General features: G+C 73.9%; 95 protein-coding genes and 6 pseudogenes (1 of these 101 running past the window's edge). 48 read left to right on the top strand and 53 right to left on the bottom strand.

The annotated features are described in order from the left end of the window. Nucleotides 1–45, top strand: partial view of an archease gene (locus AC07DA_RS28435; protein ID WP_479131059.1) — the final stretch only. Its footprint begins 411 nt before the window's first position; the window shows 45 of its 456 coding nt (coding positions 412–456); the start codon falls outside the window, past its left edge; it ends in the stop codon at nucleotides 43–45. Between the two features lie 169 nt (nucleotides 46–214). Beyond that, nucleotides 215–1,471 (top strand): MFS transporter, encoded by a 1,257-nt coding sequence (locus AC07DA_RS28430; RefSeq protein ID WP_479131058.1) that lies wholly within the window; start codon nucleotides 215–217, stop codon nucleotides 1,469–1,471. Between the two features lie 35 nt (nucleotides 1,472–1,506). Here AC07DA_RS28430 and AC07DA_RS28425 read toward each other — a convergent pair whose 3' ends face one another. Continuing rightward, complete coding sequence (locus AC07DA_RS28425; protein ID WP_479131057.1) at nucleotides 1,507–1,935, bottom strand: VOC family protein; 429 nt, start codon at nucleotides 1,933–1,935, stop codon at nucleotides 1,507–1,509. Nucleotides 1,936–2,274: 339 nt separating this feature from the next. On the opposite strand from AC07DA_RS28425, the gene AC07DA_RS28420 reads away from it, so the two are divergent. After that, complete coding sequence (locus tag AC07DA_RS28420) at nucleotides 2,275–2,649, top strand: peptidase M23 (protein ID WP_479131056.1); 375 nt, start codon at nucleotides 2,275–2,277, stop codon at nucleotides 2,647–2,649. Nucleotides 2,650–2,741: 92 nt separating this feature from the next. Here the strand turns inward: AC07DA_RS28420 and AC07DA_RS28415 are convergent, their stop codons facing one another. Then, complete coding sequence (locus AC07DA_RS28415) at nucleotides 2,742–3,191, bottom strand: hypothetical protein (RefSeq protein WP_479131055.1); 450 nt, start codon at nucleotides 3,189–3,191, stop codon at nucleotides 2,742–2,744. Nucleotides 3,192–3,439: 248 nt separating this feature from the next. On the opposite strand from AC07DA_RS28415, the gene AC07DA_RS28410 reads away from it, so the two are divergent. Further along, the gene (locus AC07DA_RS28410) at nucleotides 3,440–4,618 is read left to right on the top strand and encodes a serine hydrolase (protein WP_479131054.1); all 1,179 of its coding nucleotides are present in this window, start codon (nucleotides 3,440–3,442) and stop codon (nucleotides 4,616–4,618) included. Nucleotides 4,619–4,682: 64 nt separating this feature from the next. Here AC07DA_RS28410 and AC07DA_RS28405 read toward each other — a convergent pair whose 3' ends face one another. The 4 genes from AC07DA_RS28405 to AC07DA_RS28390 form a co-directional block, all read right to left on the bottom strand. After that, nucleotides 4,683–6,239, bottom strand: a complete 1,557-nt coding sequence (locus AC07DA_RS28405) for a protein kinase domain-containing protein (RefSeq protein WP_479131053.1) — start codon at nucleotides 6,237–6,239, stop codon at nucleotides 4,683–4,685. Beyond that, a complete protein-coding gene (locus AC07DA_RS28400; RefSeq protein ID WP_479131052.1) occupies nucleotides 6,236–7,009 on the bottom strand; it encodes a serine/threonine protein kinase in 774 nt (257 codons plus the stop codon). Before AC07DA_RS28400 ends, AC07DA_RS28405 begins: the two co-directional genes overlap by 4 nt. Before the next feature lie 89 nt (nucleotides 7,010–7,098). Further along, nucleotides 7,099–7,836, bottom strand: a complete 738-nt coding sequence (locus tag AC07DA_RS28395) for a class I SAM-dependent methyltransferase (protein ID WP_479131051.1) — start codon at nucleotides 7,834–7,836, stop codon at nucleotides 7,099–7,101. Nucleotides 7,837–7,895: 59 nt separating this feature from the next. Then, nucleotides 7,896–8,882 carry an SCO2400 family protein gene (locus AC07DA_RS28390; RefSeq protein ID WP_479131050.1) on the bottom strand — a complete coding sequence of 329 codons (987 nt, stop codon included), beginning with the start codon at nucleotides 8,880–8,882 and terminating at the stop codon, nucleotides 7,896–7,898. Nucleotides 8,883–9,220: 338 nt separating this feature from the next. Here AC07DA_RS28390 and AC07DA_RS28385 point away from each other — a divergent pair, with 338 nt between their 5' ends. Next, on the top strand, nucleotides 9,221–9,670 hold the full coding sequence (locus AC07DA_RS28385; protein WP_479131049.1) for a spore-associated protein: 450 nt from the start codon (nucleotides 9,221–9,223) through the stop codon (nucleotides 9,668–9,670). A gap of 61 nt (nucleotides 9,671–9,731) precedes the next feature. Here the strand turns inward: AC07DA_RS28385 and AC07DA_RS28380 are convergent, their stop codons facing one another. After that, nucleotides 9,732–11,120, bottom strand: coding sequence for a glycoside hydrolase family 43 protein (locus AC07DA_RS28380; RefSeq protein ID WP_479131048.1), 1,389 nt, complete (start codon nucleotides 11,118–11,120; stop codon nucleotides 9,732–9,734). A gap of 243 nt (nucleotides 11,121–11,363) precedes the next feature. Here AC07DA_RS28380 and AC07DA_RS28375 point away from each other — a divergent pair, with 243 nt between their 5' ends. The 6 genes from AC07DA_RS28375 (at nucleotide 11,364) to AC07DA_RS28350 (ending at nucleotide 18,147) form a co-directional block, all read left to right on the top strand. Continuing rightward, nucleotides 11,364–12,788, top strand: a complete 1,425-nt coding sequence (locus AC07DA_RS28375) for an amidase (protein ID WP_479131046.1) — start codon at nucleotides 11,364–11,366, stop codon at nucleotides 12,786–12,788. Nucleotides 12,789–13,417: 629 nt separating this feature from the next. Next, on the top strand, nucleotides 13,418–14,719 hold the full coding sequence (gene egtA / locus AC07DA_RS28370) for an ergothioneine biosynthesis glutamate--cysteine ligase EgtA (RefSeq protein ID WP_479131045.1): 1,302 nt from the start codon (nucleotides 13,418–13,420) through the stop codon (nucleotides 14,717–14,719). Beyond that, nucleotides 14,716–16,068, top strand: coding sequence for an ergothioneine biosynthesis protein EgtB (gene egtB / locus AC07DA_RS28365; RefSeq protein ID WP_479131044.1), 1,353 nt, complete (start codon nucleotides 14,716–14,718; stop codon nucleotides 16,066–16,068). The genes egtA and egtB overlap by 4 nt, the downstream gene beginning before the upstream one ends. Next, the gene (gene egtC / locus AC07DA_RS28360) at nucleotides 16,068–16,856 is read left to right on the top strand and encodes an ergothioneine biosynthesis protein EgtC (RefSeq protein WP_479131043.1); all 789 of its coding nucleotides are present in this window, start codon (nucleotides 16,068–16,070) and stop codon (nucleotides 16,854–16,856) included. The genes egtB and egtC overlap by 1 nt, the downstream gene beginning before the upstream one ends. Continuing rightward, nucleotides 16,853–17,815 carry an L-histidine N(alpha)-methyltransferase gene (egtD, locus tag AC07DA_RS28355; RefSeq protein WP_479131042.1) on the top strand — a complete coding sequence of 321 codons (963 nt, stop codon included), beginning with the start codon at nucleotides 16,853–16,855 and terminating at the stop codon, nucleotides 17,813–17,815. Before egtC ends, egtD begins: the two co-directional genes overlap by 4 nt. Before the next feature lie 116 nt (nucleotides 17,816–17,931). Next, nucleotides 17,932–18,147 carry a dodecin gene (locus tag AC07DA_RS28350; RefSeq protein WP_383332379.1) on the top strand — a complete coding sequence of 72 codons (216 nt, stop codon included), beginning with the start codon at nucleotides 17,932–17,934 and terminating at the stop codon, nucleotides 18,145–18,147. A gap of 69 nt (nucleotides 18,148–18,216) precedes the next feature. Here AC07DA_RS28350 and AC07DA_RS28345 read toward each other — a convergent pair whose 3' ends face one another. After that, nucleotides 18,217–18,711, bottom strand: coding sequence for a phosphatase domain-containing protein (locus tag AC07DA_RS28345; protein ID WP_479131041.1), 495 nt, complete (start codon nucleotides 18,709–18,711; stop codon nucleotides 18,217–18,219). A 542-nt stretch (nucleotides 18,712–19,253) separates the two neighbouring features. Here AC07DA_RS28345 and AC07DA_RS28340 point away from each other — a divergent pair. The 3 genes from AC07DA_RS28340 to rpmF all read left to right on the top strand — a co-directional run bounded on the left by AC07DA_RS28340 (nucleotide 19,254) and on the right by rpmF (nucleotide 21,485). Then, nucleotides 19,254–19,625, top strand: coding sequence for a DUF485 domain-containing protein (locus tag AC07DA_RS28340; protein WP_479131040.1), 372 nt, complete (start codon nucleotides 19,254–19,256; stop codon nucleotides 19,623–19,625). After that, entirely contained in the window at nucleotides 19,619–21,214 is a 1,596-nt protein-coding gene (locus AC07DA_RS28335; RefSeq protein WP_479131038.1) for a solute symporter family protein, read from the top strand. Before AC07DA_RS28340 ends, AC07DA_RS28335 begins: the two co-directional genes overlap by 7 nt. A gap of 100 nt (nucleotides 21,215–21,314) precedes the next feature. Then, nucleotides 21,315–21,485, top strand: coding sequence for a 50S ribosomal protein L32 (gene rpmF / locus AC07DA_RS28330; RefSeq protein WP_094053308.1), 171 nt, complete (start codon nucleotides 21,315–21,317; stop codon nucleotides 21,483–21,485). On the opposite strand, the pseudogene AC07DA_RS28325 reads toward rpmF, so the two are convergent. Beyond that, nucleotides 21,468–22,181: pseudogene (locus tag AC07DA_RS28325) on the bottom strand (nucleotidyltransferase domain-containing protein); the annotation flags it as partial. The gene rpmF and the pseudogene AC07DA_RS28325 sit on opposite strands and share 18 nt — an antisense overlap. Nucleotides 22,182–22,323: 142 nt before the next feature. Here AC07DA_RS28325 and AC07DA_RS28320 point away from each other — a divergent pair. Together AC07DA_RS28320 and AC07DA_RS28315 are read left to right on the top strand one after the other, a co-directional pair. Next, nucleotides 22,324–23,310: an LLM class flavin-dependent oxidoreductase gene (locus AC07DA_RS28320; RefSeq protein WP_479131037.1), complete on the top strand. Its 987-nt coding sequence runs from the start codon at nucleotides 22,324–22,326 to the stop codon at nucleotides 23,308–23,310. An 11-nt stretch (nucleotides 23,311–23,321) separates the two neighbouring features. Continuing rightward, a complete protein-coding gene (locus tag AC07DA_RS28315; RefSeq protein WP_479131036.1) occupies nucleotides 23,322–25,670 on the top strand; it encodes an ATP-binding cassette domain-containing protein in 2,349 nt (782 codons plus the stop codon). An 80-nt stretch (nucleotides 25,671–25,750) separates the two neighbouring features. Here the strand turns inward: AC07DA_RS28315 and AC07DA_RS28310 are convergent, their stop codons facing one another. The 5 genes from AC07DA_RS28310 to AC07DA_RS28290 all read right to left on the bottom strand — a co-directional run bounded on the left by AC07DA_RS28310 (nucleotide 25,751) and on the right by AC07DA_RS28290 (nucleotide 30,938). Continuing rightward, nucleotides 25,751–26,593 (bottom strand): lysophospholipid acyltransferase family protein, encoded by an 843-nt coding sequence (locus AC07DA_RS28310; protein WP_479131035.1) that lies wholly within the window; start codon nucleotides 26,591–26,593, stop codon nucleotides 25,751–25,753. Further along, entirely contained in the window at nucleotides 26,593–27,360 is a 768-nt protein-coding gene (locus tag AC07DA_RS28305; RefSeq protein WP_479131033.1) for a GNAT family N-acetyltransferase, read from the bottom strand. The genes AC07DA_RS28310 and AC07DA_RS28305 overlap by 1 nt, the downstream gene beginning before the upstream one ends. A gap of 212 nt (nucleotides 27,361–27,572) precedes the next feature. Continuing rightward, the gene (locus tag AC07DA_RS28300; protein WP_479131032.1) at nucleotides 27,573–28,322 is read right to left on the bottom strand and encodes a succinate dehydrogenase/fumarate reductase iron-sulfur subunit; all 750 of its coding nucleotides are present in this window, start codon (nucleotides 28,320–28,322) and stop codon (nucleotides 27,573–27,575) included. Next, on the bottom strand, nucleotides 28,319–30,268 hold the full coding sequence (locus AC07DA_RS28295; protein ID WP_479131030.1) for a fumarate reductase/succinate dehydrogenase flavoprotein subunit: 1,950 nt from the start codon (nucleotides 30,266–30,268) through the stop codon (nucleotides 28,319–28,321). Before AC07DA_RS28295 ends, AC07DA_RS28300 begins: the two co-directional genes overlap by 4 nt. 1 nt (nucleotide 30,269) lies before the next feature. Then, nucleotides 30,270–30,938 carry a succinate dehydrogenase gene (locus AC07DA_RS28290; protein WP_333936415.1) on the bottom strand — a complete coding sequence of 223 codons (669 nt, stop codon included), beginning with the start codon at nucleotides 30,936–30,938 and terminating at the stop codon, nucleotides 30,270–30,272. 118 nt (nucleotides 30,939–31,056) lie between these two features. On the opposite strand from AC07DA_RS28290, the gene AC07DA_RS28285 reads away from it, so the two are divergent. Then, nucleotides 31,057–31,941 (top strand): LysR family transcriptional regulator, encoded by an 885-nt coding sequence (locus AC07DA_RS28285; protein WP_479131029.1) that lies wholly within the window; start codon nucleotides 31,057–31,059, stop codon nucleotides 31,939–31,941. Nucleotides 31,942–32,013: 72 nt separating this feature from the next. Next, complete coding sequence (locus AC07DA_RS28280; protein WP_479131028.1) at nucleotides 32,014–32,334, top strand: hypothetical protein; 321 nt, start codon at nucleotides 32,014–32,016, stop codon at nucleotides 32,332–32,334. Nucleotides 32,335–32,430: 96 nt separating this feature from the next. Here AC07DA_RS28280 and AC07DA_RS28275 read toward each other — a convergent pair whose 3' ends face one another. The 3 genes from AC07DA_RS28275 to AC07DA_RS28265 form a co-directional block, all read right to left on the bottom strand. Continuing rightward, the gene (locus AC07DA_RS28275) at nucleotides 32,431–34,572 is read right to left on the bottom strand and encodes a putative bifunctional diguanylate cyclase/phosphodiesterase (protein WP_479131027.1); all 2,142 of its coding nucleotides are present in this window, start codon (nucleotides 34,570–34,572) and stop codon (nucleotides 32,431–32,433) included. Beyond that, on the bottom strand, nucleotides 34,569–35,381 hold the full coding sequence (locus AC07DA_RS28270) for an SAM-dependent methyltransferase (protein WP_479131026.1): 813 nt from the start codon (nucleotides 35,379–35,381) through the stop codon (nucleotides 34,569–34,571). Before AC07DA_RS28270 ends, AC07DA_RS28275 begins: the two co-directional genes overlap by 4 nt. 326 nt (nucleotides 35,382–35,707) lie before the next feature. Continuing rightward, nucleotides 35,708–36,682, bottom strand: coding sequence for an SCO0930 family lipoprotein (locus AC07DA_RS28265; RefSeq protein WP_479131025.1), 975 nt, complete (start codon nucleotides 36,680–36,682; stop codon nucleotides 35,708–35,710). Nucleotides 36,683–37,702: 1,020 nt separating this feature from the next. Here AC07DA_RS28265 and AC07DA_RS28260 point away from each other — a divergent pair. Next, nucleotides 37,703–38,437 carry a bestrophin-like domain gene (locus AC07DA_RS28260; protein ID WP_479131103.1) on the top strand — a complete coding sequence of 245 codons (735 nt, stop codon included), beginning with the start codon at nucleotides 37,703–37,705 and terminating at the stop codon, nucleotides 38,435–38,437. A 224-nt stretch (nucleotides 38,438–38,661) separates the two neighbouring features. Further along, nucleotides 38,662–39,186: a hypothetical protein gene (locus tag AC07DA_RS28255; protein WP_479131024.1), complete on the top strand. Its 525-nt coding sequence runs from the start codon at nucleotides 38,662–38,664 to the stop codon at nucleotides 39,184–39,186. A 125-nt stretch (nucleotides 39,187–39,311) separates the two neighbouring features. On the opposite strand, the gene AC07DA_RS28250 is transcribed toward AC07DA_RS28255, so the two are convergent. Then, nucleotides 39,312–39,800 carry a hypothetical protein gene (locus AC07DA_RS28250; protein WP_479131023.1) on the bottom strand — a complete coding sequence of 163 codons (489 nt, stop codon included), beginning with the start codon at nucleotides 39,798–39,800 and terminating at the stop codon, nucleotides 39,312–39,314. Nucleotides 39,801–40,162: 362 nt separating this feature from the next. Here AC07DA_RS28250 and AC07DA_RS28245 point away from each other — a divergent pair, with 362 nt between their 5' ends. Further along, complete coding sequence (locus AC07DA_RS28245; RefSeq protein ID WP_479131022.1) at nucleotides 40,163–40,831, top strand: class F sortase; 669 nt, start codon at nucleotides 40,163–40,165, stop codon at nucleotides 40,829–40,831. 37 nt (nucleotides 40,832–40,868) lie between these two features. On the opposite strand, the gene AC07DA_RS28240 is transcribed toward AC07DA_RS28245, so the two are convergent. The 3 genes and pseudogenes from AC07DA_RS28240 to AC07DA_RS28230 form a co-directional block, all read right to left on the bottom strand. Then, the gene (locus AC07DA_RS28240) at nucleotides 40,869–41,726 is read right to left on the bottom strand and encodes a polysaccharide deacetylase family protein (protein ID WP_479131020.1); all 858 of its coding nucleotides are present in this window, start codon (nucleotides 41,724–41,726) and stop codon (nucleotides 40,869–40,871) included. A gap of 89 nt (nucleotides 41,727–41,815) precedes the next feature. Further along, a pseudogene (locus AC07DA_RS28235) lies at nucleotides 41,816–43,048 on the bottom strand (amino acid--tRNA ligase-related protein); the annotation flags it as partial. A gap of 26 nt (nucleotides 43,049–43,074) precedes the next feature. Next, a complete protein-coding gene (locus AC07DA_RS28230) occupies nucleotides 43,075–43,512 on the bottom strand; it encodes a hypothetical protein (RefSeq protein WP_479131019.1) in 438 nt (145 codons plus the stop codon). Nucleotides 43,513–43,599: 87 nt separating this feature from the next. On the opposite strand from AC07DA_RS28230, the gene AC07DA_RS28225 reads away from it, so the two are divergent. Both AC07DA_RS28225 and AC07DA_RS28220 read left to right on the top strand, forming a co-directional pair. Then, nucleotides 43,600–44,061 (top strand): universal stress protein, encoded by a 462-nt coding sequence (locus tag AC07DA_RS28225; RefSeq protein ID WP_479131018.1) that lies wholly within the window; start codon nucleotides 43,600–43,602, stop codon nucleotides 44,059–44,061. A 110-nt stretch (nucleotides 44,062–44,171) separates the two neighbouring features. Further along, entirely contained in the window at nucleotides 44,172–45,602 is a 1,431-nt protein-coding gene (locus tag AC07DA_RS28220) for an amino acid permease (protein WP_479131017.1), read from the top strand. A gap of 4 nt (nucleotides 45,603–45,606) precedes the next feature. On the opposite strand, the gene AC07DA_RS28215 is transcribed toward AC07DA_RS28220, so the two are convergent. Continuing rightward, nucleotides 45,607–46,761, bottom strand: coding sequence for a CapA family protein (locus AC07DA_RS28215; protein ID WP_479131016.1), 1,155 nt, complete (start codon nucleotides 46,759–46,761; stop codon nucleotides 45,607–45,609). Between the two features lie 222 nt (nucleotides 46,762–46,983). Between AC07DA_RS28215 and AC07DA_RS28210 the strand changes: the two genes are divergently transcribed. The 4 genes from AC07DA_RS28210 to AC07DA_RS28195 all read left to right on the top strand — a co-directional run bounded on the left by AC07DA_RS28210 (nucleotide 46,984) and on the right by AC07DA_RS28195 (nucleotide 50,291). Next, nucleotides 46,984–47,529 (top strand): sigma-70 family RNA polymerase sigma factor, encoded by a 546-nt coding sequence (locus AC07DA_RS28210; protein ID WP_383332450.1) that lies wholly within the window; start codon nucleotides 46,984–46,986, stop codon nucleotides 47,527–47,529. Between the two features lie 151 nt (nucleotides 47,530–47,680). Continuing rightward, nucleotides 47,681–48,193, top strand: coding sequence for a hypothetical protein (locus tag AC07DA_RS28205; RefSeq protein ID WP_479131015.1), 513 nt, complete (start codon nucleotides 47,681–47,683; stop codon nucleotides 48,191–48,193). A 150-nt stretch (nucleotides 48,194–48,343) separates the two neighbouring features. After that, nucleotides 48,344–48,997: a zf-HC2 domain-containing protein gene (locus AC07DA_RS28200; RefSeq protein ID WP_479131014.1), complete on the top strand. Its 654-nt coding sequence runs from the start codon at nucleotides 48,344–48,346 to the stop codon at nucleotides 48,995–48,997. A gap of 112 nt (nucleotides 48,998–49,109) precedes the next feature. Next, nucleotides 49,110–50,291: a PP2C family protein-serine/threonine phosphatase gene (locus AC07DA_RS28195; protein WP_479131012.1), complete on the top strand. Its 1,182-nt coding sequence runs from the start codon at nucleotides 49,110–49,112 to the stop codon at nucleotides 50,289–50,291. Nucleotides 50,292–50,304: 13 nt separating this feature from the next. On the opposite strand, the gene AC07DA_RS28190 is transcribed toward AC07DA_RS28195, so the two are convergent. The 3 genes from AC07DA_RS28190 to AC07DA_RS28180 form a co-directional block, all read right to left on the bottom strand. Further along, complete coding sequence (locus AC07DA_RS28190) at nucleotides 50,305–51,168, bottom strand: Fpg/Nei family DNA glycosylase (RefSeq protein ID WP_479131010.1); 864 nt, start codon at nucleotides 51,166–51,168, stop codon at nucleotides 50,305–50,307. Nucleotides 51,169–51,190: 22 nt separating this feature from the next. Then, nucleotides 51,191–53,281 carry a SpoIIE family protein phosphatase gene (locus AC07DA_RS28185; protein ID WP_479131009.1) on the bottom strand — a complete coding sequence of 697 codons (2,091 nt, stop codon included), beginning with the start codon at nucleotides 53,279–53,281 and terminating at the stop codon, nucleotides 51,191–51,193. 77 nt (nucleotides 53,282–53,358) lie between these two features. Continuing rightward, nucleotides 53,359–54,444: a DUF6777 domain-containing protein gene (locus AC07DA_RS28180; protein ID WP_479131008.1), complete on the bottom strand. Its 1,086-nt coding sequence runs from the start codon at nucleotides 54,442–54,444 to the stop codon at nucleotides 53,359–53,361. A 141-nt stretch (nucleotides 54,445–54,585) separates the two neighbouring features. Here AC07DA_RS28180 and AC07DA_RS28175 point away from each other — a divergent pair, with 141 nt between their 5' ends. Beyond that, nucleotides 54,586–56,007 (top strand): lipase maturation factor family protein, encoded by a 1,422-nt coding sequence (locus AC07DA_RS28175; RefSeq protein WP_479131007.1) that lies wholly within the window; start codon nucleotides 54,586–54,588, stop codon nucleotides 56,005–56,007. Here AC07DA_RS28175 and AC07DA_RS28170 read toward each other — a convergent pair. From AC07DA_RS28170 to AC07DA_RS28155, 4 genes are read right to left on the bottom strand one after another with little or no spacing between them, the layout of a single operon-like run. Further along, complete coding sequence (locus AC07DA_RS28170; protein ID WP_479131006.1) at nucleotides 55,995–56,828, bottom strand: amidohydrolase family protein; 834 nt, start codon at nucleotides 56,826–56,828, stop codon at nucleotides 55,995–55,997. The two genes, AC07DA_RS28175 and AC07DA_RS28170, sit on opposite strands and share 13 nt — an antisense overlap. A gap of 49 nt (nucleotides 56,829–56,877) precedes the next feature. Beyond that, on the bottom strand, nucleotides 56,878–57,876 hold the full coding sequence (locus AC07DA_RS28165) for an aldo/keto reductase (protein WP_479131005.1): 999 nt from the start codon (nucleotides 57,874–57,876) through the stop codon (nucleotides 56,878–56,880). Next, nucleotides 57,873–58,628, bottom strand: coding sequence for an SDR family NAD(P)-dependent oxidoreductase (locus AC07DA_RS28160; protein ID WP_479131004.1), 756 nt, complete (start codon nucleotides 58,626–58,628; stop codon nucleotides 57,873–57,875). Before AC07DA_RS28160 ends, AC07DA_RS28165 begins: the two co-directional genes overlap by 4 nt. Continuing rightward, nucleotides 58,625–59,965, bottom strand: a complete 1,341-nt coding sequence (locus AC07DA_RS28155) for an L-fuconate dehydratase (protein WP_479131003.1) — start codon at nucleotides 59,963–59,965, stop codon at nucleotides 58,625–58,627. The genes AC07DA_RS28160 and AC07DA_RS28155 overlap by 4 nt, the downstream gene beginning before the upstream one ends. A 168-nt stretch (nucleotides 59,966–60,133) precedes the next feature. Here AC07DA_RS28155 and AC07DA_RS28150 point away from each other — a divergent pair, with 168 nt between their 5' ends. Continuing rightward, entirely contained in the window at nucleotides 60,134–60,838 is a 705-nt protein-coding gene (locus AC07DA_RS28150; RefSeq protein WP_479131002.1) for a FadR/GntR family transcriptional regulator, read from the top strand. Nucleotides 60,839–60,868: 30 nt separating this feature from the next. On the opposite strand, the gene AC07DA_RS28145 is transcribed toward AC07DA_RS28150, so the two are convergent. Then, complete coding sequence (locus tag AC07DA_RS28145) at nucleotides 60,869–61,342, bottom strand: carboxymuconolactone decarboxylase family protein (protein ID WP_479131001.1); 474 nt, start codon at nucleotides 61,340–61,342, stop codon at nucleotides 60,869–60,871. A gap of 163 nt (nucleotides 61,343–61,505) precedes the next feature. Beyond that, nucleotides 61,506–61,737: pseudogene (locus AC07DA_RS28140) on the bottom strand (hypothetical protein); the annotation flags it as partial. Between the two features lie 87 nt (nucleotides 61,738–61,824). Between AC07DA_RS28140 and AC07DA_RS28135 the strand changes: the two are divergent. The 3 genes from AC07DA_RS28135 (at nucleotide 61,825) to AC07DA_RS28125 (ending at nucleotide 65,016) form a co-directional block, all read left to right on the top strand. Further along, nucleotides 61,825–62,856 carry an alpha/beta hydrolase family protein gene (locus tag AC07DA_RS28135; RefSeq protein ID WP_479131000.1) on the top strand — a complete coding sequence of 344 codons (1,032 nt, stop codon included), beginning with the start codon at nucleotides 61,825–61,827 and terminating at the stop codon, nucleotides 62,854–62,856. Between the two features lie 191 nt (nucleotides 62,857–63,047). Continuing rightward, on the top strand, nucleotides 63,048–64,391 hold the full coding sequence (locus AC07DA_RS28130; protein ID WP_479130999.1) for an amidase: 1,344 nt from the start codon (nucleotides 63,048–63,050) through the stop codon (nucleotides 64,389–64,391). Nucleotides 64,392–64,596: 205 nt separating this feature from the next. Continuing rightward, complete coding sequence (locus AC07DA_RS28125; protein WP_479130998.1) at nucleotides 64,597–65,016, top strand: VOC family protein; 420 nt, start codon at nucleotides 64,597–64,599, stop codon at nucleotides 65,014–65,016. Between the two features lie 75 nt (nucleotides 65,017–65,091). Here AC07DA_RS28125 and AC07DA_RS28120 read toward each other — a convergent pair whose 3' ends face one another. Next, nucleotides 65,092–65,574: an N-acetyltransferase family protein gene (locus AC07DA_RS28120; protein WP_479130997.1), complete on the bottom strand. Its 483-nt coding sequence runs from the start codon at nucleotides 65,572–65,574 to the stop codon at nucleotides 65,092–65,094. A gap of 55 nt (nucleotides 65,575–65,629) precedes the next feature. Next, nucleotides 65,630–65,803, bottom strand: coding sequence for a hypothetical protein (locus tag AC07DA_RS28115; protein WP_189722517.1), 174 nt, complete (start codon nucleotides 65,801–65,803; stop codon nucleotides 65,630–65,632). Between the two features lie 455 nt (nucleotides 65,804–66,258). Here AC07DA_RS28115 and AC07DA_RS28110 point away from each other — a divergent pair, with 455 nt between their 5' ends. Beyond that, nucleotides 66,259–66,708 (top strand): hypothetical protein, encoded by a 450-nt coding sequence (locus AC07DA_RS28110; RefSeq protein WP_479130996.1) that lies wholly within the window; start codon nucleotides 66,259–66,261, stop codon nucleotides 66,706–66,708. A 31-nt stretch (nucleotides 66,709–66,739) separates the two neighbouring features. Here AC07DA_RS28110 and AC07DA_RS28105 read toward each other — a convergent pair whose 3' ends face one another. The 6 genes from AC07DA_RS28105 to AC07DA_RS28080 form a co-directional block, all read right to left on the bottom strand. Beyond that, on the bottom strand, nucleotides 66,740–68,242 hold the full coding sequence (locus AC07DA_RS28105; protein ID WP_479130995.1) for an SDR family NAD(P)-dependent oxidoreductase: 1,503 nt from the start codon (nucleotides 68,240–68,242) through the stop codon (nucleotides 66,740–66,742). A 103-nt stretch (nucleotides 68,243–68,345) separates the two neighbouring features. Next, complete coding sequence (locus AC07DA_RS28100; RefSeq protein ID WP_479130994.1) at nucleotides 68,346–69,689, bottom strand: wax ester/triacylglycerol synthase family O-acyltransferase; 1,344 nt, start codon at nucleotides 69,687–69,689, stop codon at nucleotides 68,346–68,348. Between the two features lie 143 nt (nucleotides 69,690–69,832). Continuing rightward, complete coding sequence (locus AC07DA_RS28095; RefSeq protein WP_479130993.1) at nucleotides 69,833–72,451, bottom strand: PA14 domain-containing protein; 2,619 nt, start codon at nucleotides 72,449–72,451, stop codon at nucleotides 69,833–69,835. Nucleotides 72,452–72,552: 101 nt separating this feature from the next. Further along, nucleotides 72,553–73,773 carry a glucose-1-phosphate adenylyltransferase gene (gene glgC / locus AC07DA_RS28090; RefSeq protein ID WP_479130992.1) on the bottom strand — a complete coding sequence of 407 codons (1,221 nt, stop codon included), beginning with the start codon at nucleotides 73,771–73,773 and terminating at the stop codon, nucleotides 72,553–72,555. Nucleotides 73,774–73,825: 52 nt separating this feature from the next. Further along, nucleotides 73,826–74,977 (bottom strand): glycogen synthase, encoded by a 1,152-nt coding sequence (glgA, locus tag AC07DA_RS28085; RefSeq protein WP_479130991.1) that lies wholly within the window; start codon nucleotides 74,975–74,977, stop codon nucleotides 73,826–73,828. A 39-nt stretch (nucleotides 74,978–75,016) separates the two neighbouring features. Continuing rightward, the gene (locus AC07DA_RS28080) at nucleotides 75,017–75,754 is read right to left on the bottom strand and encodes a (2Fe-2S)-binding protein (RefSeq protein WP_479130990.1); all 738 of its coding nucleotides are present in this window, start codon (nucleotides 75,752–75,754) and stop codon (nucleotides 75,017–75,019) included. A gap of 228 nt (nucleotides 75,755–75,982) precedes the next feature. Here AC07DA_RS28080 and AC07DA_RS28075 point away from each other — a divergent pair, with 228 nt between their 5' ends. After that, entirely contained in the window at nucleotides 75,983–77,131 is a 1,149-nt protein-coding gene (locus AC07DA_RS28075) for a DMT family transporter (RefSeq protein WP_479130989.1), read from the top strand. On the opposite strand, the gene AC07DA_RS28070 is transcribed toward AC07DA_RS28075, so the two are convergent. Beyond that, a complete protein-coding gene (locus AC07DA_RS28070; RefSeq protein ID WP_479130988.1) occupies nucleotides 77,121–78,362 on the bottom strand; it encodes a transglycosylase family protein in 1,242 nt (413 codons plus the stop codon). The genes AC07DA_RS28075 and AC07DA_RS28070 overlap by 11 nt on opposite strands. A 350-nt stretch (nucleotides 78,363–78,712) precedes the next feature. On the opposite strand from AC07DA_RS28070, the gene gndA reads away from it, so the two are divergent. Continuing rightward, complete coding sequence (gndA, locus tag AC07DA_RS28065) at nucleotides 78,713–80,152, top strand: NADP-dependent phosphogluconate dehydrogenase (RefSeq protein ID WP_479130987.1); 1,440 nt, start codon at nucleotides 78,713–78,715, stop codon at nucleotides 80,150–80,152. Between the two features lie 1,277 nt (nucleotides 80,153–81,429). Here gndA and AC07DA_RS28060 read toward each other — a convergent pair. Then, nucleotides 81,430–81,774 carry a GNAT family N-acetyltransferase gene (locus AC07DA_RS28060; RefSeq protein WP_479130986.1) on the bottom strand — a complete coding sequence of 115 codons (345 nt, stop codon included), beginning with the start codon at nucleotides 81,772–81,774 and terminating at the stop codon, nucleotides 81,430–81,432. After that, on the bottom strand, nucleotides 81,771–82,220 hold the full coding sequence (gene panD / locus AC07DA_RS28055) for an aspartate 1-decarboxylase (RefSeq protein WP_479130985.1): 450 nt from the start codon (nucleotides 82,218–82,220) through the stop codon (nucleotides 81,771–81,773). Before panD ends, AC07DA_RS28060 begins: the two co-directional genes overlap by 4 nt. A gap of 476 nt (nucleotides 82,221–82,696) precedes the next feature. Here panD and AC07DA_RS28050 point away from each other — a divergent pair, with 476 nt between their 5' ends. Continuing rightward, nucleotides 82,697–82,972 (top strand): hypothetical protein, encoded by a 276-nt coding sequence (locus AC07DA_RS28050; RefSeq protein ID WP_479130984.1) that lies wholly within the window; start codon nucleotides 82,697–82,699, stop codon nucleotides 82,970–82,972. A gap of 15 nt (nucleotides 82,973–82,987) precedes the next feature. On the opposite strand, the gene AC07DA_RS28045 is transcribed toward AC07DA_RS28050, so the two are convergent. From AC07DA_RS28045 to AC07DA_RS28025, 5 genes and pseudogenes are all read right to left on the bottom strand, one after another. Further along, nucleotides 82,988–84,607, bottom strand: a complete 1,620-nt coding sequence (locus tag AC07DA_RS28045) for a serine/threonine-protein kinase (RefSeq protein WP_479130983.1) — start codon at nucleotides 84,605–84,607, stop codon at nucleotides 82,988–82,990. 286 nt (nucleotides 84,608–84,893) lie between these two features. Beyond that, a complete protein-coding gene (locus AC07DA_RS28040; RefSeq protein WP_479131102.1) occupies nucleotides 84,894–85,535 on the bottom strand; it encodes a response regulator in 642 nt (213 codons plus the stop codon). A gap of 110 nt (nucleotides 85,536–85,645) precedes the next feature. Further along, a pseudogene (locus AC07DA_RS28035) lies at nucleotides 85,646–87,275 on the bottom strand (sensor histidine kinase). A gap of 109 nt (nucleotides 87,276–87,384) precedes the next feature. After that, entirely contained in the window at nucleotides 87,385–87,879 is a 495-nt protein-coding gene (locus AC07DA_RS28030) for a hypothetical protein (protein ID WP_479130982.1), read from the bottom strand. A 76-nt stretch (nucleotides 87,880–87,955) separates the two neighbouring features. Beyond that, nucleotides 87,956–89,842 carry an ABC transporter ATP-binding protein gene (locus AC07DA_RS28025; protein WP_479130981.1) on the bottom strand — a complete coding sequence of 629 codons (1,887 nt, stop codon included), beginning with the start codon at nucleotides 89,840–89,842 and terminating at the stop codon, nucleotides 87,956–87,958. Between the two features lie 211 nt (nucleotides 89,843–90,053). Between AC07DA_RS28025 and AC07DA_RS28020 the strand changes: the two genes are divergently transcribed. The 3 genes from AC07DA_RS28020 (at nucleotide 90,054) to AC07DA_RS28010 (ending at nucleotide 95,022) form a co-directional block, all read left to right on the top strand. Continuing rightward, complete coding sequence (locus tag AC07DA_RS28020) at nucleotides 90,054–91,037, top strand: lysylphosphatidylglycerol synthase transmembrane domain-containing protein (RefSeq protein ID WP_479130979.1); 984 nt, start codon at nucleotides 90,054–90,056, stop codon at nucleotides 91,035–91,037. A gap of 350 nt (nucleotides 91,038–91,387) precedes the next feature. Next, nucleotides 91,388–92,485 carry a mechanosensitive ion channel family protein gene (locus tag AC07DA_RS28015; protein WP_479130978.1) on the top strand — a complete coding sequence of 366 codons (1,098 nt, stop codon included), beginning with the start codon at nucleotides 91,388–91,390 and terminating at the stop codon, nucleotides 92,483–92,485. Between the two features lie 317 nt (nucleotides 92,486–92,802). Next, entirely contained in the window at nucleotides 92,803–95,022 is a 2,220-nt protein-coding gene (locus AC07DA_RS28010; RefSeq protein ID WP_479130977.1) for an NADP-dependent isocitrate dehydrogenase, read from the top strand. A 78-nt stretch (nucleotides 95,023–95,100) separates the two neighbouring features. Here the strand turns inward: AC07DA_RS28010 and AC07DA_RS28005 are convergent. Further along, nucleotides 95,101–95,335: pseudogene (locus tag AC07DA_RS28005) on the bottom strand (DUF5713 family protein); the annotation flags it as partial. A 48-nt stretch (nucleotides 95,336–95,383) separates the two neighbouring features. Between AC07DA_RS28005 and AC07DA_RS28000 the strand changes: the two are divergent. Together AC07DA_RS28000 and AC07DA_RS27995 are read left to right on the top strand one after the other, a co-directional pair. Beyond that, nucleotides 95,384–96,172, top strand: a complete 789-nt coding sequence (locus AC07DA_RS28000; RefSeq protein WP_479130976.1) for an N-formylglutamate amidohydrolase — start codon at nucleotides 95,384–95,386, stop codon at nucleotides 96,170–96,172. Nucleotides 96,173–96,240: 68 nt separating this feature from the next. Beyond that, the gene (locus AC07DA_RS27995) at nucleotides 96,241–97,464 is read left to right on the top strand and encodes a cytochrome P450 (RefSeq protein ID WP_479130975.1); all 1,224 of its coding nucleotides are present in this window, start codon (nucleotides 96,241–96,243) and stop codon (nucleotides 97,462–97,464) included. Nucleotides 97,465–97,485: 21 nt separating this feature from the next. Here the strand turns inward: AC07DA_RS27995 and AC07DA_RS27990 are convergent, their stop codons facing one another. The 3 genes from AC07DA_RS27990 to AC07DA_RS27980 all read right to left on the bottom strand — a co-directional run bounded on the left by AC07DA_RS27990 (nucleotide 97,486) and on the right by AC07DA_RS27980 (nucleotide 100,075). After that, on the bottom strand, nucleotides 97,486–97,983 hold the full coding sequence (locus AC07DA_RS27990; RefSeq protein ID WP_479131101.1) for a hypothetical protein: 498 nt from the start codon (nucleotides 97,981–97,983) through the stop codon (nucleotides 97,486–97,488). A 23-nt stretch (nucleotides 97,984–98,006) separates the two neighbouring features. Further along, entirely contained in the window at nucleotides 98,007–98,582 is a 576-nt protein-coding gene (locus AC07DA_RS27985; RefSeq protein WP_479130974.1) for an RNA polymerase sigma factor, read from the bottom strand. Nucleotides 98,583–98,644: 62 nt separating this feature from the next. After that, complete coding sequence (locus tag AC07DA_RS27980) at nucleotides 98,645–100,075, bottom strand: S8/S53 family peptidase (RefSeq protein WP_479130973.1); 1,431 nt, start codon at nucleotides 100,073–100,075, stop codon at nucleotides 98,645–98,647. Between the two features lie 177 nt (nucleotides 100,076–100,252). Between AC07DA_RS27980 and AC07DA_RS27975 the strand changes: the two genes are divergently transcribed. Continuing rightward, a complete protein-coding gene (locus AC07DA_RS27975) occupies nucleotides 100,253–102,820 on the top strand; it encodes a CHAT domain-containing protein (RefSeq protein ID WP_479131100.1) in 2,568 nt (855 codons plus the stop codon). Between the two features lie 162 nt (nucleotides 102,821–102,982). Here AC07DA_RS27975 and AC07DA_RS27970 read toward each other — a convergent pair whose 3' ends face one another. After that, nucleotides 102,983–104,710, bottom strand: a complete 1,728-nt coding sequence (locus tag AC07DA_RS27970) for a LuxR family transcriptional regulator AbsR2 (RefSeq protein ID WP_479130972.1) — start codon at nucleotides 104,708–104,710, stop codon at nucleotides 102,983–102,985. Nucleotides 104,711–104,805: 95 nt separating this feature from the next. Here AC07DA_RS27970 and absR1 point away from each other — a divergent pair, with 95 nt between their 5' ends. Then, a complete protein-coding gene (absR1, locus tag AC07DA_RS27965; RefSeq protein WP_479130971.1) occupies nucleotides 104,806–105,888 on the top strand; it encodes a beta-glucuronidase AbsR1 in 1,083 nt (360 codons plus the stop codon). Between the two features lie 120 nt (nucleotides 105,889–106,008). On the opposite strand, the gene tal is transcribed toward absR1, so the two are convergent. Continuing rightward, nucleotides 106,009–107,145, bottom strand: coding sequence for a transaldolase (gene tal / locus AC07DA_RS27960; protein WP_479130970.1), 1,137 nt, complete (start codon nucleotides 107,143–107,145; stop codon nucleotides 106,009–106,011). A gap of 896 nt (nucleotides 107,146–108,041) precedes the next feature. Here tal and AC07DA_RS27955 point away from each other — a divergent pair. The 5 genes and pseudogenes from AC07DA_RS27955 to AC07DA_RS27935 form a co-directional block, all read left to right on the top strand. After that, the gene (locus tag AC07DA_RS27955) at nucleotides 108,042–109,214 is read left to right on the top strand and encodes a 3-deoxy-7-phosphoheptulonate synthase (RefSeq protein ID WP_479130969.1); all 1,173 of its coding nucleotides are present in this window, start codon (nucleotides 108,042–108,044) and stop codon (nucleotides 109,212–109,214) included. A 73-nt stretch (nucleotides 109,215–109,287) separates the two neighbouring features. Further along, nucleotides 109,288–110,058 carry a 2,3-dihydro-2,3-dihydroxybenzoate dehydrogenase gene (locus tag AC07DA_RS27950; RefSeq protein ID WP_479130968.1) on the top strand — a complete coding sequence of 257 codons (771 nt, stop codon included), beginning with the start codon at nucleotides 109,288–109,290 and terminating at the stop codon, nucleotides 110,056–110,058. A 45-nt stretch (nucleotides 110,059–110,103) separates the two neighbouring features. Further along, nucleotides 110,104–110,727: an isochorismatase family protein gene (locus AC07DA_RS27945; protein WP_479130967.1), complete on the top strand. Its 624-nt coding sequence runs from the start codon at nucleotides 110,104–110,106 to the stop codon at nucleotides 110,725–110,727. After that, entirely contained in the window at nucleotides 110,724–112,688 is a 1,965-nt protein-coding gene (locus AC07DA_RS27940) for an anthranilate synthase family protein (RefSeq protein WP_479130965.1), read from the top strand. The genes AC07DA_RS27945 and AC07DA_RS27940 overlap by 4 nt, the downstream gene beginning before the upstream one ends. Continuing rightward, nucleotides 112,657–112,745 (top strand): annotated as a pseudogene (locus AC07DA_RS27935) (chorismate synthase); the annotation flags it as partial. The gene AC07DA_RS27940 and the pseudogene AC07DA_RS27935, both read left to right, overlap by 32 nt.

Here is a 112,745-nt window from a genome sequence, read left to right as displayed (position 1 = left end):
CCCGATCCGTACGGCTGGTCGTGCGCGGTGCGGGTCGACGCCTGACCCGGGCGCGGTTCGCGCCGGTGGAACGGACCTCCACCCGCCCCGGCCACCCCACAACTCCTGGTTGTGGCGAGGGTGACGGGTGGTTGTTTGCTCCGTGGGACGGCCCTGGCTTGGATGACTCCCGGACAACGACGGGTTGTCCACGGGAGCGGGGAGCGTGCCGGGGATGGCGGGTGGGCGGTCGCTGGGGCCGCGCTTCGGGTGGCTGTGGGGCGCGTACGCGGTCAGCACGGCCGGGACGTGGCTCGCGTTCGACGCGTTCGCGCTGATCGCCGTACTGGTGCTGGACGCGGGCCCGGCGCGGGTGGCGCTGCTGGCGGCGGTGGGACCGGCGGTCGGCGCCGTGGTGTCGGTACCGCTCGGACCGTGGGTGGAGGTCCGCCGCAGACGTCCCGTGATGATCGCGGCCGATCTGGTCCGCTGCGCGGTGCTGCTGAGCGTCCCGGTGGCGTTCGCCCTGGGGCGGCTGGGCTTCGGGCAGTTGCTGCTGGTGTCGGTGACCGTCGCGGCGGCCGACATCACGTTCAACGCGGCGGCCGGGGCCTTCCTGAAGGAACTCGTGCCCGGGCGCGACCTGCTGGTGGCGAACGGGCGGTTCGAGGCGACCTCGTGGACGGCCAGCATGGTGGGTCCGCCGCTGGGCGGTGCGGCGATCGGGCTGTTCGGCCCGGTGACGACCGTGGTGGCCGACGCGGTGAGCTATCTGCTGTCGGCGGCCGGGCTCCGGGCGATCGGCGGTCCGGAGCAGCGCCCGGTGCGGCCGGTGACGCGACCGCGCGCCGGTGACCTGGTGGCCGGCTGGCGCCACATCCTGGCCGATCCGGCCCTGCGCCCGCTGTTCTTCCACTCGGTCCTGTTCAACTCCCTGGTCATGGCGGGCACTCCGGCGCTGCTGGTCCTGATGGTGGGCGACCTGCGCTTCGCTCCCTGGCAGTACGCCCTGGCGTTCGCGCTGCCGTGCGCCGGCGGCCTGCTCGGCTCCCGGCTGGCCCCGCGGCTCGTCCGGCGGTACGGCCGGCACCGGGTCCTGCGCACGGCGGGGGCACTGCGCGCCTGCTGGCCGTTGGCCCTGGCCCTCACCGGTCCCGGCGTGCCCGGGCTGGCCCTGGTGTCGGTGGTCGAGTTCGGGCTGATCACCTGTTGCGGCGTGTTCAACCCGGTGCTGGCCACCTGCCGGCTGGAGCGCACCCCCGCGGACCGGGTCACCCGCACCCTGTCCGCCTGGTCGGCCACCGGCAAGGCCACGACCGCGGTCGTGACGGCCCTGTGGGGCGTGCTGGCCGGCCTGACCGGCCCCCGTACGGCCCTGGCCCTGGCGGGCGTGCTCCTCCTGGCCACCCCGCTGCTGCTTCCCCGCCGGGACCACGCCCGGGACACGGACGCGCCGTCCGCGCCCCGGGCACTGGAGCCGGACGGCGGCTGAACGGCCGCTCGGCCGCCGTGCTTACCGACGCGGACTCAGACTGCCCCCGGCACGTCCTCCGTGACCCCGTTCAGGGGCGAGGCCGGATCGGTGCCGTACGGGCGGGTGATGATTTCCATGCCGTGGCCGGACGGGTCGGGGAAGTAGACGCCCCGGCCTCCGTCGTTGCGGTTGATCCGGCGCGGGTGGCTGCCGTGCGGGTCGGCCTGGATGGGGACCCTGGCCTCGACGAGGCGGGCGAGGGCCTGGTCGAACTCGTCCTCGGAGACGAGGAACGCGTAGTGCTGCATGGGGATGTCGGCGTCGATGGTGAGGAAGTCCAGCGTGACGCCGTTGGCGGTCGTCACCGGCAGGAACACCCCGGTCGGTGCCCCCACCTCCAGTCCGAGGATCCTCGCGAGGAAGTGCGCGGACTCCTCCCGGTCACGGGACAGGACGATGGTGTGATCGAACTCGACTGACACGGTCAATGCCTCCACGGGCATCTCCACGGCGCCTCCATGCCTCACCCGGCCGGTGACCGGCACGCGATGCCGCGCCGTGGAGCGTAGACAGGGCGGGGCTCGGCCGTCGAGCGGTTTTCGGCCGTGTCCGAGCGGCCCGCGGCACGGCCCCCTCGCCGCCGCCGTGCGGGGCGATCCTGACAATTGTCAGGGACCGTGCCGTCGCCGGTCTCCCTACAGTGCTGAGCGTCGGCCGCACCATCAGCCGGCGGCACCGCACACCTCGGCGGCACGGCCCTGTCGACCGCACCGCCGAGCCCGCCCGCACCGTCCATTCCCAGTCCTACGGGGGACAGACACATGAAGCGACTGATCAGCTCCACCGCCCTGGGCCTCGCCGCGACCGCGCTCGCGGTCGGCGGCCTCGCCACCTCGGCCCAGGCGGCCCCGGCCGTCGCCAACGGCGGCGACCCGACGCTGACCGACGTGTACATCTGGGCCACCAACGTCAACCTGCGTCAGCAGCCCACGAGCAACTCCCCGCGACTCGCGCAGCGTTCGCAGTGGTGGGCGGACGCCATCTGCCAGACGCAGGGCCAGACCGTGCACGACCCGGCCGTCGGCACCAACAACTGGTGGACCGCCGTCATGGAGTTCTCGGGCAGCGACGTCGCCTGGGTGAACAACCTGTACATCCGGGGCGGCCAGAAGATCGCCGGCGTTCCGGACTGCTGAGCACCGCCCCGTCCCCGGGCCCGCGGTCCGGGGACGGGCAGCCCGAAGGGGCGGACCGGAGTGCCGGTCCGCCCCTTCGGCGTGCGCGCCGCTCAGTACCAGCCGGTCTCGACCAGGTCGTGGCCGTCGCAGGAGAGCACGGCCTTCGAGACGCGGCCGTTGAGGTTGTTGCCCATCTTCGTGTAGGCGTAGTTGATGCCGGGGTCGACGGTCTCGGAGACCCAGCCGTCGACGCGTCCCACACCGCTGTTGGAACGCTGCAGCACGGCGGCGCAGTTGGCCCGGGAGTTCTCGATCCGGGCGAACGAGCCGCACTTGTCGGAGTAGAAGTACTTCAGGGCCATGCCCTCGGCGTACTTGGTGGGCCCGATCTGCCGGAACGTGCCCGAGCAGTAGGAGGTGGTGGGGTACTGCCCCTCCATCCCGTAGGCCCCGTAGTTGCCGCCCGAATACGAAGCGGCCTGGGCGGAGGTCGGGAGGAGCGCCATCACCGCGGCGGCACCCCCGGCGGCCAGCAGTGTCCTGAGAGATCGGCGGCTCATGAGCCCTCTTTCGTCAGCGTCGGATGTGTGCGGTCGTGCGCGGGCGGCCGGCTGCCCCGCCGGCCCTCCCTCGCGGTGTGACCGTACGGCCCGTCACCCGGTCGGCGGCACCTGACATCTATCAGGGTCGGACGCGCAGGTGGGGGCCCTGACATCCGTCAGGACCGTCCGCACCCCGCCGGCGCCTACTGTGTCGGCCACGGGGCGGAGGTTCCCCGCGGATCACCGGCAGACCAGGAAGGGCACCCATGCGCATGCTCCTGCGCGGCGCCGCGGCGCTCGCGGCCGTCGTCACCGTCGCGTCGCTCACGAGCGGTGCGGCGGCACAGCCGAGAGCGGAGAAGGCCGCCGGCACCGGCGGGGCCGCGGCCGCCGCACAGATACCGCCGGGCGTGACGGCCGGCGTCGCCGTCTACGACCGCCGCACCGGCACCTTCACCGAACAGGTCAACGACAGCGCGCGGTTCCGGTCCGCCTCGGTGGTGAAGCTGCTGCTGGCCCTGGACTTCCTGTGGAACCGCGGGCCCGACTACACCGTCCCCCCGGCCGACCGGGCCCTGCTGGAGCCGATGCTGCGCAGCAGTGACGACGACGCCGCGAACCACTACTGGTCGACGTACGGCGGCTCGGCGATCATCGACCGGATGGTCTCCGCCGACCGGCTCGGTCTGCGCGACACCCAGGGGCCGCCCGCCGGATACCCGGGCTACTGGGGCTACACCGCCGTGTCGGCCCGGGACACGGTCACGATCTACCGGTACATCCTGGAGAAGGCACCCGCGCCCGTGCGCACCTTCCTCATGGACAACCTGCGGGCCTCGACGCGCTGCGCCTCCGACAAGTTCGACCAGCACTTCGGCGTCGCCGGTGCGTTCGACCGCCCCTGGGCGGTGAAGCAGGGCTGGTCCGGCGCGTTCGGGAAGGGCACCTGCGGCCCGCAGGGCGCGACGGGCGCCCGGGCCGCGACGGCCGACGCGTCCGCTGCGCGCGGCGCGGCGGACGTGGACCTCACCCGTCCCGCCCTGCACAGCACCGGCACGGTGGGAGCGGACGACCGGTCGATCGTGGCGGTGCTGACCACGCACCCGGTCGGCACGTCGTACGGCAAGGCGTACACCGACATCGGGCGGCTGACCCGCTCGCTGAACGTGCCGGGCGGGGTGCGGCCCGCCGGGACGTGGTTCGGCACCTGGGGCGAGTTCGTGAACGTCCGCAGGGGTTCCACCACCGGTGACGACCGGCTCACACAGCTGCCGGCCGGGGTCGAGGTGCTGGTGGGCTGCCAGGTACGCGGCCAGGTGGTGAACGTGCCGCCCTACACCAACGAGTGGTGGGCCTATCTGCCCCAGTACAAGGGCTACATCTCCAACATCTACATCAGCTCGCCGGACAACCGGCTGCCGAACGTACCGGAGTGCGGCTCCTAGCGGCCGCCACCGGGAACGGGGGACGAGCGGGGGGCGGGGCCGAGGCTCCGCCTCCCGCTCGCGTTCACGCGTCCCGGCGCTGGTACTCGGCGAGGTAGCGGAGCACCTTGTCGACGTGCGGCCGTACCCGCTCGGGGACGCCGCCCTCCTCGATGACCGTGCGGTCGCTGGTGCGGTAGCCGGCCGCGACCAGTGCGGGCAGGTCCTTCTTCGGCAGGCCGGCCTCCTTGAAGCGCTGGTCGAGCCAGCACACGTATCCGCTCATGGTAGAGATCGCGTCCGCCGGCGACATGTGGTCCTTGTCGCCGTCCTCGTCCCCGTCCACCGCCCAGGCGTTGAACACCGACGGCGTCCACATGGCGATGCCGTACTCGTCGCTTGCCGGGCGGGAGGCCTTCGGGTCGAAGCCGCTCTCGGCCTTGACCATCGCGGCGAGCAGGGCGGGAGTGATCTCCTCGTCGGTGCACCGGTGCGCGGCGCGGGTGATCACGGGGCGCAGCGCCCGCGGCACGTCGGAGTCCTCGGGGATCTCCCCGGGCGGGAGACCGCCCGTGCCGGTGGAGGCGGGGGCGGCCGCGCCGCGGTCGCGGTCCTCGTCGTCCATGCCGAGCAGGGCCACCGCGGTGACCGCGGCGGCGGTCGCGGCGACGAGCCCGGCGGCGACGGCCGGCACCAGGCGTCTTCGGCGGCGCGCCGGACCACCGGTGATCTCCTCGACCCGGTCGGCGACGCTCCGGGCCGTGTGCGGCAGGCGTGCGGCGTGATCGGGTGCCAGGCAGTCGGCGATCAGCCGGCGCATGTCCTCGTCGAGACCGGCGTCGAGCCGCAGGGGTGCGGTGCCCCGGGCGTAGCTCTGGGCGGCGAGGGAGCGGGCCCGGGCCGTGGCGCCCGGGAAGGGGTGCAGGCCGCCGGTGAGGACCTGGTGGGCGAGCACGCCGAAGGCCCAGATGTCGGCGGTGGGCCGGACGACGGCGCCCTCGGTGCCGGTGCGCTGGGACCACCACTCGGGCGGCAGGTGGTCCAGCGTCCCGAGCGGCGGCAGATGGGCGTGGGTGCCGTCGAGCTCGGCGGCCAGCCCGAAGTCCGCCAGCCACACCTGCCCGTCCGTGCCCAGCAGGACGTTGGCGGGTTTGAGGTCGCCGTGCACCCAGCCGGCGGCGTGCATGTGGGCGAGCCCGGCGGCCACTCCGCGCAGGATCCGCTCGGCCCCCTCGATCGGCAGGCCCGTGGCGGCCGCGTCGAGGACGTCCTTAAGGCTGGCCTCGGCGCGGTCCATGACGAGCGCGATCGCCCCGTCCAGGGCTGGCAGTTGCGGTGCCTGCACGGTGCACACGGCGTGGGTGCGGACCAGGTGCGGGTGGTCGGCCTCCGCGCTGAAGCGGACCTCGCGGGCCACGAGTTCGCCGAGCGCGGCACGCTGCCCGGGGCCCAGGGAACCGGTCGGCAGCACCTTCACCGCGACGGGGGCGCCGTCGTCGAGCGCGCGGGCCTCGTGGACGGTTCCCCAGCCGCCGGAACCGATGACCGCGCCCACTTCCCAGCCGTCGATGCGGAAGCCCTCCGGCAGGCGGGGGCGGGGAGTTTCCCGGTCGTCCTCGTGGGTGTCGGGTCCGGGCGTCATGCTCCGGCCTCCTGGGGGGTGAGGCGGCCGGCGTTGCGCGGCGGCAGCAGGGCGAGGTGCTCTTCGCGGACCAGGCCGAAACGCAGAGCGACGGAGGCGAGCCGGGTGCGCTTGGCGCCGGTCGCGGTGTCTTCGCCGAGGTCGAGGCGGAGCTTGGCGAAGGCGAGGTAGTCGATGTGGTAGTTGACGGCGGAGCGGGTCAGGTCCCGGCAGGACTCCAGGGGCCGCAGCCGCTCCACGATCTGTCCGACGCCCGGCAGCGCCGAGTCGGACGGGTCGCGCAACCGGGGCTCGCACAGGGCCACCAGGACGAGGAAGTACTTCGACGTGGGGTCCAGGGCGAAGGGGTGGACGGTCTGTTCGCCGCCGCCCGGCACCGACTGCTCGCCGAGGTAGGCGTGCTGGGGCGCGAACACCTTGAACGTGGCGGTGCCGGACAGGGCGGGGAGCACCACGCGGGAGAACTCGAAGGGCACGGGCGCCCCGAGCCGCCCCGGCGCGACGGTGAGGTACTCCCCGGCGCCTTCCAGGTTCTCCACGACGTACGACACGCTGCGGCTGAAGTTGGACAGCCGCCAGTAGTCCCCGGCCGCCTCCAGTTGTCCGGCCCGGCGTGAGATGCCGGGGTCGGTCAGGACGATGCGCACCCCTGTCCCGCCGCGGCCGAAGTCCGCGACGTCCCCCGGCCCCAGGTGGATCAGTTCCGGACTGCCCGACTCGTCCTCGCCCCACTGCGACGGACCGGGCAACTGCACGATGATGGTTTCCACGCGGACTCCCCCGCTGATGACGCCCCCGATTTGGTCGCCAGGATTGTACGGGCGTATTCCGCTTCCCGCGGAGGCGGCGCGGCCCCGGTTCAGCGACCGCGTGCCGGGCGCCGCGCGACGCACACGAACTCCCGCCCCGGCCGGTCGGGAGCGTCCCGGATCCGCACCGACGCGTACCCCAGCGCGGCGAGTTCCGCCTCGATCTCGGCACGCTCGCGGAAGCGCAGGGTCGACTCCGACGTCAGCACCCGCCCGTCGGCGGCGAACACGTAGGTCCACCGGAAGGTCACCAGCGGCCCGGTCACGTCGAGCAGGTCGGCCCAGGACTCGACGGTACCGGCGCCGGGCACGTCGGTGACGCTGTACGTGGCCTGGCGGTTCCACTCCTCCCAGGCCCGGCGCGCCGGGACCCGGGTCTCGAGCACCAGGTGTCCGCCGGGCCGCAGGGCGTCACGGGCCCCGCGCAGGGCCGCCCGCCACTCCCGCGGTGCGACGATCTCCTGGGCCGCGTTGCCCGTCATGGTCACGAGGTCGACGGCGAGCGGCGGCAGGGCCGTCGCGTCGCCGTGGATCCACCGCACCCGTCCGGCGCCCGGCTTGCCGCGCGCCACGTCCAGGGACGCCCGGGCGGGGTCCACGCCGGTGACCCGGACGCCGCGGTCCGCCAGCAGCAGCGCGAACACGCCGGTACCGCAGCCGATGTCGAGCACCTGACGCGCCCCGTACTCCTGCGCCGTGCGCAGGTACGGGACGAGATCGCCGCGGTCGGGACAGAGCGCGTCGTACAGTGCGGCGAGCCGCGGATGGCGGAAGCACTCGTCGGCCATGCACCGACGGTAGGCGGCGCGGCCGCCGCCGGCCACCGGTTTCCGGCCCGGTCCGGCGCTCAGCCCAGACAGATGACGAGGAGGCACAACTCCTTCTGCCGCGGGTCGGGGGGCGGGGTCGTGGGCGAGGCGGGGCCCGTGGCGGGCGGAGCGCTCGCCGGGGGTGCGGGCTGCTGGGCGTCCGAGCCGGCGGCCGGCGGTGACGTGGGCCCGGTGTCGCCCGAACCGGAAGAACCGGAAGAACCCGAGGAACCCGAGGAACCGGAGCTGCCGGAGGAGCCGGCGGCCGTGTCGGCGGCGCCCGGAACGGTGGTCCGGCGCGCCGGAGTCGTCAGCGGCAGCTCGCGCGGCGTGGCGGCCGTGTCCGTCCGGGTGTCCGCGGGCGTGGTGCGCGGATCGGCGGCCCGGGCCTGCTGGTGACGCGAGGCGCGGCCGGTGTGCGGCGGGGTGGTGGGCGAGGAGCGTGGAGCGGCTTCCTGGTCCGCCGTCGGCTCGGCGTACGTCGGCGCCTCGCCCCCGGCGCCGCCCATGGGGCTGTCTCCCGGCGTGGTGGCCGCCTGCACGCCGGGCGTCACGTTGCCGTTCATCGCGGCGACGGTCAGACCGCCACCGACGAGCGCGACGGCGGTCGCGACCACGGCCCGGCGCTGGTTCTTCTTCCAGCGGGCCATCTGGCGCCGCCGGGCCGCCCGACCCTGCGGGCGGGCCGCGTGGCCGTCGGCCAGGTCGGCGCCCGGGACGTCGTGGCCGTCGTCCGGGCCGCCTGCCGCGGCCTCGCGACGGCCGCCCCCGGCGACGGCGAGGTCGTCCCGCGGACCGGCCGGGGCCGTGTCCCACACGGTCCTGTCGTGCCACGTACCGGTGACGGCCGGGTACTCCCGCGCGGCCGGCCCGCCCGCGGCCGCTGCGGTCGCGGGGGCCCGGCCGGTGCGGCCGTCGCGGTCGCCGTCGCCGCCGGTGGGCGCGATGTCCGGGGCGTAGGCGCCGCACCCCGGGCAGACCAGGGCGCCGTTGAGGTGCCGGCGGCACGAGGAGCAGTAGTCCATGTGTGGTCTTCCCGATCTGGCTGTTCCGGCGGCTCACCGGCCGCGCCCTGGTCACGTTCGCACGTGGGATCGAGCCGTAACGCTAACGAGACTTTGAACGGTCCGTGTGCAGCCTGTGTGACACCCCTGCGCAGATCCTCTGGATCTCCCGTGTGGTGCGCTCGGCCGGTGAATGGACCGGCCGGGATCCGGGCATCCTCGGCCACCCGGCGTCGGCGCTCTCGACGTCCGGCTCCCAACTGGCTTGATTTACCCGGCGGATGACGCGCAACCCTTCGCACCTCCGGCGGGTCACACCATGCAGGAGCAACCACCTCGAAGAGTTGCAAGGGGGAAATATGAGATTCACCCGTTCCGTCCTGGCCACGTCCGCCGTGGCGGCACTGACGCTGGGGACCATGACCGCCCTGGCCGCGCCGGCCTCCGCCGCACCCAACACCACCCCGCAGAAGGTCTGCGGCAGCGGCTACAAGACGGTCAACTCGGCGCCCGTCGGGTCGCTGGGGACGGTCTACCTGACCTACAACTCCTCCAACGGCCGGAACTGCGTCGCGACCATCCGCAACAACCCGGGCACGGCCGTGAACATGTCCGCCTGGATCTACGTCCCGGACACCGAGGAGAGCGACTACGACGAGGGCCTGTTCACGTCGTACGCCGGACCGACCTACGCCTACGGCAAGGGCCACTGCGTCGACTGGGGCGGCAGCATCGCCAACACCTACGTGCAGGTGCACGGCTCCAACTGCGGGGCCCTGAAGGAGCACCGGGTGACCTTCACCCGCTGACCCCTCCGACGGGCCACCACGGACCCTGCGTCCACGGTGGCCCGTTCGGCGTGTGCGCGGATCAGCCCCAGGCGGTCACCGGCACGAACGAGCTGTCCTGACGGAACAGGTCCGTGCCGTCCGGGCGCTCCACGCGGAGCTGGTAGGCGTAGTGGCGCAGGTAGCGGCCGGGGTGGCTGTACGCCTCGAAGCGGACGGAGCCCGACGCCGTGCCGGCGCGCAGGAAGAACGTGGCGTCCCTGGCGAACGTGCCGGTGCCGTCGTTCGCGTCGAAGCGCGCCCGGAAGTCCCAGTGGCGCAGGTAGCGGCCGGCCGCGTCGCGGAAGGAGTACCCGCTGCCGTCGGCGAGACCGGCCACGACCGTGAAGGTGGCGGCCTGCTTCTCGGCGGTGGTGCTGGAGGCGCTGACGACCGGCAGGTCGAGCAGTGCGGACTGCTGCTGCCAGTAGCGGGTGGGGTAGTTGGCCGAGCGGAAGGAGCGGGTGACGTTCCGGGCCAGGCTCGGCCCGCCCGCCACGGTCTCCTTGACGACCGTGAAGTGCCGGGCCGTACCCGAGAGGGCGGGCAGTGCGGCCGGCGCGGTCCAGGTGGCGAAGGTGTCGTAGCTGTCGCTGTAGTAGTAGTTCCCGTCGCCGTAGCCGTCGAAGAAGATGCGCCAGCCGCCGTTGTCGAGCTGCACCAGGGCCGGGCCCTCGCGGTAGCTGCCCCAGCCGGCCCAGTCGCCGGTCCGGCGGATCGTGTAGGGGCCGGCGAGGTTCAAGGCGGTGGCGTACTCGATGTACTTCGTCGTCTCGTTCTTCGGGAAGGCGTGGTAGGTGGAGCCGATCTTCACGACGAACGTGTCGATGTGGTTGGCGCCGATGCCGGCCAGGGCGACCGGCGAGCTCCACGCGGTGAGGGCCGCGTTGGTGGCCCGCAGCAGATACGGCGTGAAGATCCACTCGTTGTCGGTGGTGGAGCAGGACACGATGACGTACACGCTGCCGTCGCTGTCGACGAACCACTCGGGCGCCCACGCCCTCGAGAGCCGGGCGACGGGGACGGTGTAGTCGTACAGGAAGGTCCAGTTGACGCGGTCGGAGCTGCGGGCGAAGCCGATGGTCGTGGTGGTGTCCTGCCAGGTGCGGGTGGTGTAGGTGACGTAGTAGTAGCCGTCGGTGTGCCTGATGACGCTGGCGTCCCGGATCCGGCCCGCCGGCGGGGTGTAGGCGGAGGAGCGCAGCAGCCGGAAGTCGGTGGCGTCGTCGGACTGGTAGACGTTGACCGTGCCGTCGTCGCTGTTGAGGAACGGCACGATCGTGTAGCGCGTGGCCGAGCCGTTCGGCGGCGCCGCGGCCAGGGCGCTGCCGAGGAGTCCGGGCGCCTCGCCCAGCAGTGCCGCCGAGGCGGGCACGGCGGCCAGGGCGCGCAACAGGGTGCGGCGGGACGGGGCGGCGGGGTGTGGGGTCACGGGCGGCTCTCCCTTGAGCAACCGGGATCCGAAATACCGAACGAGGTTCGGAAATTCGATCAGCAGGTGGGGGCACAGAAAGTAAGGGCGGGGGGAGCGGCCGTCAATGGTTTGAACAGGAGCGGATGTGCCCAGTGAGGAGGATGTGACCGGTGGGTGAACGTCCACCCCTGGCGGCGGCGTTCCCCCGGCGGCCACCGGACGTTACCGTTCGGTAGACAAGCCGCTTCCGGAGGTGTCCGCATGACGCTCGACCGTGCCGCAGGCCTGGTGGAGACCGCCCGCGCGCTGGCTGCCGGGGAGGTGACCTCCCGGACGCTGGTCGAGCGCACCCTGGCGCGCGTCGAGGCGGCGCAGGGCAGCGTCAACGCCTTCCGGCTCGTGCGGACCCGGGCGGCGCTCGCGGAGGCGGAGGCGGCCGACCGGGAGCTGGCCGCGGGCGTCCGCAAGCCGCTGCTCGGCGTGCCCGTGGCGGTGAAGGACGACATGGACGTGGCCGGTGAGCCGACGGCGTTCGGCTGCTGCGGCGAGTTCCCGCCGGTCGCCGAGGACGGCGAGGCCGTACGGCGGTTGCGCGCGGCCGGGGCCGTGATCATCGGGAAGACCAACACCTGCGAGTTCGGGCAGTGGCCCTTCACCGAGGGGCCCGCCTTCGGCGCGACCCGCAACCCGTGGAGCACGGACCACACGCCCGGCGGTTCCTCCGGCGGCTCGGCGGCGGCGGTCGCCGCCGGGCTGGTGCCCGCCGCGCTCGGCTCGGACGGTGCCGGATCGGTGCGGATCCCGGCCGCGTGGACCCATCTGGTCGGCATCAAGCCGCAGCGCGGCCGCATCTCCACCTGGCCGCGCGGCGAGTCCTTCCAGGGCATCACCGTCAACGGCACCCTCGCCCGCTCGGTCGCCGACGCGGCCCTGCTGCTGGACGCGGCCAGCGGCAACCACGCCCGGGACCCGCACCGGCCCCCGGCCCTCGACGTGTCCTCGGCCGTCGGACGCGACCCCGGACGGCTGCGCGTCGCGCTCTCCCTCAAGCCGCCGTTCACGGCGGTGCCCGCGCGGCTCCTGCCGGAGGTCCGCACCCGGGTCGTGGAACTCGCCGAGCGGCTCGCCGCGCTGGGGCACCGGGTCGAGGAGGCCGATCCGCCCTACGGACGGATCGGGCTGACGTTCGTGCCGCGCGCGACGGCCGGGATCGCCGAGCGGGTGGGCGAGGCGCCCTTCCCGGCACTGCTGGACCGGCGGACCCGGGACACGGCGCGGCTGGGCCGGCTCCTCGGCGGGGCCCCGCTGCGGGCGGCCCGGCGCGCGGAGGCGGTGCTGCACCGCCGCATCGGCGCGTTCTTCGCCTCCTACGACATCGTCCTCGCGCCCACGACCGCCGCTCCCCCGCCCCGCATCGGCGCCCTGCTGGAGCTCAGCGGGTTCGCCACCGACCGGGCGATGATCGCCGCCTGCCCGTACGCCTGGCCGTGGAACGTGCTGGGCTGGCCGGGGATCAACGTGCCCGCCGGTTTCACGCCGGACGGCCTGCCCGTGGGAGCCCAGTTGCTGGGCCCGGCGAACAGCGAGCCGCTGCTGGTGCAGGTGGCCGCGCAGTTGGAGGCGGAGCTGCGCTGGTCCGAGAAGTGGCCGTCGCCGCCGGTCACGGCCCGTTCCGCCGCCGCCTGAGCGACCGCACGCGCCCGGGACCCCGCCCGGGACGGGCGCACCTCCCCGCTCGAACGAAGTCAAGAGCTCGGGAGAGTTTCGGGAAGAAGTTCAGCAGGACCACGCGCCCGCCCAGCCGGCGGGCGGCCTCCGGGCCGCTCTCACCGGGGAGCTCGACGGTCGTGCGCGTCGCCCCTGACGGCGGGCACCGGGAGCGGTTCCGGCCCGTGGATCCGTGCCCTCGCGCGCCGCCCGCGGCCACGCCGCGCTCGGCACCCCGCACCCGCCTGGAGCGCGGCAGGCCCCCGCCGCCACGATCTGCTCGGTGTGCCGGACGGTGCCGCGCAGCCGCGCGCTCACGGCGCCACCCCCGTGCGCGCCGTGACCGCGCGCCGCGCGGCCTGACGTGTCGTGCTCACGTAGGCATCGTGATCGATGCCGGAACGGTGCCGCAACGGAGTTTCCGCGACCGGAAAACAGCGGGGAAAGGGCCGGGAAACGCCGGCACGGCACGGATGACCGCCCTGGAACGCCCCGGTTCGCCCCCTTGTGCCGAGCGGCTCGAACGTCTTGGGTGGGACGGTGATCCCGGCCCGGGCCGCCGAAGAGCCCGGACCGGTGGCATGGTGGAATCTCAGGAGGATCCCGACATGTCCGATTCGGTAAGCGGCTGTACGGAGCCGCGCACCCAGTTGTCCGAGGCAGACGTCGAGGCCCTGGTCCGCGGCATCTGCTTCAAGACCGGCCCGCCACGCCGCCTCGGGGTCGAGGTGGAATGGCTCGTCCACGAGCTGCGCGCACCGCAGCTCCCCGTCACACCCGAACGACTCGACGCGGCCTACGCCGCACTGCGGACCCTGCCCCTGAGGTCGGCGCTCACCGTGGAGCCCGGCGGCCAGCTGGAGCTGAGCTCGCCCCCCGCCGCCTCCCTGACGGAGGTCGTCCGCACCGTCTCCGCCGACCTGGACGCCGTGCGCGCGGTCCTGCGCGAGGACGGTCTCGCCCTCGTCGGCCTCGGCCACGATCCCTGGCACGAACCCCGCCGGTTCCTGCGGGAGCCGCGCTACGACGCCATGGAGACCTGCCTGGACCGCACCGGTCCCGCCGGCCGCGCCATGATGTGCGCCTCGGCCTCCGTGCAGGTCTGCCTCGACGCCGGCCACGAGGAACCCGGCACCCTCGGCCACGTGCGGCGCTGGTGGCTCGCCCACCACCTGGGCGCGGTCCTGGTGGCGGTGTTCGCCAACTCCCCGCTCGCCGGCCACCGGCCGACCGGCTGGCTGTCCACGCGGCAGCTGCTGTGGACCCGGATCGGCGCCGGACGCGCGGGCGGACCGCCGCTGGACGCCGACCCGCGCGGCGCCTGGGCCCGGCACGTGCTGGACGCCCCCGTGATGTGCGTACGGCACGACGGCGCCCCCTGGGAGGTCCCGGAAGGGCTCACCTTCCGCGAGTGGATCCGCACCGGCGCGCCCCGGCCGCCCACGCGGCAGGACCTGGACTACCACGTCACCACGCTGTTCCCGCCGGTCAGGCCGCGCGGCCACCTCGAACTGCGCATGATCGACGCCCAGCCCGGCGACGACGGCTGGATCGTGCCGCTGGCGGTGGTGGCGGCGCTGTTCGACGACCCGGAGGCCTCCGAGACCGCCTACCGGGCCGTGAAGCCGCTGGCCGAGCGGACGCTGGGCATGCCCGCACCGCACAACCCGCTGTGGCTCGACGCGGCCCGCTCCGGGCTGGCCGACGCCGAACTGCGCGAGGTGGCCGTCACGTGCTTCACGACCGCGCTGGACGCCCTGCCCCGGCTCGGCGCCGCCCCCGAGGTCGTCGAGGCCGTCACGGCCTTCCTGGACCGCCATGTCGTCCTGGGCCGCTGCCCCGCCGACGACCTGCTCGACCGACAGCGCGGCACGGACGGTCGCGCCCACGAGAAGGACTGCCGCCCATGACCGACCTCTCCCCCGCCGTCGACACGGACGCCGGCACCGCCCGCCCCGTGGACCCCGAGGCGCTGCGCGAGCGCGCGGCCGCCTCCCTGGTCCTCGCCCGCGACCGCACCACGCTGCTGACGAGCTGCGTCGAGGAGCCCGACCTGACCGCGCAGCACTCGCCGCTGATGTCGCCCCTGGTGTGGGACCTCGCGCACATCGGCAACCAGGAGGAGCAGTGGCTGCTGCGGGCCGTCGCCGGGCAGGAGGCGATACGGCCCGAGATCGACAGCCTCTACGACGCCTTCGAGCACCCGCGCGCCGAACGGCCGAAGCTGCCCCTGCTGCCGCCCGCCGAGGCCCGCGCCTACGCGGCCGACGTGCGCGCCCGGGCGCTGGACGTGCTGGAGCAGGCCGCCTTCCACGGCACGCGGCTCACCGAGGCCGGCTTCGCCTTCGGCATGATCGCCCAGCACGAACAGCAGCACGACGAGACCATGCTGATCACCCATCAGCTGCGCAGGGGCCCGCAGGCCCTGACCGCCCCGGACCCGGAGCCGGTGCCGCTGTACACCGGCCCGGCGGAAGTCCTCGTGCCCGGCGGCCCGTTCACGATGGGCACCTCCGACGAGCCGTGGGCGCTGGACAACGAACGCCCCGCGCACCGGCGCGAGGTGGCGCCCTTCCACATCGACACCACACCGGTGACGAACGCCGCCTACCAGGCGTTCATCGAGGACGGCGGTTACACGGACCCCCGCTGGTGGGCGGCGGAGGGCTGGGCGCACATCCGGGCGCACGGCATCACCGCGCCGCTGTTCTGGCGGCGGGACGGCGGGCAGTGGCTCAGGCGCCGCTTCGGCGTCACGGAGGTCGTCCCGCCGGACGAGCCGGTGCTGCACGTGTGCTGGTACGAGGCCGACGCCTACGCCCGCTGGGCCGGACGCCGGCTGCCCACGGAGGCCGAGTGGGAGAAGGCGGCCCGCCACGACCCGGCCGGCGACCGTTCCACGCGCTACCCGTGGGGCGACGCCGACCCGGGTCCCGAGCACGCCAACCTCGGCCAGCGGCACCTGCGCCCGGCGCCCGCCGGCAGCTATCCGGCCGGTGAATCGCCGCTCGGGGTGCGGCAGTTGATCGGCGACGTGTGGGAGTGGACGGCGAGCGACTTCCTGCCGTACCGGGGCTTCAGGGCGTTCCCGTACGCGGAGTACTCGGAGGTCTTCTTCGGCCCCGAGTACAAGGTGCTGCGCGGTGGTTCGTTCGCCGTGGACGCGGTGGCCTGCCGGGGCACGTTCCGCAACTGGGACCTTCCCATCCGGCGGCAGATCTTCTCCGGGTTCCGCACGGCCCGCTCGGCGGACGTCTGATGTGCCGCCACGTGGCGTACGTGGGGCCCGAGGAGCCGCTCGGGCGGTTCCTGGTGGAGCCGCCGCACGGGCTGTACCGGCAGTCGTGGGCGCCCCGGCACCAGCGGTACGGGACGGTCAACGCCGACGGTTTGGGCGTCGGCTGGTACGCGGCAGGGGACCCGGTGCCGGCCCGCTACCGGCGCGCCGGACCGATCTGGGCGGATGTGTCGTTCGCCGACCTCGCCCGGGTCGTGCGGTCCACCGCGCTGCTCGCCGCGGTGCGGGACGCGACCCTCTCGGGGGCGGACGCGGAGGCCGCCGCGGCCCCCTTCGCGGCGGGCACCTGGCTGTTCAGCCACAACGGCGCGGTCCGGGGCTGGCCCGGCTCCCTGGCCGCCGTGTCCCGGACGCTGCCGCACGAGGACCTGCTGTCCCTGGAGGCCCGCAACGACTCGGCGCTCGTCTGGGCGCTGGTCCTGGCCCGGCTGCGCGGCGGTGACGAGGAGGGCCAGGCGCTGGCCGACACGGTACTGGAGGTCGCCGCCGCGGCCCCCGGCTCCCGGCTCAACCTGCTGCTCACCAACGGCGACACCGTCACCGCCACCGCCTGGGGCGACACCCTGTGGTACCTCGCCCGGCCCGGCGGCGGCACCGTCGTGGCCTCCGAGCCCTACGACGACGACCCGCACTGGCGGGAGGTCCCCGACCGCACGCTGCTCGCGGCGAGCCGCACCGACGTGCTGCTCACCCCGCTGAAGGAGCCGGCCGAGTCCTTCACGCCGTCCCCGAAGGAGCCCGCTAAGTGAGTCCGTTCCACCTGACCCGCACGCTGCCCGAGGACGCCGCGGACGCCGCGCTGCGCGCCGACGTCCACCGGGGTCTGACCGGCCACCCCAAGACGCTGCCGCCCAAGTGGTTCTACGACGCGCGCGGCAGCGACCTGTTCGAGAAGATCACCGAGCTGCCGGAGTACTACCCGACGCGCGCCGAACGGGAGATCCTCATCGCCCGCTCCGGCGACGTCGCCGCGGCGACCCGGGCCCGCACCCTGGTCGAGCTGGGTTCCGGCTCCTCCGAGAAGACGCGGCACCTGCTCGACGCCCTGACGGACCTGCGCACCTACGTCCCGGTCGACGTCAGCGCGAGCGCCCTCACCCGGGCCGGGCAGGCGCTCGCCGCCGAGCGGCCGGGGCTGGAGGTGCACGCGCTGATCGCCGACTTCACGTCGGAGCTCACGCTGCCGGACACGCCGGGGCCCCGGCTGGTGGCGTTCCTCGGCGGCACGATCGGCAACCTGCTGCCCGCCGAGCGTGCCGCGTTCCTGGCCTCCGTGCGCGCCCTGCTCGCCCCGGGCGACGCCCTGCTCCTCGGCACGGACCTGGTCAAGGAGGAGGAGGTGCTGGTCCGGGCCTATGACGACGCGGCCGGGGTGACGGCCGCGTTCAACAAGAACGTGCTGGCCGTGATCAACCGGGAGCTCGGTGCCGACTTCGAGCCCGGCGCCTTCGACCACGTGGCGCTGTGGGACGCCGGGCACGAGTGGATCGAGATGCGGCTGCGTTCCCGCACGGCGCAGACGGTGAAGGTGCCGGCGCTCGACCTCGCCGTCGACTTCGCGGCGGGCGAGGAGCTGCGCACCGAGGTGTCGGCGAAGTTCCGGCGGGAGGGCGTGCGCGCCGAACTGTCGGCGGCGGGACTGGACCTGGCCCACTGGTGGACGGACGGCGCGGGCCGGTTCGCGCTGTCGCTGGGCGTGGCGCGCTGACACCGGCCGGCCCCTGGACGGCGGTGGGGCGGCGGGTGACGTCTCGCGCTTCGCCGCCGCGTGGGGCACGGTGGAGTGACGCGTGGCACACCCGTCTCTCACGGAGGAGCAGCGGCATGTCGAACCACACCTACCGGGTCACGGAGATCGTCGGCACCTCGCCCGACGGCGTCGACCAGGCCATCCGCAACGGCATCGACCGGGCCTCGCAGACCCTGCGCAACCTGGACTGGTTCGAGGTGACGCAGGTGCGCGGCCAGCTGGAGGAGGGGCGGATCGCCCACTGGCAGGTGGGGCTCAAGGTGGGCTTCCGGCTGGAGGAGTCCGAGTAGCGGCGAGGGGGCGGCCGGACGGGCCGAGGGGCCGGGCGGGGCGCGTCCGTCACCTCACCGGCCGGACTGTCAGGTGCGGCCTTCCCGCTCCTGCGCCGCCCTCATCTCGGCCGACCGGTCCGCCCAGTCGGCCCGTATGACGGTGAAGCCCGCGCGGCGGGCGTCCTCGCAGACCAGTTCGTCGTCGTCCACGAGGACGCGGACCTCGCGCGTGCGGGCGAGCCGTTTGAGGATCTCCAGCTTGGTGAACCGGGCGGGCCGGCGGTCGGCGTCCCGCCGCATGTACACGCGGCCCTCGGGCAGCCCCTGGGCCGCCAGCCAGTCCAGCGTGTCGCGCCGGCAGCGCTCGGGCCGTCCGGTGAGGTAGACGATCTCGCACTCCCGGGCGCTCCGCTCGACCAGCGCGATGCCCTCGGGGAGCGGCCCGTCCTGCACGGCCGCCGCGAAGAACCCGTCCCAGTCCTTGGGCCTGCGCTCCAGGAACCGCTGCCGGTGCGCGGTGTCGGCGAGGGTGTTGTCCAGGTCGAAGACGGCCAGCGGGGCCCTGCTGCGATCGTCGCTCACGCAGCCCACCCTAGGCCCCGGGCCCGCTCGGCGCCCGGTGGCCGTCCCCGGCCGCCCGTCGGCGGCGGGTTTCGGCCAGACCGGCCGGGGACAAGGTCCGGATCATTCGGCGAGGGGCCTTTCACCGCGGTCCCCCCGCAGGCTTCCCCGTGCCCCGGCAGGGTACGAACGAGCCATGCCCGCAAGGCCTTTCCCCCTCGCGGTTGATGGCTCAAGCACGGCACTGCCATACTCCGCTTCCAGCCTCGCCACCACCCGTGGCCGGGCTGGTCGGGGACCTCCAACAGAGCCCCAGGCCTACGCGTGTCTCCGAGCAGTGCGTCATCCCCGGTTCCCCGGGTCCCCCACAGAGCCCGCACCCCCAGCGTGTGTTCCGGCGTCCCTCCAGCCTGCGCGAAAGCCGGGCGCGACACCGACGCGACGGGGTCGAGTGCGGGGCACGAAGCAGCGAAGAAGGTGCGCCTGTGCCCGAATTCCCACCGCGGCGGGAGGAAACTCCCCCCTTTCCGATCCCGCACGTCGAACAGACTTCGCCGTCCCGCATGTCCGGCCATCCGGAATTCCGCTCCCTGCGTCGCGCCCAGCGCCGGTTCGGTGTCCGGGCGACGGTCCTGTCGGTCGGCGGATTCCTGTCGTACGTGCTGTTGTCGAGTTTCGCCCCCGCGGTGATGAACCAGCCCCTGTCCGGCCGCCTGACGATCGGACTCGCCCTGGGCCTGGGGCAGTTCGCCGTCATGGGCGTGACCGCCTGGTGCTACGTCCGGCACATGCGCACCCGGGTCGATCCGCTCGCCCGCGGCCTGCGCTCCCGCCTGCGGCACGAGAACGCCGTCCGCCGCGCCCGGTCCGCCGCGCCGCCCGAAGGCTCCGTCCGGCCCCTCCAGCCCGGCACCCGGGGGTTCCGCACGTGGTGACCGCCGCCGCCATCGACGACCGCAGTCTGCAGCTGACGTTCGTCCTGTTCCTGACCGTCGTTGTGATCACCCTGTTCACGGCCCTGCTGACGGCTCCGCAGCGGGACGAGATCAGCGAGTTCTACCTCGGCAACCGCGCCATGTCGCCGTTGCGCAACGGTCTGGCCATGTGCGGCGACTACCTCTCCGCGGCGACCCTGCTGGGCAGCACCGGACTCGTCGCCCTGACCGGGTACGACGGGCTGATGTACCTGGGCGGCACCACCGTCGCGTGGATGATGGTGCTGCTGCTGATCGCCGAACCGCTGCACCGCACGGGCAGGTTCACCCTCGGCGACACCGTCGCGCTGCGCCTGCCCCGCCGGCAGCGGCCGGTGCGGGTCGCCCTGGCCGTGTGCATCCTGGCCATCGCCACGCTCTACCTGGTGGCCCAACTGGTCGGCAGCGTGGCCCTGCTGACACAGTTCACCGGCGTGCCGAGCGGCCCCACCCGCACCCTGTGCGTGGTCGTCATCGGCACCTTCGTCATCCTGTACGCCTCCCTCGGCGGCATGCCCGGCGCGACGGTCGTCCAGATCATCAAGGCCGTCATGCTGGTGGCGGGCGTCCTGTTCACCGCCGGCTGGGTGCTGCACCGCTTCGACTGGAACCCGGACGCCCTGCTGGAGAGGGCGTCCGAGCGCAGCGGTTACGGGCTGGGCTTCCTGGAACCCGGGCTGCGCTACGGCGGCACCGTCAGCAACAAGCTGGACTTCCTCAGCCTCGAACTGGCCATCGTCCTGGGCCTCGCCGCCCTCCCGCACGTGCTGATGCGTCTGCTCGCCCCGCGCGAGAGCCGCGTCCTGCGCTCCTCCGTCCTGTGGGCCGTCGGCCTGGTCGGCGCGGTCTGCCTCGGCGCGGGCCTCCTCGGCCTCGGCGCCACCGCGCTGCTCGGCCGGGACACCCTCGTGACCACCGACCGCACCGGCAACTCCGCCGTGCTGCTGCTCGCCCACGAACTCGGCGGCAGCGTCCTCACCGCGCTGCTGACCTGCCTGGCGTACCTGACCCTGCTGGCCGTGGCGGTCGGGCTCACCCTGGCGGCGGCCTCGTCCCTGGCGCACGACCTGTACAGCGAGGTGATCCGCAAGGGGCGCGCGACCGAGACGGAGGAACTGACCGTGGCCCGGCTGTCCGGAGCGGTCATCGGCGTCCTCGGCATCCTGCTCGCCCTCGTCGCCTGGGGCGCCAACACCGCGACGCTCGCCTTCCTGGCCTTCGCCATCGCCGCGTCCGCGATCCTGCCGACGATCGTCTACACCCTGTTCTGGCGGCGCTTCTCCGCCCGGGGCGCCCTGCTCAGCCTCTACGGCGGCCTGCTGTGCTCCGTCCTGCTGGCGGTGTTCTCGCCGGTGGTCTCCTCCACCCCGGGCTCGTTCTACCCGGGGGCGGACTTCGCCTGGTTCCCGCTGCAGAACCCCGGCATCGTCTCCATCCCCGTCGGCTTCCTCCTGGGCTGGCTCGGCACGGTGCTCGACCGGGGACCGGCGGAAGAGGCCGGGACACACGAGGAGTTCGAGGTGCGGATGCTCGTGGGCGCCGACGACTGACACCGTCCCCGACGGCGGCCGGACGGCACCGGGGACGCGATTGTTAATGGGATCCATTTTCATGTAGCGTCCTGGGTGCCGTCCACCGAGGAGGAGTCCCATGGCTGTCCCGAAGCGGAAGATGTCCCGCAGCAACACCCGCCACCGCCGCGCCCAGTGGAAGGCGGCCACGCCGGCGCTGGTGCCGGTCACCGTCGACGGCGTCCGGCACCTCGTCCCGCAGCACCTGGTCAGGGCCTACGAGCGCGGCCTGCTACGCCCCGACGGCTGAGTCCGCCGCCTGCGCGTAGAAGTGCGCGCGGACCCGCCGCAGCCAGGCCTCCACCGGCGCCTCGTCGGGCTGGTCCGGCAGCACCGTGGGGCCCGCCCGGAAGGCGTCCTCGTACCGCTGGAGCAGCGGCCGCGCTGCCGACGGGTCGGCGGCGACGCGCTCGCCGAAGGCGTGGTACTCCTCCGGGTCCTCGACGCGGAGCGTCAGCCGCCCGGTGGTGTAGAGCTCCAGGCCCTGGGTGCACAGCCGCTTCAGGTGCCGGGCGTGCTTCGCGGTGCGCTTGCGGGTGTCCGCGGAGAACGAGCCGTCGCCGCGGGCCTCCAGCCGCCGGAACTGCTGCGTGGCGTAGCCGAGGTAGGCGTCCCGGACGCGCCGGGCGGACAGGAACGCGGTCCGTATGCCGATGAGCTCGTCGCCGAGGGGGGTGCGCACCTCGTACAGGTCGTCCGGGAGCCACACCAGCTCCATCGCCGTCGGATTGCCGGCCAGCGCCAGCCGGCACCATTTGGCGGCCTCGTGCAGGGTGCGGTCCGGTGCCGTGGTGACGTGCGACTCCTTGGGCCGGTGCAGTCCGTGCAGCCGGACCGTGGGCGCGGCGAACAGCCCGAGGCGGTCGATGTCGGAGCCCTCGCGGGCGAGGCCGTACGCGGTCGATCCGACGATGCCGCAGAGCAGGACGTTGGGGACGGTCACGGTCGGCCGCCTTTCGCTTCTGGGTACCGGGACATTGTCCTGACGTGCGAGAACGCGGTCACCCGGTTTTCCGGCGGTGGCACCGCGCGACGGGCGGCCGCGCACGGGCGGAATACCGGCGGCCCCGTACGGCGTAGAACCCCGTATGGAACCCGTGCGTCTGTCCGTCCTCGACCGCTCCCGCACCCGTGAGGGACACACCCACCCCGAGGCGCTGCGCGACACGGTGCGGCTGGCGCGGGAGCTGGAGCGCCTCGGCTACCACCGGATCTGGGTCTCGGAGCACCACGGCGTCCCGGGGGTCGCCGGTTCGGCGCCGACCGTGCTGGCCGCGGCGGTCGCGGCCGCCACCCGCACGATCCGGGTCGGCACGGGCGGGGTGATGCTGCCCAACCACCGGCCGCTGGTCGTGGCGGAGCAGTTCGGGGTCCTGGAGTCGCTGTTCCCCGGGCGGATCGACATGGGCCTCGGCCGGTCCGTCGGCTTCACGGACGGGGTGCGCAAGGCCCTGGGGCGCGATAAGGACGACGCCGAGGACTTCGAGGCGCAGCTGCGGGAGCTGCTCGGCTGGTTCCGCGGCGCCTCCCCCACCGGGGTGCACGCCCGCCCGGCCGAGGGGCTGACCGTGCCGCCGTTCGTCCTGGCCATGGGCGAGGGCGCCGGCATCGCGGCCCGCCTCGGCCTGCCCCTGGTGATCGGCGACCTGCGCCACCGGGAGAGGATGCGCCGCGGCATCGACCACTACCGCGAGCACTTCCGCCCCTCGGCGTGGGCGCCGGAGCCCTACGTCGTCGTCTCCGGCACCGTCGCCGTGGCCGCCACCCCCGAGGAGGCCCGGCGGCTGCTGATCCCCGAGGCCTGGTCGATGGCGTACGCGCGCACCCACGGCACGTTCCCGCCCCTGCCGCCCGCCGAGCGCGTCGAGGCGCTCACCCTGACCGGCAAGGAGCGCGACTTCTACGAGGCCGGCCTCGCCGGACACCTCGCGGGCACCGGGGAACAGGTCGCGCACGAGCTGCGGACGCTGCTGAAGGAGACCGGGGCGCAGGAGGTCCTGGTCACCACCAGCACCTACGACCGCGAGGCCCTGCTGGACTCCTACCGGCGGCTGGCCGCGATCACCTCCGGTTAGAGTCGTCCGACATGCACGACCACCATGACGCCCACGACCCGTACGTCCGTGTCCGAGGAGCCCGCGAGCACAACCTGCGCGGGGTGGACGTCGACATCCCGCGCGACGCACTGGCCGTGTTCACCGGCGTGTCCGGCTCCGGCAAGTCCTCCCTGGCGTTCGGCACGATCTACGCCGAGGCGCAGCGGCGCTACTTCGAATCGGTCGCGCCCTACGCGCGCCGGCTCATCCACCAGGTCGGCGCGCCGGAGGTCGCGGAGATCACCGGGCTGCCACCGGCCGTCTCGCTCCGGCAGCGCCGCGGGGCGCCCACCTCGCGCTCCTCCGTCGGCACGGTCACCAACCTCTCCAACTCCCTGCGCATGCTGTTCTCCCGGGCCGGGACCTATCCGCCCGGCGCCGAGCGCCTGGACTCCGACGCCTTCTCGCCCAACACGGCGGCCGGGGCGTGCCCGGAGTGCCACGGACTCGGCCGCGTGCACCGCACGACCGAGGAGTCGCTGGTCCCCGACCCCTCGCTGTCCATCCGCGAGGGCGCGATCGCCGCGTGGCCGGGTGCCTGGCAGGGCAAGAACCTGCGGGACATCCTGGACGCCCTCGGGTACGACGTGGACCGGCCGTGGCGGGAACTGCCCGCCGAGCAGCGCGAGTGGATCCTGTTCACGGACGAGCAGCCGGTGGTCACCGTGCACCCGGTGCGCGACGCGGAGCGCATCCAGCGGCCCTACCAGGGCACGTACACGAGCGCCCGGCGCCATGTGATGAAGACGTTCGCGGAGTCCAGGAGCCCGGCGCTGCGGGCGAGGGCCGAGCGGTTCCTCACCAGCGCACCCTGCCCGGCCTGCGGCGGCAGCCGGCTGCGGCCCGAGGCCCTGGCGGTGACGTTCGGCGGCCGGACCATCGCCGAGCTGGCGGCCCTGCCGCTGGCCGACCTGGCCGAGGGCCTGGACGCCACCTCCGAGGCCGCCCGGGTGCTGACGGACGACCTGCGGTCCCGTGTCGCACCGGTCGTCGAACTGGGCCTCGGCTACCTCAGCCTCGACCGCGCCACACCCACCCTGTCGGCGGGCGAGCTGCAGCGCCTGCGCCTCGCCACCCAGCTGCGCTCCGGTCTGTTCGGGGTGGTCTACGTCCTCGACGAGCCGTCGGCCGGGCTGCACCCGGCGGACACCGAGGCGCTGCTGACCGTGCTGGAACGGCTGAAGCGGGCCGGGAACTCGGTGTTCGTCGTGGAGCACCACCTGGACGTGGTGCGCGCGGCCGACTGGCTGGTCGACGTGGGCCCGCTGGCGGGCGAGCACGGCGGACGGGTCCTGCACAGCGGTCCGGTGGCCGCCCTGGCCGGCGTCGGGGAGTCGGCGACGGCCCGCTACCTCTTCGGCCGCGCCCCCGCCCCGGCCTGGGAGGTGCGCGCCCCGCGCGGGTGGCTGAAGGCGGGCCCGGTCACCCGGCACAACCTGCGCGGTGTGACCGCCGCGTTCCCGCTCGGCGCGTTCACGGCGGTCACCGGCGTGTCCGGTTCCGGCAAGTCCACGCTCCTCGGCGAGATCACGCGGGAGACGGCCGGGGTGGGACGGCTGGTCTCGGTCGACCAGAAACCCATCGGCCGCACGCCGCGCTCCAATCTCGCCACCTACACGGGCCTGTTCGACGTCGTGCGCAAGGTGTTCGCGGCCACCGACGGAGCACGCGAACGCGGCTTCGGCGTCGGCCGGTTCTCCTTCAACGTGGCCGGCGGGCGGTGCGAGACCTGCCAGGGCGAGGGGTTCGTCAGCGTGGAGCTGCTGTTCCTGCCGAGCACGTACGCGCCCTGCCCGGACTGCGGCGGAGCCCGGTACAACCCCGAGACGCTTCAGGTGACGTACCGGGGGCGGACCATCGCGCAGGTGCTGGACCTGACGGTGGAGAGCGCGGCGGGGTTCTTCGCCGACACCCCGGCCGTGGCGCGCAGCCTCCGCACACTGCTCGACGTCGGCCTGGGCTACCTGCGGCTGGGCCAGCCCGCGACGGAGCTGTCGGGCGGCGAGGCGCAGCGCATCAAACTGGCGAGCGAACTGCAGCGCGCCCGGCGCGGCCACACGCTCTACCTCCTGGACGAGCCCACGACCGGACTGCACCCGGCCGACGTCGACGTCCTGATGCGCCAGTTGCACGACCTCGTCGACGCCGGGCACACCGTGATCGTCGTCGAGCACGACATGTCGGTCGTCGCGGGCGCGGACTGGGTCGTCGACCTCGGCCCGGGCGGTGGCGACGCGGGCGGCCGGATCGTGGCGGCGGGACCGCCGGCGGAGGTGGCGCGCTCGCCGGAGAGCCGGACCGCGCCCTATCTGGCCCGCACGCTGTCCGGGGCCCGCTGAGCGCCGGGCGCCGGGGCCCGCCGAAGGGCCGGGCGGACGGTCCACCCCCGGACCGCCCAGGGTGCGGCGCCTCGTCCCGGCTACGCCACGAGCGCCGTGTGCGCCCAGGCTGGTGCCGTCCGCGCGGGCTGGGCGGAACGGGCGAGGGAGCGGCGGTCGGGGTGGCCGCCCGGGGGGATCGCGTCGCGCACCTCGACCTCCGCGACCAGGCCGCGGGTCGTGGCGACCCGCCACAGGGAGGCGAGCAGGGTGTCGTCGCCGACGAACGCGGGGGCGGTGGCGGCCCCTGCGGTGACGGCCCCTTCCTCCCGGCCGTGCCGGCCGGTGAGCCGGTAGCCGATCCGCACCGGCTGGACGGGGACCCCGGCGTCCAGGGCGGCCTGGAACACCGCCCGGCGGAAGGTGCCCTGGGCCCGGCCGCACCAGGTGCTGCCTTCGGGGAAGGCCGCGACGGCCGTGCCCTCGCGCAGCGCGCGCGTGATCCGGGCGACGGTCTCCGGCAGCGCCCGCAGCCGGTCCCGGTCGATGAAGAGCACGCCGCCGCGCGCGGCCAGCGGCCCGGCGACGGGCCACCGCCGCACCTCGGTCTTGGCCAGCATCCGCGCCGGACGCACGGCGGCGAGCAGCGGTACGTCCAGCCAGGAGATGTGGTTGGCGACGAGCAGCAGTCCCCCGGTGGGGGCGGCGGTGCCGGTGATGCGGACCCGGACCCCCGCGGCCCGCACGATCCACCGGCACCACCGCCTCACGAGGGAGGCCGGTATCCGGGAGCCGAGCGGCAGCAGCGCGATCCCGGCCAGGAGCAGCAGGGCGACTCCCGTGAGCCGCAGCAGGGCCCGCGGCACGGCCCGGGCGGGCACCGCCGCCGGCGTCTCGACGCAGGACCGCGGCGTGCAGGGCGCGGTGGGCAGCCAGGCGCTCATCAGGCCGGCACGAGGGAGAGGAAGTGCCGCAGGTAACGGGGGTTGACCCGGCTCATCGGCAGCAGGACGTACAGGTCGGCGACGCCGAAGTCCGGATCGTGGGCCGGCTCGCCGCACACCCAGGCGCCGAGGCGCAGGTAGCCGCGGAGCAGGGCGGGCAACTCGACGCGGGCGGCGGGCGCGGGGCCCGGCAGCCACGGCAGCAGCGGCCGGACCCGGTACTCCTCGGGCGACAGGTGCCTGGCGCTCACCCGGTCCCAGGTGGCGGCGGCGAGCGTGCCGCCGTCGGCCAGCGGGACGGAGCAGCAGCCGGCCAGCCACTCGTGGCCGCGGTCGGTCATGTAGCGGGCGATGCCGGCCCAGATGAGGCTGATGACGGCGCCGTCGCGGTGGTCGGGGTGGACGCAGGAGCGGCCGACCTCGACGAGGCCGGGGCGGATCGCGTCGAGCCGGGTGAGGTCGAACTCGCCCTCGGAGTAGAGCCGTCCCGCGACGGCCGCGCGCTCCGGCGGCAGCAGCCGGTAGGTGCCGACGACCTGGCCGGTCGTCTCCTCCCGGACGAGGAGGTGGTCGCAGTACGCGTCGAACGGGTCGGCGTCCAGGCCCGGCTCCGAGCCGGACAGCAGGGCGCCCATCTCCCCGGCGAAGACGTCGTGCCGCAGTTTCTGCGCGGCCCGCACGTCGGCCTCGTCGTGGGCCAGGGTGACGGTGTAGCGGGTGGGCGCGGCGGGCTGCCGGGGACGATCGAGGGTGGAAACGCCGGTCATGGCTCTCTCCTGATCACGGGCCGGGGACGGTTGGGCGGCCGCAACAGTTCTTCCGACGCCGGGCGTCGGGCGCGTGACCGTGGTCGGGAGAGCGGATGTGAGCTTGTTGAACGGAACGGACGGGCGGGAGCGCGCACGAGGCGGACGCGAGACGGGGCCGGTGAGCACCACACACCCGGCCCCGCCCGTCCGCACCTGTCGGCGAACGTCTGCTACCGCTTGGCGGACTTCCTGGTGGCCCGCAGCCACTCCTTGTTCATGCTGGTGATGGACATCAGCGGAATCCCCTTGGGGCAGGCGGTGGCGCACTCCCCGGCGAGCGTGCACCCGCCGAACCCCTCCTCGTCCATCTGCGCGACCATGTCGAGCACCCGCGTCTCCCGCTCGGGCGCTCCCTGCGGCAGCACGTTGAGGTGGTTGATCTTGGCGGAGGTGAACAGCATGGCCGCGCCGTTGGGGCAGGCGGCCACGCACGCCCCGCAGCCGATGCACTCGGCGTGCTCGAAGGCGAAGTCGGCGTCCGGCTTCGGCACCGGCGTCGCGTGCGCCTCGGGCGCCGCCCCCGTGGGGGCGGTGATGTAGCCGCCGGCCTGGATGATCCGGTCGAAGGCGGAGCGGTCGACGACCAGGTCCTTGATCACCGGGAACGCGGCCGCCCGCCACGGCTCGATGTCGATCGTGTCGCCGTCCTCGAAGGAACGCATGTGCAACTGGCAGGTGGTCGTCCGCTCGGGTCCGTGCGCGTCGCCGTTGATCACCAGCGAGCAGGCGCCGCAGATGCCCTCGCGGCAGTCGTGGTCGAAGGCGACGGGGTCCTCGCCCTTGAGGATGAGCTCCTCGTTGAGCGTGTCGAGCATCTCCAGGAACGACATGTCGGGCGAGATGCCGTCCACCTCGTACGTGGTCATCGTGCCGTCGGCGTCGGCGTTCTTCTGGCGCCAGACGCGCAGGGTGAGCTTCATGCGTAGCTCCGCTGGGTGGGGTGGACGTACTCGAAGACCAGGTCTTCCCTGTGCAGGACGGGAGCCTCGCCGGTGCCGGTGAACTCCCAGGCGGCCGCGTAGGCGAACTCGTCGTCCTTGCGGGCGGCCTCGCCGTCCGGCGTCTGGGACTCCTCGCGGAAGTGGCCGCCGCAGGACTCCGTGCGGTGCAGCGCGTCGAGGCACATGAGCTCGGCCAGTTCCAGGTAGTCGACGATGCGGTTGGCCTTCTCCAGCGACTGGTTGAACTCCTCGCCGGTACCGGGCACCTTGATGCGCCGCCAGAACTCCTCGCGGATCTGCGGGATGCGCTCCAGCGCCTTGCGCAGCCCCGCGTCGCTGCGGGCCATGCCGCAGAACTCCCACATCAGTTCGCCCACCTCGCGGTGGAAGGAGTCGGGGGTGCGGTCGCCGTCGACGGACAGCAGCAGGTGGAGCCGGTCCTGCGTCTCGGCCAGCACCTCCTGCACGACGGGGTGTTCGTCGGTGACCTCGTCGTGGCGGGGGTTGCGGGCCAGGTAGTCGTTGATGGTGGCCGGGAGCACGAAGTACCCGTCGGCCAGGCCCTGCATCAGCGCGGACGCGCCGAGCCGGTTGGCGCCGTGGTCGGAGAAGTTGGCCTCGCCGATCGCGAACAGGCCGGGGATCGTGGTCTGCAGGTCGTAGTCGACCCACAGGCCGCCCATCGTGTAGTGCACGGCCGGGTAGATCCGCATCGGCACCTCGTACGGATCCTCGTCGGTGATCCGCTGGTACATGTCGAAGAGGTTGCCGTACTTGGCCTCCACCGCCTTGCGGCCCATGCGCTTGATGGCGTCGGCGAAGTCGAGGTAGACGCCCTGCCCGCCGGGGCCCACGCCCCTGCCCTCGTCGCAGACGTTCTTCGCGGCGCGGGAGGCGATGTCGCGCGGGACCAGGTTGCCGAAGGACGGGTAGATGCGCTCCAGGTAGTAGTCGCGCTCGTCCTCGGGGATCCGGTGCGGCGGCCGGGTGTCGCCCTTGGCCCTGGGCACCCAGATCCGGCCGTCGTTGCGCAGCGACTCGCTCATCAGCGTCAGCTTCGACTGGTGGTCGCCGGTGCGCGGGATGCAGGTGGGGTGGATCTGCGTGAAGCAGGGGTTGGCGAAGTACGCGCCGCGCCGGTGGGCCCGCCAGATCGCGGTGGCGTTGGAGTTCATGGCGTTCGTCGACAGGTAGAAGACGTTGCCGTAGCCGCCGCTGGCCAGCACCACCGCGTCCGCGAAGTAGGTGTCGATCTTCCCGGTGACGAGGTCCCGGGCCACGATCCCGCGCGCCCGCCCGTCGACCACGATCAGGTCGAGCATCTCGGTGCGCGGGTGCATCTCGACGTTGCCCGCAGCGATCTGCCGGCTGAGCGCCTGGTAGGCGCCGAGGAGCAGTTGCTGTCCCGTCTGGCCGCGGGCGTAGAACGTCCGGGACACCTGGACGCCGCCGAAGGACCGGGTGTCCAGCAGGCCGCCGTACTCACGGGCGAAGGGCACGCCCTGGGCCACGCACTGGTCGATGATCTCCACGGAGATCTGGGCGAGGCGGTGCACGTTGGACTCGCGGGCCCGGAAGTCGCCGCCCTTGACGGTGTCGTAGAACAGCCGGTGGATCGAGTCGCCGTCGTTGCGGTAGTTCTTCGCCGCGTTGATGCCGCCTTGCGCGGCGATGGAGTGGGCGCGGCGCGGGGAGTCCTGGTAGCAGAACTGGACGACGTGGTAGCCCTGTTCGGCGAGGGTGGCACCGGCGGAGCCGCCCGCGAGGCCCGTGCCGACGACGATGACGGTGTGCTTGCGCCGGTTGGCCGGGTTGACCAGCTTGGCCTCGAACCGGCGCTTGTCCCACCGCTCGTGGATCGGCCCGGAGGGCGCCTTGGTGTCGACGACCGGCTCGCCGGTCGCGTAGTCCGCGTAGGAGGTCATGTCAGCTCACCACTCCGGTCATGACGGCCACGGGTACGGCGATGAAGCCGGCCGTGAGCAGCAGCGCGAGGACGTTCGCGACGGTCTTCAGGGCCCGGTCGCGGGTGCGGCTGCCCGCGCCGAGGGTCTGGGCGGCGCTCCAGAAGCCGTGCCGGACGTGCAGGCCGAGCGCGAGCATCGCGACGATGTAGACGACGTTGCCGTACCAGGTGGAGAAGGTGTCCACGACGTTCTGGTAGGGGCGGCCCGGCTGGAAGCCGGGGTGCACGGTGCCGGTCGTCAGGTCGAGGATGTGCCAGACGATGAACAGGCCCAGGATGACCCCGCCCCAGCGCATGGTGCGCGTGGCGTAGGAGGCCCGGGGCTTCTTGTGCACGTACTTCCTGGGCCGGGCCTTGATGTCGCGGCGGCTGAGCTGGTAGGCGGAGACCGCGTGCGCGACCACGGCGGCCACGAGCACGACGCGGACCAGCCACAGCGTCCACTCGTAGTGCATGAAGGGCTCGCCGACGGTGCGCAGCCAGTGCGCGTAGTGGTTGAACTCGCCCGCCCCGAAGAAGATCTTCAGGTTCCCGATCATGTGGACGACCAGGTACAGCAGCATGACCAGACCGCTGACCGCCATCACGGTCTTCTTGCCGACGGTGGAGTCCCACACGGTGCGTGCCATGGACGGCCGTCGGTCCGTCCGCGTTGCCAGAGCCATGGACAGCACGCTACGGACGCGCGGCCGATCGGTCCAAGACATGGTCCGGCTTGATTCCATAGGAGGCGGCTATCGTGGGTGGATGCAGTTCCAGCAGCTCCAGTACTTCGTGGCCGTCGCCGAGACCCGGCACTTCACCCGGGCCGCCGACCTGGTCCATGTCGCGCAGCCGTCGCTGTCCCAGCAGATCAAGGCCCTGGAGCGGGAGCTGGGCGCGGACCTGTTCCTCCGGGCGCGCGGCAACATCACGCTCACGGACGCCGGGGAGGCCCTGCTCCCGCTGGCCCGGCGCATCCTGGCGGACGCCGAGACGGCCCGGCACGAGGTGCAGGAGCTGGTGCAGCTGCGCCGGGGCCGGGTGCGGCTCGGCGCCACGCCCAGCCTGTGCACCGGTCTGCTGCCGGAGGTGCTGCGCGCGTTCCACGACCGTTACCCGGGCATCCGGCTGCTGATCGAGGAGGGCGGCTCGCACGACCTGGTGCGGGAGCTGGCCCGCGGGGCGCTGGACCTGGCGCTGGTCGTGCTGCCGCTGCCGACGCCGTCGCCGGCGCTGACGACGGTGGAGCTGCTGCGCGAGGACCTGGTCGTGGTCTCCTCCCCCGACGCACCGAAGCCGGGCCCGGGGCGCCGGACCGTACGGGTCGCGGACCTGGAGGGGGAACGCCTGGTGATGTTCCGGCACGGCTACGACCTGCGCGAACTCACGGTCGCCGCGTGCCGCGCGGAGGGTTTCGAACCGGACTTCGCGGTGGAGGGCGGGGAGATGGACGCGGTACTCGGTTTCGTCCGGGCCGGCCTGGGCGTCGCCGTCGTGCCGCGGATGGTGGCGGCGAGGTCGGGGAGCGGACTGCGCGTGACGCCGCTGGCCCGGCCGGGACTGCACCGGACGATCGCGCTGGCCCACCGCAGCGACGTGGCTCCGCCCCGGGCCGCGCGGGAGCTGCAGCGGATGCTGCTGGAGCGCTGACCGCGGTGGCCGGGGTCCGGCCCGGCCCGGACATGCCGTGCGTCCGGAACCCGTCCCGCCCACCCTCGGCCCGTGGGTGATGAGCGGTACGTCCGGTATCGGGACGACACGGAGGTGCCGGCCGCCATCGGGGCCTGTGGCGCCCGGCGGACCGAACGGGTCACCGTGCGGGCGCCCCGTAAGTCGGCCGAGGCGGCGGTCGCCGCGTGGGAGCGCGCGGAGGAGCACGCGCCCCGCCCGGAGACGCCCGAGCGGTACGCGCTGCGGGACGGGGCCGCCGAGCTGGCGCTGATCGGTCTCGCGATCGCGGAACGCGGCCGCCCGGAGGGCGAGGAGGCCGTCGTGGGCCTGGAGCTCGCCCCGGCGGGGGCGGCGCTCCGCGCGGCGGCGTGACGGCGCCCGCCGCCCGCAGCGCACGACGACCCGGCCGGGCAAGGCGCCCCGGGGCGTCTCCCGGTCGCGTCCGGCCTTACCCCGTCGCGTCCGGCGTCACCCCGTCGCGTCCACCAGCGCCAGCTCGTGCAGCCGCTCCGGCGGGCCCGGGCGGGCGTAGTACCAGCCCTGGGCCGTGTCGCAGCCGAGTACGCGCAGTTGCTCGGCCTGGGCGCCGGTCTCCACGCCCTCGACCGTCACCGCCAGGTCCAGGCTGTGCGCCAGCGAGACGATGCCCTCGACGATCTTCAGATCGACGGGATCGGCCGGGAACTGCTGCATGCTCTGGGTGAAGGACCGGTCCAGCTTCAGGATGCTGACCGGCAGCCGCCGCAGGTTGGCCAGGTTGGAGTAGCCCGTCCCGAAGTCGTCGAGGGCGATGTCGACGCCTATCTCCGCCAGCCGGCGCAGCGGCTTCAGCAGGTCGTCGTCCGCCCCGATCAGCGCCGACTCGGTGACCTCCAGGCACAGCGCGTCCGGTGCGACGCCGGTCCGCTCCAGGATGTCGACGGTGTCCTGGACCAGGCCGGGATGCGTCAACTGGCACGGCGAGAGATTGACGTTGATGCGCAGCGGCCCCGCCTCCACGCCCCCGTGCAGCTCCCGCCACTCACGGGCCTGGCGCACCGACTGCTCCAGCACCCAGCGGCCCAGCGGCACGATCAGCCCGGTGTGCTCGGCGAGCGGGATGAACCGGTCCGGGCCGAGGACGCCGTGCTGGGGGTGCAGCCAGCGCACCAGGGCCTCCGCGCCCCGGACGCTGCCGTCGCCGAGGTGGACCAGCGGCTGGTACTCGATGAAGAACTCGCCCCGCTCCAGCGCCGTCGGCAGCGCGGTCGTCAGGCCGTGGCGGGTGATGGCGCGGGCGTCCGCCTCCGGGTCGGCGAGCTCGAAGCGGTTGCCGCCCGCCGACTTGGCCCGGTACATGGTGATGTCCGCGCTGCGCAGCACCTCCGCCGGGCTGCGTTCACCGGCCGGGCCCTCGACGATGCCGATGCTGCCGCGCACGGTCAGCTCCCGGCCGTCGACGCTGATCGGCGCGAGCAGCGCGTTCATGATGCGGGCGGCGAGCTCGTCGACCGCGCGCTGGGTGTCGGGTCCGGTGGTCAGCGCCACGAACTCGTCACCGCCGAGCCGCGCGACCATCTCGCCGGGCGCGGTGGCGCAGGACTGCAGCCGGTCGGCGACCTCCACGAGCAGCCGGTCGCCGGCCGCGTGGCCGAGGCTGTCGTTGACGGTCTTGAAGCCGTCCAGGTCGAGGTAGCACAGCCCGAACCGCTGGCCTTCCCCGGCGGACAGTGCCTTCTCCAGCCGCTCGAAGAAGAAGGTGCGGTTGGGCAGGCCCGTGAGGGCGTCGTGCGTGGCCTCGTAGCGCAGCCGCAGGTTGAGCAGCCGCCGCTCGGTGGTGTCCTCCATGAGGGCGAGCTGGTACTGCGGGTTGCCGTCGGCGTCGCGCAGCAGGGAGACCGTCAGGTTGGTCCACAGCACCGTCCCGTCGGGGCGGTAGAACGCCTTCTCCAGGTGGTAGTGCTCCCGCTCGCCGCGCACGAGTTCGTCGTAGAGCCGCCAGGTCTGCGGGGCGTCGTCGGGGTGGGTCCACTCCCGGACGTTGCGGCTGCGCAGCGTCTGCTCGGAGATGCCGAACATGCGCAGCAGCGCGCCGTTGACCTGCAGGATGTTGCCGTCCAGGTCGGCCATGCCGATGCCTATGGCCGCGCCCTCGAAGACCGCGCGGAAGCGGGCCTCGCTCGCGTGCAGCGCCTGGGCCACCACGCCCTGCGCCTGCAGCGCGGCCTGCGCGATGGCCTCCTGTTCGGCCAGGGTGCGCTCGCGCAGCGCCCGGGCGAAGCCTGCGGCCATCGCGTGCTGCAGGCGCGCGCACCGCGCCCGCAGGTCCTCCGGGTCGCCGTCGCCGCCGCAGTACAGCACCAGGTAGGCGTCCACGCAGTCCAGCGTGCGGCTGAGCGCGTCGGGGTCGGTGCAGTGGACGTCCACGAGGGCGGCACCGACCGCCTTGCCCGCGCCGGCGTCGAAGGCCCGGGCCCGCAGCGCCTCGCTCAACCGCCGGGCCAGCGGCAGCAGCTGCTCCTCGAACTCCGGCCGGGTCGACGACGTCGAGGTCACCGGGAAGACCGCCCGGCTCCAGATCGTCGCGAACCGGCGCAGTCTGTCCTCCGGCCCGTCCGGTTCCGCGATCACGCCGTACGCCCCACGCCCGCGAAGCCGGAGAACGCGTACGGATCCTCGTCCTCCGGTGCGGTGTCGGGCCGCCAGCGCGGCATCGCCACCAGTCCGGGTTCCACCATGTCGTACCCCTCGAAGAACCGCGCGATCTCCTCGCGCGAGCGCATGATCAGCGGGTTGCGGATGTCCTCGTACACGTCCACCGCGCCCCCGGCCCGCTCCGGCGGCAGCGGGATCCCCTCGTAGGAGGCGTGAGTGAGCACGAGCAGGCTGCCGGGTGCGAGCGCCGCGGTCAGCTCCGCCACCGCCCCGTACGGGTCGTCCTCGTCTTCCACGAAGTGCAGTATGGCAACGAGGAGCAGGGCCACTGGCTGATTCAGGTCGATCAGCCGCTCCACCTCGGGGCTGTTCAGGATGTCCTGGGGCTTGCGCAGGTCCGCTGCCACGACGGCCGCGTCCTCGTTGCCGTCGAGGACCGCCTCGCTGTGGGCCACGGCCACCGGGTCGTGGTCCACGTACACCACGCGCGCTCCGGGGCGGGTGGCCTGCGCCACCTCGTGCACGTTGCCGAACGTGGGGATGCCGGAACCGATGTCGAGGAACTGGTCTATGCCCTCACCGGCCGCGTAGCGCACGGCGCGGCGCATGAACGCCCGGTTCGCCTGCATGATCTTGGGGAGTCCCGGCATGAACTCCATGGCCCGGCGGGCCGCTTCCCGGTCGACCTCGAAGTTGTGCGATCCGCCCAGGTAGTAGTCGTACATCCGGGAGACGCTGGGCACCGAGATGTCGATGCTCCGTGGGGCCCAGGCGGGACGCTCCATCTATCTCTCCAAGGCGTAGGCGATCCGGTGTTCGAGCAGAGGCTACTGATCGCCCGCCAAGGGAGCGACCCGAAACGGAAATTGACCATCCGTTCCCGGTCACTGCCTGCGGCACGTGCCGCATTGATACCCCTGCGCCCGCCCTTCGAACACATGACGATCAGTGCCCGGGGCGTTCCGGAGAGTCCCGGCCGAGAAGGGGAAGGGCGCCGGGAACACGGCGCGTTCCGGTGGAGCACGGCAAAACGGTCCGCCCCTCCGTCGGCACGGAGGGGCGGACCGGTCGGCTCGCCGGGTCGGCGGTGGACCCTGGGGAGGTCGCTCCGCTACTCCGACGCGCCGACCAGCTTGCCGTCGGGCCGCACGGCGTACCAGGTGCCGCCGACACCCTGGCCGTTGGTGTCGCCCGGGGCCTTGTCACCGGCGAACGTGTAGATCGGCGAGCAGTTGATCGTCTGCTGCTTGCCCTTGCCGTCGGTCCGCTCGAAGATCATGTAGCCCTTCTCCTGGATGCCCTTGGTGTCGGCGAAGTCGACGGGCTCCACGATCGGCCACTTCTCCAGGCAGGCGCCAAGGCAGTTGGAGACGGGCTTGGGCCACGCCTTGTCCTTCTTGAACCGGTAGACCGTCATGCCGTTCTTGTCGACGACGATCTCACCGAGCTTGGGGTCGTTGCGGGTGGACAGTCCGAGCTCCTCGGCGTTCCCGGCCGCACCGGCGCCGCCCGCGCCCTCCTGCACCTTCTTGCCGTCGGGGGCGAGCGCGTACCACTTGCCGCCCACGCCCTGCCCCTTGACGTCACCGGCGTTGACGTCCTTGGCGTAGCGGTAGGCCGGCCAGCCGCCCACGGTGAGCTGCTTGGTGCCGTCGGCGCGGGTGACCGAGCCGAGCAGCGACTTGTCGATGCCCTCGCCGGCCTCGGCGTCGTCCGCGGGGACGGGCGGCCAGGTCTTGGCGCAGTCGCCGTCGCAGTTGGACTTGGGCGGCTGGTCCGTGTCCTGGTCGAACCGGTACAGGGTGAGACCGAGGCTGTCGGTGACCACCTTGCCGATCTCGGCGGTGGAGACGGACAGCTTGCCCGCGGGGTTCGACGGGCTGAGGGCGCTCGGCGCGGCCGGCTGGCTCGGCGTGGCCGCGCCGTTCCCGGTACCCGAGCCGATGCTTCCGTAGTCCCCGGGCGCGGCCGTGGCGCCCACGTTCTGGCTGGCCGCCGGTGGGCTGTCCTGACCGCACGCCGTCGTCAGCGCCAGGACCGCCGCGGCGCTCGCCACGAGTGAGGCGCTCCGCCAGGAGGTCTTCATCGTCAACTCCCCATAATCGCAAGGGTGTTGCAGCGCCCTGCTGCGCCGCCGCACGGCCATGAGTACGCACGGGGGCGGCCGGTGCGTTCAACGGCCGGGCAAATTTCTTTCCGGAACCCGCGACGACCGCCGCGGATCACCCGCACACGAGTGCGTGTCACACCCTCACGGGTGACGATGCGGCAAACCCACGACGCCGGAAGATCCCTCTTTCGGGGCAATCCCCTTGCGCCCCGGCACGTCCCGGCGGCACAGGGCTCATGATCTTCGTCGTGCATGGACCCGTATCGACTCAATCCGCCCTCGCCGCACGGGCCTTGGCGGTGGCGTCGCTCACCTGGGCACTCGTCGGAGCACCGGCCCCCGTGGCGGTGGCCGACGCCTGCGCGTACGCCTCGACGGGGCCGGACGGCACCGAGGCGGTGGCGGTCGCCGGCGCGGCGGTGGCATCCGTCGGCGGCAAGACGTGGCCGACCAAGCCGCCCTGCCCGCCACCTCCGCCACCCCCGCCGTGCCCCACCCCCACGCCGCCCCCCGAGCCCCCGCCGCCGAAGCCGACACCGACTCCGACCCCGACGCCCACCCCGACGCCGAGCCCGACGCCGACGCCGAGCCCGACTCCACCACCGCCGTCGCCGTCGCCCGAGCCCCCACTCCCTCACCCTCCGCCGCCGAGGCCCGCGCCCACCGCACGGCCCGAGCCGCCGGCCCCGCCCCCGCCGCCCGCGCCGCGCCCGGCGCAGCCTCCGCCCCGGCCGGCCCCCAGGCCCGTACCTCCGCCGCCCCCCGCGCCGGAGCCGTCGGCGACGCCCGCGCCGGGCCCGTCCGCGAAGCCCGTCCACTACCCGCACTACCGCGCCACATCACCGCGGCCCCGGCGGACCGGCGGCACGCTGTCGCCACTCACCTTCGTCCTGCTGGTCACGGTGCCCGCGGTGGTCGCCGTCGCCGCGCTGCGCGCGCGCTGATCCCGAACCCTGGAGGCACCTCTTGCCGGAATGGCTTGTTCTCACCCTCGCGATGCTGGCCGCCTGCGCCGTGGTGGTCGTCATCACCCTCGTACGGCACCGCAGGGCGCCCGAGGACGAGGACCCCAGCGAGACCCCTGACGTCATCGAGTACATGACGATGTGGATCGGCGTGGTGTACGCCATCGTCCTGGGCCTGGCGATCGCCGGCGTCTGGGAGGGGCGCAGCGCCGCCCAGGACCACGTCCAGGCCGAGGCCACCGCGCTGCACGAGATCTCGGAGCGGGTGCGGGTCTATCCCGCCGAGCAGCGCGACCGGATCCGCGACGACATCCGGATCTACGTGAACCACGTCGTCACCACGGAGTGGGACAGCATGGCCGACGAGGGCGAGGTCACCGAGCGCGGCGGCCGCCTCTTCGAGCGGATCCGCGCGGACGTCACCGACTACGAACCGGCGTCGGACTTCGAGGCGCAGGCCTACCAGCCGCTCCTGGACCAGGTGACCGCGGCGAGCCAGGCGCGGATCGCCCGGGCGGAGTCGACCGGGGAGACCATGCCGGGCGTGGTGTGGTTCGGGCTGATGGCCGGGGCCGTCATCACCATCGGGATGATCTTCGCCCTGCAGATCCGCAGAACGGCGCGCGAACTGGTCCTCGCCGGGCTGTTCTCGGCCCTGATCGCCTTCCTGCTGTTCCTCATCTGGGACTTCGACGCGCCCTACAGCAGGGGCGTGACCGCGTCGGCCGAGCCGTTCCTGAACCTGTTCCCGGGCGTCGAGGGCTGACGGGCTCGAGCACCACGGATCCCGGCCGGGGGACGCGCGACACACCGTCGCCGTCCCCCGGCCGCGGTACGGGAGTTCCCCCGGTCAGCCCACACGTGTGCCCCGTTCGCACTACCGCGATCGCGCCATCGGCCGCCCCTTCTTAGCGTTTCGGGCATCGAGGTGCATGTGTGCGCGAGCGGAACAGGTCCGCGGCTGCTCCTCGGGGACCCGGAGGATCCACCATGCGCGTGATACGCGTCGCTTCGGCCGCTCTGCTGGCCGGCGCCCTCACCTCCTGCGTGCCCGCCGCCGGTGCGGCGGTCCGGACCGACTTCGGCTTCGCCGTGGAGCCCTCCACGGTCGCGCCGGGCGGGAAGGTCACGCTGCGGGTGGAGCGCAACGAGGCGTGCCGGGGAGAGGCGGCGGTCGACTCACCCGTCTTCGACCTCGTCACCATCCCGCCGCACCAGTCGCGGGCGAGGGCCGTCGTCGACTGGGACGCCAAGCCCGGCGCCGTCTACGACGTGCGGTTCGAATGCGACGAGTCGAGCGGTACGGCGCGTCTGACCATCGCCGGCGGCGGGCCGACCCACCACCCCACGCATCACCCGACGCACCACCCCCACAAGGGGGTGCACGCGGGTGAGGGCGGCACGCTCGGCGGACTCGACCTCCAGGAGATCGGCCTGGGCGCCGCGCTCATCGCCGGTTCCCTCGCCGCCGCCCACCACTTCGCGCGCCGCCGCACCGACGAGGACGCCGGCTGACCCACGCCGCGCCGGCTGACCCGCGCCGCCGCGCCCCGTCCGCGCCGGGCCCCCTCGTGGGGGTGCCCGGCGCAGACCGTGCACGTGCGAGGCGACGGCCCGGCCGGGCGCCGCGGGAGGCGGCGTCAGATGCGCCGCTCGGCGCGCCGGCGCATCCAGAACACACCACCGCCGACGACCGCGGCGGCCACGAGACCGCCGCCGATGGCCACGTCGGTCGGGGTCGCGCCCGTGGTGCTGCTGCCGCCGATGCCGCCGCGAACACCGCCGATGACGGTGAAGGCCTGCGGCTTGGTCAGGGTCTTCCCGTTGCAGGTGACCGTGATGTCGTACGAGCCCGGGCGGGCGTTCCTGTTGATCGTGGCGGTGCCCTTCGCCTTCTCGTTGTGCCCCCCGTGAACGGGCGTGAGCGTCGTGGCGGGGAAGGCGTTGGACGTCGCCGTACCGCCGTGGCGGCAGCCGTCGACCGTGATGGTCAGCTGGCCGCCGCGGGCGATGACGCTGGGCAGGGCGGTGATGTTGCTGGGCGTGTCCCACGCGACGGCCGCGGGGGCGGAGAAGCCGAGGGCGGCGACCGCGGCGCCGGTGACCGCCAGGGCACGAGTGTTACGCATGTGAACCTCCGCGGAAGACGCCCCGGGACCCGTTCCCCGGTCGATCGGCGAGAAAGCGCCTCCCAGAAAGACAGTCAGTTGCCCTGCGCGGGGCCGCATTTCGGGAATGGTCCGTCCTGGTGAGGCGGGACACCGGGGGAATTCCGCACGAGGGGACATCACCGCAGGTCACGGACCACGGGAAATTTCCTCGCGGTGGCAACTCGGATGGCGCACCTGACGCCCCGACCAGGCCCCGGACGGCCCCTCGTGCGCCCGGGCCACCCGTTCGCTTCCGCCCCGTCGCCGGTTTCGCGCACGGCACTTAGCGTGCTGGTATGCGCGATTGACCCGGCGACGGCCGCGTCGAGAGGGGATGGCGAATGTCTGCGTCCGAGCTGGCCCAGGCCGAAGAGGAGGCGCGGCCGAGGAAGCGCGCCCCGTGGGGCGTGATAGCGCTGGTTCTGCTGACCGGCCTGGCGCTCATCCGCAACGGCTCGGGGGAATTCGACGAGGGCCCGCCCCAGCCGGAGACGGCGGCAGCGGCGGAGAACCACGTGCCCGGCGCCGCCTTCGCCGGCACCGTGCGCCCCCTGCCCCACGCCCTCCCGGACCGTGTCAGGATCCCGGCGATCCAGGTCGACGCGCCGGTCGTCCCCGTGGGCCTGGACCCGGACGGCTGGGTCGGGGCGCCGCCGCCGGAGGACCCCAACCTGGCCGGCTGGTTCACCGGTGCCGTCACCCCCGGCGAGAAGGGCACCGCGGTCGTGGTGGGCCACGTCGACAACCAGCAGGGCCCCGCCGTCTTCTACGGCCTCGGAGCCCTGAAGAGGGGCAACCGCGTCGAGGTGGCCCGCCAGGACGGCAAGACCGCCGTGTTCGAGATCTACGGCGTGGAGGTGTTCGAGAAGGACAACTTCCCCGGCGACCGCGTCTACGGCTCCAAGGGCGCGGCGGAGCTGCGGGTGATCACGTGCGGCGGCGGCTTCTCCGAGCAGGAGGGGTACGCGGGCAACGTCGTGGCCTTCGCCCGCCTGGTCGAGGTGCGCTGAGCGCTCCCCGCCGGGCGGGCGGGTCCCGGACCGCCCCCTACGCGTGGGGCGGCCGGGGCACGGTGACGTGGTAGCCGGAGTCCAGCAGCTCGGGCAGGTAGCGCCGCAAGGCGCGCACGCTCTGCGAACGGTCGCCCCCGGCGTCGTGGGAGAGCACCACCACGCCGGGGGCGGCGCCGTTCTCGACCCGCCGCACGATGGAGCGGACGCCCGGCGTGGTCCAGTCGAGCGTGTCGAGCGTCCAGCCGAGCGGTTCCATGCCGAGCGCGGCGCCGAGCTGGAGGGCGGCCCGGTTCCACGCCCCGTAGGGGGCGCGGAACCACTCGGGGCGCTCGCCGCAGGCGTCCTCAATGACGTCGCTGGTGCGTTCCATCTGGGAGCGGATCTGGCGGCGGGTCAGGCGGGTGAGCAGGGGGTGGGACCAGGTGTGGTTGCCCACGACGTGTCCCTCCTCGGCCATCCGCGCCAGCTCCCGCCTGCCGCCGGCGACCATCTCGCCGCACACGAAGAACATCGCGCGGACGCCGTACTCGGCCAGCACGTCCAGGATGGCCGGGGTGTAGCGGGGGTCGGGGCCGTCGTCGAAGGTCAGCACCATGGTGCGGCCGCGGCCGGGCACCCGCAGCAGCGGTTCGCCGCGCACCAGGGTGCGGCGGGGCGCGGCGCGCGGCGGGCCGTAGCCGGTGAGGGGCTGCAGACGGTACGCGGAGGCCTTGGGCGGGCGTCGGACGGCCTGGGCGCCCGCCGCCGGGGCGGCCGGGCCGGCGGGTCCGGTGGTTGCGGCGGGTCCCTCCCCGGTGACCGCCGTGAGCACACCGGCCGTGGCGGCCGCTCCCACGGCGCCGGCGCCCGCGATCAACGCCGCGCGTCGGGTGAGCAACTGATCCTTCTTCATGACTCATCAGTCGCCCGGCGGAAGGCCGACGCACCTGAGCAACACCGGTGCGGCGGCACGCTTTCACCCGAACGGCCCAGGCGTACGGGTCAGCGGCGGCGCACCAGGGGGAAGGGCAGGGCCTCGCGGATGGTCGGCCCGGTGAGGAACATGACCAGCCGGTCGACACCGACGCCGAGGCCGCCGGTGGGCGGCATGGCGTATTCGAGGGCGTCGAGGAAGTCCTCGTCGAGTTCCATGGCCTCGGGGTCTCCCCCGGCGGTGAGCAGCGACTGGGCGGTGAGGCGGCGGCGCTGCTCGACGGGGTCGGTGAGTTCCGAGTAGGCGGTGCCCAGTTCGGTGCCGAAGGCGACGAGGTCCCACCGCTCGGCCAGGCGCGGGTCGGCGCGGTGCTGCCGGGTGAGCGGGGAGACATCGGTCGGGAAGTCCTGGTAGAAGGTGGGCAGTCCGGCGTTGCGGAAGGTCCGGACCAGTGCGAACACCTTCTCCAGGCCCCCCACGCACAGCCTCTTCTCATGTGGGTGGTGAAGGGGCGGGCGTTGGCTCCGCCGTGGATCTGCTGGAGGTCGAGGTAGCGGCGGCGGACCTTGCCCCTCCGGTTCGGCCAGGCCCCGGCGCTTGTCGGGCAGCGGGCGCAGGCACGTGCCGGTGAGCTGCCAGGAGGTGACGAAGACGGTCGGTTCGCCCCGGTCGCTGACGCCGGCGTGGCCGGTGGCGGTGATGTGGTCGCCGATGTCGGTGTCGGCGGTGAAGCGGTCCAGGGCGGGGCCGCAGCGGTCGCGGGTGAGGGCGAGTCGGCGGTCGCCGGACCAGTCGCGCAGGACGGTGAGGACGATGCCGCCGAAGTCGCGGACCAGCATGATCCGGCCGGCGACGGTGACCTCGCGGCCCTGTTCGACCTCGGCCAGGGCGTGGGTGCGGGCCGTGACGTCCACCGGGTAGGGGTCGGTGCCGCCGGCGCGCAGCCGGTCGAGCGTGCGGTGCCGGACGCGGACCTGGTCGGGCAGCCGGAGAGGGGGCCGGCGGGCTCGGTCCCGTCCCCTCCGGCGAGGCCGAGCGCCGCCAGTGACGGCAGCCCCTCCGTGGTGGCGGGCCGCTGTCCGCCCTTCGGGTGCCCGTTTCCCCACAACTTGCGCATCGACGGTACGGAGACGAAGCGCTCGGCGATGCCGGAGGCGAGGGAGATCCGGGCCGATGCGGGCGCCCTCCTCGAACACGGAGCGGAACACGGCGAAGTTCAGCGAAACCCAGCGCACGCCCAGTCCCGGGGCGGCGGCGCACAGTTCCGCGACCACGAACTCCAAGGACGGCGCGGGCCCGGCGGACGGCGGCGCGGCGGGAGGCGGCGTCAGAACTCGCGGCGGGCGACGGTCAGCAGGACCAGGGCGAGGCCGCACACCACGAAGGAGGGGACGGACTCGGCGAACTCGCCGACGGCCATGGCGAGGACGTCGGTCAGGACCAGCAGGCCCGGGTTGCCGACGACCAGCCACCAGGCGGCCTTCTTGCGGGCGGCGGTGGCGGCGGCGCGCAGGAACAGGAAGACCGCGTAGGCGAGGTTGGCGCTGACCGGGACGAGCAGCAGGTCCGGGAAGTGGACGAGGGGGCGCAGTCCGGTGCGCGGCGGCGGGACGAGCGCGAGCAGGGCGCAGAGCGCTCCGAGGGCGCCGAGGAGGACCGCGCATCCCTGGGGCACCCGGCCCAGCAGGCCGGGAGCCCGGTGGGGCGGGCGTGTCGGACCCGTCGTGTCCGTCCCGGCCGCCCCGGTGCCCGCGATGGCGCTCATGTACCGACTCCGGGAACAGCGGCCCCTTCCCGCCCCTCGAAGCTCCCTCCGGGCGGCCGGGTCCACGGCCTCCGATAGCCTCACGGCGTGACGGAACAGCACTCCCCTCAGTTCGAACGGGGCACGGACGGGCCCAAGGTGATCGTGGTCGGGGTGGACGGCTCCGACTCGTCCCTGCGGGCCGCGGCCTACGCCGGTGGGCTGGCCCGGCGCCAGCACGCGCTGCTCGCGGTGGTCTATGTGCAGCCCGTGCTGGCGGCGGGGGCGGCGCTCGGGGCGCCGGTGGCGGGGACGACCGAGGAGATCGCCGAGGACCTGGTGGCGCAGATCCGGGACGCGGCCGAGCGGCTCAAGGGGATATTCGAGGTCCGCTGGGAGTTCCACACGTTCCACGGCGACCCGTACAGCGGCCTGGTGAAGGCGGCCGACGAACTCAAGGCGGACGCGGTCGTGGTGGGCGCGTCGGAGCAGGCGGGGCACCGGATCGTCGGGTCGGTGGCGGTGCGGCTGGTGAAGGCCGGGCGGTGGCCGGTGACGGTGGTGCCGTAGGGCGGGAGGGGGCCGCGTCCGTCCCCCGCGTGGTGTCTTCCGCCGGGCGGGGGCCTGGGCCATCATGATCCGCTGTCAGCCGTTTTGCCGCTCGCGAAGAGGTGAGGCGCATGGCCGGACTCCGGATGGGCGAGGGCGTTCTCCGCCGTAAACCCATCGAGCGGATCGAGGAGACGGAGACACGCGAGGGGGCGCGGCTCGAGCGCTCCCTGGGCCTGTGGCAGCTGACCGCCATCGGGGTCGGCGGCATCATCGGCGCGGGCATCTTCACGCTGGCCGGGACGGTCGCCAACGGCACGGCGGGCCCGGCCGTCCTCGTCTCGTTCCTGATCGCCGGGGTCGCGTCCGCCGCGGCCGCCCTGTCCTACGCCGAGTTCGCCGGGCTCATCCCGAAGGCCGGCTCGGCCTACACCTACGGCTACGCGGTGCTGGGCGAGCTGGCCGGCTGGTTCATCGGCTGGGACCTGCTGCTGGAGTACACGGCGATCGTGGCGGTGGTCGCGATCGGCATCTCGGGCTACTTCAGCTTCCTGGTGGGCGAGATGGGCGCGGACCTGCCGGAGTGGATGCTGGGCGCCCCCGGCACCGGTGACGGGCACCGGGTCGACCTGTTCGCCGCGCTGCTGTGCCTGCTCATCGCCTATCTGCTGACCCTCGGCATCAGGAACGCGGCCCGCTTCGAGACCGTCGTGGTGATCCTGAAGGTGCTGGTCGTGCTGCTGGTGATCGGCGTGGGCGTGTTCCACATCGACACGACCAACTACAACCCGTTCTTCCCGTACGGGGTCGGCGGGGCCTTCACGGGCGCGGCGACGGTGTTCTTCGCGGTCTTCGGCTACGACGCCATGTCGACGGCGGCCGAGGAGTCCAAGGACGCGCAGCGCCACATGCCCAGGGCGATCATCTACTCGCTCGTCGTCTCGATGGTGCTGTACGTGGCGGCCTGCCTGGTGCTGACGGGCATGCAGGACTACCAGGACATCGACAAGGAGAGCGGCTTCTCGACGGCGTTCAAGTCGGTGGGGCTGAGCGGCCTGGCGGACGTGATCGCGGTCGGCGCGATCATCGGCATCCTCACGGTGATGTTCACGTTCATGCTGGGCGTGACCCGGGTGTGGTTCTCGATGTCCCGGGACGGGCTGCTGCCCCGGTGGTTCGCGAAGACGCACCCGACGCGGCGCGTGCCGACGCGGGTCACCTGGATCGTGGGGGTGGCGTCGGCCGTGATCGCCGGGTTCCTGCCGATCGGCGAGGCGGCCGAGCTGACCAACATCGGCATCCTGCTGGCGTTCGTCGTGGTCTGCGCGGCGGTCATCGTGCTGCGCTACCGGCAGCCGGACCTGCCGCGCACCTTCCGCACGCCGTGGATGCCGGTGGTGCCCGCGGTGGGCATCGTGTTCTCCCTCTGGCTGATCACCTTCCTGCAGTGGCAGACCTGGGCGCGGTTCGCCGTCTGGTTCGCGCTGGGGCTCGTCGTCTACTTCGCCTACTCCTACCGGCACTCGGAGCTGGCCGGGCGCCGGCCGGAGCAGCGGGACTGAGGGCCTACTCCCCCATCACGAGCCCGTCCTTCGCCGCGCCCCGGCTGAGGACGACGTCGCGGATGCGGTCGCGGACGGCCCGGACGTCGGCGCCCTGGGCGAGCGCCCGGTTGAGGTTGACGACCCGGCCGGCGTCGACGTCGAACAGCTGCGGGACGAACTCGGCCCGGGTCACCTCCCAGCGGCCGCCCGGCCGGGCGGGCGGGGCGAAGGTGAAGCGGCCGAGGGTGGACTGGTTGCCGCGCGGGTCCTTCGCGCCCTCGGGGTTGGTCATCAGACCGGCGATCTGGTCGCCCATGCCGTAGATCACCCAGGTGCCGTTGACCTTCTCGTAGGCCTGGGGGACGTGGGCGTGGGTGCCGAGGATCAGGTCGATGTCCGGGCGGCCGCCGGTGCGGGCGGCGGTGAGGCCGCGGGCCAGGGCCAGCTGCCGTTCGTCGGGGGCGTCCTGCCATTCGGTGCCCCAGTGCATGGAGACGACGACCACGTCGGCGCCGGCGCCGCGCGCGGCCCGGGCGTCGGCCAGGATCCGGGCCTCGTCGATGAGGTTGACGGCCCAGGGCTGTCCCTCGGGGAGCGGGATGCCGTTGGTGTCGTAGGTGTAGGCGAGGTGGGCGACCTTGGCCGGGCCCGCCTGGAGGACCGTCACGGTGCGGGCCTCCTGCTCGCTGCGGGCCGAGCCGGCGTGCCGTACGCCCGCCCGGTCGAGGGCGTCGAGGGTGCGGCGGATGCCGTCGGCGCCGTCGTCGAGGGTGTGGTTGGAGGCGGTGGAGCAGCCGTCGTAGCCGGTGGCGGCGAGGGCCGGGGCGACCTCGGGCGGGGACTTGAAGGTGGGGTAGCCGGTGTAGTCGCCGTTCTCGCCGTAGACGGTCTCCATGTGGCACAGGGCGAGGTCGGCGCCGGAGACGACGGAGCGGATCCCGTCGAGCATGGGCCGGAAGTCGTAGCCGGTGCCGCCGGCGTCGTAGCGGGCCCGGTCGATGATCGTGTCGTGCGGGAGGACGTCGCCGGAGGCGACGAGTGTGAAGCCGCGCTGCCCGGCGGCGGAGGGGGCCGGGCGGCCGGGGCCGGACGGTTCGTGGCTGCGGGCCTGGCAGGCGGCGCCTGCGGCGAGGACGACGGTGAGGGCCAGGGCCACCTGTCGGCTGCGTGCGATCATCCATTCACCCCACGGTGGGCGTTGTGGTCGTATTTACACACATTCAGGAAAGGAGGCCCGGACCGCCCCGCGCGGCTCCGACACGCTCATCGGCCCGACCGGCACCCGCCCGGTGGAGCGCCCCGACCGTTCGTCGAACCGTTCGTCGACGCGATCGACCGTCCGTCGCACAGCCGGGTCCGTGCCCTGTGCCCCGGCGGCACCCTGCGGTGGCATACGGCCATGACGGCCGGATCCACTCTCACCAACGGGACGACCGCCGAGCACGAGCTCGCCGCACTGCAGCGGGAGCACGGCCGGCCCCTCTTCGCGCTCCTGCTGCGCCTGTGCGACGGGGACCGGCAGCGCGCGGAGGACCTGGTCCAGGAGACCCTGGTGCGCGCCTGGCAGCACCCCGAGGCCCTGCGCGCCGACGACTTCGACTCCGTGCGGCCCTGGCTGATGACCGTCGGGCGACGGCTCGCGATCGACGCCCGGCGCGCCCGGCAGGCCCGGCCCGCCGAGGTCGGCGACGCGGTGCTGGAGAACGCGCGGGTCAGCTCCGACCACGCCGAGCGGGCCGCGGCCATGCTCGACGTGCGCCGCGCTGTGAAGACACTCACTCCGGAGCACCGTGAAGTACTGGTGCTCGTGTACTTCCAGGGGGCGAGTGTGGCGGAAGCCGCGGCGGCCCTCGGGATCCCGCCCGGTACCGTGAAGTCCCGCGCGTACTACGCGCTGCGCGCCCTGCGCCGGGTGCTTCCGGGTTACGCCGCCGACCTGCGGTGAAACCCACGGCCTGGTCAAGCCTTCGTAAAGCGCCTTGCTGTGGACCCCGGTTGAGTAATCGGGTGTTCCTATCCGTGTTCCGGATGGGGCCGACGACGCCCCGGGGCCCGGTGTCGGCCGACGCGCACGTACCGGAGGAAGGCAGGAAGGGATGCTGCACAGAGGTCACGAGAGCACGGACGGTTCGGACGGCGAACTGACCGTCCCCATGGCGTGGTTGTACGCGGAGTACATCGCCGACGAGCTGCTGCGGACCGGCGACCTGATGCCGCCGACGTCCTTCGAGTTCCGCGCGGGGCGCGACGCCCTGGCGCTGACCATCTTCCTGTCCGACACGGACGGGGAGCTGTCGGGCATCCGGGTGGTCACCCAGCTGGAGACGTGGCTGTCGCTGACCGCGTACGACCAGCCGTGGCAGGAGTGGGTGGGCGAGCGGCTGGCGGAGCTGGCGGCCGGTGCCGCGGCGCCCGGCCGGACCGCCCCGGACCTGGACCTCGCCGAGGAGGCCTGGCGCTGGCTGCAGGAGACGGAGCTGCTCGCGCCCGACCTGAACGCCGTACCGGGCGGCGCTCCGGTGGTCGGGGAGGACGAGGGACCGAAGGTCTGGACGCCCGCCTGGCAGCTCGGACTGCCCCTCGGACACCTCGCGATCCATCTTTTCTAGATTTCTGCGACCCGGACCAATCCGCGGGCCGGAGGGCTCCGAATCCTTTGGTTGCGATTGTGTCACCGGCTTGAGTGATTCCGCTGCCTGGTCCGTACCGGTGGGAGCAAGGAGTAACCCCACCCGCACCCAACGGCACGAGGATTCGGCATGAGGTCCCTGGAGAGGCATCGCGACGTCGGCGCCTACGCGCTCGGCGTGCTGGACGAGGCGGAGGCCTTCCGCTTCGAGGACCACCTCATGGAGTGCCCCCAGTGCGCTGCAGAGGTGACGGAGTTCGGCCCGACGGCACGGCAGTTGATGCTGTACCGGCGGGCCACGCCACGGCTGGTGAACCCGATGGCCCAGCCCGGCCCGCGCATGCTGGACCGGCTGCTGGCCGAGGTGGCCGACCGGCGCCGGGCCGGCCGCAGGCGCATGGTGTTCGCGCTGGCCGCCTCCGTCGTCCTCGCGGTGTCGGTGCCCGCCGCCGCGATGATGGCCGGGGGCAGCGGCGAGAGGACCCGGACGATCGCGGCGACGGACGGGCGCACGGGCGTGTGGGCCCAGATCACGACGGCGGACGAGGCCTCGGGCAGCCAGGTCGAGCTGCGCGTGAAGGACGCGTCCGACTCGCGCGCCTGCCACCTGGTCATCGTCGGCCGGGACGGCACCGAGGAGATCGCCACCAGCTGGCACGGGCCCGGCCACGACACCGAGCCGCACACGATGATGGCCAGCTCGTCCCTGCACCCCGACGAGATCGTCCGTTACGAGATCCGCTCCTCGGCGGGGGACGTCCTGGCCCGGCTCGAACCGAGCTGACCATCCGTCCGCCCCGGCCGCCGGGCGGGCCGGGCCCCCCGGTGTGAGACTGCTGACGACGCGCTCCGGAGCCCGCCCGGGGTGCCCGCGGGTCCCGGCGAGGGGAGAGAAGGTGGCGACGGCAGAGACCGGTGAGGACCGTCTGGAGGAGTTCCTCGCCGACCCGGCGAACGCGGCCCTGGACCTGACCACCACCGTCGCCCGCTGCACCAAGGCCCTGGGACTGCAGCACTCCGTGGTGTACCTGGCCGACATCCAGCAGCGCCGTCTGGTGCCGCTCACCGACGTCACCCCGCCGCTGCCCGTGGACGGCTCGCTCGCCGGCTGGACCTACCGCACCCAGTCCCTGCGGGTGGAGGAGTCGGAGTCGGGCGGCATGACGGCGTGGATCCCCCTGGTGGACGGCGCCGAGCGGCTCGGCGTGCTGGCCGTGCTCTCGCCGTCCCTGACCCCGGTCGTGCTGCGCCGCGCCCGGGCCCTCGCCGCCCTGCTCGCCATGACGATCACGTCCAGGCGCGTGTACGAGGACTCCTTCGTCCGGCGGACCCGCGCGGAGCCGATGCGGCTGCCCGCCGAGATGCTGCGGGCCTTCCTGCCGCCCCGCACCATCGGCACCGCCCACGTGGTCTCCACGGCCGTGCTGGAGCCGGCCTACGAGATCGGCGGCGACGCCTTCGACCACGCCCTGACGGAGACGACGCTGCACGCCACCGTCCTGGACGCCATGGGACACGACCTGGCCTCCGGGCTCACCACGGCGGTGTCGCTGGCCGCGTGCCGCAACGCCCGGCGGACCGGGGCGGACCTGCCCGAGCTGGTGGAGTGCGTCGACGACGCGCTGGCCCACTGGCTGCCCGACCAGTTCTGCACCGGCGTGCTGGCCCAGCTGGACCTGGCCTCGGGAATGCTGCGGTGGGCCAACTGCGGGCACCCCACCCCGCTGCTCATCCGCGAGGAGCGGCTCCACGTGGACGCCATGCGGCGCGAGGCGGATCCGCCGATGGGCCTGCCGTCCCTGCTCGCCGGGCGCAAGCGGCGGACGCACGAGATCGCCCTGAAGCCCGGCGACCGGGTGCTGATGTACACCGACGGGGTGACCGAGGCCCGGGGCAGCGACGGCGGCGAATTCGGCCTCGAACAGTTCGCCGACTTCATCATCCGGGCGACGGCGGCGGGCGAGCTGGCCTCCGAGACGCTGCGGCGGCTCATCCACTCCATCCTGGACTCGCCCACCAGCCGGCTGCGGGACGACGCGACCATCCTGATGTTCGAGTGGAGGCCGCCGTCCCGGTGACGGGCCGGGCCGGTCACTTCAGCAGGCGGGACATCCTGCGGTCGGCCAGCGGCTTGCCGCCCGTCTGGCAGGTCGGGCAGTACTGCAGCGAGGAGTCGCTGAAGGACACCTCGCGGATGGTGTCCCCGCACACCGGGCAGGGCTCGCCGGTACGGCCGTGCACGCGCAGACCGGTCTTCTTCTCGGCCTTCAGCCGCCCGGCCGCGACCCCCCGGGAGCGCTCGACCGCCTCGGTGAGCGTGTCGCGCAGGGCCGTGTACAGCCGTGCGGTCTCCTCCTCGCTCAGCGACGCGGCCAGCTTGAAGGGCGACATCCTCGCCGCGTGCAGGATCTCGTCACTGTAGGCGTTGCCGACGCCCGCGATCAGGCTCTGGTCGCGCAGCGCGCCCTTGAGCTGCCGCCGCTCCCCGGCCAGGAGCTCCGCGAGACGCCGCTCGTCGAAGTCGCCGGCGAGCGGGTCCGGGCCCAGCCGGGCCACGCCCGGCACCTCCCGCGGGTCCCCGACGACGTACACCGCGAGGCGCTTTTGGGTGCCGGCCTCGGTCAGGTCGAAGCCCGCGCCGGTCTCCAGGGCCACGCGCAGGGCGAGGGGGCCCTTGCCGGGCCTGGGCGGGCCGTCGGGGAGGCGGTCCTTCCAGTGCAGCCAGCCCGCGCGGGCCAGGTGCGTCACCAGGTGCGGGCCGTCCGCCGTGGCCAGGTCGAGGAACTTGCCGTGACGGCGTACGGCGGCGACCTCGTGGCCCTGGAGCGCGGACAGCGGCGGGTCGTACGTCTTCAGGACGCTGATGGCGACGGGCAGCACCCGTACGATCTCGTGGCCGACCAGGTGCTCGGTCAGGAAGTCCTTGAGCGCCTCGACCTCGGGGAGTTCCGGCATGCATCCAGGGTGCCACGGGGCGTCAGTCGTGGTCCGGCACCACGAACTCGCACCAGACGGCCTTGCCGCCGCCCCGGGCCTCCACGCCCCACACGTCGGTGAGCAGCTCGACCAGCAGCAGGCCCCGCCCGGAGACGCCCGACTCGCCGGCCTCGCGGCGGCGGGGCAGGGCGCTGGAGGAGTCCTCGACCTCGACGCGCAGCCGGCGGTCGGAGCCGGTGAGGACCCGCAGGGTCAGCACGGCCGAGCCCTCGGTGTGCATCAGGGCGTTGGTGATCAGCTCGTCGGCGACGAGTTCGATCTCGTCGGCGCGGTCGCGGGCGCCCCAGGCGCCGACCGCGGTGCGGATCGTGCGCCGGGCCTCGGCCAGGGCAGCGGGGTCGCCGGGGGCGACGTGCCGCTGGAGGCGGCGGCCGGCCTGCGGGCCCTCGGGGCCGCGCCTGCGCAGCAGGAGCAGCGCCACGTCGTCGTCCCCGCCGCGTTCGGCGGCCACGTCGATGAGCCGGTCGGCGAGGTCGCGCACGTCCGCGGGACCGGTGGCGACGAGCGCGGTGAGGGTGCGCATGCCGTCGTCGAGGTCGGCGCCGGGCTGCTCGACCAGGCCGTCGGTGCACAGCAGCAGGGTGTCGCCCGGGTCGAGCTCCACCGTGCCGACCGGGTAGTCGAGGCGGCCGAACTCGGCGGACAGGCCGAGCGGCAGGCCGCCCGGGACGGCGACGCGGCGGCAGGAGCCGTCGGCCTGCCGGACGAGCGGGTCGATGTGCCCGGCGCGGACCACCTGCAGCACGCCGGTGGACAGGTCGGCCTCCGCGTAGAGGCAGGTGGCGGAGCGGTCGGTGTCGAGTTCGTGCAGGAAGACGGAGGCGCGGGCCATGACGGTGGCCGGGGTGTGCCCCTCGGCGGCGTAGGCGCGCAGCACGATGCGCAACTGGCCCATGACGGCGGCGGCGTGCGTGTCGTGGCCCTGGACGTCGCCGATGACGGCACCGACCCGGCCGCCGGGCAGCGGGATCAGGTCGTACCAGTCGCCGCCGATGTCCCGGCCGACGGAGCCGCCGAGGGTGGCGGCGCGGTAGCGGACGGCGACGTCGGCGCCGGGCACGCTCGGGATGGTCCGGGGCAGCATCGCCTGCTGCAGGTTCTGGGCGAGGTCCATCTCCTGTTCGTAGAACATGGCCCGCTGCAGGCTCTGGGCGATGCTGCTGCCGAGGGCGACGAGGATGTTGCGCTCCTCGGGGGTGAAGCCGCGCCGGTCGCTGTAGAGCAGGCCCATCGCGCCGATCGGGCGGGCCTGGACGATGAGCGGCAGATAGGCGGCCGAGGTGATGTTCAGTCCGGTGATGTGGGGCCACAGGATCGGGTAGCGCTCGGCGAACTCCTCGGGCGATTCGATGAAGCACGGGGCGAGGGTCCGCACGGCCTCGCTCATCGGGTACGGCTCGTCGATGCGGGTGACGCGGGTGCCGGGCACGAAGGCGTCCGTGGGCCCCTCGGCGACCAGGCGGATGCGGCCGGCCTCGACCAGGCCCATGACGAGGCTGGTGGCGCCCAGGTGGGTGAGGCCGTGGGTGTCCTTGAGGACGTCGATGACGTCCTGGACGGTGCGGGCGTGGGCGAGGGCGGCCGTGGTCAGTTCGACGACGCTGGTCTGCTCGCGGCGGGCTTCATCCCGTTCGGCCTGGTCGCGCCGGGCGTCGATCTCGCCGAGCTCCTGGGTGGCGTCCCGGACGATGCCGATGATGCGACGGGGGCGGCCGGTCTCGTCGCGCCGGATGTAGCCCTGGGTGTGCGTCCAGCGCAGGCTGCCGTCGCGGCGGCGGATGCGGAAGTAGGCGCCGTAGTTCTCGCTGCCGTCCTTCAGGGCCTGGGAGACCGCGGTGTCCAGGCGCCGCGCCTCGCCGGGCGGGACGCGCCGGGAGAGGCTCTCGGGGTGGTCGTCGTACTCGTCGGGGCGCACGTCGAAGATGTCGTGGGCCCGCGCGTCCATCTGCATCAGGCCGGTGTCCAGGTCCCAGTCGAAGCTGCCCATCCGGTTGAGCGCGAGGATCGGATCCGGGTGGGCGGGCCAGTCGTCCGGGAGTGACAGGGCGGCGCTCGCTCCCCGATCAGCCATGGGCCCACCTTGCCAGGATTCGTCCGATTCTTCGACCGGATGCGCCGAGTGTACGGGCCGCTCCGCGGGAGTGGTCCTCAGTCGCCGAAGACGTCGGTGGGACTGCCGAAGACGCTGTCGTCGGCCGGTTCGTCGGGGATCAGCCCGGCCCCGTCGGGCAGGTCGGGGCCGTCCGGGACGGCTTCCGGACCGACCTCGTCGGGATCGCCGGCGTCGCCGGGATCCGGTTCGGCCACGTCCCGGGGTGCCGGATCGACGGGGCGCGGCTCGGTGTCGTGCTCCGGGGGCGCCGCCGTGTCGCCGGCCGGATCCGTCCCCGGTGATGTGCGGGACTCGTCCGGCGGGACGGGCGGGGACGGCACCGGGGGGCGGACCGCCCACGCCGGCGGCGGCAGGGCCCGGTCGTGGCGCACGTCGTGCCCGGGCCGCCGTTCGATCCAGGTCCGGGCGGCCAGGTCGACGATCGTGAAGTCGGTGACGGCGCGCGGGGCGGGGGTCACGACGATCACCTCGCCGGGCCGGTAGCCCGGCCAGGGCGTGCCGTGGCTGCCGGGCGTGCCGCGCAGGGCGAGCGGCGGGCGCAGGGGGTTGCCGCAGGCGCAGCGCAGGCGGGGCACGCCCCGGTCGTCGACCAGGACGGCGGTGCCCGCCTGGAGGACGGCCTGGTAGCCGGTGACCCGCCCGGCGCGGTGGCCGTGGCCGGTGACACGGGTGTCGGCGCGCAGCACGACCGGGGTCAGGGACCGCACGTAGTCCGGGACGGCCTCCGGGGGGACGCCCGCGACGCGGGCGAAGGCGCGCCCCGCCGTGCGGTCGCGGGTGAGGTGGCCGATCTGCCGGCCGATGTCACAGCTGCCGGTCCGTTCGGTGCCGCCGTAGAGGCCGGGGGTCCCGCCGGACAGGGAACGCGGGCCGGTGGAGACCCGGACGGTACCGCCCGCGGTCGCCGGTGCGGGCTCGGTGGGCAGCGGGGCGGGCACCGGGACGGCCGTGGAGGGCGTGAACGGGTCGGGTCCCGGGTCCGCGGCCGGCTGGAGGACGAGCGCCGCGGTCGCCGTGCCGTCGTCCTCCGCGCCACGGGTGCTCCCGGCGCCGCACGCCGAGAGCAGGAGCGCGGCGCACAGCGCGCAGGCCGCGGTGAACGCCCCCGTGGGTGTCCGCACCTCGTCCTCCCGCTCACCTCGGCCCATTCCGGGCGTTTCCCCACTATTGTTTGCCGCTCTCACTCGGGTTACGCAACCGGAGCAGTGGTACACGGAGCGTGACACCGGAGTCCGGCGCGTCACTGGGAGGAGCCCGCGGCCGTGGACTGGTTCACCGCATCCGACTACTGGCTGACCCGGCTGGTCTTCCAGCGGGCGCTGGCCGCCGTGTACCTGGTGGCGTTCCTGACGGCGGCGTTGCAGTTCCGCGCGCTGATGGGGCGGCGCGGCATGCTGCCGGTGCCCCGGTTCGTCGAGCGGGTGCCGTTCAGGCGGGCGCCGAGCCTGTTCCAGCTGCACTACTCCGACCGCTTCTTCGCGCTGTGCGCCTGGGCGGGCTGCGCGGTGTCGGCGGCACTGCTGGCCGGGCTGGACTCCCTGCTGCCGCTGTGGGGCGGCATGCTGCTGTGGCTGGTGCCGTGGGTGCTGTACCTGTCGATCGTCAACGTGGGCCAGACCTGGTACTCGTTCGGCTGGGAGTCGCTGCTGCTGGAGGTCGGGTTCCTCGCCGTGTTCCTCGGCAACGACGAGGTGGCGCCGCCGCTCGTGGTGCTGTTCCTGCTGCGGTGGATCCTGTTCCGGGTGGAGTTCGGCGCGGGGCTGATCAAGATGCGCGGCGACGAGTGCTGGCGCAGGCTGACCTGCCTGGACCACCATCACGAGACGCAGCCGATGCCGGGCCCGCTGAGCTGGTTCTTCCACCGCCTGCCCAGGCCGCTGCACCGGGTCGAGGCCGCCGCGAACCACGTCACGCAACTGGTGGTGCCGTTCCTGCTGTTCGCCCCGCAGCCTGTGGCGACGGCGGCCGCCGCGCTGATGATCGTGACCCAGCTGTGGCTGGTGCTGTCGGGCAACTTCTCCTGGCTGAACTGGATCACGATCGTGCTGGCGCTGTCGGCGGTGCGCTTCCCGGCGGACGCGCCCGACGCGCCGGACGCGCCGCTGTGGTTCGTCGCGCTGGTGCTCGCGGTGGGGGCGCTGCTGGTGGGACTCAGCTACCGCCCGGTGCGCAACATGCTCTCCCGCCGCCAGGTGATGAACCGCTCCTTCGACCCGCTGCACCTGGTCAACACCTACGGCGCGTTCGGCAGCGTGAGCCGGGTGCGCTACGAGGTCGTGGTGGAGGGCACCGCGGACGAGGTGCCGCGGGCGGACTCGGACTGGCGGGAGTACGAGTTCCGGGGCAAGCCGGGGGATCCGCGGCGGTGGCCGCGCCAGTTCGCCCCCTACCACCTGCGCCTGGACTGGCTGATGTGGTTCGCCGCCCTCTCCCCCGCCTACGCCGACCCCTGGTTCGGCAGGCTGGTGGAACGGCTGCTGGAGAACGACCGGGACACGCTGAAGCTGCTGCGCCGCTCGCCGTTCCCGCCGGACCGGCCGCCGCGGTTCGTGCGCGCCCGCCTGTTCCGCTACCGCTTCACGACCTGGCGCGAGCTGCGGCGGACCGGCGCCTGCTGGGAGCGGACCTACGTGCGGGAGTACCTGCCGCCGACCCGGCTCGCGGAGCCGGTTCACAGGCCGTAGACGCGTTCGGCGGTGGCGGTGAAGATCTGCTGCCGGTCGCGCGGGCCGGTCAGCCGGCGGGTGGCGTCGAGGATGCCGCCGTAGGTCCCCGCCAGGGTGGACACCGGCCAGTCCGAGCCGTACATCAGCCGGCCGGGCCCGAACGCCTCCAGCGCCACTTCGGCGTAGGGGCGCAGGTCGGTGACGGTCCAGGTGGTGAGGTCGGCCTCGGTGGCCAGGCCGGACAGCTTGGCCACGGTGTTGGGCAGGGCGGCCAGGGCCCGCAGGCCCGACGCCCAGGGTTCGAGGGCGCCGGTGGCGACGGGCGGTTTGCCGAGGTGGTCCAGGACGAACGTGAGGCCGGGCAGGGCGGCGGCCGCGCGCACGCAGGCCGGGAGCTGGTGGGGCAGGACGACGAGGTCGTAGACCAGTCCGGCGGCGGCGACGGCGGCCAGGCCCCGCAGCACGTCCGGGCGCAGCAGCCACGCGGGGTCGGGCTCGCCCTGGACCTGGTGGCGGACGCCCTTGAGGTACCGGCCGCCGGGGAGCGCGCGCAGCCGGGCGAGGTCGCCGGCCACGTCGGGGCGGGTGAGGTCGGTCCAGCCGACGACACCCGCGACCAGGCCGTGCCGCTCGGCCAGGGCCAGCAGTTCGGGGGTCTCCTCGGGCACGGTGACCGTCTGGACGACGACCGTGCGGCCCACTCCGGCGGCCCGCGCCTCGGGTTCGAGGTCCTCCAGGGTGAAGTCGCGCCGCAACGGCCGCAGTTCGGGGCCGGTGATCCAGTCCTGGTCGCGCACGGACAGGTCCCAGACGTGGTGGTGGGCGTCGGTCACCGTCATGCCGGCGGTTCCCCGGCGACGGGCAGGCCGGCGTCCGCGCCGGAGCATCTCATGGGTGCTCCTCCCGGGGCGCTTCGCCGGGGACGGGGGCGTCGGCGGGCAGCAGGCCCTCGGCGCGCAGGTCCTGCCAGACGGCGTCCGGTACCCGGGCGGCGAACTGGTGGGCGCAGTCGCGGACCTCGTGCGCCGAGCGGGCCCCGACGAGGACGCTGGCGACGGACGGGTGGGCGGCGCAGAAGGCCAGCGCGACGGCACGCAGCGTGGTGCCGTGGCGCTCGGCGACGGACTTCAGGCGCAGGGCGCGCTCGACCAGTTCGGACGGTGCGGCGGTGTAGTTGTAGCGGGCGCCCGGTTCGGGGTTGGCCAGCAGGCCGGAGTTGAAGGCGCCGCCGATGACGACGGACGCGCCGCGTTCCAGGGCCGCCGGGAGCAGGTCGGTGAGGGCGCTCTGGTCGAGCAGCGTGTAGCGGCCCGCGCAGAGCACCACGTCCACGTCGGTGTCGCGGACGAAGCGGGTGAGCATCGCCGACTGGTTCATCCCGGCGCCGATCGCGCCCACCACGCCTTCCGCGCGCAGCTTCTCCAGGGCCGGGTAGCCCTCGCGGAAGGCCGCCTCGGCGTGCTCGTCGGGGTCGTGGAGGTAGACCACGTCGACCCGGTCGAGGCCGAGGCGTTCCAGGCTGGCCTCCAGGGTGCGGCGGACGCCGTCGGCGCTGAAGTCCCACACGCGCCGGTGGGTGGCGGGCACGGCGAAGCCGTTCGCCAGGTCGTCGCCGGTGCCGTCGGCCGGTTCCAGGCGGCGGCCCACCTTGGTGGAGATCGTGTACTGGTCGCGGGGGTGCTCGCGCAGCGCGGCGCCGAGCCGGCGTTCGGAGAGGCCGAGGCCGTAGTGCGGGGCGGTGTCGAAGTAGCGGATGCCCCGCTGCCAGGCGGCTTCGACGGCCTCGTGGGCCTGGTCCTCACCGACCTCGGTGTACAGGTTGGCGATGGCGGCGGCGCCGAAGGACAGGGCGCTGACCTCGACGCCGCTGCCGCCGAGCCGGTTCACCGGGCCACCGGGCGCGGCCGCAGGCCCTGCATGCCGCCGTCGACGGCGAGCGCGGTGCCCGTGGTGGCGCCGGACAGGGGACTCGCCAGGTAGGCGATGGCGCGCGCCACCTCGGCCGGGGAGACCAAGCGGCCGGTGGGCTGGCGGGCTTCCAGGGCGGCGCGTTCGGCGGCCGGGTCGGGGGCGGCGTCCAGGAGGCGGCCGACCCACGGGGTGTCGACCGTGCCGGGGTTGACGCAGTTGACGCGGATGCCCTCGCGGACGTGGTCGGCGGCCATGGCGAGGGTCAGGGAGTACACGGCGCCCTTGGTGGCGCTGTACAGGGCGCGCTGCGGCAGGCCCGCGGTGGCGGCGATCGAGCACGTGTTGACGATCGCGGCGTGCGCGGAGGCCCGCAGGTGGGGCAGGCAGGCCCGGGTGGTGCGGACCATGCCGACGACGTTGACGTCGTGGACGCGGTGCCACTCGTCGTCGGGGTTGTCCTCCACGGTGCCCTGGGCGCCGATGCCCGCGTTGTTGACCAGGACGTCCAGGCCGCCGAGGCCGGCGGCCGCCGCCGCGACCGCCGTGCGCACGGACGCGTCGTCGCTGACGTCCGCGCGGTGGGCGAGCAGCGGCTCGTGGACCGCCGACGGGTCCAGGTCGAGGACGGCGACCCGCGCGCCGCGCTCGGCCAGGAGGTCGGCGGTGGCCCGGCCGATGCCGGACGCGCCTCCCGTCACCAGGGCTCTGAGGCCCTCGAAGTCGGTCATGCGGTGTGCCCCTTCCGCGTCGCGAGGTCGGCGGCCCAGAACTCGCCGCCCGGGTACGTGTACCGCGCCAGCGTCTCGGGCCGCAGGGCGGCCGAGAAACCCGGCGCGGTCGGTGCCGTGTAGTGACCCTGCCGGATCACCACCGGGTCGAGGAAGTGGTCGTGCAGATGGTCGACGTATTCGATGACGCGGTCCTCGGTGGTCCCGGTGAGGGCCACGTAGTCGAACATCGACAGGTGCTGGACGAGTTCGCACAGGCCGACGCCGCCGGCGTGCGGGCACACGGGCACGCCGGACTTGGCCGCGAGCAGCAGGATCGCGAGGTTCTCCGGGACGCCGCCGACCCGGGCCGCGTCGATCTGGACGACATCGAGCGCCCCGGCCTGGAGGAGCTGTTTGAACATGACGCGGTTGTGCACGTGCTCGCCGGTGGCGACCTTCACGGGGGCGACGGCCCGGCGGATCGCCGCGTGGCCGAGGATGTCGTCGGGGCTGGTGGGCTCCTCGATCCAGTACGGGTCGTAGGCGGCGAGGGCCTTCGTCCAGCGGATCGCCTCCGCGACGTCCCAGCGCTGGTTGGCGTCGACGGCCATCCGGACGTCCGGGCCGATGACCGAACGGGCCACGCGGCAGCGGCGGATGTCGTCCTCGAGGTCGGCACCGACCTTGAGCTTGATCTGGGTGAAGCCGTCGGCGACGGCCCGGGCCGCGAGGCGGGTGAGCTTGTCGTCGTCGTAGCCGAGCCAGCCGGGCGAGGTGGTGTAGGCGGGGTAACCGCGCTCCAGCAGCCGGGCCGTGCGCTCCCCGGCGCCCTCCCGCCCCCGGCGGAGCAGGGTCAGGGCCTCCTCGGGGGTGAGGGCGTCGGTGAGGTAGCGGAAGTCGACCTGGCGGACGAGCCATTCCGGGTCGGCCTCGGCGAGCAGCCGCCACAGCGGCAGGCCGGCGCGTTTGGCGGCGAGGTCCCACACGGCGTTGACGACCGCGCCGATCGCCATGTGCATCACGCCCTTCTCGGGACCGAGCCAGCGCAGTTGGCTGTCGCCGGTCAGGTCGCGGGCGAGGACGGAGGGGTCGGCGCACAGCCCGGCCAGGTCGCGGCCGATCAGGTGACCGCGCAGCGCGTCGACGGCGGCGACCTGGACCTCGTTGCCCCGCCCGATGGTGAAGGCGAACCCGTGCCCCTCGTGCCCGTCGGCGGCGTCGGTGCGCAGGACGACGTAGGCCGCCGAGTAGTCGGGGTCGGGGTTCATCGCGTCGGAGCCGTCGAGCTCGCGCGAGGTGGGGAAGCGGACGTCGTGGGTGTCGACGGCGGTGATGCGGGCGGGCGTCGGGGGCACGGAGGGCCTTTCGTCGGTCGGGCGGTGTGGGTTCACTGCCCGCCCACTGATCCGACCAATCCAGCGACTGCACCTCTTCTGACGGCTACTTGCGGCACCTTCGGCGCCTAGTGGTAGGACCACGCGGCTGGTTAGACTGCGCCGAAGCGCGGTGATCGGAGGAGTGGCGTGGACGACGGGACGGCCCGGCGGAAGGGCACCGTGACGCAGCGCGCCATCGAGCGGATCAAGGCGCTGATCGCGGAGGGCCGGCTGGAGCCGGGTCAGCGGCTGCCGACCGAGCGCGACCTGGCCGCTCAGCTGGGCATCAGCCGCAGTTCGATGCGGGAGGCGATCCGCGCGCTCACGGTGCTGGGTGTGCTGGAGGCCCGGCACGGGTCGGGCATCTACGTCACACAACTGGAGGCCGGCGACCTGCTGGAGACGTTCGGGGTCGTGGCGGACCTGTCGCGCGGCCCGCGTCTGGTGGAGCTGCTGGAGATCCGGCGGATCCTCGAGTCGACGGCGACGGCGCTGGCCGCCGCGCGGATCACCGAGGACCAGCTGGCCGAGGTGGAGAAGCACCTGGCCGCGATGGACGCCACGGACGATCCGGAGGAGATCATCGCCCACGACCTGGCGTTCCACCGCGAGATCGCGGCGGCCGCGGGCAACGAGACGATGGCCGCGATCCTGGAGGGACTGTCGTCCCGCACGTTCCGGGCCCGGCTCCGGCGGGGCTACCAGGAGGAGGGCGCCTTCGCCCGCACCCGCCGCGAACACGCCGCCATCCACCGCGCCCTGGCCGCCCACGACCCGGAGGCGGCCCGGGCGGCGGTGGCCGCGCACGTGGGCGAGGTGGAGCAGTGGCTGCGGGCGCGGCTCGGGCCCTAGGGAGGTCCTTTAGGGCCCGGTGGACGGACGTTACTCGAACCGGCCCGGCCGGTAGTCGCCGGCCGGCTGCCGGAGGATGACGTTCAGCCGGTTCGCGGTGTTCATGAAGGCGATCAGGGTGACCAGCGCGACGAGCTGCTCCTCGTCGTAGTGCTTGGCGGCCCGCTCCCACACCTCGTCCGGGACGCCGCCGGCGCCGTCCGCGATGCGGGTGCCCTGTTCGGCCAGTTCCAGCGCGGCGCGTTCCGCCTCGTTGAAGACCGTCGCCTCCCGCCAGCCGGCGACCAGGTGGAGGCGCACGGCGGACTCGCCCGCCGCCGCGGCCTCCTTGGTGTGCATGTCGATGCAGACCGCGCACCCGTTGATCTGGCTCACGCGCAGGGAGACCAGTTCCCGCGTGGCGGCCGGCAGTGCCGATTCCACGACCAGCCGCCCCACGGAGGTGAACTGTTTGACGAGCCTGCTGCCGCTCGGGATGGCGAAGACGTCCAGACGCGCGCTCATGGTGAGCTCCTTCGTCGTTGTCGGTGCCTTACGCCCCTATGAGCCGGCGGCTCACCCCGATGTGACATGCGCGGATGTGACCTGTGTCTCCCGCCTCACTCCCAGGTGTGCCGGAGCCGGAGCGTCATGAGCGCGTCCGCCACCTCCAACCCGGCGGTGAGCCCCCGCCGGCGTCGCCGGTCGGCTTGACCGCCGTGACCACCACCGCGTCCTGGTCGCACGTCACCAGTGGCGTCGCCGATGCCGGCGCCCGGCACCAGCGCCCGCCGGGAGCGGTGGACGCCCTGGTCGGTCCCGGGGCCGGGGAAACGCGGGGCGCGCAGCGGGGAGACGCGGACGGTGGTGGTCGTGCCGCCGTCACCGCCGGCGCGGACCGTGCGCGTCACGGGACGTCCGCGTCGCTCGCTCCAGGGCGTGCGGGCGCGGGCGGATCTCCGGGCGGGCACTGCCCAACGGGGACCAGCGGAGTCACAATGGGCGGTATGCGCCTCCGGGGCACCGCCTGGGCCGCCGCCGGGCTGCTGCTGGCCGTCACGGCCGGCTGCACCGGCGGCGACGGCCCGTCCGCGCCCGCGGCCGGTACATCGACCACGAGCACGGCCGGGGACCCGAGCCCGCGCGCCACCTCCGCCTCCCCCAGCCCGGTCGACCCCGTCTCCCTCCCGGCCCTGATGCGGCGCGAGCACACCGGCTCCGGCCTGCGGCTCGGCCAGGTGCTCGCCCGCACCTCCGCCTACACCCGCTACGCCGTCACGTACGAGGCGAACGGCCTGACCATCTCGGGGATCATGAACATCCCCGAGGGCAGGGGCCCCTTCCCGGCGCTGGTGCTGGCGCACGGCTACATCGACCCGGACGCCTACGTCAGTGGCCAGGGCATGCCGCGCGAGCAGGACCGCCTGGCCCGCGCCGGCTACGTCGTCCTGCACACCGACTACCGCAACCACGCCCGCTCCGACGACGATCCCGACAACGACGTGAACCTGCGCCTGGGCTACACCGAGGACGTCATCGGCACCGCCCTGGCCCTGCGCGACTCCGGGCGCCCGGAGGTCGACGGCGACCGGATCGGCCTGTTCGGCCGGTCGATGGGCGGCGGGGTCGTGTACAACACGCTGGTCGTGGCGCCAGGACTGTTCGACGCGGCCGTCGCCTACGCGCCGGTGAGCGCCCGCCCGCAGCAGAACATCGACCACTTCCAGCGGCCCGACGGCGACCCGATCGTGGCCCGGATCGAGGACGAGCACGGCACGCCCGAGGAGAACCCGGCGTTCTGGCGCGGCGTCTCGCCCCTCACCTACGCCGACCGCCTGACCGAGCCCCTGCTGATCCAGCACGGCACCGCCGACGACACCTGCCCCCTGGCCTGGTCGCGGGAGGCCGCCCGCGTGTTCCAGGAGGCGGGCAAGGACGTGGAGTTGCGCGCCGTCGCCGGTGAGGGCCACACCTTCGGGCCCCGGTGGGCGGCCGAGATGGACGTCACCGAGGCCTTCTTCGAGCGCCACCTGCGCTGAGACCGCCCTCGCGCACACACCGCGGTACTGACCACGGCACGCCCCGCCCGAGCCGTCCGCCCACCGGCGCCCGAGGCCCGCCCCGGCGCGGAAAACAGCGCGCGATCTCGACGCGCGCCCCCGGGCCGGGGCAGAGTTGCCCCTACGTACTCACCAGTAGCCCGTCCCCTCCGCCCTCCCGAGGAGCCGCTGTGACCACCTGGGCCGGCCGCACCGCTGCCGAGATCTCCGCCGCCGTCCGCGAGAAGCGGGTCACGCCCCGGGAGGTGGTCGCCGAGCACCTCGAACGGATCCGGCGGCTCGACGGCCGGCTGGGCGCCTTCCGGCTGGTGCGCGCCGAGCGGGCACTGGCCGAGGCCGACGAGGTGGCCGCGCGCGGCGACCTCGCCGAACTGCCCCTGGCCGGCGTGCCGGTGGCGGTCAAGGACAACCTCGCGGTGCGCGGCGAGTCCCGCCGCGTCGGCTCGGCGGCCACACCAGAGACGCCCGCCGGGCAGGACCATGTCACGGTGGCACGGCTGCGGGCGGCGGGCGCGGTCGTCGTCGGCCTGACGAACGTGCCCGAACTGTGCGTCTTCGGCACGACGGACGGCGTGCTGGGCACCGCCCGCAACCCCTGGGACCCGGCGCGCTCGGCGGGCGGTTCCTCGGGCGGCAGCGCCACCGCCGTCGCGGCCGGCATGGTGCCGGTGGCCCTGGGCAACGACGGCATGGGATCACTGCGCATACCGGCCGCCAACTGCGGCCTCGTCACCATCAAACCGGGCCGCGGGGTGGTCCCGACCGGGGCCGGGGACGGCGACTGGTTCGGCCTGGCGGAGAACGGGCCGCTCGCCACGACCGTCGAGGACGCCCGCCTGGTGCTCGCGGTCCTCGCCGGAACCGAGCCCGCGCCCCCGGCCGCCACCGGTGCCCTCAAGGTCGCCGTGTCACTGCGCAGTCCGCTGGCCGGCGTCACCATCAGCCGCCCGTACGCGGCCGCCGCGCGGAACGCGGCCGGGCTGCTCATGCGGGCGGGCCACCAGGTCCGGCGGGCCGACCCGCCTTATCCGCTGTCCCTCGCCGCCACTTCCCTCATGCACTGGGCGGCGGGCACCGCGGCCGACGCCCGGCCCCTCGACCCGCGGCTGCTCACGCGTCGCACCCGCGTGCACGCGCGGCTGGGCCGGCCCTTCGTGAGCGCCGCCGGTGCCGGGACGGCCCGGGAGCGGCTGCGGCACCGGCTGGAGCCGTTCTTCGACGAGTACGACGTGCTGCTCACCCCCGCGCTCGCCCGCCGTTCCCCCAAGGCCGGGCCCTGGCACGAACGGGGCTGGCTGAGCAACCTGCTGGTCAACACGAACCACTCGCCCCTGACGCCCGCGTGGAACCTCACCGGCTGGCCGGCCATGTCCGTCCCCTGCGGCACCCTGCCCTCCGGCGCCCCCTGCGCCGTGCAACTGGTGGGACGCCCCGGGACGGAGGACCGACTCCTGGCCGTGGCGGGGCAGTTGGAGGCGAGAAATCCGTGGCGGCGTACGGCGCCGGTCGGCTAGGGTCGGCCGCGTGACTGCCGGGTCGGCCGTAGGCCACGCACGAGTGAGGCGCCCGGCCTCGGCATGAGGGCGGCGGGGGTGACCCCGCCCGGTCCCCACCGAGAGCCGGAGCGGGCGCGAGCCCCGCCTGCTGTCTCCGCGTTCCCCTGCCCCGCGCCCCTTGCGGCGCGTCCACACCCCCAGTGAACCGGAGACGAGTCCACTCATGTCCCTCGCAGACCACAGCCCCGAAGCGCCCACGACCGTCGCCCGCCTCGACCACACCGTCGTCCACGCCTGCGACCGCCGCCTGTCGGCCGGGTTCCTGGCGGCCGTGCTGGGCCTGGAGGTCGGCGCTCCCTTCGGGCCGTTCCTCCCGATCGACCTGGGCAACGGCGTCACCCTCGACTACTACGAGAAGCGCGACGAGCCGATCCAGCCGCAGCACTACGCGTTCCTCGTGCCCGAGGAGCAGTTCGACGCCATGATCGGCCGCCTGGAGGCGCTCGACGTGACCTACTACGCCGATCCGCACCACACCGAGCCCGGGCGGGTCAACGACCTCTTCGGCGGTCGCGGCGCCTACTTCGACGACCCGGACGGCCACAACATGGAGATCATGACCCGGCCCTACGCCCGTCCCTGACGACCGTCCGGGACATCACCCGGCGATGCGCCGGCCGAGCCGGCACACCGGCAGCAGCCGCCCCGCACCCCCGCCCTACAGGGCCCGGTACATGATGTGCAGTCCCACCCGGCCGTGCCGGGGGTGGTCGAACGCCTCGGGCACCGTGCCGAGGATCGTGAACCCGAGGGAGGTCCACAGCCGCACGGCGGGGTTGGTCTCGACGACGGCGTTGAACACCATGCCCCGGTATCCGGCGGCGCGGGCCTCGGTCAGGAGGTGTTCGGCCAGGGCCCTGCCGTAGCCCCGCCCGCCGCGGTCCGGGTCGACCATGAAGCCGGCGTTGGCGACACGGGCCGCCGGGCCGCCGTAGTTGGGGGTGAGGTAGGCGGAGGCGACGACCGTGCCGCCGTCGTCCTCGACGACGTAGACGCGTTTGGCGGGGTTCATCCACAGGACCCGGGCCTCCTCCTCGGAGGTTTCCGGGTCCCATGCGTAGGTCTCGCCCGCGGCGACGATGCGGTGCCAGAACGGCCAGATGCGAGGCCAGTCGTCAGCCGTTGCTTCCCTGATCAGCATGGGTGCGAGTCTGGCACGCCCGGGCACGGCGGTCGCCGGGGGGTCCGCGTCCGGTTCAGTCGACGCTGGGCAGGATGTGGGGCTCGGCGAGGTCCTCCTCGTAGCCCGCGAGGCGGATCGGGGCCGACCGGGCCCACACGTCGAGGCTGCCGAGCTCGTCGGCCCGTCGGCCGGCGCGCTCGCCGCGTTCCTTGGGGCGCTGATCGCGATTCGTCTTCTCCGGTGTCACCGCGCACTCCTTATGTGTCGGTCACCCTCGGGACGTACGCGCCGGTCCTGCTGCGCCTGACGCCCGCTCGGGCTGTGTGTCATGTGCAGTTCGGACGCGGTGGCGCCGGTCGACTCACGGGAGAGCAGGCCGTGTGTACCGGCTGGTCCCATGACGGACCGTGGGTGTGGGTAGGACCCCGTGTGGCTGTCCGTCCGCATCAGGTTAACCAAATGAGCGGGGCGCCGCTCGATGGGGCTGAAAACAACCGGTAACGATCGCGCGTCAGCGGGCGTTCAACTCGCGTTTACGTACCGATTCGTTCGCGAAACGGGCACTTTGCATATCACCCTTTCGGCGTATGGAGGCGAGGGCGCTTTCCAGCCGCCCACCCGTTCAAGTGCCGTTGGCCGAGCCGAAAGCTCCTCATGGTCTGCTGCCGTACGGCAACGGCCGTCCCGCGGGAGGACTGACGCATGGAGCTGCGCGGCGTCGAGGAGCTGATGGACCTGCTGTACGCCTGCCGGGGCACCCGGGGCGTCCCGGGGCACCGCCGGGCGCCGGTCGACCTGCACGACCACGCGCTGCGGACCGCCGCCCTGCTCCGCCGGGGCCGCCCGGCCGACAAGGAGCTCCAAGTGGCGGGGCTGGTGCGGCCGGTCGGCGATCTGCTGTGGCCGGGCGACCCGGCGGCGGGGGCCGGCCGGGCCGCCGAAGCGGTGCGCGGCCTGCTCGGGGAGCGCGTCTTCCGGCTCGTACGCGACTGTCCCGGCCGGGGCGGGCCGGTCGACGACGACCTGCTCGCGCTGCGTCAGGCGGCCGCGGAGGGCCGGACGGCCGGTTTCGACGCCGGGGTGCTGGAGGACTGGCGCACCGTGCTGGAGCTGCTGGCGGCGCGCAACTCCCGGCTGGGGGCCGTGGACTGACGGGCGGGTGCGGCCGGCTGCGGAGCGGGCCCTACCACTTCCCCGGTGCGTAGTCCTTCAAAAAGACCCCGTACAGGTCCTCCCCCGCCTCGCCCCGGACGATCGGGTCGTAGACCCGGGCGGCGCCGTCGACGAGGTCGAGCGGGGCGTGGAAGCCCGCCTCGGCGAGCCGGAGCTTGTCGTAGTGGGGTCGCTCGTCGGTGATCCACCCCGTGTCGACCGAGGTCATGAGGATGCCGTCGGTCTGGAACATCTCCTGCGCGCTGGTGCGCGTGACCATGTTCATCGCGGCCTTGGCGGCGTTGGTGTTGGGGTGGCCCGCGCCCTTGTACCCGCGGCCGAAGACCCCTTCCATCGCCGAGACGTTGACGACGTACGCGCGCTTGCCGGCCGCCTTCCTCGCGGCCTCGGCCATGGCCGGGCGCAGCTTGCTGATGAGGATGAACGGCGCCGTGTAGTTGCACAGCTGGGTCTCCAGCAGTTCCACCGGGGAGATCTGCTCGATGGTCTGCACCCAGGTGTTGGTGTCGACGACGTCGGGGACCAGGCCGCCGGCGTCGATCGCCGTGCCGTCGAGGTGCCGTTCCACGCTGGCGTTGCCCGCGACCAGGGCGAGGTCGGCGACCTGCTGCGCGTCGAGGCCGCTGGTGCCGAGCGGCAGTGCGGCGAGGCCGTCGACGGCGCCGGAGTTGAAGGCGCCGATGACGTGGTGGGCGGGCAGCTCCCCGGCGGGCAGCGGCGCGCTCTCGCCCTCGACCAGGGCGGCGTAGGCGGACGGCAGGCGGCGCACGGTCTGGGTCGCGTTGTTGACCAGGATGTCGAGCGGCCCGGCCTCGGCGACCTGGTCGGCGAGAGCGACGGCCTGCGCCGGGTCGCGCAGGTCGATGCCGACGACCTCCAGGCGGTGCAGCCAGTCCGCGGAGTCGTCCATGGCCTTGAAGCGGCGGATGGCGTCCTTGGGGAAGCGGGTGGTGATCGTGGTGTGCGCCCCGTCGCGCAGCAGCCGCAGCGCGATGTACATGCCGATCTTGGCGCGGCCGCCGGTGAGCAGCGCGCGCTTGCCGGTGAGGTCGGCCCGGACGTCGCGCTTCTCGCGGTTCACGCGGGCGCAGTCGGGACAGAGCTGGTGGTAGAAGTAGTCGACTTCCACGTACCGGGTCTTGCAGGTGTAGCAGGAGCGCGGGCGCTGGAGTATGCCCGCGATCCGGCCCTCTTCGGTGCGCGAGGAGGGCAGCAGGCCCTCGGTCTCGTCGTCGATGCGCTGGGCGGAGCCGGTCGCCGTGGCCTCCGTGACTGCCTTGTCGTGGGCGGTCTTGGCGGCCCGGCGCTCCTGGCGGCGGCGCTGCTTGACCGTGCGGTAGACGCCCGCGGTGGCCCGGCGCACCGCGATGGCGTCCGGGTGGTCGACCTCCAGCTTGTCGAGCTCCTCGAGCACGCTGAGGCAGACGGCCAGCCGCTCGGGGTCGATGCCGGGTCCGTACGAGAGCCCGCTCGCCTCGTCCATGGCCTGCGGGCCGTCCTCTGTCACCGTCATCGCCGCTGCGTTCCCTGCTCTGCCGTCGCGGCGCGCCGGTCGCGCCTGCTTTCGAACGGCGGATTTTACTTCAGCGCGGGGCCGCACCGCCAAACGCGCGTGATCACGGCCGGCATGCCTTGATCAGCGTCGCCACCTCCTTGGCCACGGCCGCGGCGAACAGGTCGAGGTCGGGAACCGCCGTGCCGTCCGCGACGAGGCCGTAGTGGACGGCGCCGCGGTAGGTGGAGACGGCGACCGCGAGGGAGTGGCCCGGGGCCAGCGGGGCGAGGGGGAAGACGGCGGTGAGGGGGTGGCCGCCGAGCTTCAGGCCGAGGCTGGGCAGCGGCACGCTGGTCACGAGGATGTCGAACCAGAGCCGGGCCGCCTGGCCGACCAGGGGTCCGCCGAGCCGGTGGGCGAGGGCGGGGACGTGGTCGGCGAGCAGGGCCACGGCGCCGGCGCCCCGGTTGGGTCCGGCGTCCTTGTTGCGGTCCATGGCGGTGCGCACCGCGGCGAGGCGGGCCAGCGGGTCCGGGTCGTCCACCGGGAGCCGTATCAGGTACCCGGAGAGCCGGTTGCCCTGCGGGTGGGCGGTGCGCGGGCGGCGCTTGGAGACCGGGATCAGGGCCCGGGGCGCGACGCCCTCGCTGCCGTCGCCGCGCTCGTCGAGCCAGCGGCGCAGGGCGCCGGCGACGACGGCGATGAGGACGTCGTTGACGGTGCCGCCGACGGTCTTGCGGATCCGGTGCACGTCGTCGAGGTCCAGGACCACTCCCGCGGTGCGGCGGGTGCCGCTCGGCTCGCAGGTGAGCGCGGGGGCGGAACGCACGTCGAGGGAGGACCGGGCGACGGAGGCGCCGATGTCCAGGGCACGGGCGGCGTCGGAGAGGGCGCCGCGCAGCAGGCCGGGCAGGCCGCGCACGTCCGGCAGCGGGCCGCGCGGCGGGGCCGCGGGGCGGGGCCGGGGCGCGGGCAGGTCCATCGGGTCCATGACCCCCGCGGCGAGGGTCAGCGCCCGCAGCCCGTCGGCGAGCGCGTGGTGGAACTTGAACAGCACCGCGAAGCAGACGCCGTCCTCGCCGGGCAGCACGTGGGCCTCCCAGGGCGGCCGGCCGCGCTCCAGCGGGCGTCCCATGAGCCGTCCGGCCTCCGCGTGGAAGTCGGCGGTGGCGGCGTGCAGCCGGACGTGGTGCAGGGGGTCGAAGTCCGGGTCCGGCTCGCGTGCCGCCCCGCCGAAGGCGAGCGGGCGGCGCAGGGCGGAGGGCAGCGGCTGCCACACGTCGCGGATCCGCATCCGCAGTCCCGGGACACCGGCGGCGCGGGCCGCGAGCAGGTCCGCCGCGTGGGCGCCCGCGGCGGGTGAGTGCGCGGAGAAGATCCCGAGCGCGCCGAGGTGCATCGGGTGGTCGGCGGACTCGATGTTCCAGAACGCCAGGTCAAGGGGGGCGAGCAGATCAGCGGTCAAGGGCTTGCCTCGCGTCGACGACGGGTGAGCCAGCAGTCAATCGCCCCGGCCGATTACGGTCAAGTACGATCACGCTACCTACAGTTAACAGCGGATTAAGTCCCGCCCCGGGGGGAGGGGCGGGACTTATGGTGCATCTACGGTCAGTCCAGCACAGGTTGCGGCGCCGGGCACCCCGCGGGAGTCACCCGGGAGGCGTCACGGATCAGCGCCTCGTGCGCGGCTTTCAGCCGGGCCGTGTCGGGTTTCAGCACCGCGCGGTCGTAGGTGAGGAAGCCGTTCAGCTCGCCCTCCACGTCCGCGATCTGGGTGTAGACGGCACCGTTGCTGCCCTTGCAGACCAGCGCCCGGACCTCGTCCAGCTTCTCCAGGTAGTCCTCGGTGTAGGTGGCCGGGTCGACGTCGACGTACGACTGCTGGACCGACCAGGCGTGGCCGGGCACCGCGAGGCCCAGGCCGCCGTACTCGCCGCTGACCAGGGCGCGCTCGCCGTCGGGGCGGGGCGGCAGGGCCGGACTCGGGTAGCCGTGCTCGTCCATGATGTCGCCGGTGCCGCCGTCGGCGCCGAGGTTCAGCCCGGACTGGCCGTTGACCAGGCGGGTGGGGTCCCAGGCCTTGGCCTGCTCGGCGATCCGGCCCACGTCGTACTGGCCCCAGCCCTCGTTGAAGGTCACCCACATGACGACCGAGGGGCTGCTGCTGTGCTCGTCGATCATCTCCTTCAGCTCGCGCTCGTAGCGGGCGCGGGAGGCGGCGCTCGGGTTCACCCCGGCCGTCATCGCGGGCATGTCCTGCCAGACCAGCAGTCCGAGCCGGTCGGCCCAGTAGAACCAGCGGTCCGGTTCGACCTTGATGTGCTTGCGCACCGAGTTGAAGCCGAGCCGCTTGTGCGCCTTCAGGTCGTAGGCGAGGGCCTCGTCGGTGGGCGCGGTGTGCAGGCCGTCGGGCCAGAAGCCCTGGTCGAGGGTGGCCATCAGGAAGACGGGTTCGTCGTTGAGGAGCGTGCGGGGGACGCCGTTCACCTTCTCCACGGCGATGGAACGCATGCCGAAGTAGCTGCCGACCCGGTCGGCGCCGACCTTCACCTTCAGGCCGTAGAGGAACGGGTCGTCGGGCGACCACAGATGCGGGTCGCGGACGGTCAGCGTCAGGGGGCCGCCGGTGCGGCCGCTCGCCGTGGCGACCTTGCGCCGCCCGTCGTACGCCGTCGCCGTGACCGGTACGCCGTCCCGGACGCCCTGGACCTCGACGGTGACCTTCTCGCCGGCCACGTCGGGCGTGATCTTGAGGGAGTCGGCGTGGTCGCGGGCCACCGGCTCCATCCAGACCGTCTGCCAGATGCCGGAGGAGGGGGTGTACCAGATGCCGCTGGGGTCCAGGCGCTGCTTGCCGAGCGGCGGGTTCTCCCCGGAGGCGGCGTCGGTCGGGTCGTAGACGCCGACGATGAGCTCCTGGGTGCGGCCGGGCTTGAGCGCGTCGGTGATGTCGGCGCTGAACTTGTCGTAGCCGCCCTCGTGCGTGGCGACCTTCGTACCGTTGACGTAGACCTCGGAGCGCCAGTCGACGGCGCCGAAGTTGAGCCTGAGCCGCTGTCCGGAGCCGATGCGCCAGTCGCGCGGGACGGTGAAGGTGCGGCGGTACCACATGCGGTCCTCGTGCCGCTCGATGCCGGAGAGCTGGGACTCCACCGGGTACGGGACGAGGATGCGCTCCTTCAGCGTCCTGCCGACGGGCGGCTTCTCACCCTCCTCGGCCGCGGCGAACTGCCAGCGGCCGTTGAGGTTGCGCCAGGCGTCCCGGGTGAGCTGCGGGCGCGGGTACTCCGGGAGGGCGTTGTCCGGTCCGACCTCGTCGGCCCAGCGGGTGCGCAGCTGGTGGGTCGAGTGGTTCGGGCCGGACGTCCAGAAGGCCTTGACAACGTTGCCTTCGGCGTCGGTGAGGCCGCCTTCCCCGTCGTAGCGGACGTCGGCCGTGCCGCGGGCCGTGCCCGTCTTGTTGCCGACGACCGGCTCGTCCAGGGCGACGAGCAGGGCGGTGGGGTCGGACGGGTCCGGGCGGGCCTCGCTCAGGGGCCACGGGGCGCCGCCGATCACGGCGTCCAGGTGGTCGGTGAAGTCCGCCGGGGGTGCGGCGAGGGCCTGGGCAAAGTCGAGCTTCAGGGTGCGGCCGGTGGACTGCACGGTGGCCGCGAGGGCGCCGTCGTAGTCGAAGCCGTCGGGCAGGCGGAAGGCCGACTGCGGGACGGGGGCCTTGGCGGCGCCGGGCTGGGTCCAGCGCAGGTGGAAGTTGGAGCCGCCGTAGTGCTCGAAGTACTCGACCTTCAGGTCGTAGGCCCGGCCGGCGGTCAGTTCGACCGGTTCGGCGGTCTGTTCGCGGTCCCAGTCGTCGACCCAGTGGTCGATGGCGAGCCGGCCGTCGATCCAGAGGCGGAAGCCGTTGTCGGCGCTGACCGAGAAGGTGTGCGGCCCGGTCCTCTCCGGGACGATCTTGCCGGTCCAGCGGACGCTGACGTCGTCGGACCGGCCGGTGGTGAAGTTCAGGCGCGGCTCCAGGTTGTCGAAGTCGAGGGCCCGGTCGAAGATCGTCGCCTTGAGGGTGTGGAAGTCGAAGGCTCCGGGGGCGGAGTGGGTGTAGTACTCGCCCTTCAGGCCGTGGATCTCGTCGGGGTCGTCCGCGAGCGCGGGGACGGCGCTCAGGCCCGTCAGGGCGAGGAGCGCGGCGAGCAGTAACGCGAGGCGGTTTCTGAGGCGTCGGGGACGCACGGAACCTCCATGCCAACGTTGTCATGTACAAGACGTTGGCATGACAACACGGATCCCTTGCTTCGTCCAGAGCCAGGACAAAGTCCCCCGGCGCCGTCTCGTCAGGTGACCAGCTGGCCCTTCCCGAGCGCGATCACACCGCCCTTGGAGACCGTGTACAGCTCCGCGTCCCGCTCCGGGTTGACCCCGATCGTCGCGCCCGGCGGCACCTCGACGTTCTTGTCGAGGACGGCGCCGCGCACCACCGCGCCCCGGCCGATGTGCACGTTGTCGTGCAGCACCGATCCCTGCACCACCGCCCCCGGGTCGACCACCACGCCCGGCGACAGCACCGACCGCGTGACCTGTCCGCGGACCAGGCAGCCCGCGCTGATGATGGACTCGCTGGCGATGCCGCCCGCGTTGAAGCGGGCCGGCGAGAGCTGGTACGAGTGCGTGTAGATCGGCCAGCTGCGGTTGTACAGGTTGAAGGCGGGGCGCTCGGCGATCAGGTCCATGTGGGCCTCGTAGTAGGCGTCCAGTGTCCCGACGTCCCGCCAGTAGCCCTGGTCGCGGGTGGTCTCGCCGGGCACGTGGTTGGTGCTGAAGTCGTACAGCGCGGCCTCGCCCCGGTCGGTGAGCTGGGGCAGGATCGAGCCGCCCATGTCGTGCACGGAGGACTCGTCCTCGGCGTCCCGCTTGAGCGCCTCGATGAGGGCCTTGGTGGTGAAGATGTAGTTGCCCATCGAGGCGAAGACGCAGTTCGGGTCGTCCGGGAGCCCGGGCGGGGCGGACGGCTTCTCCAGGAAGCGCTCCACCGTCTGCCCGTCCGAGCCGGGTGTGATCACGCCGAACGACGAGGACTCGGTGCGCGGCACCCGGATCCCGGCTACCGTCACGCCCGCGCCGCTGTCGATGTGCTGGGCGAGCATCTGGCGCGGGTCCATCCGGTAGACGTGGTCGGCGCCGAAGACGGCCACGTACTCGGGCCGCTCGTCGTAGATCAGGTTCAGCGACTGCAGGATCGCGTCGGCGCTGCCCAGGTACCAGCGGGGGCCGAGGCGCTGCTGGGCGGGGACGGGCGTGACGTAGTTGCCCAGCAGGTTGGACATCCGCCAGGTCGTGGTGATGTGCCGGTCCAGCGAGTGCGACTTGTACTGCGTCAGGACGCAGATGCGCAGCACATCGGCGTTGACCAGGTTGGACAGGACGAAGTCGACCAGGCGGTACGTGCCGCCGAAGGTCACCGCCGGTTTGGCCCGGTCCGCGGTCAGGGGCATCAGCCGCTTGCCCTCGCCGCCCGCCAGCACGATCCCCAGGACCGAAGGACCACCACCTCGCATGGCCGCTCCCCTCACGCCGATTTCCCCGATGCCTGCCCCTGACCAGTACCCACTAAGCCTGTTTGACGATCTCCTCGTAGAGCCGGACCGTGCGGCGGGCCACCGCGTCCCAGCCGAACTCGCCCACCGCGCGCTCCCGCCCGGCCTCGCCCATCCGCCGGGCGGCCTGCGGATCGCCGAGGACGGCGTCCATGGCCCGGGCGAGCCCCGCCTCGAAGCCGTCGCCGGCCGGGACGAGCAGGCCGGTCCGGCCGTGGTCCACCACCTCCGGGATGCCGCCGACCGCCGAGGCCACCACGGGCGTGCCGCAGGCCATCGCCTCGAGGTTCACGATGCCGAGCGGCTCGTACACCGAGGGGCAGACGAACAGCGCGGCGTGCGTCAGGAGCTGGATGACCTCCGGGCGCGGCAGCATCCTCGGGATCCAGTGCACGCCGTCGCGGACCTCGCTCAGCTCCGCGAACAGCTCCCGGAACTCCCGGTCGATCTCCGGCGTGTCCGGGGCGCCCGCGCACAGCACGACCTGCGCGGCCGGGTCGATGTCCCGTACCGCGCGCAGCAGGTGGGGCACGCCCTTCTGGCGGGTGATGCGGCCGACGAACAGCACGTACGGGCGCGAGCGGTCGATGCCGATCCGGTCCAGGGCGTCCGTGCCGTGGTCGGGCCGGTACAGGGCCGTGTCGATGCCGTTGTGCACGACGTGGACCTTGTCCGGGTCCAGCGCCGGGTAGCAGCCGAGGATGTCCTCGCGCATCGCCCCCGAGACGGCGATCACCGCGTCGGCGGACTCGATCGCGGTGCGCTCGGCCCAGCCGGACAGCTCGTAGCCGCCGCCGAGCTGCTCGGCCTTCCAGGGGCGCAGCGGCTCCAGGGAGTGCGCGGTCATCACGTGCGGGATGCCGTACAGCAGCTTGGCGAGGTGGCCGCCGAGGTTGGCGTACCAGGTGTGGGAGTGGACCAGCTCGCGGCCCTCCAGGGCGGCGGCCATCGCGAGGTCGACGGAGAAGGTGCGCAGCGCGTCGTTGGCCCCGTCGAGCACGGACCAGGGGCGGTGGCGCAGCACGCCGTCGGCGCGGCCCTCGCCCCAACAGTGCACGTCCAGGTCGACCAGGGGTCTGAGCTCCCGGGCCAGGAACTCCACGTGGACGCCGGCACCGCCGTACACGTCCGGCGGGTACTCCCGGGTCAGCAGTCCGACGCGCACCCGCAACTCCCTGCTCTCAGCGGCCGTTCCCCTTCATGGTCACCCAGACGGGGCGCGTGGGGAAGAGCGGGGCGGCCTCGGGAAACAACAGTCGCCGCAGACGCCCCCGCCGGGCACCCGGTAGTACAGGCAGCAGCTGCGGCGCCGGAAGGCCGTGCCGGTGAGGGTCCCGGCGCCGGTGAGCAGCGGATGGGCGAGGAGTTCCCCGGCCAGGGAGCGGGCCCGGGCGGCACTGTCGGGACGGCCGTGGCGCCGGGCCCAGCGGTCCAGTTCCCGGGCGGCGCCCGCGAGCGCCGAGGCGGCGTTGCCCCGCAACAGGCCCGGGGCGAGGCGGTAGCGGGAGCGCAGGACCGCCGCCAGCGGGACCAGGTGCCCGTGCAGGACGACGTCGGCGAGGTGCTCCGGCTGCGCGGGCAGCGGCCGCACGCCGGACAGCCAGAGGTCGTCGGGGGCACTGCCGTCGGGATCCCAGCGCAGGCGGCGGGCGTCCAGGTCGGGCAGGCCGCCGTAGAGCGCGGCGCAGCCGAGGGCGACCGACCAGAGCCGGGCCGCGAGCCCCTGGTGCGCCACGGACGCGGCCACGCGCTCCTCCGGGGCGCCCAGGGCCCGGGCGACCTTGCGGACGCGCAGAATCAGGGGATTTCCGCCTGCGTCCGGTGCCGCCCGTCCGTAGGCCTGTGCGAGAGTGGGAAGAGGCCCCGCCGCCGCTCCTTCCGTGCGCAGCACGAAGAAGCCGCCGAGCGGGCGGAGGGCGGCAAGGCCGGGGTCGAGGTCCACGAGGAGCAGTAGTACCAAGGCCCCTAGGGGACACGTCCGGGCGGCCCCCGACCCGAGCCGCCCACCCTGGGGATGACGGGGCTCCCCTCGTACTCCATCGGCAGTAGGACCCAATGAGTGCTCAGGGACGACGACGGGAAGACCCGGACACGGCAGGGTGTTTGTCATGAAGGCAGACCGATCGCCGCGCCGGGCCGAGCGCCCCCGCCTGACGCAGAGGAGCAGCCGATGAGCGCCCTCGCGTTGTCCGTCGTGCTCTCCCTCGTCTCCGCGGTCGCCTACGCGGGCGGGGCGATCGTGCAGGAGCGGGTGGCGGAGTCCTCGCCGGGCGAGGAGTACGCTCCGCTGCGCCGCCCCGGCTGGTGGGCCGCGGTCGCGCTGAACGGCCTGGGCGGTCTGCTGCACGTGGTCGCGCTCGCCTACGGCCCGCTGAGTCTGGTGCAGCCGCTGGGCGCGCTGACCATCGTGGTGGCGCTGCCCATGGCCGCGCTGTTCGTCGGCCGCCGGGCCGGTGCCACGGCCTGGCGCGGCGCGATCATGGCCACGGTGGGTCTCGCCGGTCTGCTGTCCCTGGTCGCCGCGGCCGACGCGCAGTCGCTGAGCGGGGCCGAGCGGGTGGCCGTCGCCCTGGTCACCGCGGGCGTCGTCGTGGCGCTGATGATCGCCGCGCGGGCCGCGCACCGGCACCCGGCGGTGCGCAGCACCCTGCTGGCGACCGCGTCCGGCATCGCGTTCGGCATGTCCTCGGTGTTCACCAAGACGGTGGCCGTCGACTGGACCGGCGGGGTGTCGGCGGCGGACCTGCCGTCCCTCGCCGTGATCGGCGTGCTGGCCACGGCCGGCATGCTGCTGTCGCAGGCCGCCTACCGGGGCGCCGGGCTGACGGCGCCGCTGGCGACGCTGACGGTGGTGAACCCGGTCGTGGCGGCCGCGGTCGGCATCACGATGTTCGGTGAGACGTTCCGCTACGGCACGGCGGGCACCGTGCTCGCCCTGGGCTGCGGCGTGGTGGCGGCCGGCGGTCTGATCCTGCTGACGACGGAGCGGCTCGCGCAGGACCGGCCCGGGAGCGAGCGGGGCGGGCCGGCGGGCGCCGGTACGGGGCCGGTCCCGGCGGACGCGGGCCTCGCCCTCGGCCTCGGTACGGCGGTGCGCCCGGACCTGCCGGAGCTGGTGGCGGACCCGCTCGTGAAGGACGTGCTCGTGCCGGCGCCGGGGGCGCGTGCCCTCCCGGACGGCCCGTACGGGAGCGGGCTGCCGCCGGTGCCCGCCCACGACGCCGGCGACGAACGCCCGCTGGCCTGCTTGCCCTTCTACGACATCCCGTACGTGCCGGTGCCGGCGCTGGACCGGCACCGGGTGCGGATCAGATCCTGACGCCGCCGGCCCGCAGGTACGCCACCGGGTCGACGTCCGAACCGAAACCGGGCCCCGTCCGCACCTCGAAGTGCAGATGCGGGCCCGAGCTGTTGCCGGTGGAGCCGGAACGGCCGATGCGCTGGCCGGCGCTCACCGTCTGCCCGTCCCGCACGGAGATCGCCGACAGGTGGGCGTACTGGCTGTAGCGGCCGTCGTCGTGCCGGACGACGACCTGGTAGCCGAAGGAGCCGCCCCACCCGGCGCTGACCACCCTGCCCGCGGCGACGGACTTCACGGACGTGCCGGTCGGCACGGGGAAGTCGATGCCGGTGTGGTAGCCCTTCGACCAGGACGAGCCGGCCTTGCGGTAGGGCGTTCCCAGGGAGGCGCTGACGGGGGCGACCAGGCCCTGCCGGGTGGCCGTGGACCGGGCGGCCCGTTCCTTGCCCGCCTCCTTCGGCCGGTCCTGGGCGCGTTCCTTCGTACGTCCCTCGCTGCGCTCCTTCGTACGGCCCTCGGCACGGTCCGCCGCCGGCTTCTTCGGCTCGGCCGACGGGGCGGGCCGGTGCTCGGGGCGGGTCTTCGTGGCGCCCTCGCCGCGCAGGGCGAGCCGCTGGCCGGGCACGATGAGGTCGGGGTCGCCCCCTATCGTGGCGCGGTTGGCGGCGTACAGCCCGCGCCAGCCGCCCCGCACCTCCCGGTCGGAGGCGATGCCGGAGAGGGTGTCGCCGTGGACGACCGTGTACATCTCGGCGCTGCCCGCGCGGGACTGCGGCGTGGACTGCGGCCGCACCTCCTCGATGGAGGTCCTCTTCTTCGTCTCCCGCTGCTTCGTGCGCTCGGCCGCCGGCCGGATGTCCGGCTCGCCGCCGCCCCGGGTCAGTCCGGCCCGCACCGAGCACACCGGCCAGGCACCCGGGCCCTGCCCGTCGAGCACCTTCTCGGCGACGGCGATCTGCTGGTCCTTGGTGGCCAGGTCCGCCCGGGCCGCGTAGGCCCGGCCGCCGTAGGCCTCCCAGGTGGACTGGGTGAACTGCAGGCCGCCGTAGAAGCCGTTGCCGGTGTTGATGTTCCAGTCGCTGCTCGACTCGCAGGCGGCGACCTTGTTCCAGGTGTCCACGTCCGCCGCCTGGGCGGTGCCGGCGCCCATGAACGGGAGCGCCATGCCCGCGCCGCCCGCGGTGACGGTGAGTGAGGCGCGGTTGATCCTGTTCGGCTGATACCGGCGGTGCCGGCCGCGTACGGCCATCGATGCCCCCCTAGACATGCGTCAGGAGGGGCAAAAGTAAGCGCTGCGAACCGGCCAGAACAAGACGCCTATCGGCCGCCCGGGGGTTCAAGTGGCCGGTATGAGGCCCCTGTTGCGCGACGTGCGCCCCTGCGGTGCATCGCGTACGCCACGCGGTGCACGGGTGCGGCGCGCGCGGGGACGCGTACCTCGGTTGAGTGCGGCGGGGGCTCCCGTCCGTATCGTCCTGCGCGACGTCGTACGACCCGCGCGTGCGGACGAGGAAGCGGCACGTCAGGATGGTCGGCGGGGGTCACGCCGGCGGTTACCCGCCGGCGGCACCGATACCGAGGTCTCTAGGAGCGAACCGAATGAGCAGGACAGCGCAGATCGGCGTCACGGGCCTTGCGGTCATGGGCCGCAACCTCGCCCGCAACTTCGCCCGCAACGGCTACACGGTGGCGGTGCACAACCGGACGCCCTCGCGCACGCACGCGCTGGTCGAGGAGTTCGGCGGCGAGGGGGAGTTCATCGCGTGCGAGAGCGCGAAGGACTTCGTGGCCGCGCTGGAGCGGCCCCGCCGCCTGGTCGTGATGGTGAAGGCCGGTGACCCGACGGACGCGGTGATCCGGGAGTTCGCGCCGCTGCTGGAGCCCGGCGACATGATCATCGACGGTGGCAACGCGCACTTCGCGGACACCCGGCGCCGGGAGCGGGAGCTGCGCGAGCAGGGCATCCACTTCGTCGGCATGGGCGTCTCCGGCGGTGAGGAGGGCGCGCTGAACGGCCCGAGCATCATGCCGGGCGGCCCGAAGGAGTCCTACGACTCGCTCGGCCCGATGCTGGAGAAGATCTCGGCCAAGGCCGCCGACGGCACGCCGTGCGTCTCCCACGTCGGCCCGGACGGCGCCGGGCACTTCGTGAAGATGGTGCACAACGGCATCGAGTACGCGGACATGCAGCTCATCGGGGAGGCGTACCAGCTGCTGCGGGACGTCGCCGGGTACTCCCCCGCCGAGATCGCGGACATCTTCCGCACCTGGAACCAGGGCCGTCTCGACTCCTACCTGATCGAGATCACCGCCGAGGTCCTGTCCCACGTGGACGCCGAGACGGGCAAGCCGTTCGTGGACGTCGTGGTCGACCAGGCCGAGCAGAAGGGCACCGGCCGCTGGACCGTGCAGATCGCGCTGGACCTGGGCGTGCCGGTGTCCGGTATCGCCGAGGCGGTCTTCGCGCGTTCGCTGTCCGGGCACGCGGCGCTGCGGGAGGCCTCGCGCGGCCTGGCCGGGCCGAAGGCGGAGCCGCTCGGCGAGGCGGAGGCCCGGGCCTTCGCCGACCGGGTGGAGCAGGCGCTGTACGCGTCCAAGATCGTGTCGTACACGCAGGGCTTCCACGAGATCGACGCGGCGCGCGGGGAGTACGGCTGGGACATCGACCTCGGTGCGGTGTCCGCGCTGTGGCGGGGCGGCTGCATCATCCGGGCGGCGTTCCTGGACCGGATCCGCGCGGCCTACGACGCCCGGCCCGACCTGCCCAGCCTGCTGTCGGACGACACGTTCGCGCAGGAGATCGCCGAGGCCCAGGACGACTGGCGCGAGGTGCTGGTCGCCGCGACCCGGCAGGGCGTGCCGACGCCCGGCTTCGCCGCGGCCCTCGCCTACTACGACGCCCTGCGGGCGCAGCGGCTGCCGGCGGCGCTGACGCAGGGGCAGCGGGACTACTTCGGTGCGCACACCTACCGGCGGGTGGACCGGGACGGGTCGTTCCACACGTTGTGGGGCGGGGACCGCTCGGAGGTCACGGCGTAGGGCTGCGGGTCGGGTGTCGGGCGCGGGGCGTCGGGCGCTATGGCGGGTGCTGCGGCGGGTGCAGGGTGCTGCGCCGGACGCAGGGTGCTGGGCCGGGTGCTGCGGCGCGCCGGGTGCTGCGGCGGGTGCAGGGTGCTGCGGCGAGCGCTGCGGCGGACGCAGGGCGCCGCGTTGCGCCGGGCACCGGGCGTGGAGCGCCGGGCGCCGAGTGCGGAGTGCCGAGCGGCGGGTGCAGGGCGGCGCGTTGGCGCCGGGCACCGGGCACCGGGCACCGGGCACCGGGCACCGGGCACCGGGCGTGGAACGCCAGAGCGTCGAGTGTGGAGCGCCGGGCGCCGAGTGCGGAGTGCCGGACTTCGGGCGTCGGGTGAGGCGCGGCGGGTGCCGAGCGCGTCGCGCGTTCCGCGCCGAGCCCGACGGGGCCGGTGGACCGCTTGCGGGCTGTCCACCGGCCCCTTCCTCATGCCGTGGTCAGGACAGCGGCGGCCCGGGCTCGGGGTTCGGCACGGGTTCCGGCCCCGGGGGGATCGGGGACGGGTCGGGGCCCGGCACGGGGTCGGGGCCGGGCGGGGGCTGCGGATTCGGTACGGGACCGGGCCCCGGCGGAGGGGGCGGGGTCGGAGCCGGTGGCGGCGGTGGCGTCGGCTCGGGGCCGGGCGGCGGTTGCGGGTTCGGCACCGGGTCGGGCCCCGGCGGCTCCGGCGGGGTGGGATCCGGGCCCGGTGTCGGTGCCGGCGGCACGGGATCGGGATACGGGTTCGTCATCAGGTCCTCCAGCCAGTGGGACGACTCCGGCTCTGGACTACTCCCCCGCCTACCCGGCACCCGCCCCGGCAGTCACTCCCGGGCGGGACGGGGAGGGGGCCAGCTGGGGTAGCGGGTGGGGCGGGGCGGAACGGGTGCAGAGATGCCCGCCGTTCCGGAACGGGGCGGGGCGGAACGAGGCGGAATGCCTGGCGCTGAGGTGAGGACGGAGGCGTCCGGACGGACCGTGCGCACGCGCACCGGGTCGCGGAGCGGCTGCGGAGCGAGCGTCGTCTCTGCTCCGACTCCCGCCTCCCCCTTCGCTTCCACCTCCGCTGCTGCCTTCACCTGCACGTTCCACCGCCGCCACCGCAGTTGGGCGGTTCACCGACGCCGCGGCGCCCGGACCGCCGTCGCGCCGGAACACCCCCGGGCGCCCCATCCCTGTGAACGCGAGCCGCCCCGGCTCGGGCCTAGGCGGCTCGGGCCGGGGCGGTGCCCGGTCGGTGCGTGGTCGGTCTCTGCGTGATCGGTCAGAAGCGGCCGGGGTGGGCCCTCAGCCACTCCTTCGCCGCTGTCAGCAGGGTCTCGCTCGCCGCCGGGGCTTCGTCGGGGTGGCGTTCGGACCACTTGGCGACGTAGGGGCAGAGCGGGGCGACCGCGCGGTGCTCACGGGCGGCGACGGCGTACAGCTCGCGTGCCAGTGAACCCGCGATGCCCTTGCCCTCGTGGGCCGGTTCGACGATCGTGTGGACGGGCACGAGGGCGCGCTCGGGGCTGTCGAGCACGAAGTACTCGATGCGGCCGAGGACTTCACCGTCGGCCGCGGCCTCCAGACGGCCCGCCTGCCGGTCGTCACGGATCTCCGGGTCGCTCATGGACACGCTCCTGCTCCTGTTGACCGGTCGGCCCCGACGGCCTGCGGGCTGCGCCTCTGGTCCGAGCCCGGCACCGGCTCGGACGGATCCGCGCCCAGGGCCACGATCCGGTTGTCGCGGTCCACGTGCACGACCCGCGGCGCGAATGCCCGCGCCTCGGCGTCCGTCACCTGGGCGTAGCTGATGATGATCACGAGGTCGCCCGGGTGGACGAGATGGGCCGCGGCCCCGTTGATCCCGATCACGCCGGAGCCGCGCTCGCCCTCGATGACGTACGTCTCCAGGCGGGCCCCGTTGGTGATGTCCACGATGTGCACGAGTTCGCCGGGCAGCAGGTCGGCGGCGTCGAGCAGGTCGGCGTCGATCGTCACGGATCCCACGTAGTGCAGGTCGGCCTGGGTGACGGTGGCACGGTGGATCTTGGACTTGAACATGGTACGAAGCATGGAAAAGCTCCCGACTCGTCTGCTCCCTGCCCGCTTCGTGCAGGTCAAGGGCGGTCTTCGGAGCGTACAACGGTTCGCGTGCCCGGTCAGCGGGTCCAGATTGTTCCAGGGGTCACACCGGCCCACGCGGTCGCAGGTGGGGGGCGAGAGGCAGTGCCACGTCAGAACTCGGCGGACGATCACCTGCACGCCCTGCACCGGCACGGCTGGGAGGCGGCGTGTTCGCTGCCCCGGCACCTGCGCAACGGAGGGGAGCTGGCCCCGGTCGCCCCTCCGGGCGTGCTGCTCGAGGCGGGTGAGGTCGCCTACGGCGACGTGGCGGCGCACTACGCGCGTTTCTACGGCATGAACGTGACGTACAACCAGCGTTCGGGCTTCTACTTCGGCTCGCCGCTGTTCGTCGCTGCCGGGCTGGTCGGGGACGCGGTCGCCAACAGCAGCGCCCGCAACCGGGCGCAGGCGATGGCGCAGGCGCAGTGGCGCGACTTCTCGCCCTGCCGCGCGATCCTCACCGACCGCGCACGCTGCTGCACGTCGCGGCCGAGAACCTCTGGGTGTCGTTGCGGCACCACGAGGTCGTCAGTTTCCTCCCCTTGCTCGACCAGTGGGCGCTGTTCACCGACTACCAGCAGTGGGAGCCGATGCGGCTGGCCGGGCCGACCGTGCCCTGGCTGACCGCCGCGACGATCTCCGTGCTCAACCGGGGCCGCGCCGAGTACCAGCGGCTTCCTCCGCTGCCGCTGCCGGACTGACGTCCCCGCTCGTCGTCATCCGCCGCGCCGCAGCGTCGCGGTGTCCCCCGCGCTCGTCACCTCGTAGCGCAGGCCGTCGCCGGAGGGGGTCAGCACGATGTCGACCTCGTCGACGCAGTTCAACGGGCTGCCCTCCGCGGTGATCTCCTCCCTGACCTGTACCGAGCGCCCGGTGTCCATGGTGAGGACCCAGCGGCCGCTGCAGTCGAGCGACGGGTACTCGACGGTGGCCACCTGATCGCCGAGCCCGCCGCCCTTGTAGTCCACCTCGATCGAGTAGAGGTCGTTGTCCGGCTCGCGCACGTTGCCGGTCCACCGGCCCTCGTAGTCGGCCGCGGACGCCTTCGGGGAGGGCGGGGCGGAAGCGCCGGACGACCCGGAGCCGGTCCGGTCCTCGCTCCCGCCGGGGCCCGGGAGCTTCACGGCCAGGACGACGGCGAGTACGGCGGCCAGGGCCGACGTGATCAGCACGGGGCCGACCCGGCTCGTGCGACGGCCGCCCGGCCGGAAGCCGCCCGGTACCGGCGGCATGGGCGGTGTGTCGACCGCCGGCGCCGGGGATGCCGGCAGTGGCGTCGGCATCCCCGGCGGCGGAGGCATCGGCATCCCCGGCGGCGGAGGCGTCGGCATGCCCGGCGGCGGAGGCGGGACGCGCCCGCCGTGCGCGGTCGGCAGGGCGTGCACGGCGTCGCCGCCCCGGCCCGTCGGCGGGTGGTCGACGCGGGTCGCAGGCGGCGGCTCCTCGAGGTCGAGCAGACCGGAGGCGTGCCGGCCGAGTTCCACCGTCAGGGCGCCCGGAAGCCACGCGGCCGGGTCGGCTCCGGCCGTGGCCGCCTGTGCGCTCGTCACGATCCCGGACAGCGGGATCCGGTCCTCGGGCCGCTTGGCGAGGCACCGCGTGACGAACGCCGCCAGCGCCTCGGGCACGCCCCGCAGATCCGGCTCGTCCCCGGTCACCCGCAGCATGACCGCGTGGGCACCGCTGTCCGGGGCCCCGAACGCCTGCCGGCCGGTGGCGGCGAACACCAGCACCAGGCCGAGGCTGAACACGTCGCTCAGCCCGGTGACCTCACCGCCCAGGATCTGCTCGGGCGACATGAACCCCGGGGAGCCCACCATCGCACCGGTGCGGGTCAGCACGCTGGCGTCCGCGGCGCGGGCGACGCCGAAGTCGATCACCCGGGGGCCGTCGAGCGTGAGCATGACGTTCGACGGCTTGAGGTCCCGGTGCACCAGCCCGCAGGCGTGGATGCTCTGCAGCGCGCGGGCCAGACCGGAGGCCAGGTGCCACACCGACTGCTCCGGCAGCGGCCCGCAGATCTCGGTCACCGCCTGGTGCAGCGTGGGTCCGGCGACGTACCCGGTGGCCACCCAGGGCGTGTCCGCCTCGGTGTCCGCGTCCAGGACCGGAGCCGTCCACTGCCCGCCCACCCGCCGCGCCGCGGCCACCTCCGCGCGGAAGCGGCGGCGGAACTCCGCGTCGTACGCCAGCTGCGGGTGAACCAGCTTCACGGCGACCGTGCGCCCCCGCTGCGACCGCCCGAGGAACACCTGTCCCATGCCGCCGGCCCCGAGCCGCCGGAGCAACCGGTAGTCGCCGACCCGCGTGGGATCGCCGGGCCGCAAGTTCTCCATGACTGCTCCGTCCCCCCTGTTTGCCTGGCCCGCCCGCCAGGACCGCAACGCGCCGGGTACAGCGCGCGGTCGGGCGGGTGGTGTCGGGCGCGGCGTGGCGCCGCGACCCGCGCTCATTACAGCAGCACCGGCACCGTCCGCGGGCGCCACCGGTGGATCAGGCCGCGATCGGGCGAGCGGCGGCCGGACTGTGGGAGCGGCCGGACTGTGGGGGCGGCCGGGCTGTGGGGGCGGCCGGGCTGTGGGAGCGGCCGGCCCCGGCGGCGCGGTGTGCGGGCGGCGGGTCTCACACCCGCCAGGCGTAGCGGCGTTCCGGGCGTCCCGCGGCACCGTAGCGCAGGGAGACCTCCGCGCTGCCCGTGCTGTGGAAGTACTCCAGGTAACGGCGGGCGCTCACACGGGACACACCGGTCAGGGCGGCGCACTCGGTGGCGGAGAGGGTGCCGTCCGCCTCGCGCAGGGCGCGTTCGACGAGTTCGGCGGTCTCCACGCTCATGCCCTTGGGCAGCGTGGGGGCGGTCGCCGGGGCGAACGCGCCCGCCAGGACGCGGTCCACGTCGGCCTGGCCGCGGACGACGGCGGTCAGCAGCCGGCCCCGCCGCGCCGCGTAGCGTTCCAGCCGGGTGCGCAGGTCCTGGAAGTCGAAGGGCTTGAGGAGGTAGTCGACCACCCCGCGGCGGACCGCGCCGCGCACGGTGTCGGCCTCCTGCGCCGCGCTGATCACCATGACGTCGCAGTCGTGGCCGGCGCTGCGCAGGCGCGGGATCACGTCGAGGCCGAAGAGGTCGGGAAGGTACAGGTCCAGCAGGATGAGGTCGGGACGGAGTTCGTCCGCCGCCTCGATCGCCTGGGCGCCCGTGTGGGCGACTCCGACGACCCGGAACCGCTCGACGCGTTCGACGAAGGCCCGGTGGACCCTGGCCACCATGAAGTCGTCGTCGACCACGAGGACGTCGATCGCCCTCGTCTCGTCCTGTTCCGTCCCGGCCTGTTCCGTCCCGGCCTGTGCCGGATCCTGCGCCGAGTCCTGTGCTGCGGTCATGGGGCCGCTCCTTCCGCCACCGTGCCCGTGAGGTGGCTGACGGTCATGCGTGCGGTGAACACGGCCCCGTCGGGGGTGTTGGACACCGAGATCTCCCCCCCCGTGCCGTTCGCAGACCAGCTTGGTCAGGGCCAGTCCGATGCCGCGCTCGCCCTGCCGGGCGGCCTTGGTGGTGAAGCCGTGGGAGAACACCTCGCGGGCCAGTTCGGGTGCGACCCCGGGGCCGGAGTCGCGGACCACGATCTCCACGCTGGAGGCGTCCTGCCGCAGCGCCACCTCCACCCACGCGCCGTCGTCCTGCGCGGCGGCGTCGACGGCGTTGTCCACCAGGTTGCCCACGACGGTGGCCACGTCGGCGGCGTCCTCCGGGGCCAGCCGCTCCAGGGCGGTGTCGTCGGAGATCCGCAGGCTGACCTTCCGTTCGGCCGCCAGGGACGCCTTCGCCATCAGCAGCGCGGCCACCGCCGTGTCACGGACCCGGCGGCTGAGGGTCACGTCGAGGGACTGGCGGCGCTGGTTCAACGCGCGGATGTAGCGCACGACTTCGTCCTGCTCGCCGATCTGGATGAGCCCGGAGATGGTGTGCAGCTGGTTGGCGAACTCGTGGGCCTGGGCGCGCAGCAGCTCCGAGGAGCTGCGGAAGGAGCCGATCTCCCGCTCCAGCCGGGCGAGTTCGGTCCGGTCGCGCAGGGTGGTGACCGAGCCGAGGGGCCGGCCGTCCTTGGTGACGGTCATCCGGTTCATCACCAGGACCCGGCCGTGGCGCACCACGACCTGGTCCCGGGTGCCGGCAGTGGTCCCGGCCAGCACGTCGCGCAGTCGGCCGTCGACGCCGAGGGCGTCCAGGCTCTGGCCGACGCAGTCCTCGGGCAGGTCGAGCAGGCGGCGGCCCATGTCGTTGACGAGGGTGAGCCGGTGCTGCGGGTCCAGGGCGACCACGCCCTCGGCGATCCCGTGGAGCATGGCCTCCCGGTGCTCGGCGAGTCCGGCGATCTCGCCCGGCTCCAGGCCGAGGGTCTGCCGTTTCACGCGCCGCGCGAGCAGCCAGGACCCGGCGACGCCGAGGCCGCTGGCGACACCGAGGTAGGCGAGCAGGTAGGAGGAGGCGCCGCTGAGCCGCTGCCAGACCGTCGGGTCGGCCTCGCCGATCATGACCGTGCCGAGGATCCGGCCGAGGTTCTCCTGCGTCGCGCCGAGCACGGGGACCTGGGCGGCGAGTTCGCGGTGGCCGTCCAGCGTCAGCCGCCCGGACCAGCCCCGGCCCCGGTCGGTGCCCGGCCCCAGCGGCATGCGTTCGCCGATCGCCGTGGGGTTCGTCGAGCTGACGATGCGCCCGGCGGCGTCGGCCACCGCCACGGTGGTCACTCCGGACTGCGCCTGGGTGGCGAGCACCAGCGGGGCGAGCGACTCGCCGGGGGCGGGCCGCACCAGCTGGCTGCGTACCAGCGGGTTGGCGGCCAGCTGTTCGGCGAGCGCGCTCACCCGGCGTCCCTCGACGCGGTGGAACGTGGCCTGGGACTGGGCGAGGGAGACGGCGGCGACCGCCAGCAGCACCACGACGACGATGGCGAGCTGGAGCACCAGCATCTCGCCCGCGAGCGAGTGGCGACGGAAGGTGGCGACCACGGTGGACTCAATCTGCGATGCCGACACAAGGGGGCGGCTCATGTGCCGAGTCGCACCATCATGACGTCCACCTGCGGAAACCGGAAGGGAGACGCCGCGCGCGTTCGGCTCAGGAGGTGCCCGGCCCAGGGCCGATGCCCGACAACTCCCGGATGGTGCCGCCGAGTTTGGCGCGCAGCGGTTCCAGCATCGCCGGCTCGGCGCTGACCACCCAGCGCGTGCCGACCAGGTACGTGCCCCCGTACACACCGGCCGACTCCAGCCAGGTCTCCTTGAGCCGTTCCCGCGGGAAGGTGGTGATGAGGAAGTCGCCCTCGGGGGTGTGGCAGACGCCCTCGCGCAGTTCGTCCGCCTCGGTGCGGATCTTCGCCGTGCAGCCGGCCAGGTCCGCTATCACCTCCACCTTCGCCGGCGCGACGACTCCGGCGGCGGGTGCCCCGGACGCGCTCGGCCGCCCGCCCGTCGCCGCGCCGCCGTCTGCGCCGCCGCAGGCCGTGGCGAGGGGCAGCACGGCCAGGACCCCGGCCGCGGCGACGGCGCGCAGGCGCCGGGTGCGGGGCGGGGTCCGGTGGGTGGTGCGTACGGTCGGTCGCTGCTGGGACACGTCGCCTCTCCGGGTGCGGGCTGTCGGTGGAGCACTCGTGGGGAGTACGGACCGGCCCGGGGAGGCGTTCAGGGTGCTAGGCGGCCTCCTCCACCGCGACGCGCGCCTCGCCGAACTGGGTGCGGTGGAGCTCCGCGTAGCGCCGCCCCGCGGCCAGGAGTTCCTCGTGGGTGCCGCGCTCGACGATCCGGCCGGCCTCGACCACCAGGATCTGGTCGGCCGTGCGGACCGTGGAGAGCCGGTGGGCGATCACGACCGCCGTGCGGCCCTGAAGGGCTTCGGCGAGCGCCTCCTGGACGGCGGCCTCGGAGGTGTTGTCGAGGTGGGCCGTGGCCTCGTCGAGGACGACGACGCGCTGGCGGGCCAGCAGCAGCCGGGCGATGGTCATGCGCTGGCGTTCACCGCCGGAGAGCCGGTAGCCGCGTTCGCCCACGACGGTGTCGAGGCCGTCGGGCAGGGACCGCACGAGGGTGTCGAGGCGGGCCCGGCGCAGGGCGTCCCACAGCTCGTCCTCGTCGGCCCCGGGGCGGGCGAGCAGGAGGTTGGCGCGGACGGTGTCGTGGAAGAGGTGCCCGTCCTGGGTGACCATGCCGACGGTCTCCCGCAGGGACCGGGCCGTGAGGTCGCGGACGTCGACGCCGCCGACGCGCACGCTGCCCGCGTCGGTGTCGTACAGGCGGGGCAGCAGCTGCGCGATGGTCGACTTGCCGGCGCCGGAGGAGCCGACGAGCGCCACGGTCTGTCCCGGTTCGGCGCGGAAGGAGACGCCGTGCAGGACCTCGTCGCCACCGCGCCGGTCCAGGGCCGCGACCTCCTCCAGGGAGGCCAGGGAGACCTTGTCGGCGGCGGGGTAGCCGAAGCGGACGTCGTCGAACTCGACCGCCACGGGCCCGTCGGGCACCGGGCGGGCGTCCGGCCCCTCCTCGATGAGCGGCCGCAGGTCGAGCACCTCGAAGACCCGCTCGAAACTGACCAGGGCGCTCATCACCTCGACCCGCGCGCCGGCCAGCGCGGTCAGCGGGGCGTAGAGCCGGGTCAGCAGCAGGGCCAGCGAGACGACCGCGCCGGGCTCCAGGGTGCCGCGCAGGGCGAACCATCCGCCCAGGCCGTAGACGAGGGCGAGGGCCAGGGCGGAGACCAGGGTGAGGGCGGTGATGAACGTCGCCTGGGCGGTGGCCGTGCGGATGCCGATGCCGGCGACCCGGCGGGCCCGTTCGGCGAACTCGCGCGATTCCTCCTCGGGGCGCCCGAAGAGCTTGACCAGGGTGGCGCCGGGTGCGGAGAAGCGCTCGGTCATGCGGGTGCCCATGGCCGCGTTGAGCGTCGCCGCCTCGCGCTGCATCCGGGCCATCCGGCTGCCCATGCGCCGGGCCGGGATCACGAACACCGGCAGCAGCACCAGCGCGAGCAGGGTGATCTGCCAGGACAGGGTCAGCATCACGGCGAGCGTGAGCAGCAGCGTGACGAGGTTGCCGACCACGCCGGAGAGGGTGGTGCTGAAGGCGCGCTGGGCGCCGATGACGTCGTTGTTGAGCCGGGAGACGAGGGCGCCCGTACGAGTGCGTGTGAAGAACGCGACCGGCATGCGCTGCACATGGTCGAAGACGGCGGTGCGCAGATCGAGGATGAGGTGTTCGCCCAGGGTCGCCGAGAGGCGGCGGCCGAGGATCCCGAGTGCCGCCTCCGCCACCGCGATCGAGGCGATGAGCAGGGAAAGGCGTACGACGGTGCCCTCGTCGCCGTGGGAGACGATCACGTCCACGACCCGTCCGGCCAGTACCGGCGTCGCCACGGCGAGCAGCGCGGTGCCCACGCCGAGCAGCACGAACAGGGCGATGCGGCGCCGGTGCGGGCGGGCGAACCGGCCGATGCGGCGCAGGGTCGCCCGGGCGAGGGGGCGGCGTTCCTCCTGCGCGTTCATGACGCTGTGCAGCTGTGTCCACGCTGTGGTCTCCATGCTCATGGACGGAAACGTAGAACCTCAAGCAATCTTGAGGTCAAGACACTCGCGTCACAGCCCCGACATCCCGCACAATCGGCCCGATCCCCCCTCTGCCCCGACCGTCCGCGCAAAGGCCCCGATGACGCTTCCCACCCAGCCGCTTCCCGCAGGCAATCCCCAGGTCCCGCTCGCGCAACCCGCCGTTGGCGCGGCCTGGGAAGCCTCAGCGGACGTGACAGCGGTACAACTCCCCGAACTCCGCCCGGGACGGCTCCCCCGTCGCGTCCCGGTGCGCCGCCTGCGGCAGGTTCTGTGCCTGCTCCCGCTCCTGCTCGTCACCGTGGTCGCGGTGCGGCACCGCTCGGTGCTGGCCGAGGGCTTCGCCCATCTCGGCACCGCCGAGTGGCCGTGGCTGCTGGCCGCGGCCGGCACGACCTGCCTGACCTGGGTCGCCGCCTCGTGCACCCGGCAGGGCGCGGTCGTCGAACGGCTGCCCCGGCGACGGCTGCTGGCCACGCAGTTCGCGGCGGGCGCGGCCAACCACCTGCTGCCGACCGGGCTGGGCGCGAGCGCGGTCAACCTGCGGTTCATGACGGTGTGCGGGCTGCCGCTCGCCCGTTCCTCGGCCGCCCTCGCCCTGTACCTGCTGGCGGAGAGCGTCGGCCGGGTCGCGCTGCTGGGCGCCCTGCTCCTGGCGTTCCCCGACGCGCTGCGGCTGGGCACGCTGGTCCCGGAGGCGGCGTTCGGCCCGTTGCTGGCCGCAGCCGGGGCCGTGCTGGCGGTCGCGGTGGCCGTGCTCGCCCTGGTGCGGCGGCTGCGCACGGCCCTGCTGTCCTTCCTGCGCACCGCGCTCGGCGAGGCGCGCGCGGTGCACACCCGCCCCGCCCGGGCCCTGGCCCTGTGGGGCGGTGCGCTGGCGTTCCCCGCGCTGCAGGCGTCCGTACTGGTGCTGGTGGGGCGCGCGTTGGGGCTCGGCGTGCCGGCGGCGCACATGGCGGTGGCGTACCTGGCGGCGACGTGCGCGGTGGCGCTGGTGCCCACGCCGGGCGGGATCGGCTCGGTGGAGGCGGCGCTGGTGGTGGCGCTGGTCGCGGCGGGCGGCCCGGCCGCGGTCGCCACGGCGGTGGTCCTGGCCTTCCGCGTCATCACGGTGTGGCTGCCGCTGGCGCCGGGGGCGCTCACCCTGGCGGCGCTGGTGCGGGCGAAGGTGATCTGACCCCGGCGGCCGGCCGGGCCGGGTCGGGGCGCGCGCGGGGTGCCGGCCCGGAGTCCGGTGGGCGCCGCCCGTAGCGCTCCGGGCGCCGGTCGCACGGGGCGTAGGCGGACCTGTGCGCCAGGCCACGTGACAGTACGTCATGTGCGCCGATTCACGCTCCGCTCACCCCCGTCCGCGGTACGAACCCCCGTGCGGGATACGGCAGGATGAACGGCCGGGCCGACCGCGGGTCAGGGTGGCCGGCAGCGACGGCATTTCCGGAAACGAGCAGGGGACGACGTGACGACACTTCCCATCCGACCTCCGGCGACGACGGCCTTCGCCGCGCCTGCCCTCCCGGGGGGTGACCGGTGAACCGGGCGCTGACCGTGGACGATCTGCTCTTCGCCGGCATCGCCCTCGCCTCGGGCCTGCTGGCGGCGTTCGCGCTGCGGATCCTGCTGATCTGGCTGGGCCGGCACGCGGACCGCACCCGCTGGAGCGGGGACGACGTGATCGTGCACGCGCTGCGCGCCGTGGTGCCGTGGGCCGCGGTGGTGGGCGGCGCGGCGGGCGCGGCGGCGGTGCTGCCGCTGACGCGGACGGTGCAGCACCACACCAACCAGGTGCTCACGGTGCTGCTCATCTTCGTCGCCACGGTGTCGGCGGCCCGGGTGGTGGCCGGGCTGGTGCGCTCGGTGACGCAGTCCCGCTCCGGTGTCGCCGGATCCGCCACGATCTTCGTCAACATCACCCGGATCCTGGTCCTGGCGATCGGCTTCCTGGTGGTGCTGCAGACGCTGGGGATCTCCATAGCCCCGATGCTCACCGCCCTCGGTGTCGGCGGTCTGGCGGTCGCGCTGGCGCTGCAGGACACCCTCGCCAACCTCTTCGCGGGCATCCACATCCTCGCCTCCAAGACCGTGCAGCCCGGGGACTACATCCGGCTCAGCAGCGGCGAGGAGGGCTACGTCGAGGACATCAACTGGCGGCAGACGACGATCCGGAACCTGTCCAACAACCTCGTGGTGATCCCCAACGGTCAGCTCGCGAAGGCGAACATGACCAACTTCATGCGCCCCGAGGAGCAGCTGACCATCCTGCTCCAGGTCGGCGTCGCCTACGACAGCGACCTGGACCACGTGGAGCGGGTCACGAACGAGGTGATCGCCGAGACGATGCGGGACGTCGAGGGTGCCCTGCCCGACCACGAGCCGATCATCCGGTTCCACACCTTCGGCGACTCCCGCATCGGCTTCACGGTCATCCTGGGCGTCGGCGAGTTCAGCGACCAGTACCGGATCAAGCACGAGTTCATCAAGCGCCTGCACAAGCGGTACCGCGCCGAGGGCATCCGCATCCCGGCCCCGGCCCGGACGGTGACCCTGCAGCAGGGCGCGGCCGTCATCCCGCAGCAGCGCACCGGCGGGTTCGAACCCGGTGAGGTGCCGTCGGTCCGGTTCGACTGAGGACGCGGCCCACGCCGGACGTCCGTCCGCGCCTCCGCTCGCCCGTCCCCCGCTCGCCGTGCGCGGCTGTGATCTGCGCCACCTCCGGTGGCGAGCGGGGGACGGCGGCGGGCGGCCCGGGCGTCCGCGGGAAGCCGGCGAGCGGGCGAGCTCATGGGCGGGACGCCACCACGGCACCGCGCCGCGGCACCGCGTCCCGGGCCGGGCCGAGGGGCAGACCGGATGCCCGAAACCCGTCGCCGACCCCTGTCGAGACGAGGTCGATCACGAGATATCTTGATGTCGAGCAATGTTGCAGACGTGGAGCGGAGCACCCGGTGACTGACTCGACCATCATCTATACGCACACTGACGAGGCCCCCGCCCTGGCGACGTATTCCTTCCTGCCGGTGGTCCGGGCGTACGCCTCGCAGGCGGGTGTCCCGGTGGAGACCCGCGACATCTCGCTGGCCGGGCGCATCATCGCCGTGTTCCCGGAGTACCTGACCGAGGACCAGCGCATCCCGGACGCCCTCGCCGAGCTCGGCGAGCTGGCCAAGACGCCCGCCGCCAACATCATCAAGCTGCCGAACATCTCGGCGTCCATCCCGCAGCTCAAGGCGGCCGTCGCCGAGCTGCAGGGCCAGGGCTACGCGCTGCCGGACTACCCGGACGACCCGAAGACCGACGAGGAGCGCGAGATCCGCGCCCGCTACGACAAGGTCAAGGGCTCCGCCGTGAACCCGGTCCTGCGTGAGGGCAACTCCGACCGCCGCGCCCCCGCGTCGGTGAAGAACTACGCCAAGGCCCACCCGCACCGCATGGGCGCCTGGACCGCCGAGTCCAAAACGAGCGTGGCGACCATGGGCCGGAACGACTTCCGCTCCACCGAGAAGTCCGTGGTGATCGCCGAGGACGGCGCGCTGCGCATCGAGCTCGTCGGCGACGACGGCACCACCACCGTGCTGCGCGAGTCGGTACCCGTGCAGCGGGGCGAGGTCGTCGACGCCTCCGTGATGCGCGTCGCCGCGCTGCGCGAGTTCCTCACCGCGCAGGTCGCCGAGGCCAAGGCCCAGGGCGTGCTGTTCTCCGTGCACCTGAAGGCCACGATGATGAAGGTCTCCGACCCGATCGTCTTCGGCCACGTGGTGCGCGCCTTCTTCCCGAAGACGTTCGCGCAGTACGGCGACAAGCTCACCGCGGCCGGCCTGAGCCCGAACGACGGTCTGGGCGGCATCTGGAAGGGCCTGGACGCCCTGCCGGAGGGCGCCGAGATCAAGGCCTCCTTCGACGCCGAGCTCGCCGAGGGCCCTGAGCTGGCGATGGTCGACTCCGACAAGGGCATCACCAACCTGCACGTCCCGTCGGACGTCATCATCGACGCCTCGATGCCGGCGATGATCCGCACCTCCGGCCACATGTGGGGCCCGGACGGCCAGGAGCACGACGCCCTCGCGGTCATCCCGGACTCCTCCTACGCGGGCGTCTACCAGGCCGTGATCGAGGACTGCAAGGCCAACGGCGCCTACGACCCGTCCACCATGGGCTCGGTGCCGAACGTCGGCCTGATGGCGCAGAAGGCCGAGGAGTACGGCAGCCACGACAAGACCTTCGAGATCGCCACCACGGGCACGGTCCGCCTGGTCGACGGCAACGGCACCGCCCTGATCGAGCAGAGCGTCTCGGCCGGCGACATCTTCCGCGCCTGCCAGACCAAGGACGCGCCGATCAAGGACTGGGTGAAGCTGGCCGTCACCCGCGCCCGCGCCACCGGCGACCCGGCGGTGTTCTGGCTGGACGAGACCCGCGCCCACGACGCCAACCTGATCGCCAAGGTCAGGACCTACCTGGCGGAGCACGACACCGAGGGCCTGGACATCCGGATCCTGTCCCCCGTCGAGGCGACGAAGCTGTCGGTGGAGCGCATCCGCCGCGGCGAGAACACCATCTCCGTCACCGGCAACGTGCTGCGCGACTACCTCACCGACCTGTTCCCGATCCTGGAGCTGGGCACCAGCGCCAAGATGCTGTCGGTCGTCCCGCTGATGGCGGGCGGCGGCCTGTTCGAGACGGGCGCGGGCGGCTCGGCGCCCAAGCACGTGCAGCAGCTGGTCAAGGAGAACTACCTGCGCTGGGACTCCCTCGGCGAGTTCTTCGCGCTGGTGCCGTCCTTCGAGCAGTACGCCAAGGTGACGGGCAACGCCCGCGCCCAGGTGCTGGCCGACACGCTCGACCGGGCCACGGCGACCTTCCTCAACGAGGACAAGTCGCCGACCCGCCGCGTGGGCGGCATCGACAACCGCGGCAGCCACTTCTACCTGTCCCTGTACTGGGCGCAGGAGCTGGCGCGGCAGACCGACGACGCGGACCTGGCGAAGGCCTTCGCGCCGCTCGCCGAGACCCTCGCCGCGAACGAGCAGAAGATCGTCGACGAGCTGGTCGCCGTCCAGGGCAAGCCGGTCGACATCGGCGGCTACTACCAGCCGGACCCGGCGAAGGCCGCGGAGGTCATGCGCCCGTCCGCCACCTGGAACGAGGCGCTCGCGTCGCTGAGCTGACGCCCGGCCCCTGACGCGGGGCATCTCTGTGGCCCTCCGCCCCGGCCGGCAGCGACCGGCCGGGGCGGAGGCATGTCCTCACCAGTCGCGGGTGGCGACGAGTTCCTCCACGTCGGCGCCGGCGAAGCCTTAAGGCCCGGGCGACGAACCAGAACTCCTCCGCTATCGCCTCCCGCGCCACGGTCTCGGTCTCGCTGCCGGCCGCCTCGAAGGCGGTCTGGAGGTCGTTGCACTCCTCCGTGGCGGCCCGGGTCAGCGGGTACAGCGCCGGCAGGCCGGCGGGCCGCTCGGCCTCGACGCGCGCGCACAGCCGTGCTGGGATCATGCACCAGGCCACTGACAACCGCCCCGGAGCCGCCCCATGACCCCTGCCGCACCGTCCTTCGCGCTGCTGCCCGGTGACGACCGCTCCCCGGTGATCCTGCACGTGCCGCACTCCGCCCGTGACATACCGGACGACGTCCGCGCGGGGATCGTGCTCGACGACGAGGCGCTCGCCCGGGAGCTCGACCACATCACCGACGCGCACACGGACCGGCTCGCCGAGGCGGCGGCCGGACGGGCCGCGGTGACCCCGTGGCGGTTCGTGAACCGGCTGTCGCGGCTGGTGGTCGATCCGGAGCGGTTCCCGGACGAGCGGGAGGAGATGCGGGCCGTCGGAATGGGCGCCGTCTACACGCGGACGACGCACGGGACGGTGCTGCGGCCCGAGGGCTTCGAGACCGGTCCGCTCGTCGAACGGTACTTCCTGCCGTACGCGCGGGCGGTGACGCGGGCCGTGGCCGACCGGCTGGAGGCCACCGGACGGGCCGTGGTCATCGACGTGCACTCCTACCCGAGCCGGCGGTTGCCGTACGAACTGCACGGGGAGGGGCCCCGGCCGCCGGTGTGCCTGGGGACGGACTCCTTCCACACGTCACCGGGGCTGCTGGACGCCGCCCGCGCGGCGTTCGGGGAGACGGGCCTGGACAGTCCTTTCAGCGGGACGTACGTGCCGCTGGAGTTCCACGGGCTCGACCCGCGGGTCGAGGCACTGATGGTGGAGATCCGCCGGGACACCTACATGAGCGAGCCGGGCGGTCCCGCCGGGCGCGGGCTGGAACGGCTGGCCGACGCGCTCGCCGGGCTGGTCGACGCGGTGTCCGGCTGAGCCGTCGCCGTCACCGGCTGGAGCACTCCCGCGCGACAACGGGGCGGGGGCACGGTGAGGGTGGGTCCATGACGGAGGAGATCACCACGCTGACCGGCCAGGCCCCGCCCCCGGTGCGGGACTGGCCCGCCCTCGACCTGGACGGGACGGACTTCGACCCGGTTCTCGCCGGGCTCATGCGCGAGGGGCCGCTGACCCGGATCCGGCTGCCGTTCGGCGAGGGCTGGGCGTGGCTGGCCACCCGCCACGCGGACGTGAAACTGATCACCAACGATCCCCGCTTCAGCCGCGCCGAGGTGACGGAACGTCAGGTGACGCGGATGGCACCCCACTTCAAACCGCGGCCCGGTTCGCTCGCCTTCGCCGACCAGCCCGACCACAACCGGCTGCGCAAGGCCGTCGCCGGGGCCTTCACCGTCAGCGCGATGAAGCGGCTGCGGCCCCGCGCGCAGGAGATGCTCGACGCGCTGGTGGCGGACGTGGTGCGGGACGGGCCGCCCGCCGACCTGATCGAGCGGGTCCTCGAACCGTTCCCGATCGCCCTGGTCAGCGAGGTCATGGGCGTGCCGGAGGCCGACCGGGAGCGGGTGCACTCCTGGACCCGGCAGATCATCTCCACCTCCGGCGGGGCCGAGGCCGCCGACCGGGCCAAGCAGAGCCTCTACGGGTGGATCACGGAGACGATCCGCTCCCGTGCCGGCGCCGCCGGCGAGGACGTCTACGCCCTGCTGGGCGCCGCCGTGGCGCGCGGCGACCTCGGGGAGACGGAGGCGGTCGGTCTCGCCGGGCCGCTGCAGATCGGCGGCGAGGCCGTCACCCACAACTGCGGGCAGATGCTCTACCTGCTGCTCACCCGGCCCGGGCTGGGACGGGCGTGGCGGGAGCGGCCCGAGGCGCGGGGCGCCCTCCTGGACGAGCTGCTGCGCTACGTCCCGCACCGCAGCTCCGTCGGCCTGGCGCGGATCGCCCTGGAGGACGTCGACCTGCACGGGCACCGCATCCGCGCGGGCGACCCGGTGTACGTCTCCTACCTCGCCGCCAACCGCGACCCGGACGTCTTCCCCGAGCCGGACCGGATCGACCCCGGCCGTGCGCCGAACCCGCACCTGGCCTTCGGCAACGGACCGCACCACTGCACGGGGGCGGTCCTGGCCCGCCTCCAGACCGAACTGCTCCTCACCACCTTGCTGGAGCGCCTGCCGGAGCTGCGCCTCGCCGTCCCGGCCGACCAGGTCGCCTGGCGGCGCAGGACGATGATCCGGGGGCCGCGGACCCTGCCCTGCACCTGGTGAACGGGGCCCGCGGCGCGGTGTTCAGGCCCGCAGCCACTCCGTGACGACCACGTCCCGGCCCGTGCGCAGCCGCAGTGCGAAGGGGCCGGACAGGGGCGTGTCGGCGGTGAAGCGGCCCAGGTCGTCCGCCATGAGCGGGGCGCCGGGGCGGGGGCCGCACAGGACCTCGACTTGGGCGGGCCGGGGTGGCAGCACCTGGCCGATCAGGCCGTCCTCGGTGACCTCGACGTCGACCGTCACCTCGCCCGCCCGGAAGGTCAGCATCCGGGGGGCCGCGTGGGCACCCCGGACCGGGAGGGCGTCGACCAGGGAGTCGAAGGTCAGCTCGGCGACCCGGGCGTCCAGGTCGTGCAGCGTGTAGGCGTCGACGGCCAGTTGCTGCAGTTCCGCGGGGACCGGGTCCAGCACGGCGGCTGCCCCCCGCAGCTCCTCCTCCAGCAGCCCGTCGTCGAACTCCGCGCCGTCGAAGTCCTCCGCGCCGAAGAGGTCCTCGCCGTCGCTGCCGTCCCCGCCGTTCACGGCGTTCGCGTCGTCCCTGCCGCTCACATCGCCCCCCGCGCCTCGAGGCGGGCCCGCAGCCGGCGCAGGCAGCGCTGCCGCAGCGGCCCGATGCTGCCCACCGCGATGCCGAGCGCGGCGGACACGTCCTGGTAACTGGGCGGCGGCGTGGCCATCAGCACCCGCAGCAACTGCCTGCAGCGCTCGCCCAGTTCCTCGAACTCCTGCCACAGCCGCCGCACGCGCTCGCTCTGGGCGGCGGCCTCCTCGGAGTCGAGCAGCGACTGTTCCGGCGTGCCGTCCTCGCTGACCCGGTCCAGCAGCCGCGGATCGTCGGTCAGGGTCAGTCGCTGCGCGCTCCTGATCACTTTCAGGCACTCGTGACGCGCGGTGCTCGCCAGCCACGCGCCCGCCTTGTCGGGCTCACGGATCCGCCCGAGGTGCTGGGCGAAGCGGAACCACGCGGTCTGGTACACCTCGTGGGCGTCCGCTTCGGAGAGCCGGTGGGCCCGCACCACGGACCACACCAACGGGCTCAGCCCTTCGACGAGCGCCTTCCAGGCCGCCGCGTCGCCGTCGGCCGCGGCCTGGACGAGCGCGCCGGCATCAGTACGGTCCACGGCAGCCCCACCCCTCGTGTACGGCAGGTCATCGTACGCCGCGACGGGGGCGGCTCCGGCCCTCACAGGCCCGGAGCCTGGTGCACGACCGGCACCGGGCGCCAGGTCGGCGGCCGCAGGGCCGGGACGGACTCCCCGCGCACTTCGGCCAGTTCCGCCCCGGCGGCCAGGAGCCGGCGCCGGGCGGCACGCGGATCGGTCTCCTGGTGCGCCGTCATGTGCGCGGCGACCAGGCCGGCGGTCACGGGGGTGGCGAAGGAGGTGCCGCTCCACTGGGCGTACCCCTCGAACATCACCTGGTCCGGCTTGGCGGCGTTGCCCTCGTCGCTCAGGACGCCGCTGTGCCGCGGGTGCCGGCAGGTGCAGTCGTAGGTGAAGCCGTAGCGGCAGGCGTCGTAGGTGGAGTGCTGGTAGACGTACGGGACGGGCGCGTCGAAGCCGGTGAGGGCGCTGGTGAGGCGCTCGCCGGGGGCGTAGACCCGCACCCAGGGGCCGTGGTTGGTGAAGCAGGCGCCGTGCTCGCCGTCGCTGCGCAGCGCGCCGACCGAGAGCACCGAGTCCTCCCAGCCGGGCAGGCCGGCGTAGGCGGCGGGCCAGAAGGGGGCGGCGCTGCCGTTGTTGCCTGCGGCGGCGACCAGCAGGGTGTGCCGCGCGCGCAGTTCCCGCATGAAGTTCTCCACGCCGAGCAGTCCGTCGGTGCGGCCGTTGGAGGTTCCGGCGGAGAGGCTGAGCACGTCGGGCCAGCCGTCCGCGTCGACGGCTTCGAAGAGCTTCTCGCCGAACTCGGACTCCAGGATGGCGCCCGCGTCGTTGAGGGTGCCGCGGACGGTGATGTCGGTGTTGGGCGCGACGGCGGCGACGAGCCCGGCGATGAACGTGCCGTGGCCGACGTACTGCTGGAGGACGCCCTGTTCGTCGCACTCCTGGACCTGGGCGTCGCCGTGGGTGTGGGCGAGCAGGCCGCAGGAGCGGTAGTCGTGCGTGAGACCGGTGTCGACGACGAGGACACCGACGGCGGTCGCCGGGTCGTGGGGGGTGGCGGCGGGCGCCGGGTTGGGTGGTTCGCTGAGCGGGACGGGGACCGGTTCGTCGCCCGGGCAGGCGTTGACCGCGATGTGCACCACGTGGTTGCGGGCGGCCATCCGGTGCCCCGCGCGCGCCTCGCGCTCGCGCACGGACCGCAGGGCCCGCGCGACGGCCCGGTCGGTGCCGCGGTGTCCCTCACCCGGGTCGCCGACCCGGATCCGGGTGACGCCGCTGCGGTTGGCCGCCGGGCCCGCCCGGCGGATTTGCTCCTGGTCGAGGTCGGGCGCCGCCGTGAAGTGCGCCCGCACGGTGTCCTCGACGATCTGCGCCTCCTCGCCGTCGCGGACGAGGACGACGCCCTTCTCGTACATGAACTCGGCCGAGTCGTCGGGCCCCATCGCCAGGGGGACGCCGGGCATCGAGCGCTGGATCTGCTCGAACTGCTCGTGGAATCGCTGAGGTGCCATGGCGTGTCCTCCCGTGGGTGCGACGGCGTGGCCGTGCGCCAAGCGGTCGTCGGCTCTCCTGGACAAGAGTCGCCGGGCGGGCATTTGATACAGCGCCGGACCTGTGGGGTGCCGTTCCCTGCCACTACCATCCGGAGCGTGACGGCGGGAAGCGACTCGGTGCTGGAACTGCTGCCGATGGTGTTCGCCGACCCGGGCGAGGCCCTCGCGCGGGCCCGGGCGCTGCTGGACGCCGATCCCGCACCGCTGCACGCCTCCGTCGCCCACCAGGTGATCGGCATCTGGCAGCGGGACTTCGGCGATCTGCGGCTCGCGCTGCACCACCTGCGGCGGGCCCGCGAGTCGGCGGCGCGGGCCGGCTCGGCCGACCGGGAGGCGGACGTGCTGGCCACCACGGGCGTGGCCCTGGTGCACGCGGGCCGTACCCGGGAGGGCCTGGCGGCGTTCGAGCGGGGTGTGGCGCGGGGCGGCGGGCTCACCCGGGCGCGGGTGCTGTACCGGCGGGCGTACGTGTGGTGGGTGCTCGGCCACCACCGCGAGGCGCTGGAGGACGTACGCCGTGCCGTGCCCGTGCTGCGGCAGGCGGAGGACGTGATCTGGACGGCCCGGGCGCTGACCCTGCGGGCGACGGTGCACCTGGCGCTCGGCGCGGTGGAGCGGGCCGAGGCGGACTTCACCGCGGCCGAGGCGCTGTGGGAGACCACCGGCCAGGAGCACGACAAGGCCGACGCGGTGGAGAGCCGGGGGCTGGCCGCGTTCCGCTCCGGGGACGTGCCCGCGGCGCTGCGGCTGCTGGACGAGGCGGAGGAGCGCTACGCCCGGCTGGGCACGCCGACGTTCATGCTGAACATCCGGCGCTGCGAGGTGCTACTGGCGGCCGGGCTGGCCCCCGAGGCGCTGGCGGAGGCGGACGGCGCGATCGGGAAGCTGGACGGGATCGGCGGGCAGTCCACCCGCAAGGCGGAGCTGCTGCTGGCCGCCGCGCGGGCCGCACGGCTGGCCGGGGACCCGCACACCGCGATCGCCCGGGCCGCCCTCGCCGTACGGCTGTTCGCGGGGCAGCGGCGCACCTGGTGGGAGACGCACGCCCGGCTGGTGCTGACCGAGGCGCGGCACGCGGCCGGGCGCGGTTCGGGCCGGCTGGTCGCGGACGCCGCCGCCGTGGCCGCGAAGCTGGCGTCCTTCGGCGCTCCGGCCGCGCCGGAGGCGTCGCTGCTCGCGGGCCGCATCGCGCTGGATCTGGGCTGGACCGCGGACGCGGAGCGGCATCTGGCCACCGCGGCGCGCAGCCGGCGCAGCGGGCCGCCGCTGGCGCGGCTGACGGGCTGGTCGGCGCAGGCGCTGCGGGCCCGGGCCGCCGGGTCGGCCCGGGGGGTGCTGGAGGCATGCCGGCGGGGACTGGACGTGCTCGACGACCACCGGATGACGCTGGGCGCCTCGGAGTTGCGGGCCCGGGCCACCGAACAGGGCGCGGAACTCGCGGCGTTGGCACAGCGAGCCAGCCTGGTCTCGGGCGGGCCGCGGCGGTTGCTGGTGTGGAGCGAGCGCTGGCGGGCCACCGCGCTGGCCACGCCGCCGACCCGGCCGCCCGCCGATCCGGAGCTGCTGAGCGGCATGACCGCCTTCCGGGAGATCGCCGCGCGGGCCGAGGCGGCGCGGATGGAGGGCCGGCCGGTCGTGGCGCTGGAGCGGGAGCAGCGGCGGCTGGAGCGGGTGATCCGCTCCCGGACCCTGCACATGCGGGGCGAGGCGCCCGGGGGTGGTGACCGGTTCGACGTGGGCCGGCTGCTGGCGCAGCTCGGCGACGCGACGCTGCTGGTGGAACTCGCCGTACTGGACGGGCGGGTGCAGGTGCTGCTGTGCGGGCGGGGGCGGGTGCGCCGGTTCGAGGCGGGGCTGCTCGCGGAGGCGGAGCGGGAGGCCGAGCACGTGCAGGCGGGGCTGCGGCGGCTGGCGCACCCGGGGGCGGACGCCCGGCTGCCGGTGGTGGAGGCGGCCGGGCGGCGCCTGGAGGAGCTGCTGCTGGGGCCGGCCGCGGCGCGGCTCGGCGGCGGACCGGTGGTGATCGTGCCGCCGGGGCGGCTGCACCGGGTGCCGTGGGCGCTGCTGCCGTCGCTGCGGGAGCGGGTGCTCAGCGTATCGCCGTCGGCGGGCAGTTGGCTGCGGGCCCGGGAGACGGTGCCGCCGCCGGACGGCCGGGACGTGCTGGTGCGCGGCCCGGGTCTGGCGTCGGGCGGCACGGAGGTGCCCGAGCTGGCCGGCCGGTATCCGGGCGCGACCGTCCTGGAGGAGGCGCGGGCGTGCGTGCCGCGGGTTCTGGAGGAGCTGGACGGGGCGGCGCTGGCGCACATCGCCGCGCACGGCACCTTCCGCGCGGACAGCCCGTTGTTCTCCGCGCTGCGGATGGCGGACGGGCCGATCGTCGTGCACGACTTCGAGCGGCTGGACCGCAGCCCGTACCGGATCATCCTGTCCTGCTGCGACACGGCCCGCTTCGCGTCCGTGGGCGCCGACGAGCTGCTCGGCCTGGTGACCGCGCTGCTGCCGCTGGGGACGGCCGGGGTGGTGGCGTGCAGCGCGCCCGTCAACGATGCCGCGGTGGTGCCGCTGATGCTGGCCCTGCACAAGGGCCTCGGCGCGGGCCTCAGCCTCGCGGAGGCCCTGCGCGACGCCCGGGCCGCTCTGCCGGGCGACGCCCTGCACCAGGCGACGGGGTGGGCGTTCTCGGCGTTCGGGGCGGCTTGAGGCGGGTGAGGCGGTCCGGCGGAAGTTCCGCCCGGGCAGGTTCCCTCAGGGCCCGTCCGGTGCGGCCGCGCCGGGCGTACGAGGAGCCCGGTGCGGTTCTCGTGGAGGTGGGGGCGGCCCGGCCCGTCCCCTGTCCGGGTCGGGCCGCCGGTTCGGGAGGCGCTAGGCCGGCTGGGCGGCGGGGGTGTCCGTCAGCCAGGGCAGGGCGGCGCGGTCGCTGGCGCCGAGCCGTGCGTAGGCGCCGTACAGGTGGTTGCCGACGGTGCGGACCGACAGGGTGAGGCGTTCGGCGATCTGCCGGTTGCTCAGGCCCGCGGCGGCCAGGGTGACGATCTGCCGCTGCCGCGCGGTGAGTTCCCCGAGGACCAGGCCGGACAGTGCCGGGGTCCGGGCGCCCTCGCAGCGCCGGGCCAGGGCCACGGCCCGGGTGCGGGAGTGCCGGGCGGCGCGCGGGTCGCGGTGCGCTCCCACGGCCTGGGCGTGCGCCTCGGCGGCGAACAGCGTGAAGCCCCGCCGTTCCAGTTCCCCGGCCACCTCGTCCAGGGCCGGGCCGTCCGCCCGGGTGAGCGCCCCGGCGTGCCGGGCGAACACGCCGCTCAGCCGGCCGGCGGCCTGCTCGGGGGCGCCGAGCCGGACGGCGTCGTACGGGTCGGCGAGGTCCGCCGGCGCGATGTCGCCGCCCCGGCCCTCGAACGGGTCGCGGGACCGGGCGAGTTCCTCCCGGCAGGCCGCGTGCCCGGGGTCGCCGCGCAGGCCCTCCCCCGCCCAGGCCGCGGCCTGCCTCACCTCTCCGCGCAGCCGGGCGAACCGGGCCCGTACGGCGGCGTACCCGCCCGGCAGGGCAGCGCCCTCGGCGACCAGCCACTCCCCCACCGGCGTCGGCACCGCCCGTACGTCGTCCCGGTCGATCCGGCGGGCCAGCGCGGCCCGCTCGGCGTCGAGGGCCGCGGCCAGGTCCCGCGGGGCCCGGGACAGCCGGCGTGCCCGCAGCCGGCCCGCCGTGGCGCGGAGCACCGGGCCGTACAGGGGGTGGGCGAGGCGCACGGCACCCGTGTCGTCGACGGCGATCAGCCCGTCGGACTCCAGCACTTCGAGGACCGCGAGGTCGAGGCCGTCCGCATCCGGCGGCAGGGGTTCGGCGAAGGCGAGGCGGTCCAGGGTCTCGCGTTCGCGCGGGCAGGCGCGGCCCAGGACGTGGGCGGTGCGTTCACGGACGGCCGGGGTCAGCGGCACCGGGCCCCGCCAGGCACGTTCGCCGGTGCCCGGTACGGGGGTCAGCCGGGCGCGGACCGCGCCGAGCAGGTCGCGCAGCAGCCGCAAATCGCCCCGGGCCAGGTGCCGCAGCCGATGCCCGGTGAGCGGGTCGAGGGGGCCGGCGCCGGCCGTGAGCAGCTGGGCGGCCGCTTCCTCGGGCAGCCGCTCCAGGGTGAGGCGGGGCAGCAGTTCGCCGGTCCACAGCCGGCAGACCGCTCCGGGCACCGGGGCGCCGTCCGTGGCCACGACCAGCAGCCGGACGCCGCCGTCGACGGCGAGTTGGTGGACCAGGGCGGCGGAGGCGTCGTCGAGGTGCTGGGCGTCGTCCACCAGCAGGGTGCGCACGCCGGACAGGAGCCGGACGGCGCGGTGCAGGCCGGCCGGCTCGGGCAGCAGGTGCGCGAAGGCGGCCAGGGGGATGGACCGGCTCTCGGGGGTGCCGGCCGCCCGGACGCAGTCGGTGCCGCGGACCGCCTCGGTGGCGAGGCGGGTCTTGCCGCAGCCGACGGGGCCGGTCACCACGATGCCGCGGCGGCTGCCGGTCAGCGACCGGCGCACCAGCTCCAGTTCGTCCTCCCGCCCGGCGAACGGCCAGGGCAGCTCCAGCGTCGTCGTGTCCCTCTCGTAAGTCGTCACACAGACATGAGCGCGGCTACTCAGGTTTGATACAGGGCGACTTGAGTAGCCCTCGACTCAGGTGCCCGGCCGGGCCGCACGGCAGGCTGTGGCCCATGACCGCACGCTACTGCTCGCTGGCCCAGGCGCCGGCGCCCGCCTTCGCACCGGGGCTGGCCGCCGAGCGGCTGAGCGCGCTGCGCGGCGGACGGCGGATGTGGGTCAACGGCACGGTCCTGCACTACTGGTTCTTCGACGGCGACGCGGACGCGTCCGTCATCCCCGTGCCGGGGACGGGGATGACGCGACGGGTGCCGTGGGCCGGTGCCGAGGAGCAGCGGGCCGTGGTGCGCGGGTGCTTCCGCCAGTGGCAGGACCTCGGCATCGGGATCTCCTTCGCCGAGGTGGAGGACCGCTCGGAGGCGGAGCTGCGCATCGGGTTCCAGTCTGGCGGCGGCTCGTGGTCGGCGGTGGGCCGGGACGCGCTGCTGGCCGGTCGGCACGAGCGCACCATGAACTTCGGCTGGGACCTGACCGGGCCCGGGGGGCGCGGGACGGCCCTGCACGAGATCGGGCACGCGCTCGGCATGCTGCACGAGCACCAGAGCCCGTTCGCCGGTCTCCACTGGGACGACGAGGCCGTGTACGCCGAACTGGCGGGCCCGCCCAACCACTGGAGCCGGGAGCGGACGTACCGCAACATCCTGTGCAAGCTCGGTCCGGACGAGGTCAACGGCTCCGTCTGGGACCCGCAGTCGATCATGGAGTTCGCGTTCCCGCCGGGGCTGGTCCTGGAGCCGGAGCGGTACCGCGGGGGCATCGACCCGCCCGGCACGCTGTCGGCCGCCGACAAGGAGTTCGCGCTGCGCTGGTATCCGCCGGCGGACCGGGAACCGCCCGCGCTGGTGCCGTTCCGCTCGGTGCCGCTGGGGCTGGGGCCGGGTGAGCAGGCCGACTTCGTCGTCGACCCGCCGGAGACCCGCACGTACACGCTGGGCACCTTCGGCGACGGCGACGCCGTCGTGGTGGTCTTCGAGGAGCGGGACGGGGAGCCGCGGTACCTCGCCGGCCGGGACGACGGGGGGACGGCGCGGAACGCCACGATCGGTGCCCGGCTCGTGAAGGGCCGCCGCTACGTCGTCCGGGTTCGCCTGTACTCCGCGTGGGGTGCCGGCGAGACGGCGGTGATGTGCTGGTGACGGCACGCGTCCGCCGCACGGACACCTGAGCCACAGTCCGGCACCGGGGGAGCGGTCGGGGACGTCGCCCATGGGGGTGGGTGACGTCCCCGACCACGCCACGCGTTCCCCGCCCGGCGGCTACGACCGGTGGGCCGTGCGCCGCCCGGCGTCCACCGCCGCGTACAGGTCGCGCCACGCGGCCGCCAGCCGACCGGTGCTCTCGGCCTCCAGCTTCCGGGCGACCTCGTCGCCGTCGACGCCGAGGCGCTCCAGGCGTTCCCACACCTCGACGGCGGCGCGGTGACGGCCCATCAGCGTGTCGCCGCACAGGGCGAGGCGGCGGGCGGCCGCGTCCAGGGTGGGCAGGGTCATCGAGGTGATCGTGCCCCAGGTGACGAGCCGTTCCACGTACCGGGTGGGGGACGCGGACGGGTCGCTGACGGTGGTGGACGCCCACATCAGCCGTTGCGGATGGCCCCCCGCGGCGGCCAGGGAGCGCCAGTCGCCGCCGCCGAACCAGTCGTCGTAGATCTGGTACAGGTGGCGGGCCCGTGCCAGAGCGGCCTCGCCGCGCAGCGCCAGGGCCTCGGGGGTGCCGAGTTCCTCGAGCCGCGCGTCGACCTCGGCGTCCAGCGGGCCCACCGGCAGGGAGACGACCGACGACAGCGCCGAGAGCCGCCGCCCCTCGGCCAGCGCCCGCCGGACGCCTTCCACGTAGGCGCCGAGTGCCTCGCGGTAGCGCGCCACCGAGAAGACCGCGGTGACGTGGACCGGGAAGCCCTCGCCCACGCACTCCCTGATCGCGGCGATCCCCTCGGCGGTGGCGGGCAGCTTGACCATCGCGTTCGGCCGGTTGACCGCGCGCAGCGCCTGCTCCGCCTCCGCGACAGCCGACTCGACGTCGCACGCCAGGTGCGGGTCCAGGTCCATGGACACCAGGCCGTCCAGGCCGCGCGTGGCCTGGTACACCGACCGCAGTTCGTCACAGGCCCAGCGGACGTCGTACGCGGCCACCGCGCGCACGGCGTCGGCGACGCAGATGTCGTCGGAGGCCAGGTCCGCCAGCTGTTCTCGGTAGGCGTCGTCGGTCTCGACCGCCGCGGCCAGGGCGGCCGGGTCGGAGGTCGCGCCCCTGACGCCCGTGCGTGCGACGAGACGGGTGAGGCGGCCGGAGGCCAGCTGGCCGCGGCTGAGCCCGTCCAGCCAGGGCGAGACACCCTCCGCGACCAGTTCGTCCAGCTCCAGCACGCCCGGTTGCCCCAGCCGGTCCGACATGGCGGGTCGTCACTCCTTGCCGACAAGTCACGTGTTCAAGCGTCACCGCCAGATTATTCGCATGCACCGGAGATGAACTACGGGTGACGTGGCACATTGGCGCAAAGTGGGTCGGACATCGACTTGATGAAGTAGCGGCTATTTGACGAAGTGCGCCGCTCGTCATTGGGTCGGCCTTCGCTTTCGATACAGGATCGGAGCGAAGAGCCGGCCCCGTGGTCCGGCACGGCCACTCCGTCTGCCGAGGGAGCACCGCGTGCACGACCCACACCGCCGTCCTCGACGGCCCTGCACGGGATCTGTCCGCACCTCTGCCGCCGACCGGCGCCGGGAGGCTCGCCACCTGGGCGAACAACCTGTTTTCTGTCACCGCGCCCGGTCGCGGCCGCCCCGGGGCCGGCGCGCCAGGGGCCTGTCGGCCCCCGGCCGGGCCGGGCCGCGCACGAGCCCGTGACGGCCGTCGGGGTTTCCCGGCCCGCCGCCGGCGGCGGATGAGCGGGAAAGCGCCACTTCGGGGCCGATAACGCATTTGCGGGGCGGCGCGATTGCGTGCCCCGGCGCCGGGTTCGCCGCAAAGCGAGCAATTTCCGCCCGTGGCGTTCCCACGTCCCAAACCACGACGAGAGCCATCACCAGAGCCATCACCACGGCTATTACGCGTGCCGAACAATGCGGCGGTCGTCGCGCTCCGGCGCGCGGACGGGCACCACCCGCACGGACCCGCGGCGGCGCCGCTCGTGCGGTTTGTCCGATGACCGGCGGCCCCGGACCCACCACGGGTGCGTCCCCGGCCCCGCCGGCCCACGTCCGAGACCCGCGCGGCTGCGCAGTCACGGGGTTTTCCCTGCCCCGGCGATGGCGCGCCGGAGTCATGCCATTCGCCGAAGGAGACACCAGTGGACGACGCTCTGCTCGACATCCAGGACAAACCGGCCAGGCAGCAGCCCGAGTGGGGGGATGCCTCAGCGGTGCGGCAGGTGGTGGACACGCTGTCGCGCCGCCCGGCCCTCGTCGACGCGGGGGACGTCGACACGCTGCGCTCGCTGCTGGCGCGGGTCACCCGCGGAGAGGCCCTGGTCGTCCAGTCCGGCGACTGCGCCGAGGACCCCGCCGAGTGCACACCCGGTTACGTCGCCCGGAAGACGGCCGTGCTGGACCTGCTGGCCGGCGCGCTGAAGATGATCACCCACAAGCCGGTGATCCGCGTGGGCCGCATCGCGGGTCAGTTCGGCAAGCCCCGCTCCAGTCCCACCGAACTGGTGGGCGGTGTGGAACTTCCGTCCTACCGGGGCCACATGGTCAACGGCCCGGAGCCCGACCCGGAGAGCCGGCGTCCGGAACCCCGGCGCATCCTGGCCTGCTACGAGGCGGCCGACGAGATCATGGTCCACCTGGGCTGGCGGGACGCCGGACGGCGGCACGCCATCGAGCCGCCCGTGTGGACCAGCCACGAGGCGCTGATCCTCGACTACGAACTGCCCATGGTCCGCCGGGACGAGCGGGGGCGGCTCGTCCTCACCTCCACGCACTGGCCCTGGATCGGCGAGCGCACCCGCCAGCTCGACGGCGCCCACGTCGCCCTGCTGTCCCGGGTCGCCAACCCGGTCGCCTGCAAGATCGGCCCGAAGGTGACGACGGAGCAACTCCTCGGGCTGTGCGAACGGCTCGACCCGGACCGGGAGGAGGGCCGCCTGACCCTCATCGCCCGCATGGGCGCCGCCACCGTCGCCGACCGGCTGCCGAAGCTCGTCGCCGCGGCCCGCGAGGCCGGGCATCCGGTGATCTGGCTGACCGACGCCATGCACGGCAACACCGTCACCTTGCCGGGCGGCCTCAAGACGCGCTTCCTGGAGACGATCGAGCGGGAGATCCAGGAGTTCCAGGAGGCCGTCCGCTCCGAGGGCGGTGTCATCGGCGGGCTGCACCTGGAGACCACCCCGGACGACGTCACCGAGTGCGTTCCCAACGACACCTGCGTCGATCACGTCGCGGACAAGTACACGTCCTACTGCGATCCGCGCCTCAACCCCGGCCAGGCCGTCGCCGTGGCCTCGGCCTGGCTCGGCTGACAGCTCGGCCACCCACCCCGGACGGCCCGGGGCACGGCCGTCGGGCAGACACGCAGATGAGGAGGTCTGGAAGATGGACGGAAAGGTCGCACTCGTCACCGGGGCGGCGGGCGGCATCGGCGAGGCGGTGGCCCGCTCCCTCGGTGAACGCGGCGCGGTGGTGGCGGCCGTGGACCGGGACGCCGACCGGCTGCGGCAGGTGGTGGAGAAGCTGCGCGCGGACGGCCTGGAGGCACTGGCCCTGCCCGCCGACGTCACCAGCAGCGCGGAGGTCGACGCCGTGGTACGGGAGGCCGAGGAGCGCCTCGGCCCGCTGGAGTACCTGGTCAACGGCGCCGGCGTGCTGCGTCTGGGCACCGTGCGCCACCTCACCGACGAGGACTGGACGACGACGTTCGCCGTCAACGCCACCGGCGTCTTCCTGATGTCGCGGGCCGTCGTCAACCGCATGCTGCCGCGCCGGCGCGGGGCGATCGTCACCGTGGCGTCCAACGCCGCCGCCACCCCGCGGGTGCAGATGGCCGCCTACGCCGCGTCCAAGGCGGCGGCGACCATGTTCACCAAGAGCCTGGGCCTGGAGGTCGCCCGCGAGGGCATCCGCTGCAACGTCGTGGCACCGGGCTCCACCAGCACCCCGATGCTCACGTCCATGTGGCACGACGAGTCCGGCCCCCAGCACACGGTCGAAGGACGGCTGGACGCCTTCCGGGTGGGCATCCCGCTGGGCAAGCTGGCCCGCCCCTCGGACGTCGCCGACGCCGTGGTCTTCCTGCTGTCCGACGAGGCGTCCCACATCACGCTGCACGAACTCACCGTCGACGGCGGCGCCGCGCTCGGCGCCTAGGCCCTCAAGTCCCCACCGACGTCAGGCGACCAGGAGAACGAGCCCATGGCAGGCATACCCGAGATCACCCCCTATCCGATGCCGACGGCCGGCGACCTGCCCGGCAACGTCGCCCGCTGGTCCGTCGACCCGGACCGCGCCGTGCTGCTGGTCCACGACATGCAGCGCTATTTCCTGCGGCCCCTCCCCGACGGCCTGCGCGGCGAACTCGTGCGCAACGCTCGGCTGTTGCGCGACCACTGCGCCGGACTCGGCGTGCCGGTGGCGTACACCGCCCAGCCGGGCGGCATGACCGACGAACAGCGGGGCCTGCTGAAGGACTTCTGGGGGCCGGGCATGCGCACGGCCCCCGCCGACCGGCAGGTCGTCGACGAACTGGCCCCGGCCCCCGGCGACTGGCAGCTCACCAAGTGGCGCTACAGCGCCTTCTTCCGCTCCGACCTGCTGGAGCGGATGCGCGCCGCGGGCCGGGACCAGCTGGTGCTGTGCGGCGTGTACGCCCACGTGGGCGTGCTGATGACGGCCGTCGAGGCGTTCACCCACGACATCCAGCCGTTCCTGGTGGCCGACGCGACGGCCGACTTCTCCGCGTACCACCACCGGCTGGCCCTGGAGTACGCGGCGCAGCGCTGCGCCGTCGTCGTGACCACCAAGGAGGTCCTGGCATGACCGGCACCGTGAGCGGCGACCTGCTCGGCCGGATCCTGGGCGAACGGCCGCCGGCCGCGTACGCCCTCATCCACCGCCCCGGTGCGACGGGCCCGGGCGTGCTGGACGTCCTCGTCGGCGAGACCACCGAGCCGCGCACCCTCGCCGAACTCCCCCTGCCCGACGCCCCGGAGACGGCCGGCGGCCCCCGCCACGAGCTCCTGGCCCTCGTGCCCTACCGGCAGATCGCCGAGCGCGGGTACGACTGCCCCGACGACGGCACGCCGCTGATCGCGATGAGCGTCACGGGCCAGGCCACCGTGCCCGTCGCCGAGGTGCTGACCCGCGTCCCCGACCTTCCCGTGGAGCTGTCCGGCGGCCGCTTCGACCTCCCGGACGAGGAGTACGCCGCGACCGTCCGCCGGGTCGTCCGGGACGAGATCGGCACCGGGGAGGGCGCCAACTTCGTCATCAAGCGCACCTACACCGCCGACATCACCGGCTACACCCCGCACCACGCCCTGGCGGTCTTCCGGCGCCTGCTGCAACGCGAGAGCGGCGCCTACTGGACGTTCCTGGTGCACACCGGCTCCCGCACGCTCGTCGGCGCCACTCCCGAGCGGCACATCAGCCTGCGCGCGGGCACGGCGGTGATGAACCCGATCAGCGGCACCTACCGCTACCCCGCCACGGGCCCGACCCTGCCGCAGGTGCTCGACTTCCTCGCCGACCGCAAGGAGGCCGACGAGCTGTACATGGTCGTGGACGAGGAACTGAAGATGATGGCCCGGATCTGCGAGTCGGGCGGCCGGGTGGTCGGGCCCTACCTCAAGGAGATGGCCCGCCTCGCCCACACCGAGTACTTCATCGAGGGCCGCAGCACGCGCGACCCGCGCGACATCCTGCGCGAGACCCTCTTCGCCCCGACCGTCACCGGCAGCCCGCTGGAGAACGCCTGCCGGGTCATCAACCGGTACGAGCCGGAGGGCCGCGGCTACTACAGCGGCGTCGTGGCGCTGATCGGCCGCGACGAGCACGGCGACCGGGCCCTGGACTCCTCCATCCTGATCCGCACCGCCGACATAAACGGCACCGGCCGGCTGCGGATCGGGGTCGGCGCCACGCTCGTACGGCACTCCGACCCCGCGAGCGAGGTGGCCGAGACCGCGGCGAAGGCGGCCGGACTGCTCTCGGCCATCGAGGGCGACGGGCCCTCCCGCTTCGCTGACCACCCGCGGGTCCGGGCGGCACTGGAGCGGCGCAACGCCACCCTCGCCGGCTTCTGGCTGGCCGGGGACGGCCAGGAGGAGCGACCGGATCCGCTGCTCAGCGGCCGCCGGGTCCTGGTCGTGGACGCCGAGGACACCTTCACGTCGATGCTCGACCACCAACTGCGCTCCCTGGGGCTGCGGGTGACCGTCCGCCGGTTCGACGAACCGTACTCCCCGGACGGCTACGACCTCGTCGTCATGGGGCCCGGCCCGGGCGATCCGCGCGACGTCGAGCACCCCAAGATCGCCCACCTGCGCGCGACGGTGCGCACCCTGCTGGACGAACGGCGCCCGTTCCTCGCCGTCTGCCTCAGCCACCAGACGCTGTGCACGCTGCTCGGCTTCCCGCTGGTGCGCCGGGTGGTCCCCAACCAGGGCGTGCAGCGGGAGATCGACCTGTTCGGCACCCGGGAGCGGGTCGGCTTCTACAACACGTTCGCCGCCCGCGCCGAGGAGGACAAGGCCGAGTGCGAGGGGGTGGGCGTGGTGGAGGTCAGCCGCGATCCCGACACCGGTGAGGTGCACGCCCTGCGCGGCCCGCACTTCGCGTCGATGCAGTTCCACGCCGAGTCGGTGCTCACCCAGGACGGCGTGCGCATCATCGGCGACCTGATCAAGGAGGTCCTCCCCGGCGTCGAGGAGGCTCCCCCGAGCGCGACGGGAAAGGAGCGCGGCACCGTTGAGCAGGTTGCGCTGGCTGACCGCGGGTGAGTCCCACGGTCCCGCACTCGTGGCGACGCTGGAGGGTCTTCCCGCCGGTGTGCCGAT

This window comes from Streptomyces sp. NPDC044921, from assembly GCF_056432865.1.
The sequence above is the reverse complement of the archived record's forward strand: the minus strand, read 5'-3'. Positions and strand labels throughout refer to the sequence as shown.

Bases quoted from the DNA above. Each gene is read 5' to 3' on its own strand.
- AC07DA_RS28075 (WP_479130989.1), top strand. From the start codon at position 75,983: ATGAGCGCCCTCGCGTTGTCCGTCGTGCTCTCCCTCGTCTCCGCGGTC.
- AC07DA_RS28230 (WP_479131019.1), bottom strand. From the start codon at position 43,512: ATGAGCGCCATCGCGGGCACCGGGGCGGCCGGGACGGACACGACGGGT.
- AC07DA_RS28160 (WP_479131004.1), bottom strand. From the start codon at position 58,628: ATGACCGACTTCGAGGGCCTCAGAGCCCTGGTGACGGGAGGCGCGTCC.
- gndA (WP_479130987.1), top strand. From the start codon at position 78,713: ATGAGCAGGACAGCGCAGATCGGCGTCACGGGCCTTGCGGTCATGGGC.
- rpmF (WP_094053308.1), top strand. From the start codon at position 21,315: ATGGCTGTCCCGAAGCGGAAGATGTCCCGCAGCAACACCCGCCACCGC.
- AC07DA_RS28105 (WP_479130995.1), bottom strand. From the start codon at position 68,242: ATGACGGTGACAGAGGACGGCCCGCAGGCCATGGACGAGGCGAGCGGG.
- AC07DA_RS27945 (WP_479130967.1), top strand. From the start codon at position 110,104: ATGGCAGGCATACCCGAGATCACCCCCTATCCGATGCCGACGGCCGGC.
- AC07DA_RS28375 (WP_479131046.1), top strand. From the start codon at position 11,364: ATGACGCTCGACCGTGCCGCAGGCCTGGTGGAGACCGCCCGCGCGCTG.
- AC07DA_RS28145 (WP_479131001.1), bottom strand. From the start codon at position 61,342: ATGAGCGCGCGTCTGGACGTCTTCGCCATCCCGAGCGGCAGCAGGCTC.
- AC07DA_RS28310 (WP_479131035.1), bottom strand. From the start codon at position 26,593: ATGAGCGCCTGGCTGCCCACCGCGCCCTGCACGCCGCGGTCCTGCGTC.
- AC07DA_RS28285 (WP_479131029.1), top strand. From the start codon at position 31,057: ATGCAGTTCCAGCAGCTCCAGTACTTCGTGGCCGTCGCCGAGACCCGG.
- AC07DA_RS28430 (WP_479131058.1), top strand. From the start codon at position 215: ATGGCGGGTGGGCGGTCGCTGGGGCCGCGCTTCGGGTGGCTGTGGGGC.
- egtB (WP_479131044.1), top strand. From the start codon at position 14,716: ATGACCGACCTCTCCCCCGCCGTCGACACGGACGCCGGCACCGCCCGC.
- AC07DA_RS28025 (WP_479130981.1), bottom strand. From the start codon at position 89,842: ATGAGCATGGAGACCACAGCGTGGACACAGCTGCACAGCGTCATGAAC.
- AC07DA_RS28245 (WP_479131022.1), top strand. From the start codon at position 40,163: ATGTCTGCGTCCGAGCTGGCCCAGGCCGAAGAGGAGGCGCGGCCGAGG.
- AC07DA_RS28390 (WP_479131050.1), bottom strand. From the start codon at position 8,882: ATGGACTACTGCTCCTCGTGCCGCCGGCACCTCAACGGCGCCCTGGTC.
- AC07DA_RS28260 (WP_479131103.1), top strand. From the start codon at position 37,703: ATGCTGGCCGCCTGCGCCGTGGTGGTCGTCATCACCCTCGTACGGCAC.
- AC07DA_RS28215 (WP_479131016.1), bottom strand. From the start codon at position 46,761: ATGATCGCACGCAGCCGACAGGTGGCCCTGGCCCTCACCGTCGTCCTC.
- AC07DA_RS28305 (WP_479131033.1), bottom strand. From the start codon at position 27,360: ATGACCGGCGTTTCCACCCTCGATCGTCCCCGGCAGCCCGCCGCGCCC.
- AC07DA_RS28395 (WP_479131051.1), bottom strand. From the start codon at position 7,836: ATGGCCGACGAGTGCTTCCGCCATCCGCGGCTCGCCGCACTGTACGAC.
- egtA (WP_479131045.1), top strand. From the start codon at position 13,418: ATGTCCGATTCGGTAAGCGGCTGTACGGAGCCGCGCACCCAGTTGTCC.
- AC07DA_RS28170 (WP_479131006.1), bottom strand. From the start codon at position 56,828: ATGACGGTGACCGACGCCCACCACCACGTCTGGGACCTGTCCGTGCGC.
- AC07DA_RS28340 (WP_479131040.1), top strand. From the start codon at position 19,254: ATGTCCGGCCATCCGGAATTCCGCTCCCTGCGTCGCGCCCAGCGCCGG.
- AC07DA_RS28240 (WP_479131020.1), bottom strand. From the start codon at position 41,726: ATGAAGAAGGATCAGTTGCTCACCCGACGCGCGGCGTTGATCGCGGGC.
- AC07DA_RS28220 (WP_479131017.1), top strand. From the start codon at position 44,172: ATGGCCGGACTCCGGATGGGCGAGGGCGTTCTCCGCCGTAAACCCATC.
- AC07DA_RS28270 (WP_479131026.1), bottom strand. From the start codon at position 35,381: ATGGAGCGTCCCGCCTGGGCCCCACGGAGCATCGACATCTCGGTGCCC.
- AC07DA_RS28060 (WP_479130986.1), bottom strand. From the start codon at position 81,774: ATGAGCGACCCGGAGATCCGTGACGACCGGCAGGCGGGCCGTCTGGAG.
- AC07DA_RS28250 (WP_479131023.1), bottom strand. From the start codon at position 39,800: ATGCGTAACACTCGTGCCCTGGCGGTCACCGGCGCCGCGGTCGCCGCC.
- AC07DA_RS28405 (WP_479131053.1), bottom strand. From the start codon at position 6,239: ATGACGCCCGGACCCGACACCCACGAGGACGACCGGGAAACTCCCCGC.
- AC07DA_RS28000 (WP_479130976.1), top strand. From the start codon at position 95,384: ATGACCCCTGCCGCACCGTCCTTCGCGCTGCTGCCCGGTGACGACCGC.
- AC07DA_RS28190 (WP_479131010.1), bottom strand. From the start codon at position 51,168: ATGCCGGAACTCCCCGAGGTCGAGGCGCTCAAGGACTTCCTGACCGAG.
- absR1 (WP_479130971.1), top strand. From the start codon at position 104,806: ATGACCGCACGCTACTGCTCGCTGGCCCAGGCGCCGGCGCCCGCCTTC.
- AC07DA_RS27980 (WP_479130973.1), bottom strand. From the start codon at position 100,075: ATGGCACCTCAGCGATTCCACGAGCAGTTCGAGCAGATCCAGCGCTCG.
- AC07DA_RS28410 (WP_479131054.1), top strand. From the start codon at position 3,440: ATGCGCATGCTCCTGCGCGGCGCCGCGGCGCTCGCGGCCGTCGTCACC.
- AC07DA_RS28200 (WP_479131014.1), top strand. From the start codon at position 48,344: ATGAGGTCCCTGGAGAGGCATCGCGACGTCGGCGCCTACGCGCTCGGC.
- AC07DA_RS28385 (WP_479131049.1), top strand. From the start codon at position 9,221: ATGAGATTCACCCGTTCCGTCCTGGCCACGTCCGCCGTGGCGGCACTG.
- AC07DA_RS28125 (WP_479130998.1), top strand. From the start codon at position 64,597: ATGTCCCTCGCAGACCACAGCCCCGAAGCGCCCACGACCGTCGCCCGC.
- AC07DA_RS28315 (WP_479131036.1), top strand. From the start codon at position 23,322: ATGCACGACCACCATGACGCCCACGACCCGTACGTCCGTGTCCGAGGA.
- AC07DA_RS28290 (WP_333936415.1), bottom strand. From the start codon at position 30,938: ATGGCACGCACCGTGTGGGACTCCACCGTCGGCAAGAAGACCGTGATG.
- panD (WP_479130985.1), bottom strand. From the start codon at position 82,220: ATGCTTCGTACCATGTTCAAGTCCAAGATCCACCGTGCCACCGTCACC.
- AC07DA_RS28040 (WP_479131102.1), bottom strand. From the start codon at position 85,535: ATGGTGGCCAGGGTCCACCGGGCCTTCGTCGAACGCGTCGAGCGGTTC.
- AC07DA_RS28120 (WP_479130997.1), bottom strand. From the start codon at position 65,574: ATGCTGATCAGGGAAGCAACGGCTGACGACTGGCCTCGCATCTGGCCG.
- AC07DA_RS28295 (WP_479131030.1), bottom strand. From the start codon at position 30,268: ATGACCTCCTACGCGGACTACGCGACCGGCGAGCCGGTCGTCGACACC.
- AC07DA_RS28070 (WP_479130988.1), bottom strand. From the start codon at position 78,362: ATGGCCGTACGCGGCCGGCACCGCCGGTATCAGCCGAACAGGATCAAC.
- AC07DA_RS28320 (WP_479131037.1), top strand. From the start codon at position 22,324: ATGGAACCCGTGCGTCTGTCCGTCCTCGACCGCTCCCGCACCCGTGAG.
- AC07DA_RS28135 (WP_479131000.1), top strand. From the start codon at position 61,825: ATGCGCCTCCGGGGCACCGCCTGGGCCGCCGCCGGGCTGCTGCTGGCC.
- AC07DA_RS27940 (WP_479130965.1), top strand. From the start codon at position 110,724: ATGACCGGCACCGTGAGCGGCGACCTGCTCGGCCGGATCCTGGGCGAA.
- AC07DA_RS27950 (WP_479130968.1), top strand. From the start codon at position 109,288: ATGGACGGAAAGGTCGCACTCGTCACCGGGGCGGCGGGCGGCATCGGC.
- AC07DA_RS28045 (WP_479130983.1), bottom strand. From the start codon at position 84,607: ATGGAGAACTTGCGGCCCGGCGATCCCACGCGGGTCGGCGACTACCGG.
- AC07DA_RS28350 (WP_383332379.1), top strand. From the start codon at position 17,932: ATGTCGAACCACACCTACCGGGTCACGGAGATCGTCGGCACCTCGCCC.
- AC07DA_RS27975 (WP_479131100.1), top strand. From the start codon at position 100,253: ATGGTGTTCGCCGACCCGGGCGAGGCCCTCGCGCGGGCCCGGGCGCTG.
- glgC (WP_479130992.1), bottom strand. From the start codon at position 73,773: ATGCGAGGTGGTGGTCCTTCGGTCCTGGGGATCGTGCTGGCGGGCGGC.
- egtC (WP_479131043.1), top strand. From the start codon at position 16,068: ATGTGCCGCCACGTGGCGTACGTGGGGCCCGAGGAGCCGCTCGGGCGG.
- AC07DA_RS28415 (WP_479131055.1), bottom strand. From the start codon at position 3,191: ATGAGCCGCCGATCTCTCAGGACACTGCTGGCCGCCGGGGGTGCCGCC.
- AC07DA_RS28185 (WP_479131009.1), bottom strand. From the start codon at position 53,281: ATGGCTGATCGGGGAGCGAGCGCCGCCCTGTCACTCCCGGACGACTGG.
- AC07DA_RS27995 (WP_479130975.1), top strand. From the start codon at position 96,241: ATGACGGAGGAGATCACCACGCTGACCGGCCAGGCCCCGCCCCCGGTG.
- AC07DA_RS28210 (WP_383332450.1), top strand. From the start codon at position 46,984: ATGACGGCCGGATCCACTCTCACCAACGGGACGACCGCCGAGCACGAG.
- AC07DA_RS28420 (WP_479131056.1), top strand. From the start codon at position 2,275: ATGAAGCGACTGATCAGCTCCACCGCCCTGGGCCTCGCCGCGACCGCG.
- AC07DA_RS28110 (WP_479130996.1), top strand. From the start codon at position 66,259: ATGGAGCTGCGCGGCGTCGAGGAGCTGATGGACCTGCTGTACGCCTGC.
- AC07DA_RS28265 (WP_479131025.1), bottom strand. From the start codon at position 36,682: ATGAAGACCTCCTGGCGGAGCGCCTCACTCGTGGCGAGCGCCGCGGCG.
- tal (WP_479130970.1), bottom strand. From the start codon at position 107,145: ATGTCGGACCGGCTGGGGCAACCGGGCGTGCTGGAGCTGGACGAACTG.
- AC07DA_RS28205 (WP_479131015.1), top strand. From the start codon at position 47,681: ATGCTGCACAGAGGTCACGAGAGCACGGACGGTTCGGACGGCGAACTG.
- AC07DA_RS28300 (WP_479131032.1), bottom strand. From the start codon at position 28,322: ATGAAGCTCACCCTGCGCGTCTGGCGCCAGAAGAACGCCGACGCCGAC.
- AC07DA_RS28255 (WP_479131024.1), top strand. From the start codon at position 38,662: ATGCGCGTGATACGCGTCGCTTCGGCCGCTCTGCTGGCCGGCGCCCTC.